Origin of the sequence: Mesorhizobium sp. IMUNJ 23033 (genome assembly GCF_044778005.1) — a bacterium.
GTDB classification, from domain to species: Bacteria; Pseudomonadota; Alphaproteobacteria; order Rhizobiales; family Rhizobiaceae; genus Mesorhizobium; species Mesorhizobium amorphae_A.
In genome coordinates this window covers 1-109,058 of the sequence record NZ_JBJACT010000027.1, presented here as the reverse complement: position 1 = coordinate 109,058, position 109,058 = coordinate 1, and the positions used below count along the sequence as shown (strand labels likewise).

At 64.1% G+C, this 109,058-nt stretch carries 101 protein-coding genes; 58 read left to right on the top strand and 43 right to left on the bottom strand.

The window, feature by feature from the left end; genetic code table 11:
- Both ACFX5Q_RS25525 and ACFX5Q_RS25520 read right to left on the bottom strand, forming a co-directional pair.
- Positions 1-1,240 (bottom strand): VCBS domain-containing protein (locus ACFX5Q_RS25525; protein ID WP_404282528.1); only part of this gene is annotated, 1,240 nt, incomplete at its 3' end.
- Between the two features lie 635 nt (positions 1,241-1,875).
- Positions 1,876-2,673, bottom strand: a complete 798-nt coding sequence (locus ACFX5Q_RS25520; protein ID WP_404282526.1) for an IclR family transcriptional regulator — start codon at positions 2,671-2,673, stop codon at positions 1,876-1,878.
- A gap of 241 nt (positions 2,674-2,914) precedes the next feature.
- Between ACFX5Q_RS25520 and ACFX5Q_RS25515 the strand changes: the two genes are divergently transcribed.
- From ACFX5Q_RS25515 to ACFX5Q_RS25500, 4 genes are read left to right on the top strand one after another with little or no spacing between them, the layout of a single operon-like run.
- Positions 2,915-3,967 (top strand): substrate-binding domain-containing protein, encoded by a 1,053-nt coding sequence (locus tag ACFX5Q_RS25515; protein ID WP_404282524.1) that lies wholly within the window; start codon positions 2,915-2,917, stop codon positions 3,965-3,967.
- A gap of 27 nt (positions 3,968-3,994) precedes the next feature.
- On the top strand, positions 3,995-5,494 hold the full coding sequence (locus ACFX5Q_RS25510) for a sugar ABC transporter ATP-binding protein (RefSeq protein ID WP_404282522.1): 1,500 nt from the start codon (positions 3,995-3,997) through the stop codon (positions 5,492-5,494).
- Positions 5,491-6,456: an ABC transporter permease gene (locus tag ACFX5Q_RS25505; RefSeq protein WP_404282520.1), complete on the top strand. Its 966-nt coding sequence runs from the start codon at positions 5,491-5,493 to the stop codon at positions 6,454-6,456. Before ACFX5Q_RS25510 ends, ACFX5Q_RS25505 begins: the two co-directional genes overlap by 4 nt.
- Entirely contained in the window at positions 6,453-7,424 is a 972-nt protein-coding gene (locus tag ACFX5Q_RS25500) for an ABC transporter permease (RefSeq protein ID WP_404282518.1), read from the top strand. Before ACFX5Q_RS25505 ends, ACFX5Q_RS25500 begins: the two co-directional genes overlap by 4 nt.
- Here the strand turns inward: ACFX5Q_RS25500 and ACFX5Q_RS25495 are convergent.
- Positions 7,398-8,339, bottom strand: a complete 942-nt coding sequence (locus ACFX5Q_RS25495) for an amidohydrolase family protein (protein WP_404282516.1) — start codon at positions 8,337-8,339, stop codon at positions 7,398-7,400. The two genes, ACFX5Q_RS25500 and ACFX5Q_RS25495, sit on opposite strands and share 27 nt — an antisense overlap.
- Positions 8,340-8,416: 77 nt before the next feature.
- Here ACFX5Q_RS25495 and ACFX5Q_RS25490 point away from each other — a divergent pair, with 77 nt between their 5' ends.
- From ACFX5Q_RS25490 to otsB, 8 genes are all read left to right on the top strand, one after another.
- The gene (locus tag ACFX5Q_RS25490; protein WP_404282514.1) at positions 8,417-9,739 is read left to right on the top strand and encodes an alanine racemase; all 1,323 of its coding nucleotides are present in this window, start codon (positions 8,417-8,419) and stop codon (positions 9,737-9,739) included.
- 36 nt (positions 9,740-9,775) lie between these two features.
- A complete protein-coding gene (locus ACFX5Q_RS25485; protein ID WP_404282512.1) occupies positions 9,776-10,120 on the top strand; it encodes a RidA family protein in 345 nt (114 codons plus the stop codon).
- Positions 10,121-10,124: 4 nt separating this feature from the next.
- Complete coding sequence (locus tag ACFX5Q_RS25480) at positions 10,125-11,135, top strand: succinylglutamate desuccinylase/aspartoacylase family protein (RefSeq protein ID WP_404282510.1); 1,011 nt, start codon at positions 10,125-10,127, stop codon at positions 11,133-11,135.
- Positions 11,136-11,173: 38 nt separating this feature from the next.
- Positions 11,174-12,352 carry a hypothetical protein gene (locus ACFX5Q_RS25475; RefSeq protein WP_404282508.1) on the top strand — a complete coding sequence of 393 codons (1,179 nt, stop codon included), beginning with the start codon at positions 11,174-11,176 and terminating at the stop codon, positions 12,350-12,352.
- A 158-nt stretch (positions 12,353-12,510) separates the two neighbouring features.
- Positions 12,511-13,572: a glycosyltransferase family 4 protein gene (locus ACFX5Q_RS25470; protein ID WP_404282506.1), complete on the top strand. Its 1,062-nt coding sequence runs from the start codon at positions 12,511-12,513 to the stop codon at positions 13,570-13,572.
- A 51-nt stretch (positions 13,573-13,623) separates the two neighbouring features.
- Entirely contained in the window at positions 13,624-15,786 is a 2,163-nt protein-coding gene (locus ACFX5Q_RS25465) for a glycogen debranching N-terminal domain-containing protein (protein ID WP_404282504.1), read from the top strand.
- Between the two features lie 149 nt (positions 15,787-15,935).
- Complete coding sequence (locus tag ACFX5Q_RS25460) at positions 15,936-17,723, top strand: trehalose-6-phosphate synthase (RefSeq protein WP_404282502.1); 1,788 nt, start codon at positions 15,936-15,938, stop codon at positions 17,721-17,723.
- Between the two features lie 14 nt (positions 17,724-17,737).
- Positions 17,738-18,496, top strand: a complete 759-nt coding sequence (otsB, locus tag ACFX5Q_RS25455) for a trehalose-phosphatase (protein ID WP_404282501.1) — start codon at positions 17,738-17,740, stop codon at positions 18,494-18,496.
- A 103-nt stretch (positions 18,497-18,599) separates the two neighbouring features.
- Here the strand turns inward: otsB and ACFX5Q_RS25450 are convergent, their stop codons facing one another.
- The 8 genes from ACFX5Q_RS25450 to ACFX5Q_RS25415 form a co-directional block, all read right to left on the bottom strand.
- On the bottom strand, positions 18,600-19,676 hold the full coding sequence (locus ACFX5Q_RS25450) for an ABC transporter ATP-binding protein (RefSeq protein ID WP_404282499.1): 1,077 nt from the start codon (positions 19,674-19,676) through the stop codon (positions 18,600-18,602).
- The gene (locus ACFX5Q_RS25445) at positions 19,673-20,473 is read right to left on the bottom strand and encodes an ABC transporter permease (protein WP_404282497.1); all 801 of its coding nucleotides are present in this window, start codon (positions 20,471-20,473) and stop codon (positions 19,673-19,675) included. Before ACFX5Q_RS25445 ends, ACFX5Q_RS25450 begins: the two co-directional genes overlap by 4 nt.
- 1 nt (position 20,474) lies before the next feature.
- Entirely contained in the window at positions 20,475-21,335 is an 861-nt protein-coding gene (locus tag ACFX5Q_RS25440; protein ID WP_404282495.1) for an ABC transporter permease, read from the bottom strand.
- A 66-nt stretch (positions 21,336-21,401) separates the two neighbouring features.
- Entirely contained in the window at positions 21,402-22,406 is a 1,005-nt protein-coding gene (locus tag ACFX5Q_RS25435; RefSeq protein WP_404282493.1) for an ABC transporter substrate-binding protein, read from the bottom strand.
- A gap of 80 nt (positions 22,407-22,486) precedes the next feature.
- On the bottom strand, positions 22,487-23,962 hold the full coding sequence (locus ACFX5Q_RS25430; RefSeq protein ID WP_404282491.1) for an aldehyde dehydrogenase: 1,476 nt from the start codon (positions 23,960-23,962) through the stop codon (positions 22,487-22,489).
- On the bottom strand, positions 23,959-25,011 hold the full coding sequence (locus ACFX5Q_RS25425) for an LLM class flavin-dependent oxidoreductase (protein WP_404282489.1): 1,053 nt from the start codon (positions 25,009-25,011) through the stop codon (positions 23,959-23,961). The genes ACFX5Q_RS25430 and ACFX5Q_RS25425 overlap by 4 nt, the downstream gene beginning before the upstream one ends.
- Positions 25,008-26,804: an alpha/beta fold hydrolase gene (locus ACFX5Q_RS25420; protein ID WP_404282487.1), complete on the bottom strand. Its 1,797-nt coding sequence runs from the start codon at positions 26,802-26,804 to the stop codon at positions 25,008-25,010. The genes ACFX5Q_RS25425 and ACFX5Q_RS25420 overlap by 4 nt, the downstream gene beginning before the upstream one ends.
- Entirely contained in the window at positions 26,797-27,384 is a 588-nt protein-coding gene (locus ACFX5Q_RS25415) for an amino acid synthesis family protein (RefSeq protein ID WP_404282485.1), read from the bottom strand. The genes ACFX5Q_RS25420 and ACFX5Q_RS25415 overlap by 8 nt, the downstream gene beginning before the upstream one ends.
- 141 nt (positions 27,385-27,525) lie before the next feature.
- On the opposite strand from ACFX5Q_RS25415, the gene ACFX5Q_RS25410 reads away from it, so the two are divergent.
- The gene (locus ACFX5Q_RS25410; RefSeq protein WP_404282483.1) at positions 27,526-28,203 is read left to right on the top strand and encodes a GntR family transcriptional regulator; all 678 of its coding nucleotides are present in this window, start codon (positions 27,526-27,528) and stop codon (positions 28,201-28,203) included.
- Positions 28,204-28,265: 62 nt separating this feature from the next.
- Here the strand turns inward: ACFX5Q_RS25410 and ACFX5Q_RS25405 are convergent, their stop codons facing one another.
- Entirely contained in the window at positions 28,266-28,571 is a 306-nt protein-coding gene (locus ACFX5Q_RS25405) for a hypothetical protein (protein ID WP_404282481.1), read from the bottom strand.
- Between the two features lie 215 nt (positions 28,572-28,786).
- Entirely contained in the window at positions 28,787-29,818 is a 1,032-nt protein-coding gene (locus ACFX5Q_RS25400; RefSeq protein WP_404282479.1) for a hydroxyacid dehydrogenase, read from the bottom strand.
- Positions 29,819-29,959: 141 nt separating this feature from the next.
- Here ACFX5Q_RS25400 and ACFX5Q_RS25395 point away from each other — a divergent pair, with 141 nt between their 5' ends.
- From ACFX5Q_RS25395 to ACFX5Q_RS25350, 10 genes are all read left to right on the top strand, one after another.
- On the top strand, positions 29,960-31,030 hold the full coding sequence (locus ACFX5Q_RS25395) for a LacI family DNA-binding transcriptional regulator (RefSeq protein WP_192180711.1): 1,071 nt from the start codon (positions 29,960-29,962) through the stop codon (positions 31,028-31,030).
- 75 nt (positions 31,031-31,105) lie between these two features.
- Positions 31,106-32,095, top strand: a complete 990-nt coding sequence (locus tag ACFX5Q_RS25390) for a substrate-binding domain-containing protein (RefSeq protein WP_404282476.1) — start codon at positions 31,106-31,108, stop codon at positions 32,093-32,095.
- Positions 32,096-32,163: 68 nt separating this feature from the next.
- Positions 32,164-33,156, top strand: a complete 993-nt coding sequence (locus tag ACFX5Q_RS25385; protein ID WP_006204680.1) for an ABC transporter permease — start codon at positions 32,164-32,166, stop codon at positions 33,154-33,156.
- A complete protein-coding gene (locus tag ACFX5Q_RS25380; protein ID WP_404282474.1) occupies positions 33,153-33,929 on the top strand; it encodes an ATP-binding cassette domain-containing protein in 777 nt (258 codons plus the stop codon). The genes ACFX5Q_RS25385 and ACFX5Q_RS25380 overlap by 4 nt, the downstream gene beginning before the upstream one ends.
- Before the next feature lie 3 nt (positions 33,930-33,932).
- Entirely contained in the window at positions 33,933-34,787 is an 855-nt protein-coding gene (locus ACFX5Q_RS25375; protein ID WP_192180714.1) for a sugar phosphate isomerase/epimerase, read from the top strand.
- Positions 34,788-34,985: 198 nt separating this feature from the next.
- Entirely contained in the window at positions 34,986-36,158 is a 1,173-nt protein-coding gene (locus ACFX5Q_RS25370; RefSeq protein ID WP_404282472.1) for an ABC transporter substrate-binding protein, read from the top strand.
- A gap of 76 nt (positions 36,159-36,234) precedes the next feature.
- Positions 36,235-37,095 (top strand): branched-chain amino acid ABC transporter permease, encoded by an 861-nt coding sequence (locus ACFX5Q_RS25365; protein WP_404282470.1) that lies wholly within the window; start codon positions 36,235-36,237, stop codon positions 37,093-37,095.
- Positions 37,096-37,098: 3 nt separating this feature from the next.
- On the top strand, positions 37,099-38,100 hold the full coding sequence (locus ACFX5Q_RS25360) for a branched-chain amino acid ABC transporter permease (protein ID WP_404282468.1): 1,002 nt from the start codon (positions 37,099-37,101) through the stop codon (positions 38,098-38,100).
- Positions 38,097-38,861, top strand: a complete 765-nt coding sequence (locus ACFX5Q_RS25355) for an ABC transporter ATP-binding protein (protein ID WP_404282466.1) — start codon at positions 38,097-38,099, stop codon at positions 38,859-38,861. The genes ACFX5Q_RS25360 and ACFX5Q_RS25355 overlap by 4 nt, the downstream gene beginning before the upstream one ends.
- Positions 38,842-39,570, top strand: a complete 729-nt coding sequence (locus ACFX5Q_RS25350) for an ABC transporter ATP-binding protein (protein ID WP_404282464.1) — start codon at positions 38,842-38,844, stop codon at positions 39,568-39,570. The genes ACFX5Q_RS25355 and ACFX5Q_RS25350 overlap by 20 nt, the downstream gene beginning before the upstream one ends.
- Positions 39,571-39,719: 149 nt before the next feature.
- On the opposite strand, the gene pcaQ is transcribed toward ACFX5Q_RS25350, so the two are convergent.
- Entirely contained in the window at positions 39,720-40,637 is a 918-nt protein-coding gene (gene pcaQ, locus ACFX5Q_RS25345) for a pca operon transcription factor PcaQ (protein WP_404282463.1), read from the bottom strand.
- Positions 40,638-40,729: 92 nt separating this feature from the next.
- Between pcaQ and pcaD the strand changes: the two genes are divergently transcribed.
- The 6 genes from pcaD to pobA are packed head-to-tail and all read left to right on the top strand — an operon-like array spanning position 40,730 to position 45,536.
- The gene (gene pcaD, locus ACFX5Q_RS25340) at positions 40,730-41,539 is read left to right on the top strand and encodes a 3-oxoadipate enol-lactonase (RefSeq protein WP_404282462.1); all 810 of its coding nucleotides are present in this window, start codon (positions 40,730-40,732) and stop codon (positions 41,537-41,539) included.
- The gene (pcaC, locus tag ACFX5Q_RS25335; RefSeq protein ID WP_404282460.1) at positions 41,532-41,942 is read left to right on the top strand and encodes a 4-carboxymuconolactone decarboxylase; all 411 of its coding nucleotides are present in this window, start codon (positions 41,532-41,534) and stop codon (positions 41,940-41,942) included. The genes pcaD and pcaC overlap by 8 nt, the downstream gene beginning before the upstream one ends.
- Entirely contained in the window at positions 41,935-42,687 is a 753-nt protein-coding gene (gene pcaH, locus ACFX5Q_RS25330; protein ID WP_404282458.1) for a protocatechuate 3,4-dioxygenase subunit beta, read from the top strand. The genes pcaC and pcaH overlap by 8 nt, the downstream gene beginning before the upstream one ends.
- The gene (gene pcaG, locus ACFX5Q_RS25325; RefSeq protein WP_404282457.1) at positions 42,687-43,301 is read left to right on the top strand and encodes a protocatechuate 3,4-dioxygenase subunit alpha; all 615 of its coding nucleotides are present in this window, start codon (positions 42,687-42,689) and stop codon (positions 43,299-43,301) included. Before pcaH ends, pcaG begins: the two co-directional genes overlap by 1 nt.
- Positions 43,302-43,314: 13 nt before the next feature.
- Entirely contained in the window at positions 43,315-44,367 is a 1,053-nt protein-coding gene (locus ACFX5Q_RS25320) for a 3-carboxy-cis,cis-muconate cycloisomerase (protein WP_404282455.1), read from the top strand.
- Positions 44,367-45,536, top strand: a complete 1,170-nt coding sequence (pobA, locus tag ACFX5Q_RS25315) for a 4-hydroxybenzoate 3-monooxygenase (RefSeq protein ID WP_404282453.1) — start codon at positions 44,367-44,369, stop codon at positions 45,534-45,536. Before ACFX5Q_RS25320 ends, pobA begins: the two co-directional genes overlap by 1 nt.
- Before the next feature lie 590 nt (positions 45,537-46,126).
- Here pobA and pcaF read toward each other — a convergent pair.
- The 3 genes from pcaF to ACFX5Q_RS25300 are packed head-to-tail and all read right to left on the bottom strand — an operon-like array spanning position 46,127 to position 48,990.
- Entirely contained in the window at positions 46,127-47,332 is a 1,206-nt protein-coding gene (gene pcaF / locus ACFX5Q_RS25310; protein WP_404282451.1) for a 3-oxoadipyl-CoA thiolase, read from the bottom strand.
- A complete protein-coding gene (locus tag ACFX5Q_RS25305) occupies positions 47,333-48,136 on the bottom strand; it encodes a CoA-transferase subunit beta (protein ID WP_404282449.1) in 804 nt (267 codons plus the stop codon).
- Positions 48,133-48,990, bottom strand: a complete 858-nt coding sequence (locus ACFX5Q_RS25300; RefSeq protein WP_404282448.1) for a CoA transferase subunit A — start codon at positions 48,988-48,990, stop codon at positions 48,133-48,135. Before ACFX5Q_RS25300 ends, ACFX5Q_RS25305 begins: the two co-directional genes overlap by 4 nt.
- Positions 48,991-49,108: 118 nt before the next feature.
- Here ACFX5Q_RS25300 and ACFX5Q_RS25295 point away from each other — a divergent pair, with 118 nt between their 5' ends.
- The 13 genes from ACFX5Q_RS25295 (at position 49,109) to ACFX5Q_RS25235 (ending at position 61,093) form a co-directional block, all read left to right on the top strand.
- Positions 49,109-49,879: an IclR family transcriptional regulator C-terminal domain-containing protein gene (locus ACFX5Q_RS25295; RefSeq protein WP_404282446.1), complete on the top strand. Its 771-nt coding sequence runs from the start codon at positions 49,109-49,111 to the stop codon at positions 49,877-49,879.
- Positions 49,880-49,965: 86 nt separating this feature from the next.
- On the top strand, positions 49,966-50,691 hold the full coding sequence (locus ACFX5Q_RS25290) for a GntR family transcriptional regulator (RefSeq protein ID WP_404282444.1): 726 nt from the start codon (positions 49,966-49,968) through the stop codon (positions 50,689-50,691).
- Positions 50,692-50,694: 3 nt separating this feature from the next.
- Positions 50,695-51,738 (top strand): ADP-ribosylglycohydrolase family protein, encoded by a 1,044-nt coding sequence (locus tag ACFX5Q_RS25285; protein ID WP_404282443.1) that lies wholly within the window; start codon positions 50,695-50,697, stop codon positions 51,736-51,738.
- Positions 51,735-52,703, top strand: a complete 969-nt coding sequence (locus ACFX5Q_RS25280; RefSeq protein ID WP_404282441.1) for a PfkB family carbohydrate kinase — start codon at positions 51,735-51,737, stop codon at positions 52,701-52,703. The genes ACFX5Q_RS25285 and ACFX5Q_RS25280 overlap by 4 nt, the downstream gene beginning before the upstream one ends.
- Before the next feature lie 40 nt (positions 52,704-52,743).
- On the top strand, positions 52,744-53,805 hold the full coding sequence (locus tag ACFX5Q_RS25275; protein ID WP_404282440.1) for an ABC transporter substrate-binding protein: 1,062 nt from the start codon (positions 52,744-52,746) through the stop codon (positions 53,803-53,805).
- Positions 53,806-53,872: 67 nt separating this feature from the next.
- Positions 53,873-54,742: an ABC transporter permease gene (locus ACFX5Q_RS25270; protein WP_404282438.1), complete on the top strand. Its 870-nt coding sequence runs from the start codon at positions 53,873-53,875 to the stop codon at positions 54,740-54,742.
- On the top strand, positions 54,742-55,530 hold the full coding sequence (locus ACFX5Q_RS25265) for an ABC transporter permease (protein WP_404282437.1): 789 nt from the start codon (positions 54,742-54,744) through the stop codon (positions 55,528-55,530). The genes ACFX5Q_RS25270 and ACFX5Q_RS25265 overlap by 1 nt, the downstream gene beginning before the upstream one ends.
- Positions 55,530-56,597 carry an ABC transporter ATP-binding protein gene (locus ACFX5Q_RS25260; RefSeq protein ID WP_404282435.1) on the top strand — a complete coding sequence of 356 codons (1,068 nt, stop codon included), beginning with the start codon at positions 55,530-55,532 and terminating at the stop codon, positions 56,595-56,597. Before ACFX5Q_RS25265 ends, ACFX5Q_RS25260 begins: the two co-directional genes overlap by 1 nt.
- A gap of 132 nt (positions 56,598-56,729) precedes the next feature.
- A complete protein-coding gene (locus ACFX5Q_RS25255) occupies positions 56,730-57,818 on the top strand; it encodes a Gfo/Idh/MocA family protein (RefSeq protein WP_404282433.1) in 1,089 nt (362 codons plus the stop codon).
- A gap of 57 nt (positions 57,819-57,875) precedes the next feature.
- Positions 57,876-58,790, top strand: coding sequence for a sugar phosphate isomerase/epimerase family protein (locus ACFX5Q_RS25250; protein ID WP_404282431.1), 915 nt, complete (start codon positions 57,876-57,878; stop codon positions 58,788-58,790).
- 17 nt (positions 58,791-58,807) lie between these two features.
- Positions 58,808-59,902 (top strand): fatty acid desaturase family protein, encoded by a 1,095-nt coding sequence (locus ACFX5Q_RS25245; protein ID WP_404282429.1) that lies wholly within the window; start codon positions 58,808-58,810, stop codon positions 59,900-59,902.
- Between the two features lie 42 nt (positions 59,903-59,944).
- On the top strand, positions 59,945-60,259 hold the full coding sequence (locus ACFX5Q_RS25240; RefSeq protein WP_404282427.1) for a MocE family 2Fe-2S type ferredoxin: 315 nt from the start codon (positions 59,945-59,947) through the stop codon (positions 60,257-60,259).
- A gap of 30 nt (positions 60,260-60,289) precedes the next feature.
- Positions 60,290-61,093 carry a 3-methyl-2-oxobutanoate hydroxymethyltransferase gene (locus ACFX5Q_RS25235; RefSeq protein WP_404282425.1) on the top strand — a complete coding sequence of 268 codons (804 nt, stop codon included), beginning with the start codon at positions 60,290-60,292 and terminating at the stop codon, positions 61,091-61,093.
- 38 nt (positions 61,094-61,131) lie between these two features.
- On the opposite strand, the gene hutH is transcribed toward ACFX5Q_RS25235, so the two are convergent.
- Together hutH and ACFX5Q_RS25225 are read right to left on the bottom strand one after the other, a co-directional pair.
- On the bottom strand, positions 61,132-62,613 hold the full coding sequence (hutH, locus tag ACFX5Q_RS25230; RefSeq protein WP_404282423.1) for a histidine ammonia-lyase: 1,482 nt from the start codon (positions 62,611-62,613) through the stop codon (positions 61,132-61,134).
- Complete coding sequence (locus tag ACFX5Q_RS25225; protein ID WP_404282422.1) at positions 62,610-63,611, bottom strand: ornithine cyclodeaminase family protein; 1,002 nt, start codon at positions 63,609-63,611, stop codon at positions 62,610-62,612. The genes hutH and ACFX5Q_RS25225 overlap by 4 nt, the downstream gene beginning before the upstream one ends.
- Before the next feature lie 116 nt (positions 63,612-63,727).
- Here ACFX5Q_RS25225 and ACFX5Q_RS25220 point away from each other — a divergent pair, with 116 nt between their 5' ends.
- The 3 genes from ACFX5Q_RS25220 (at position 63,728) to ACFX5Q_RS25210 (ending at position 66,072) form a co-directional block, all read left to right on the top strand.
- Positions 63,728-65,161, top strand: coding sequence for a DHA2 family efflux MFS transporter permease subunit (locus tag ACFX5Q_RS25220; protein WP_404282420.1), 1,434 nt, complete (start codon positions 63,728-63,730; stop codon positions 65,159-65,161).
- A 127-nt stretch (positions 65,162-65,288) separates the two neighbouring features.
- The gene (locus tag ACFX5Q_RS25215) at positions 65,289-65,696 is read left to right on the top strand and encodes a carboxymuconolactone decarboxylase family protein (protein WP_404282418.1); all 408 of its coding nucleotides are present in this window, start codon (positions 65,289-65,291) and stop codon (positions 65,694-65,696) included.
- Positions 65,697-65,814: 118 nt separating this feature from the next.
- Positions 65,815-66,072 carry a hypothetical protein gene (locus ACFX5Q_RS25210; RefSeq protein ID WP_404282416.1) on the top strand — a complete coding sequence of 86 codons (258 nt, stop codon included), beginning with the start codon at positions 65,815-65,817 and terminating at the stop codon, positions 66,070-66,072.
- Positions 66,073-66,104: 32 nt separating this feature from the next.
- Here ACFX5Q_RS25210 and ACFX5Q_RS25205 read toward each other — a convergent pair whose 3' ends face one another.
- The 11 genes from ACFX5Q_RS25205 to ACFX5Q_RS25155 all read right to left on the bottom strand — a co-directional run bounded on the left by ACFX5Q_RS25205 (position 66,105) and on the right by ACFX5Q_RS25155 (position 76,133).
- The gene (locus ACFX5Q_RS25205; protein WP_404282533.1) at positions 66,105-66,992 is read right to left on the bottom strand and encodes an amidohydrolase family protein; all 888 of its coding nucleotides are present in this window, start codon (positions 66,990-66,992) and stop codon (positions 66,105-66,107) included.
- On the bottom strand, positions 66,992-68,089 hold the full coding sequence (locus tag ACFX5Q_RS25200) for a VWA domain-containing protein (RefSeq protein ID WP_404282531.1): 1,098 nt from the start codon (positions 68,087-68,089) through the stop codon (positions 66,992-66,994). Before ACFX5Q_RS25200 ends, ACFX5Q_RS25205 begins: the two co-directional genes overlap by 1 nt.
- A gap of 35 nt (positions 68,090-68,124) precedes the next feature.
- Positions 68,125-69,006, bottom strand: coding sequence for an AAA family ATPase (locus tag ACFX5Q_RS25195; RefSeq protein ID WP_404282414.1), 882 nt, complete (start codon positions 69,004-69,006; stop codon positions 68,125-68,127).
- Positions 69,007-69,014: 8 nt separating this feature from the next.
- The gene (locus tag ACFX5Q_RS25190; protein ID WP_404282412.1) at positions 69,015-70,019 is read right to left on the bottom strand and encodes a xanthine dehydrogenase family protein molybdopterin-binding subunit; all 1,005 of its coding nucleotides are present in this window, start codon (positions 70,017-70,019) and stop codon (positions 69,015-69,017) included.
- A gap of 1 nt (position 70,020) precedes the next feature.
- Positions 70,021-71,388 (bottom strand): xanthine dehydrogenase family protein molybdopterin-binding subunit, encoded by a 1,368-nt coding sequence (locus ACFX5Q_RS25185; protein WP_404282411.1) that lies wholly within the window; start codon positions 71,386-71,388, stop codon positions 70,021-70,023.
- 10 nt (positions 71,389-71,398) lie between these two features.
- Positions 71,399-71,881, bottom strand: a complete 483-nt coding sequence (locus ACFX5Q_RS25180; protein WP_404282409.1) for a (2Fe-2S)-binding protein — start codon at positions 71,879-71,881, stop codon at positions 71,399-71,401.
- 62 nt (positions 71,882-71,943) lie between these two features.
- Positions 71,944-72,738: an FAD binding domain-containing protein gene (locus ACFX5Q_RS25175; RefSeq protein ID WP_404282407.1), complete on the bottom strand. Its 795-nt coding sequence runs from the start codon at positions 72,736-72,738 to the stop codon at positions 71,944-71,946.
- A 17-nt stretch (positions 72,739-72,755) separates the two neighbouring features.
- Positions 72,756-73,199: an SRPBCC family protein gene (locus ACFX5Q_RS25170; RefSeq protein ID WP_404282405.1), complete on the bottom strand. Its 444-nt coding sequence runs from the start codon at positions 73,197-73,199 to the stop codon at positions 72,756-72,758.
- Positions 73,200-73,311: 112 nt separating this feature from the next.
- Positions 73,312-74,139, bottom strand: coding sequence for a helix-turn-helix domain-containing protein (locus ACFX5Q_RS25165; protein WP_404282403.1), 828 nt, complete (start codon positions 74,137-74,139; stop codon positions 73,312-73,314).
- A 175-nt stretch (positions 74,140-74,314) separates the two neighbouring features.
- The gene (locus ACFX5Q_RS25160; RefSeq protein ID WP_404282401.1) at positions 74,315-75,313 is read right to left on the bottom strand and encodes an ABC transporter permease; all 999 of its coding nucleotides are present in this window, start codon (positions 75,311-75,313) and stop codon (positions 74,315-74,317) included.
- 76 nt (positions 75,314-75,389) lie between these two features.
- Complete coding sequence (locus ACFX5Q_RS25155; protein ID WP_006202797.1) at positions 75,390-76,133, bottom strand: ATP-binding cassette domain-containing protein; 744 nt, start codon at positions 76,131-76,133, stop codon at positions 75,390-75,392.
- A gap of 450 nt (positions 76,134-76,583) precedes the next feature.
- Between ACFX5Q_RS25155 and ACFX5Q_RS25150 the strand changes: the two genes are divergently transcribed.
- Both ACFX5Q_RS25150 and ACFX5Q_RS25145 read left to right on the top strand, forming a co-directional pair.
- Positions 76,584-77,573, top strand: coding sequence for a sugar-binding protein (locus ACFX5Q_RS25150; RefSeq protein ID WP_404282399.1), 990 nt, complete (start codon positions 76,584-76,586; stop codon positions 77,571-77,573).
- 188 nt (positions 77,574-77,761) lie between these two features.
- Positions 77,762-78,547 (top strand): FadR/GntR family transcriptional regulator, encoded by a 786-nt coding sequence (locus ACFX5Q_RS25145; RefSeq protein ID WP_192180757.1) that lies wholly within the window; start codon positions 77,762-77,764, stop codon positions 78,545-78,547.
- A 29-nt stretch (positions 78,548-78,576) separates the two neighbouring features.
- Here the strand turns inward: ACFX5Q_RS25145 and ACFX5Q_RS25140 are convergent, their stop codons facing one another.
- The gene (locus ACFX5Q_RS25140; RefSeq protein ID WP_404282530.1) at positions 78,577-79,650 is read right to left on the bottom strand and encodes an NAD(P)-dependent oxidoreductase; all 1,074 of its coding nucleotides are present in this window, start codon (positions 79,648-79,650) and stop codon (positions 78,577-78,579) included.
- Between ACFX5Q_RS25140 and ACFX5Q_RS25135 the strand changes: the two genes are divergently transcribed.
- Together ACFX5Q_RS25135 and ACFX5Q_RS25130 are read left to right on the top strand one after the other, a co-directional pair.
- Complete coding sequence (locus ACFX5Q_RS25135) at positions 79,634-80,524, top strand: NAD-dependent epimerase/dehydratase family protein (RefSeq protein ID WP_404282396.1); 891 nt, start codon at positions 79,634-79,636, stop codon at positions 80,522-80,524. The genes ACFX5Q_RS25140 and ACFX5Q_RS25135 overlap by 17 nt on opposite strands.
- 108 nt (positions 80,525-80,632) lie before the next feature.
- Positions 80,633-81,409, top strand: a complete 777-nt coding sequence (locus ACFX5Q_RS25130; protein WP_404282394.1) for a FadR/GntR family transcriptional regulator — start codon at positions 80,633-80,635, stop codon at positions 81,407-81,409.
- A gap of 45 nt (positions 81,410-81,454) precedes the next feature.
- Here ACFX5Q_RS25130 and ACFX5Q_RS25125 read toward each other — a convergent pair whose 3' ends face one another.
- Entirely contained in the window at positions 81,455-82,387 is a 933-nt protein-coding gene (locus tag ACFX5Q_RS25125) for a GlxA family transcriptional regulator (protein ID WP_404282392.1), read from the bottom strand.
- 222 nt (positions 82,388-82,609) lie between these two features.
- On the opposite strand from ACFX5Q_RS25125, the gene ACFX5Q_RS25120 reads away from it, so the two are divergent.
- On the top strand, positions 82,610-84,607 hold the full coding sequence (locus tag ACFX5Q_RS25120; RefSeq protein ID WP_404282390.1) for an FAD-dependent oxidoreductase: 1,998 nt from the start codon (positions 82,610-82,612) through the stop codon (positions 84,605-84,607).
- A gap of 155 nt (positions 84,608-84,762) precedes the next feature.
- Positions 84,763-86,415 (top strand): ABC transporter substrate-binding protein, encoded by a 1,653-nt coding sequence (locus tag ACFX5Q_RS25115; RefSeq protein WP_404282388.1) that lies wholly within the window; start codon positions 84,763-84,765, stop codon positions 86,413-86,415.
- 67 nt (positions 86,416-86,482) lie between these two features.
- Here ACFX5Q_RS25115 and ACFX5Q_RS25110 read toward each other — a convergent pair whose 3' ends face one another.
- Entirely contained in the window at positions 86,483-86,770 is a 288-nt protein-coding gene (locus tag ACFX5Q_RS25110; RefSeq protein ID WP_404282387.1) for a DUF3175 domain-containing protein, read from the bottom strand.
- A 174-nt stretch (positions 86,771-86,944) separates the two neighbouring features.
- Between ACFX5Q_RS25110 and ACFX5Q_RS25105 the strand changes: the two genes are divergently transcribed.
- The 7 genes from ACFX5Q_RS25105 to ACFX5Q_RS25075 all read left to right on the top strand — a co-directional run bounded on the left by ACFX5Q_RS25105 (position 86,945) and on the right by ACFX5Q_RS25075 (position 94,939).
- Entirely contained in the window at positions 86,945-88,177 is a 1,233-nt protein-coding gene (locus tag ACFX5Q_RS25105; RefSeq protein ID WP_404282385.1) for an MFS transporter, read from the top strand.
- A 152-nt stretch (positions 88,178-88,329) separates the two neighbouring features.
- Positions 88,330-89,358, top strand: coding sequence for a LacI family DNA-binding transcriptional regulator (locus ACFX5Q_RS25100; RefSeq protein WP_404282383.1), 1,029 nt, complete (start codon positions 88,330-88,332; stop codon positions 89,356-89,358).
- 305 nt (positions 89,359-89,663) lie between these two features.
- Complete coding sequence (locus ACFX5Q_RS25095) at positions 89,664-90,788, top strand: sugar ABC transporter substrate-binding protein (RefSeq protein WP_404282381.1); 1,125 nt, start codon at positions 89,664-89,666, stop codon at positions 90,786-90,788.
- Positions 90,789-90,867: 79 nt separating this feature from the next.
- Complete coding sequence (locus ACFX5Q_RS25090; RefSeq protein ID WP_404282379.1) at positions 90,868-92,415, top strand: sugar ABC transporter ATP-binding protein; 1,548 nt, start codon at positions 90,868-90,870, stop codon at positions 92,413-92,415.
- On the top strand, positions 92,412-93,392 hold the full coding sequence (locus tag ACFX5Q_RS25085) for an ABC transporter permease (protein ID WP_404282377.1): 981 nt from the start codon (positions 92,412-92,414) through the stop codon (positions 93,390-93,392). The genes ACFX5Q_RS25090 and ACFX5Q_RS25085 overlap by 4 nt, the downstream gene beginning before the upstream one ends.
- Complete coding sequence (locus tag ACFX5Q_RS25080; RefSeq protein WP_404282375.1) at positions 93,389-94,375, top strand: ABC transporter permease; 987 nt, start codon at positions 93,389-93,391, stop codon at positions 94,373-94,375. The genes ACFX5Q_RS25085 and ACFX5Q_RS25080 overlap by 4 nt, the downstream gene beginning before the upstream one ends.
- Before the next feature lie 3 nt (positions 94,376-94,378).
- Positions 94,379-94,939 (top strand): gluconokinase, encoded by a 561-nt coding sequence (locus ACFX5Q_RS25075; RefSeq protein WP_404282373.1) that lies wholly within the window; start codon positions 94,379-94,381, stop codon positions 94,937-94,939.
- Here ACFX5Q_RS25075 and ACFX5Q_RS25070 read toward each other — a convergent pair.
- The 10 genes from ACFX5Q_RS25070 to ACFX5Q_RS25025 form a co-directional block, all read right to left on the bottom strand.
- Complete coding sequence (locus ACFX5Q_RS25070; RefSeq protein WP_404282371.1) at positions 94,934-96,085, bottom strand: hypothetical protein; 1,152 nt, start codon at positions 96,083-96,085, stop codon at positions 94,934-94,936. The two genes, ACFX5Q_RS25075 and ACFX5Q_RS25070, sit on opposite strands and share 6 nt — an antisense overlap.
- A gap of 129 nt (positions 96,086-96,214) precedes the next feature.
- Positions 96,215-96,664 (bottom strand): Rrf2 family transcriptional regulator, encoded by a 450-nt coding sequence (locus ACFX5Q_RS25065; protein ID WP_006202816.1) that lies wholly within the window; start codon positions 96,662-96,664, stop codon positions 96,215-96,217.
- 341 nt (positions 96,665-97,005) lie between these two features.
- Entirely contained in the window at positions 97,006-97,992 is a 987-nt protein-coding gene (locus ACFX5Q_RS25060; RefSeq protein WP_404282368.1) for a sulfate ABC transporter substrate-binding protein, read from the bottom strand.
- Between the two features lie 212 nt (positions 97,993-98,204).
- On the bottom strand, positions 98,205-99,245 hold the full coding sequence (locus ACFX5Q_RS25055; RefSeq protein WP_404282367.1) for a sulfate/molybdate ABC transporter ATP-binding protein: 1,041 nt from the start codon (positions 99,243-99,245) through the stop codon (positions 98,205-98,207).
- A 13-nt stretch (positions 99,246-99,258) separates the two neighbouring features.
- Entirely contained in the window at positions 99,259-100,143 is an 885-nt protein-coding gene (cysW, locus tag ACFX5Q_RS25050; RefSeq protein WP_404282365.1) for a sulfate ABC transporter permease subunit CysW, read from the bottom strand.
- Positions 100,136-100,987, bottom strand: a complete 852-nt coding sequence (gene cysT, locus ACFX5Q_RS25045) for a sulfate ABC transporter permease subunit CysT (RefSeq protein WP_404282363.1) — start codon at positions 100,985-100,987, stop codon at positions 100,136-100,138. The genes cysW and cysT overlap by 8 nt, the downstream gene beginning before the upstream one ends.
- Before the next feature lie 74 nt (positions 100,988-101,061).
- Positions 101,062-102,090 (bottom strand): sulfate ABC transporter substrate-binding protein, encoded by a 1,029-nt coding sequence (locus ACFX5Q_RS25040; RefSeq protein WP_192180775.1) that lies wholly within the window; start codon positions 102,088-102,090, stop codon positions 101,062-101,064.
- Between the two features lie 231 nt (positions 102,091-102,321).
- On the bottom strand, positions 102,322-103,044 hold the full coding sequence (locus tag ACFX5Q_RS25035; RefSeq protein ID WP_404282361.1) for a M15 family metallopeptidase: 723 nt from the start codon (positions 103,042-103,044) through the stop codon (positions 102,322-102,324).
- An 18-nt stretch (positions 103,045-103,062) separates the two neighbouring features.
- The gene (pbpC, locus tag ACFX5Q_RS25030; RefSeq protein WP_404282360.1) at positions 103,063-105,153 is read right to left on the bottom strand and encodes a penicillin-binding protein 1C; all 2,091 of its coding nucleotides are present in this window, start codon (positions 105,151-105,153) and stop codon (positions 103,063-103,065) included.
- Positions 105,154-105,366: 213 nt separating this feature from the next.
- Positions 105,367-109,058: alpha-2-macroglobulin family protein (locus ACFX5Q_RS25025; protein ID WP_404282358.1), on the bottom strand; the 3,692-nt coding region annotated here is incomplete at its 5' end.

Sequence of the window (109,058 nt, the reverse complement as noted above, 5' to 3'; positions counted from 1 at the left end):
AGACGTTGTCGGGATTGTCGACATCGCTTGCCGTCACCGTGCCGGTGGCCGTCACCGGCGCATCGGCGCCGTCCTCGTCGACCGCACCGGTGGTGGTGCCGGCGATGATGGCGGCGTCGTTGGTGCCCAAAATGTCGATATGCACCGTAGTGTGGGTGCCGTCGGCGCTCACCACATCGAAATCCTCGATATAGTGCTGGCCGGCAACGAATTCGTCGTGCGCCGAACTCGCCGTGTAGGTCCAGGCGCCGGCGCTGTCGATGTCGAAGGTGCCGTATGTGCCGGAGGTTCCCACCTGGGCGACGAAGGTCTCGGAGCTGTCGACGTCGGAGATGGTGAGGGTGCCGGATGTGCTGATCGCCGCCGCCGAGTCACCCTCCGTCAAGTTACGGACGTCCGCCGAGAGCACTGCCGCATCGTTGGTGCCCGTGATATTGACGACAATATTGTAGCTCGCGGTTCCGTCCGCCGACGTCACCGTCAGCGTGTCGGTCACAGCCTGCCCTTGCGTCAGCGGGTCGGCAAGCGCCTGGTTAAGCGCATAGGTCCATGCGCCGGTCGTCGTATCGAAGGTGAAGGTGCCGTAGGTGCCCTGAAGGCTTGCCGGGTTCTGGAAATGGTTCTGACCGGCGTCGACATCCGTCAGGATCAGTTGTCCGTGAGCGCTAGGATCGTTGAGCGTTCCGTTGGCGACGCCGCCGGCTTCCACCACGGTCTGGTCAGAGCCTGGGGCCGCGGTGATCGTCGCGCCGTCATTGCTGCCCTGAATGTTGACCGACACGCTGGCCCAGCTCAGCGTTCCGTTGCCGAGCTTGATCGCATAGGTGAACGTCTCATTTATGCTATCCCCAGCACCCATGGCTTGCAGGCTGGAGAAGCCATGCAGCTGCAGATACTGGCTAAGGTTCATCTCGACCTTGCCATTGTTGATGCGGATGAAGACGCCGTCGCCGATGTCCTCCCAGGCAGAGACGCCGCTCACTTGAGCGTCTGCCGTCGTCAGGTCGATCGGCGCGTATTGCTTGGTGGCCGTCGAGGCGGAAGTCCCGTCGTCAATCGAATAGAGGGTCTTTGCGTTTCCACCCAGATCATTCTGCATCACGTTCAGCAGGATGATGGACTGAGGAGCCGACACGATGACGACCGTGTCTTCGGTGTAGTTGAAAACGTCGTCTTTCGCCTGCGGTGTGTTGGAAAACGATGTCGTGGTGCCGCCGGCACCGGTGATCTGAGTAGCCATGTTTCACCCCCTGTTGTTTAACGACAGACGCCCCACCGCCTGTCGACCGATGTTGAAAGACCAGCCGCGTCCCTGCCGAAAATTGTCGCACGCCCGGAATGCCCGAGCCCGGCAGACATCAATTGTGTCAGCGTACCTGTATCAGCGCACCTGAAGGCCCCAACGTCGCCCAGCCGCGGCCAACGCATTGCGTGGCCGGTCACAGGCGGGTGGTAGCTCAAATGGTGATGGCTGCGGCGAAAATGTTCGCCGCGCTGTGCTCCCCAGCCCCTAATAGCGTCGCGTTACCCGTTGTTGCCGGTCGGGCTTATTTTATGCAACGCTCATATTAGGACATTATTAACCCTTCCGGAGAGGAAGCGTCAACAACCAACATGCATAACAGTTAATATCTGGGGGCGACGTCCGTTCCTGCTCATCGCCACAGGACCGGCTGCACGGCGACCAGAAGCATCCGGAATATATCCGCCGAGAACGACTCCAAATTGCGGCAGACGGCCACCGAATCAGCTGGCTTTCATCGTTTTTTCTTTGTGCCGCGAAGAAAGCGAAGATTGTGCGGAAACAAGCTGCAGGAGGCAGGGTGGCTCAAACAGACCGCTGCGCCGATCCCGATTGGCCGCGGACGGATCGAGCTAGCCGCCAACCAGCGACAGGCCGCGGGCACGCTCGCGCAGCAGGGACAGCAATTCACCGCGCCGGGCTTCCGGCGTGTCGACGGGCAACACGAAACACAGCGTCTTGTTGATGGCGCCGTGGCCGTCGTGGATCGGCGCGGCCATGCACCATGTGAAGCGGTCGGCAAGGGCGGCGGTTTCGCTAAAACCTTGCCGGCGCGCCAGGGCGACGTCGGCGAAGAATTCCTCGGGCGCGATGACGCGGCCATCGGGCAGCTTGTAGTCGCCGGCGGGAATGAAGTTCTTCATTTCCTCCTCGCTCATATGGCCGACAAGCAACCGTCCCGACGCCGTCCACGGGATCGACACCTCGACGCCGACATCGCTGGAGATGCGGAACGGGCCGGGCGAATCCCGGCAATCGAGGACGACATATTTGTTGCCGCGCAGGCCGCACAGCTGGACCGTCTCGCCGGTCTCGGCGGCCATCCTGTCCAGCGTCTCGAGGATGCGCCGGTAATGCGCGTTGTGATGCGAGTAAGCCCAGCCGAAGAGATGCATCGCCCTACCGAAATAGACGTAGCCTTCGGTGCCGACATTTTCGAGCATCTCGGCTTCGAGCAGGCTGTTGACGATTTCATAGGTGGTCGAGCGCGGCGCGCCGATCATCTTGGCAATGTCGCCGACACGCATCGGCGCGCGGTGCCTGAGCAGCGCTTCGAGCAACATGATGACGCGGTCGATGCCGCGGCGGCGCTCGCCATTCTGTGGCGCGATGCCGCCCGCTTCGATCAGTTCAGTCACGCCGTCGCTCATCATTAGCATCCGCTCAAAATCATTTTTTGGTCCTCGTCTCAAGACGCTTGAAAGAAGTCAAGGCTCAGTCTAGCATCCCCTTTGTCCGATATACAGACATGATGTCTGAAATACCGGACAAAAGTGAACCGGGCAGAGAAAGTCCAGACGAGAAGACAGGCGGTTGCCGCGACGCGGCAACCGAGTGGTTTTCTCGTGCCGACCCTGCACGTCCGGACACAACCACAGAAGGGGAACAATCATGATGAAACCATCGTTTTTCGCATCCGCCAGCGCCCTTTGCCTCGGTCTCGTCCTGGCTATCGGCGTGGGCTCTGAGGCCAATGCCGCCGCCAAATGCATCAAGGGCGACCGCAAGGCGCCATACACGATCGGCTGGGCCAACATCTATTCCGTGCCGACCTGGATGAAGCAGACGCAAGGCACGATCGAAGCCGAAGTTGAGACGTTGAAGAAGCAGGGGCTGGTCGACAAGCTGGTCGTGACCGACGCCCAGGGCGACGCCAATGTGCAGATCCAGCAGATCCAGTCGATGATCGATTCCGACGTCGACGCCATCATCCTGATTGCCGGTTCGTCGACCGCGCCGGCGCGCGTGATCGCGGATGCTTGTGCCAAGGGCATTGCCATCATCAACTTCGACAGCCTTGTCGATACCGACCAGGTCACCGCCAAGGTCAACACCGATTCCTCGCAGTGGGGCGACCAGGCGGCCAAGTTCCTGATCGACGCCATCGGCGGCAAGGGCAAGATCCTGATCCTCAACGGCCCGGCCGGCGTTTCCGTCAGCGACGACAGGCGCAAGGGCGCCGATGCCGAACTCAAGGCGCATCCCGACGTGACGGTGCTTGCCGAGACCAACACGCCCTACAATGTCGCCCCCGCCCAGGAAGCCGTGACCAGCCTGCTGTTCGCCAACCCCGAGATCGACGGCATCCTTTCGCTCGGCGGCGCGCTGTCGGCGGGCGCGGTGCTGGCGCTCGACAAGCAGGGTCGCGACCAGGTGCCGATCACCGGCGAGAATGCGCGCCAGTTCCTCGAACTGTGGAAGGAAAAGGGCCTGAAGAGCTGGGCGACCATGCAGCCGAACTGGCTCGGCGCCTTCGCCGCTTACACCGCCGTCCAGGCGCTGGAGGGCAAGGACGTGCCGGCTTTCGTCAAGATCCTGCTGCCGGTGATCGACAATTCCAACATCGACGAATACCTCGCCCGGGCCAAGGATTTCCCGGCTGACGGCTACATCTATTCGCCCTACGATGAGGAGCTGTTCAAGAAGCTGCTGGCCCAGAAATAAGCCTGAAGGGTTGTAGCATTGGCAACCATGGCTCCGCTCCTCGCGGCGCGGGGTGTGTCGAAGTCTTTCTTCGGCAACCCCGTTCTGCGCGACGTTTCCATCGCTCTCCAGCCGGGCCGCGTGCATGCGCTGCTCGGCGAGAACGGCGCGGGAAAGTCGACGCTGATCAACCTGCTGTCCGGGGCCTTGCGCCCGGACGGCGGGACAATCGAGGTCGACGGGCGCGCCGTGGCGCGTATGACGCCGGCGCTTGCGAGACAGGCCGGCATTGCTGTCGTGCAGCAGGAGCTCAGCCTGACGGCCAGCCTGTCAATTGCCGAGAACATCGGCCTCGGCGCCTATCCCAAGCGGTTCGGCCTGGTCGACTACTGCGCGCTTGCCGCACGGGCGAAGGCCGCATGCGAACTGGTCGGTCTTCATGAGCCGCTGTCGACGCCTGTCGGGCATCTGTCGCTCGGGCGCAGGCAGATGGTAGAAATCGCCAAGGCGCTCTACCGCAAGCCGGGCGTGCTCATCCTGGACGAGCCTACCTCGTCGCTGTCGGCGACGGAAACCAAGATCCTCACCGACTTGCTGGAGCGCTTGCGTAGCGAAGGCATCGCCATTCTCTACATCTCGCATCGGCTGAACGAAGTCATGACCCTCTGCCAGCATGTCACCGTGCTCAAGGACGGCATCTGCACGGCGGATCGGACCCTAGAAGGAACCGATGCCGCCGGGCTGGTGCGGCTGATGGTCGGGCGTGACCCCGGTGATCTGTTCCCGCAATGGCGGCCTTCCGCGTCGCCCGCCAACGCCGTCTCGGTCCGCAATTTTTCCGCCGGCCTGATGCGTGACGTCGATCTCGACATCAGGACCGGCGAAGTGCTGGGCATTGGCGGCCTGGTCGGGCAGGGGCAGGAGGATCTGTTGCTCGGCCTTTACGGCGCGATTCCGGCCAGGACGGCATCGGCGACCGTCAACGGCGCGTCGGGCCTGCCCGGCGGCGTGCCGAAAGCCAATGCGCTTGGCCTTGCCTATGTGCCGGCCGACCGCAAGCGCGAGGGCCTGCACCTGATCCACACCATCACGACCAACATGATGCTGCCCGCCTTCGCCAGGCTGCCGGCGCTGAAGCTGCGCAGCCGCCGGGCCGAGCGCGAGACGGCTAGAGGTCTTGCCGCCCAGCTTGGTATCAAGGGCGACCTCGCACGGCAGGCGCAGGCACTTTCGGGCGGCAACCAGCAGAAGGTCGCGCTGGCGAAATGGATGCCGCACGACCCGGTGGTGCTGCTGCTCAACGATCCGACGCGCGGCGTCGATGTCGAGACCAAGCGTGAGATCTATTTGATGCTCCGCGCCTTCGCCGCCGCCGGCAAGGCCGTGGTGCTGCTCAGCTCAGATACGCCCGAACTGGTGCATCTGTGCGAGCGCGTCGCGGTGGTGCGGGAAGGCCGCATCGCAGCCATGCTGGAGCGCGCGGCGCTGAGCGAGGAAGCCATCGTTTCGGCCGCGATGGGCGCCGAGAACCGGAAGGTCGCGGCATGAGCACTGTTTCTTCCGTGCGGCCCGCCGGCGCGCTCTATTGGCCGGTGCAGGCGCGCCGCAACATCGGTGTGCGCAGCCTGTTCGTCGTCGTGCTGGCATTTCTCATCGCCTACGGGTTCCTTTTCCCTGGCCTGTTTTCGGCCTCCGGCTTCGCCAAGTTCACCCAGAGCTGGTTCCCGCTGGCGCTGGTCGCCATGGCGCAGGCGATCCTCATGCTCACCGGCGGCATCAGCCTGGCGATCGGCGCTACCGTCAGCCTCGGAGCGGTCATTGCCGCGACGACGATGGCGGGACCTCTGGGCGTCACAGGCGGCGCCGCTGCGGTGGCGCTGACCGGCCTTGGCATCGGTGCTGCGACCGGCTTCATCGTCGTGCGGCTTCGCCTGCCGGCGATCGTGGTGACGCTTGCCGGCTCCTTCATCATCGGCGGTGCAGCACTGCTGATCCTGCCCAGGCCCGGCGGCGCCATTCCCGAATGGCTGTCCAACCTGCTTGCCGGCGACACGCCCACGGCCTTCGTGCTTTTGGTGGCGATCGTTCTTCTGTGGAAGCTCTATCTCGCAACGCCGCTGGGCTTGAGCCTCTATGCCGCCGGCGAGAACCCGGTCGGCGCCTATCGCTCCGGCGTGCCGGTCGATGCCGCGCGGGTCGCCGCCTATGCGATCAGCGGCCTTTTGTCGACAGGCGCCGGCCTGTTCGTCGCCGCGCAAACGGGCTCTGGAGATCCTGTCATCGGAGCGGCCTTCACGCTCAACTCCATCGCCGCCGCCGTGCTCGGCGGCATCGGCTTCCTCGGCGGGCAGGGCACGATGCGCGGCGCGCTCGCCGGCAGCCTGCTGCTCAGCCTGATGATCAGCGTCATGTTCTTCCTCGGCTTCACGCCGGTCGCCCAATATGTCGCCCAGGGTCTCATCATCATCGGCGCGGTCGCAATCCCGCAATTCCGCAAGGTGCAGCAATGACAGCATGGAAAGACAGCGCGGGCGGCAGGCGTGTCATGGCGGTCCTCTCCAGCCGGCCATTCCTGACGGTTGCCATCGTCGCCGCGGTCTGGATCGCGGCAAGCTTGGCTTCGCGCGGCTTTGGCGCCTATGGCCATCTGCGCTATCTGGTCGAGCTCGGCGCCGTCATCGGCCTGGTCGCGGCCGGCCAGACCTTTGTCGTGATCGCCGGCGGCATCGATCTTTCGGTGGCGGCCATTGTCACCGTCAGCGCCATCAGCCTGCCGTTGTTGTCATGGCAGGCCGATCCGACCGGCCTTGCCCCCGTGCTTGTCGTGCTGGCACTGACTACGATCATCGGCTTGGTCAATGGGCTCGGCGTGGCATTGTTGCGCGTCCACCCGATGATCATGACACTGGCCATGGCGACCTTCCTGCAGGGCCTGCTGATCATCATTGCCGGCGGCAGCGCCGTCACCGCCGAGAACCCGCTGGTCCATTGGCTCGGCAATGCGCGGCCGGCCGGGATTCCGGCCGGCGTGCTGCTGTGGGTGGCCGTTTCGGTGATTGTGTTGACGGTCATGCACGCGACGCCCTTCGGTGCCCGCATCTTCGCCATGGGCGCCAATCCACTCGCCGCTGCATTGTCCGGGGTGCCAGTCACGTCGACGACACTCGCCGTCTACGGTATCAGCGGCTTTACCTCGGGCCTCGCCGGCGTGCTTGTGCTGGGCATGAACGGGCAAGGCTATGTCGGGATCGGCGATCCCTATCTGCTCGCCTCGATCGCCGCCGTCGTGCTTGGCGGCACGTCGATCCTCGGCGGGCTTGGCACCTATGCCGGCACCATTCCCGGCGCGATCCTGCTGGTGACGATCACGGCGTTGATCACCGTCGTCAACGCGTCGCCCGGCTGGCGCAGCATCCTGTTCGGTTCGCTGATCCTGGGCCTGCTGCTGCTCTCAGGCCGGGAGCAGGCCCGCAGATGATGCATCGTCCAGCCGATAGATGCGTTTCGCGTTGCCGAAGAACAGAGCCGTCTGCTCGTCCGCGGAAAGGTCCGCTGCAATGGCCTTGAAGCTGTCGTACACCTCGTCGAACGATGCGTGCAGACCGGCGACCGGAAAATCGCTGCCGAACATGGCCCGCTGCGCGCCGAAGCAGTCGATGCAATGCAGGACGACCGGCCTCAGGCTGTCGAGCGTCCAGTCATGATCGTAGGCAACCAAGTCCGAGATCTTGACGGCGACATTGTCGCGCTCCGCCAGAAGCCGCAGCACGTCGCGCCACCTGCGCATGCCTTCGGCGTCGCGGTCGATCGGGCTGCCGCAATGGTTGAGGACGAATTGTTGGTCGGGGAACGCGGCGGCAAGCCGCGCCGCATCGCCGAGCTGGCGCGGAAACACCATCAGGTCGAAGGAGAGACGGTGCGCGCCAAGCAGGGAAAGGCCGGCGCGCCAGGCCGGATCGTCCATGATGCCATCGCGGGCGGCGAAGCGGCGCACAGGATCGGGATCCCAGCTCAATATATCGCGCACGCCGACGACGCGGCCGAATGCTGCCTGCGCCTCGAGCAGAGCAGGTGCTTCTCGGCTGGCAAGAGGTACGTGCACGACGTAGCCGGCAGCGACGCCGCGCGATTTGTCGAGCGTCTCCAGCCAGCGCGTTTCGCCAACGCAGTCTTCGCTCGCCCAGCCGGCCTCGACATGGACGGTGGCGACGACATCGTGCCCGGCGGCGTCGCGTCGATAATCCTCGGGGAGATAGTTGCGGCGCAGCGGGCCAAGTTTGCCCAGGCCGCCACGCTCGCCGGCCGTGGCGGCGAGCCAGGGATGCCGGCCGAGGCCGAGATCCCAAAGGTGATGATGGGCGTCGATGATCGGTCCGGCATAGGGTTTAGGCACGGGTCTCTCTCAAGGTCGGACCGGCTTCGGCATTCGATCCGGGCTTCTACATGCGACGGCGAAAGGGGTAGCATCGGATGAACGAAAACACACCGGTTCCGCCGCTTGTCGTGCGTGAAAATATTCTGCTCGACGACCGCATCCGCGGTGTGCCGCCCGGCACCTCCGAGCTGGACGGCAGCCTTGTCGGGTCACAGTGCTGGCATCCGGCCGAGGGTCGCATGTCGTTGCCGGTGCTGACCCTCGACGAAACAGCTTTCGCCACCAATCGCGACCTGTTCCTGCGCTATGCGCGTGAGCAGGGTGTCGCGATCGCGCCGCATGCCAAGACGCCGATGGCGCCCGATCTTGCCCGGTCGCTGGTCGAGGCTGGAGCCTGGGGCACGACCGTTGCCGATATCAGGCAAGCTACGGTGATGCTGAAAGCGGGGCTGACGCGGCTGATCATCGCCAATGAGGTCGGCGGCACAGGTGGCGCGAACCGGCTGGCGACGCTCGCCGGTGCCTGGCCAAACGCCGAGCTTCACGTTTTTGCCGACTCGGTCGATGCCGTGAATGCGCTAGCCGGGGCCTGGCGTGCCAGTGGGGCGCTCGCTCCCTTGCGCGTGCTGGTCGAACTTGGGGCGGGCAGGGCGGGCGCACGGACCACCGCCGAGGCCGAGGCGATCGCCGATGCGATCACGGCAACCAGCGGGCGGCTACTGATTGCCGGTGTCGCAACCTATGAAGGGGCCGCGGCGCAACCCGATCCCGGCCGCACGAACGAGGCGGTATCGGCGCTGCTGGCGACGACAGCCGACATGTTCCTCAGGCTGCGCGCCCGCGTCGGCGGCGGCGTGCCGCTGATCGCCACGGCCGGCGGTTCGATCTTCTTCGACAAGGTGGTCGCAGCACTTTCGCCTGTGATTTCAAGGGACGGCAAGGCGACGCTGGTGCTGCGCAGCGGCGCCATCTTCTTCCACGATCATGGGATCTATGACCGCTCGCTCGGCACGCTCGACGCCCGCAAGGGTTTTGCGATCGGTGGCGTCGATGCGTCCGCGCGCAACTCCGTCCGTCCGGCCTTGCGCGTCTGGGCCGAAGTGCTGTCACGGCCGGAATTCGGCCTCGCCATATGCGGCATGGGCATGCGTGACGTCTCATTCGACCAGGGCTTTCCGACGCCGCTGACGGTGTTCCGCGACGGCAAGCCGGTTTCGTCGCAGCCGAGGGCCGAAGTCTTCAAGCTCAACGACCAGCACGCCTTCCTGTCGCTTCAGCCGGGCGCGGACATCGCCGTCGGCGACGTCGTCGAATTCGGCATCTCGCACCCCTGCACCTGCCTCGACCGCTACCGCGTGATCTTTGGTGTCGACGATACCGGGCACATCCGCCACGCCTTTCCAACCTATTTCGGCTGATCAGGCCCCCAAAAGAGAACCACGAAAGGATCCGATATGATCAAGTATTTCCAGTCCGGCCCGCGCATGTCGCAGGCTGTCGTCTATGGCGGCCTCGTGCACATAGCGGGCCAGGTGGCCGACGACCGCAAGGCCGGCATCGAAAGCCAGACCAGCGACGTGCTGGCCAAGGTCGAGGCGCTGCTGGCCGAGGCCGGCAGCAGCAAGTCGAAGCTCGTCGCGGTCAACATCTTCCTGCCGCAGATCGGCGACTTCGAAGCCATGAACAGCATCTACGACGCCTGGGTCGATCCTGAGCGCCTGCCGGCTCGCGCCTGCGTCGAGGCGCGCCTTGCCGATCCCGATTTGCGCATCGAGGTCACCGCGGTCGCGGCGGTCTGAGGCCATGCATACCGGCCTCGTCCACACGCTCGACTTCGACCGCGCCGGCAAGATGCTCGGTCACCTCAGCATCCCGTTCTCGATCGACCGTTCGCCCTATTTCCAGATCAAGGTGCCGATCTGCCTGATCCGCAACGGCGAAGGCCCGTCACTGCTTTTGATGGCCGGCAACCACGGTGACGAATATGAGGGCGAGCTGTCGCTGGCAAAGCTGGTGCGCAGGCTCGACCCGAAGCAGATCAAGGGTCGCATCACCATCCTGCCGATGGCGAATACGCCGGCGGTGATGGCCGCCAAGCGCTGCTCGCCACTCGACGGCGGCAATCTCAACCGCGCCTTTCCGGGCGATCCCTCTGGCACGCCGACCAGCCGGCTCGCCAAGTTCCTGGAGACGGATTTGTTCCCCCGCCACGATGTCGTCTTCGACATCCATTCGGGCGGCACGTCGATGGAGCATCTGCCGACCGCGCTGGTCGAGCGCAACGCCGATCCCGGGTGCCACAAGCGCGGCGTGGAGCTGATGCGCGCGCTCGGCATGCCCTATGGCTTCGTCGCTGACAACGGTCCATCGTCGCCGACCTCGATGGGCGCGGCGCGCCGGGCCGGCGCCATCGGCGTCAGCGGCGAGTTCGGTGGCGGCGGTACCGCTACAGTCGATTCGATGGCACTCACCGCCCGCGCGTTGGACAGTCTCATGGTTGCGTTGGGCGTAGTCGAGGCGCCAGTCCTGGCGCCGGAGGCCGTGCCGGCGGCGCCGACGCGGTTGTTGTCGCTGTCCCGTCACAGCCAGGGCATCTATGCCACTCGCCGCGGCTGGTTCGAGCCGGCAGTCAGGCTCGGCGATAATGTGACTTCAGGAGAATTGGCCGGCTGGTATCACGATCTCGAGCGGCTCGATCTCGCTGAGGAAGCCCTGCACTTCGCCGAAGGCGGCATCGTGCTGTCGCGTCGGCTGCATACGATGTGCGAGGCGGGGGACTGCCTCATGCAGGTCGCCGAGCCGGTCGAGGGCTGACCATGAAGCCGTGCCAGGATCAGGACTGAGGATATTTCATGCAGGTTTCGATGTGGACCTATCCCTGGGACATCCAGGATCTCGGCCTGGATGCGGTCGAACGCGACCTCGTGGAGCGCGCCGGGCTCAATATGATCAGCCTGGCGACCTCCTATCATGCCGGCCGCTTCCTGCAGCCACGCAGTCCGCGCCGGAAAGCCTATTTCCCGGAGGACGGCACCATCTATTTCAAACCGACGGCCGCGCGCTGGGTGAGCCTCGCCATCCAGCCCAAGGTGGCCGACGTGATCACGCAAGGCGGCGACGTTCTCGGCAATCTTGTCCGCCGGCGCGACGCTGGTGGGCTCGGGGTTTCGTGCTGGACCGTCTGCTTGCACAATACGCGCCTTGGCATGCTGCATCCGCAGGCCGTGACCCGCAACGCCTTCGGCGATGCCAATTACTACAATCTCTGTCCCTCGCATCCGGATGCGCGCGCCTATGTCCGCGCATTGGTCGCCGATATCTCGCATGGCTACAGGCCGGACCGGATCGAGCTCGAAAGTCCGTCCTTCATGGGTTTTGCCCATGAATACCATCACGAGAAGGATGGCGTCGGGCTGACGCCGGAAGACGACTTTCTGCTGTCGCTGTGTTTTTGTCCCGCCTGTCTCGCCCGTGCGGCTCAGGCCGGGATCGACGGTGAAGCAGCGCGCAAATTGGTCAGGCAATGGATCGCCGAGACCTGCGAGCGCGCGGTGCCGGAACGGCGCTTCGCCGATTTTCCCACCGGCGGTCTCGATGTCTTTCTCCCGTGGCCGGAGCTGCACGCCTATCTCATCTGGCGGTTCGAGCCGGTGACCAGTCTGGTCGCGGAACTGCGCGAGGCCGCTCACCCCGGCACGCGTGTCGTCATCATCGATCTGAAAGACGGCTGGCTTGGCGGCTGCGATCTCGAAGCACTCGGCAAGGTCTGCGACGGCGCGATCCTGTGCGCCTACGACATGCAGGCCGGCGATGTCGCAAGCCTGATGGCGGCGGGTCGCGCGGCGCTCGGACCTGAAAAATTCCTTGGTACAGGCTATCGCCTCTTCTATCCGGAGATGGCCGGCCCCGAAGTGCTCGCCGCCAAAGTGAAGCCGGCGAAAGCGCCGAGTGTCGATGGCATCAATTTCTACAATTACGGCCTTGTTCCGGCCGCCCGGCTCGACTGGATAGGGGCAGCATTGTCTGCTTGAGCACGCCGACACGGCCAGCGTCGGTGCGGGCGATCGGGAACGCCGTGCGATGGCGCCCGATGGGTGCGCCGGTGCGGTTTCTCGCCGCGGCTCCGACACCAGGCAGGAACGATCTGCGGGTTGATGCATTTTGCCCTTGGCCAATCACGAGGGGATCCATGCGAATTGCTCATGTCGCGCCGCTTTACGAGTCGGTTCCGCCCAGGCTGTATGGCGGCACCGAGCGCATCGTTTCCTACCTGACCGAGGCGCTGGTGGATTTGGGCCATGAAGTGACGCTGTTCGCCAGCGGCGACAGCCGGACCTCGGCGAAGCTGGTGCCCGGGCGCGAATGCGCGCTTCGGCTTGATCCGCGCCCGAAGAAATCCGAAGTGGCGGCGCATCTTGCGATGCTGGCGGAGGTGCGCGAGCTGGCTGACCAGTTCGATGTCATTCATTTCCACCTTAGCCACTTCCTGCATTTTCCCTTCTTCAAGGATATGGCGGAGCGAACGGTGACGACACCGCATGGCAGGCTGGATTATGTCGATCTGGCGCCCGCCTATCGGCGCTTCCCGCGCTTTCCGATGATTTCCATCTCGCATAGCCAAAGGACAGGGCTGGCCGACGCCAACTGGCTGGCGACGATCCAGCACGGGCTGCCGGTCGATATCTACCAGCCGATTTTTGAGACGGAGGCTGAAGAGCCTTACCTTGCCTTCCTCGGCCGGTTTTCGCGCGACAAGCGGCCGGACCGCGCCATCGAGATCGCCAGGCGTTCGGGATTGAGGTTGAAGCTTGCGGCCAAGATCGGCGACGACGATCGCCCCTATTTCCACGAGGTGGTCGAGCCGCTGATCGACGGCGACCGCGTCGACTATGTCGGCGAGATCGCCGAAGGTGAGAAGGCTGAATTCCTCGGCAGGGCTGCCGGCCTGCTCTTCCCCATCGACTGGCCGGAGCCATTCGGTCTTGCGCCGATCGAGGCGATGGCCTGCGGCACGCCGTCGATCGCCTGGAACTGCGGCGCCTTGCCGGAGATCATCGACCAGGGCGTGACCGGCTTTGTCGTCAATTCCATGGACGAGGCGGTGGCTGACGTGCCGGCTCTGCTTCAACTCGACAGGCGAAAGGTGAGGGCCGCCTTCGAAAAGCGGTTTTCCGCGCAGAGAATGGCCCGCGACTATGTAGCCGCCTATGTGCGTCTGCTCGCCGGCTCAACCGAAGCGAAGGCCTCGTGAGCGATAGCGCTTGACCTGGGGCGTGGGGAGCAAACAGGAAAGATGTGACGGATGACAGAGCTCGACGAGCGCAAGCTTGATCCCGCCGTGGCCCTTGCCTCCCTTGACGAGACCGCGCCACGCGAGCCGCATCGGCTGTTCGCGCTTAAGCAGGGTGACTGTTTTGCCGTCACCGATGCCTATGGCGATATCAGAGGCGCCGGCGACGGGTTCTTCCGCGACGACACGCGCGTGCTCTCGGAATTCCGGCTGACGGTCGGCGGCAGGCAGACATCGCTGCTCGGCGCCTCGCTCAGCCAGGACAATGTGCTGTTCACCAGCAACCTCACCAACCTGCCAATGCAGAGTGTCGGCGGTCGCGACATTCCGCAGGGCGCGATCCATATCGAGCGCGTCAGGCTGTTGTGGCAGGACCGGCTGTTCGAACGCATCACGCTTTCCAATTACAGCCAGGAAACCTCGGCCATTCGTGTCTCTCTGCACTTTGCCGCCGACTTCCGCGACATGTTCGAAGTGCGCGGCTCGACGAGGCTAAAGCGCGGCATGGCGCATGCGGCCGAGATGGATGCGACATCGGTGCTGCTTCGTTATGACGGACTGGACGGGTTGGCACGGCTGTCGGCGATCTCGTTCTCGCAGGCGCCCGATCAACTGACGGAGAGCCGCGCTGATTTCCTGATCGCGGTGATCAAGCGCAGCAGCAAGGTGCTCTATATCGAGGTCGGTCCGGAGGCGGCGGACCCCCCCGACCGCGATCGCTTCCGCGCCGCTGCGGCGCGCGCCCGCTTCGGCATGCGGGCCAAGCGCCGCCACGGCGCCACCGTGCACAGTTCGGGCCGCGTCTTCAACGATTGGGTCGAGCGCGCCCGTGCCGATGTGGCGCTGCTCACCACCGAGCTTGCTACAGGACCCTACCCCTATGCGGGCATCCCCTGGTTTTCGACGGCATTCGGCCGCGACGGCGTCATCTCGGCGCTGCAGATGCTGTGGCTCAACCCCGGCCTGGCGCGCGGCGTGCTCGCCTTCCTCGCCCAGCACCAGGCGACGGAGACCTCGCCGTTCAGCGACTCGCAGCCGGGCAAGATCATGCACGAGACCCGCAAAGGCGAAATGGCGGCGCTGCGCGAGCTTCCCTTCGGCCGCTACTATGGCGGCGTCGACACGACGCCGCTCTACATCCATCTCGCCTGCGCCTATGCGGACCGTACGGGCGACATGGACTTCATCGACAGGCTGTGGCCGTCGCTCACTGCCGCCGCCGAATGGACGGAGGAGGCGAGCCGGGCGACCGGCTTCGTCACCTATCAGCGTGCCGCCGAATCCGGCCTCGCCAACCAGGGCTGGAAGGACAGTTTTGACTCGGTCTTCCACGCCGACGGCCGCATTCCCAAAGGCCCGATCGCGCTCGTCGAAGTGCAAGGCTATGTCTTTGCCGCCTTCCGTGGCCTGGCGGCACTTGCGCGCCGCCGAGGCGGATACGCACAGGCCGAGCATTGGGAGAGCCGCGCCGAAGAGATGCGGATCGCCGTCGAGCGTGACTTCTGGCTGGACGATCTCGGCTTTTACGCCCTTGCTATCGACGGCGCTGGCGAGCCCTGCAAGGTGCGGACCTCGAATGCCGGGCATCTCCTCTTCGTCGGGCTTCCCGAACCGGCGCGGGCGCAGATGGTCGCCGATCAGCTTTTGTCCGCGTCCTTCCATTCGGGCTGGGGGCTGAGGACGCTCGCCGACGATGCCGTGTTGTTCAACCCGATGTCCTACCACAACGGATCGATCTGGCCACATGACACCGCCATCTGCGGCGTCGGCCTGGCGCGCTATGGCGAGCGCGAGAGCGTGGTCCGGCTGATGAGCGGCACGTTCGAGTCCGCCGTGCATTTCAACATGCGGCTGCCGGAGCTGTTCTGCGGCTTTACTCGCTCGCCGGGCGAGGCGCCGATCGCCTATCCGGTCGCCTGCCTGCCGCAGGCCTGGTCGGCGGGCTCGGCCTTCATGCTGATGCAGGCCTGTCTCGGCCTGGAGATCGACGGCTGGGATGGCCAAATCCGGGTGACACGGCCAAGGCTGCCAATCGGTATCGACACGCTCACGTTGCGGCATCTGAATGTCGGCGAAATGGCTGTCGACCTGACCTTCCAGCGCGTAGGCGACCGGGTGGTGGCCTTTCTCGCCGATCGCCATGAAGGTTTAGTGCCGCTGATCGTCAGGACGTAGGCGGGATCGGAAAATATCGGAACCGATGGGCCGTTTGTGCGTTGCACAACCGTACCGCCTTATGGCGACCTGTCGCCGGCGACCGGCGGTGGAAATCGAAACAAGAAGAATGAGGCCTGCTATAGGGCCGGTGGCAAGTTGGCGTTTCAATGACTGATTATGGCAGCGACTTTCTGTGGATTCTGATCCTGGCTAGTCTCGGACTTTCCGCTCTCGCGGTGTTTTTCTCGATATCCCGAAGGCATCGCGACAACACACCAGTCGTCCACAGCGCAGGCGAGGACGTCGCTTCTGAAGCGGCGCGCAAGGTGCTCAGGGAAATCGAAAAGAACGGTCAGTCTGTCGATGCGGCGCTGGTCACCTGGTCGCCCGAAACCTTGCGCAAGATTCTTCACGAGGACCTGCCGGAGGCGCAGGTTATCGTGGTTTCGAACCGCGAACCCTATATCCACAACGTCAAGGGTGATGGCGTCGAGCTGGTGGTGCCGGCCAGCGGACTGGTCTCGGCACTGGAGCCGATTACTCGCGCTTGCAGCGGAACCTGGATCGCCTATGGGGGCGGGACGGCGGACCGCCAGATGGTCGACGAGGACGACCGGGTGCAGGTGCCGCCCGGCAATCCCTCCTACGCCTTGCGCAGGGTCTGGCTGACGGAGGAGGAATATCAGGGCTACTATCTGGGCTTTGCCAATGAGGGCCTGTGGCCGCTCTGCCATATCGCCTTCACCCGGCCGATCTTCCGCGCCTCCGACTGGGAGGCCTATGAGGCCGTCAACCGCAAGTTCGCCGACACGGTGGTCGCCGAAGCGCGCAACGAACGACCGATCGTGCTGGTCCCGGATTACCATTTCGCGCTGCTGCCGCGCATGATCCGCGAACGGCTGCCCGAAGCGATCGTCATCACCTTCTGGCACATCCCCTGGCCGAATTCGGAAGTGTTCAGCATCTGCCCATGGCGCGAACGCATCCTCGACGGGCTGCTCGGCAGCTCGATCATCGGCTTCCACACTCAGTTTCATGCCAATAATTTCACCGAAAGCGTCGATCGCTTCCTCGAAAGCCGTATCGAGCGGGCAGATGCGGCCATCTCCTATGGCGGCCAGACAACGCTGGTGCATGCCTACCCCATCTCCATAGAATGGCCGGCGGAACTTCTGGCAAAACTGCCTGATGTCGATACATCCCGCACCAGCCTGCGCGAGCGGTTCGGACTGAAAGCGGACGTCAAGCTGTGCGTCGGCGTCGAACGCCTCGATTACACCAAGGGCATTCTCGACCGTTTCCAGGCGCTGGAAGAATTGTTTATTCGGTATCCCGAATGGGTTGGGAAGCTGGTTCTCCTGCAGATCGCGGCACCCAGCCGCGGTACGCTGCCTGCCTACAAGCAACTCCACGATGAATGCCATCGCTATGCCGAAGAACTCAACCAGCGCTATGGCAGCAAAGGCTACAAGCCGGTGGTCATGGTGGCCGAGCATCACTCGCAGGAACAGGTCTACGAGATCTATCGCGCCGCCGACATCTGCATGGTCACCAGCCTGCATGACGGCATGAACCTCGTCGCCAAGGAGTTCGTCGCGGCGCGCGACGACGAACAGGGTGTGCTGATGCTCAGCACGTTTGCCGGGGCCTCGCGAGAACTGCTGGAGGCACTGATCGTCAATCCCTACGATCCGGCAATGATGAGCGAGGCGCTGTTGCAGGCGCTGACCATGACGCCCGAGGAGCAGCGGCAGCGCATGCGCCCGATGCGCGAGATGGTCCGCGACAACAATGTCTATCGCTGGGCCGGCAGCATGCTCCTGGATGCGGCCCGCCTGCGCAAGCGCAGCGAGCTTGACCGGGTCACCGCCGTCGCCGAGCGCTCGGCGAACGCAAACGTCGACAATGTCGTCTCCATGGTCGAGCGCAGACGCATGGCGGCCGGACTACGATGAGGATCGCAAAGCCGATGACACCGAATTTGCCGGAGGGAAAATGGGCACTTTTCCTCGACATAGACGGCACCTTGCTCGAACACGCCGCGCATCCGGACAGCGTCTCGGTCAGCGATGAGTTGCGCCAGCTCATGCAAACGATGGAGCGGCGACTGGACGGTGCCGTCGCCTTTGTCACCGGACGCTCGGTTTCCGCGGTCGACCGGCTGTTTCATCCCCTGAAGATGCGCGTCGCCGGCCTTTACGGGCTGGACCACCGGCTGACGCCGGACGGTCCGGTCGAGGCTGCGGACGAACCGGCCGATATCGCCGCATTGGCCGACGAGATCGAAGCCGAACTCGGCAAGGGTGTCTATGTCGAACGCAAAGGTCCGGTTCTGGCGGTCCATACGCGCGCCGCACCGCATCTGCTGGCGCGGGCAACCAGGCTGGTCGAGATGGCGCTGGACCGGCTGCCCGAGGGATATCGGGTGATCGCCGGCAATGCCGGGGTGGAACTGATGCCGCTCGAAGCCGCCAAGGGAGCGGCCATCCGGCGCTTCATGGAAATCCCGCCCTTCATCGGCCGGCGCCCGGTGTTCCTCGGCGACGACACGTCGGACGAGAACGGCTTCGAGACTGTCAATGGCGAAGATGGGATCTCGATCCGGATCAAGCCGCGAGGCCCGACCGCGGCGCGCCATGTGATTGCCGACGTCACCGATGCCATCGCCTGGCTTCAGGCCAATTTCGGTGACCCTGCCAAGGGCGCCGGTCGCGATGCCGCCGAATAGGCCTTAGCGGTTCATCGTTTCACGGAAACGCCGAACCGCTCTATCTCTTTGTTTTGACGCAATTTCGGACGGAAAACCGCTACGCACTTTTCCTGGAATTGCCCTAGACCGGAAACAGGAAGGCGGCGCCCGGATCGAAAAAGACTTGTCGGCGGTTGGGGGTGGCATCGTGCGCGGCCATGGCGGCGGAGGTCGGCCTGATGTCGATCTCTTGTCCGGTGGTGGTGCGCGCAACGATGCGCCGGCGTTCGCCATAGAAGGCGATGTCGACGACATCGACGGTGAGTTCGGCGCTCGCCGGGTTCCGCTCCAGGCGAAACGCCTCGGGACGGATCATCAATCTGGTCTTTTGTCCCCGTTCGAAACTGCTGTTCGCGCTTATGCCTGAGACGAGCGAGCCGTCGGCGAGACGGATGGTTGCCGCGCCGCCGACCGTTTCGAGATGCTCGGCGGCCAAAAAGTTCGAATTACCGATGAAGCCGGCAACGAAATCGGTCGCCGGCCTGAGATAGAGGTCCTCGCCGGTGCCGGTCTGCTCGATGCGGCCGTCCTTGAACAACGCGATACGGTCCGACAGGTGCAGCGCCTCTTCCTGGTCGTGGGTGACGTAGAGAATGGTGACGCCGGTCTCGCGATGGATGCGGCGGATTTCGGCCTGGATTTCCTCGCGCAGCTTCTTGTCGAGCGCCGAGAGCGGTTCGTCCATCAACAGGATCGGCGGATCGTAGGCCAGCGCGCGGGCGAGCGCGACGCGTTGCTGCTGTCCGCCCGACAGCGCGCCGGGCAGCCTTTCGGCAAAGCTCTCCAGCCGCACCAGAGCCAGCATGTCGGTGACTTTCTTCTTCACCTCGGCGTCGGGTCGGCGGCGAACGCGCAGCGGAAAGGCGACGTTCTCGGCGACGCTCAGATGCGGAAACAGCGTGTAGCGCTGGAACACCATGCCGATGTTGCGCTTGTGCGAGGGCACGGCGAGCAAAGACTTGCCCTCGAGCAGGACGTCGCCGGAGCTCGGATCCTGGAAACCGGCAATGGCGTAGAGCGTCGTCGATTTCCCGGAACCGGAGGGTCCGAGGAAAGTCAGGAATTCGCCCTTGGGAATATCCAGCGTCACGTCATGCACTGCCGTGAAGGCACCGAATGCCTTGCGTAATTTGCGGATCGAGAGGAAGGGCTGGGTCATGTCTTGAACTTTCGGCGCAGCAGGGCCGCCACGATCATCAGGGCAAGGGTCAGGCCGACCAGCAGGCTGGAGGCGGCGGCGATCACCGGGCTGAGGTCGGCGCGCAGACTGCCCCAGATCTTGACCGGCAAGGTCTGCAAGGTCGGGCTCGCCATGAAGATCGCGACGACGACTTCATCCCACGAGGCGAGGAAGGAAAAGATCGCGGCGGAAAAGATGCCGATGCGGATCGACGGCAAGGTGATCCGGAGCTTGGCCTGGAGCGGACTGGCGCCGCAGACGATCGCGGCATCCTCGATCGACTTGTCGAAGCCCTCGAGCGCGGTCGCGATCGGGATGATGGCGAAGGGTAAGGCAAGCACGGTGTGGGCGACGACGAAGCCGATGGTGGTGCCGCCCAGCCCAAGCCGGAGGAAGAAGGCGTAGATGGCGATCGCGAACACCACGACCGGCAACACCATGGGGGTCAGCAAGAGGCCGCGCAGGATTTCGCGCCCACGGAAATTGCCGCGCACCAGCGCGAAGGAAGCAAGCAGGCCGATCAGCACGGCAAGGATCGCCGTCAGCGCGGCGATGCGGGCGCTGGTCAGTGCTGCTTCGAGCCAGGACGGATCGGCGAACAATTCCTGATACCATTTCAGCGTCCAGCCGGGTGGCGGGAAGGCCAGCCAGCGCGACGAGCCGAACGAGAGCAGCACGATGAACACCACCGGCAGGAGCAGGAAGGCGGCGACGAGCGCGGTGAAGCCGAGCAGGGCAGTCTTCAGCCATCCCATGCGGTCGTAGTCGAGCAGCATCTCAGATGCCTCCCGTTGCGCGTCTGGCGCCAACGAGGCGCAGCTGCAGCGCATAGAGCGCCATGGTCGCGATAAGCAGGATGAAGGCTGCGGCGCTGCCCAGCCCCCAGTTGAGCAGCGACTGGATCAGTTGCGCGATCATCTCCGCAAGCATCATGTTCGAGGTGCCGCCGAGTAGCGCCGGGGTGACGAAATAGCCGAGCGACATGACGAACACCATCAGGCCACCGGCGGCGACACCGGGCAGCGACAGCGGCAGCAGGATGCGGCGGAAGGCCTGGAAGGGGCTGGCGCCGCAAAGGGCTGCGGCGCGCAGCGTCATCGGGTCGATGGCGCGCAAGGTACCGACCAGCGGCAGGATCATGAAGGGCAGCATGATGTAGACCATGCCGATGGTGACGCCGGTGAGGTTGTTGATGAGCGGCAGCGGCTGGTCGATGATGCCGGTGGCCATCAGCGCCCGGTTGATCACGCCGGTGCGCTGCAACAGTACCATCCAGGCATAGGTGCGGGTAAGCAGGTTGGTCCACATCGACAGGATGATGATGCCGAACATGACCGAGGCGAGCGCCGGCGGCATGATGGCCAGCATCCAGGCGACGGGAAAGGCAACGAGGACGGTGACGATGGTGACGACCGCGGCGACCAGGAAGGTGTTGAAGAAGACGCGCACATAGGTGCCGTCGCCGAGCAGTGCCGCATAGTTCTGCAGGCCGGGGGCGGGGTCGGTGACGCTGCGCAAGAGTAAAGCGAGCACCGGGACGACGAAGAAAAGCCCGATCAGCGTCAGCGCCGGCAGCAGGCCGCCAAGGCCTGCCGGCATCCGCATCGTCGCAATGCTCTGCTCAGTTTCCACCGACATGGCGTCACCCGGGTTGCGGAGCGGGACGACCGGGGCCGTCCCACTCCTTGTCACGTGATGGCGGGCTTACTTCGCCTGCCACGCATACCAGCGCTCCGCGATGGCATCGCGGTTGGCAGCCCAGTAGTTCATGTCGAGATTGATCTGACCTTCGACATGGGCGTCGGGCAGCGCCTTGACCGCATCGGCGGGCATTTCGGCCTTTGCCTTGGTGTTGACCGGCGCATAGCCGCTGGCTTCGGCGAATTTCGCCTGGCCGGTCGGGCTGCTTGCCGCGGCCAGGAACTTCATCGCCGCGTCCTTGTTCTTGGCGCCCTTCGGCACGACCAGCACGTCGGCGGCGGTCAGGTTCTGGTTCCAGGACACGCCGACATCGGCGCCGTCCTTCTCCAGCGCGAAGACGCGGCCGTTCCACAGCTGGCCGAACGCCGCCTCGCCGGAGGCGATCAGCTGCTGCGATTCCGCGCCGCCGCCCCACCAGACGATGTCGGACTTGATGGTGTCGAGCTTCTTGAAGGCGCGGTCGAGATCGAGCGGATAGAGCTTGTCGGCCGGCACGCCGTCGGCGAGCAGCGCAATCTCGATGACGCCGGGCGCCGACCATTTGTAGAAGGTGCGCTTGCCCGGATATTTCTTCACGTCGAACATGTCGGCCCAGCCTGCCGGTTCGCCGGAGACGGTGCCCTTGTTCCAGGCGAGGACGAAGGAATAGTAGAAGCTGCCGACGGCATGGTCGGTGGTGAAGCGCGGGTCAAGGTCGGCCTTCGGCACCGCCTTGAAGTCGATCGGTTCGAGCAGTCCATCCTTCGCCGCCTTGATGGCGAAATCCATCTCGACGTCGACGACGTCCCAGTTGACGCTGCCGGCGTCGACCATGGCCTTCAGCTTGCCGTAGTCGGTCGGGCCGTCCTGCAGGACCTTGATGCCGGATGCGGCCGAAAATGGTTCGGCCCAGGATTTGGTCTGGGCTTCCTGGGTCGTTCCGCCCCAGCTGGTGAAGACCATGTCCTCGGCTTTTGCGGCGGTGGTTGCCAGAAGTCCGGCAAGGATGCCGGCGAAGATCAGTTTCATGTCGTTCTCCTCTGTTGTTGTCGTTGTTCGTTGCACTGCCGGGTCATTTTTGCCCGGCCGTGTTCCCTGGTCCGCGGTGGCTACCGCATGACGAAAGGATCGGGGATCGGCTCGTCCGAGGTGCGGATCCAGACCGATTTCGAGCGTGTGTAGTCGCGGATGGCGTCGAGGCCGCCTTCGCGGCCGAGCCCGGACTGGCCGTAGCCGCCAAACGGCACCAGTGGCGAGACGGCGCGGTAGGTGTTGATCCAGACGACGCCGGCGTGGATGCCGCGCGCCATACGATGCGCCCTGGCGAGATTGGTGGTGAAGACGCCGGAGGCGAGACCGAAGGGTGTATCGTTGGCGAGCGACAGCGCCTCAGCCTCGCTGTCGAAGGCGAGCACGCTCAGCACCGGTCCGAACAGTTCCTCGCGCACGCAGGCCAAGGTCTGATCCGCTGCCTCGATGATTGTCGGCGCATAGTAGAAGCCGTCAGCCTTGCCCTTGGGCCGCGCACCGCCGGTGACCAGATGACCGCCGCCAGCAAGGCTTTCGGCGACGATGCTTTCGATCCGCTCGTGCTGGCGCAGCGTGGCGAGCGGGCCCATTTCGGTGTTGGGATCCTGCGGGTCACCGATTGCGATGGCTTCGGCCTTCCGCTTCAGGCGGGCGAGGAATTCATCCTTTACGGACCGCTCGACCAGCAGTCGCGAGCCGGCGACGCAGCTCTGGCCGGTGGCAGCAAAAATGCCGGCCACGACGGCGTTGGCGGCGCTGTCCAGATCGGCGTCGGCAAAGACCACGACCGGGCTTTTGCCGCCAAGTTCGAGCGTCGTATAGGCAAGATTTTCGGCCGTGTTCCTGACGATTTGCCTGGCTGTCGAGGGACCGCCGGTAAAGGCAACGCGGGCGACCAGAGGATGGCTGGTCAAGCGGCGCCCACAATCATGGCCGAAGCCGGTCAGGATGCTAACGGTGCCGGCGGGAAATCCGGCTTCGTGGACGAGTTCGGCGAAGGCGAGCAGCGGAGCCGGACCGTCCTCGGATGCCTTGAGAACGACGGTGCACCCCGCGGCGAGCGCCGGGCCGAGCTTGACCGCCGACAGGAAGAGCTGCGAATTCCACGGCACGATGGCGGCGACGACGCCGATCGGCTCCGGCCGGATCGTCACCTCCATATCGGCCTTGTCGATCGGAACGAACGAGCCTTCGTGCTTGTCGGCCAGCCCGCCATAATAGCGGTAGTAGTCGCCGACATAGGCGATCTGGGCGCGGGTCTCGCGGATGATCTTGCCGGTGTCACGGGTCTCGAGTTCGGCCAGCCGATTGGCATTGGCGACCACCAGATCGCCGAGCTGCACCAGCAGCTTGCCGCGCGCCGTCGCAGTCATCGACGCCCACGGGCCGGAGCGCAGCGCCCGATGCGCCGCTTCGACGGCGCGGTTGACATCGGCAACCGTTGCGGCCGGCATCTGGGCCCACGGCATGCCCGCTGACGGATCGATGCTGTCGAACGTCTCCGTGGTCTCGGCGAACTGGCCGTCTATGTAGTTTTTGAATGCGACGGTGCTCATGTCGGCCCCGCCTCCTGGAAAGCCGGCATCACCTTGTCGATGAAGAGTTGCAGCGACTTCTTCTTGCGCTGGTGCGAGAGGCCGCTGTCGATCCAGATCGAGTACTGGTCGTAGCCTTGGGCTTCATAGGTCTTCAGCCTGGCGATCACCTCGTCGGCTTCGCCGATGACGAGATTCTGCCGGATCTTGTCCGGTGCGTATTGCGGCATGGCTGCGATCTCGGCCTCGGTCAGCGGCTCCAATATGCCCTGGCGCACCGGCTTCTTGTTCTGGAACCAGGCGCCGAACTGGCAGTAGAATTGCGACAGGTCCTGCGTCAGGCGATCGGCATCGGCTGCATCCTCGGCCACGAAGGTGTGCATCAAGAGCATGATCTCGGGCCGCTTTATCTCCGGATGGGCGACGCAGGCCGTATTGAAGCGCTCCATCAGGCTCGCCACTTCGCCATCGCCGGAGGCAAGTGGCGTCACCTGCACGTTGCATTTGTTGGCGACGGCAAAATCGTGCGAATTGGGGTCGCGCGCCGCCACCCAGATCGGCGGATAAGGCGCCTGCAACGGCTTGGGTGACGAGGTCGTCGCGGGGAACGTCCAGAACTCGCCCGAAAGTTCGAAGTCGCCGTCCCACAGGCCGCGCAGCGCCGGGATCATCTCGCGCATGCGCTGGCCCGCAACCCACGCGTCCAGGCCGGGGAAGAGCCGCTCGTATTCATAGCTGTAGGCGCCGCGCGCGATGCCGATGTCGAGCCGGCCGCCGGTGATGACGTCGGCCATCGCCGCTTCGCCGGCAAGCTTGATCGGGTGCCAGAAGGGCGCGACGATGGTTCCCGTGCCGAGCCGGATGGTGCTGGTCTTCGCGCCGAGATAGGCGATGTTGATGAACGGGTTGGGCGAGATGGTGAATTCCATGCCGTGATGCTCGCCGATCCAGGCGGTCTCGAAGCCGGCCTGCTCGGCCAGCAGCACCAGTTCCTCCAGATCGGCGACAAGCTCGGAATGCGGCTTCGTCAGATCCGAGCGTTCCATGTGGACGAAAAGCGAAAACTTCATCGGCTTCCCCTGCGACCGGATTGAAGAGCGGCGGGCGGTGCGGGCCTGGCCAATGGCCGGACTTCGCCTTCCACCTCATTGCCGACATAGACGCCAAATGCATCTTCGGTGCGTTCGCGCACATAGCGGGTCAGCATCGAACGAACCGCCGGGTCGGCGATGCTGAGACCGGCGATCTGGTCGATGTCGACAAGCCTGACCTGGCGATCGCCGGAGGCGGGGGCGTCGGCCGTCCCCCGGTAGTAGACATGCGAGCGCGTCGGATCCGCCGCGTCGTCCCAGACGGCAAACAGGAAGCCGAGCTGTGCGCCGACACCCTTCGCGGCAAGGCGCCCCTTCAGACTGCGGGCATCCTGCGGCGTCCCCAGCCCGCGGCCGGCCGGCAGTTCGTGCAAGCCATCCGGTGTTTCGAAGAACAGTACGCGGCCTTCGTTTTCGAGGATGGCGCCGACTTCGGTCCCTTGAGGTGCCGCCGCCAGCGCCTCCTGGCTGAGGCCCGGCGTGACATAGGTGCCGCGGCAGTAGCCGAGCGGCTGCGCGCCATTGTGGGTGAAGTCGCGGACACGGCCGATCAGGATCGAATGGTCGCCGGCATCGACCAGTTGTTCCATGTCGCAATCGAACACGGCGACCGAACCGTCGATCAGGGGATTGCCGGTCTGTCCGGATTGCCACGCCACGGCGGCGAACTTGTCGGCGGCCTTGGAGGCGAAGATGCCGGATTCGGTTTTTTGCGCCTCCGACAGGATGTTGATCGCGAAGCCCCTGGAGGTCGAGAAGGCCTGGTGTCCCAGCGCCTTCTTGGCAATGCAGACCAGCACCAGCGGCGGCTCGAGCGAGACCGACGTGAAGGAGTTGGCGGTGAAGCCGCGCGGTTCGCCTTCGGCGCCGATCGTCGTCACGATGGTGACGCCGGTCAGGAAGGAGCCGAGAGCGCGCCGGAATTCAATGGCGTCGAAAGCAGGGGCGGTGCCGACGGAAGCATCCGCCGTCCTGTCGAGAAACGCCTTGATATGGTGAGTCAGCTTTTGCGGCGAAGCAATTGTCATCATGTGCTTTTCGTCGCCCAGAACCAGGCATTGGCCGTTTGGCGCAAGCCGCGCCATCGCTGCCGACATGGCTGGCGTGGAGTTCCTGTCTTCCGATCCGGTCATGAACAGGGCTGGAGCCGCAAGACCGGCCAGACGCTCGACATGCTCGGTATCGGCACGGGCGAACAGACGGTAGGTGCGGGCGTAGCCTTGCGCGTCGACGCTTTCGAGCGCGGTGCGGGCGGTTTCGGCAGCGCCGACAAGATCGGCCGGAATCGGATCGCCGAACCAGCGGGCAATCGTTGCGGCAATGGCTTGTGGGTCGCCGTGACCGCCGAGCGCCGCCGCGCGCTCGCGCACCGCCTGGGCGAGGTCCGCAGGGCGGCGGAAGACCGCGTTGAGGCAGACGATGGAACTCACTCGGGACGGCGTGCGAAGCGCGATCTCCTGGGCGACGAGTGCACCCATGGAATGGCCGACCACGGCTACGGAAGCGAGGCCGAGATGGTCGAGCAAGGCGATTGCCTGATCGGCAAAATCTGACAGTTCGGCATTCTCCGGCGGCAGAGGTGAACCGCCATGGCCGAGCATGTCGATGGCGACCACATCGTGGCGGTCTTTCATCATCTCGATCTGAGGCTGCCAGATCGCGGCATTCATGCCGACGCCGTGGATGAACAGCACCGGCGCGCCGGAGCCGGCGCGGATGAAGCCGGTGCCATCGGGAGCCGTGCGTCGGATCAAGGCGGCGACGTCAGCCATGCAAATCACCGACCTCCTTGAGATCCTGATAGCGGTCGCCGATGCGATGGTGCGGACGGCCGCCGATGGAGGCGCCGAGCGCCACCACCAGTTCGTCGGGGGCGGGCGCGTCGCCGATCTGGAAATGCACGGTGAGATAGTGGGAGCGGCGGCCTTCGTCGTTCTTGTCCATCAGTGGGATCATGATCGGCGTGTTCGGTCCGCCGCGCAGATTGGTGAAGGCGAGATAGGTCTTGGCGCCGACGGCGCGGCGATAGTGGTTGCCGAAATGCAGCGTGTGGATCAGCGCCGATGCGTGCTCGATCTCGCCCGACGTGCCGCAGATGGCCGCCTTGCCGTAGCCTTCGATCGCCTCGCCGGAGCCGGCCACAGCGATGATTTCCCGCGTCAGCAATTCGCCCAGGACGGGAGCGATGGCGCGGATCTCAGGCGAAAGATCTTCGGTGAAACCGCGTCCGGCCCAGGGGTTCGTCAGCACCGCGGCGACGCCGATCAGACGCAGCGGCCGGGGTGCCGTCTTGCCGCCCTCGATCAGCGTGTTGTCGATGTAGGTGACGGTCTTTCGAATGGCCGGATTCATCAGATGTCCTTGGTCGCGATGGCGCCATGCAACGCCGTCATCCCTGTATCGTCTTATGGTATACCATGCTATGGAGTGCCAAGAACCTTGTCAACTGGTCATGGAATCTGTTTTGTGGCAGCGCGAGGAGGCGGAGAGAAAATGTCAGACGATACGCTGCGGATCGACCGCTCCGCCAAGACGCTGAGGACGCTGGCGCTGGAGCGCATGCGCGAGGCGATCATGGATTTCCATTTCCAGCCGGGCGAAAGGCTGGTCGAGCGGCCGCTTTGCGACCAGCTCGGCGTCAGCCGGTCGGTCGTCCGCGAGGTTCTGCGGCAGCTCGAAGCGGAAGGCCTGGTGCAAATGATCCCCGGCCATGGGCCCGCCGTGGCCAAGCCCGATCTCGGCCGCACCGACGAGATCTATGAATTGCGGGCGCTGCTGGAGGGCATCGCCGCGCGGGCCTGCGCCATGTCGGCCACGGACGAGCAGATTTCCTTGCTGGACAGCGCGCTGGCCAATCTGTTCGAAGCATGGGCGTCGGGGCAGCCGGTCGAGGTGATGCGGGCGACGGCCAGGTTCTACGAGGTGCTGTTCGAGGCGGCGGACAAGCGCATTGCCTGGGAAATCGTCAACGGGCTGAATGTCCGCATCAACCAGTTGCGCTCCATGACCATCGCCTCGGAGAACCGCCGCGAGCCGGCGATCGCCGAAATGACGGGGATCATGGATGCCATCCGCTCACACAAACCGGAAGAGGCCGAGGCTGCGGCGCGGCGGCATGTCGAATCCGCCTGGAAGATCGCGCGCAACGCGCTTCGGCTCGGCTCCCTGTGATGTCGTGCATGCAAAAACGACCCCTCGATCGAGGCCGTCTTCACATGCACTGGCGATAGCGACTACTTGCTGCCGCCGTTGGCCTTGACGCTGCTGCAGAATTCCGGATGGCTGTTGGTGGCGTTGGCGTTCTTCGCCTCTTCGTCGCAAGCCGCCATCATCGCGGTCTGGTCGTCAGGCGACAGCGCCTTCCAAGCCTTCACGAAGTCGTCGCTGCTGACCATCGTCTTCATGCTGGAGTCGGTATAGAAAGGCTGCATCTTGGCCGGATCATCAAGCGCAGAAGTACCGGTCTCCCCTGCGGCGAGAGCCGAGCCCGCGACCATCGAAAGCGTCATGGCGCCCAAACAGATCATCTTGATGTTCATGGTATAATCCTCCTGTTGCTTTAGGATCGTCGAAGCAACGATCAGAGGTCAAACGACAGGTCCGGATGAAGGTTCCGGTTTTTGCGCGAAAGGCCAAACCCGGTAAAATATTACCGAAATAAGTTTGAAACCTGTTCGAATTTTTCTCGCATGAGTCGGCTAAGCTGGCCTCGGGCCTGAAATTGTACCAGAACCTCATTGTCCTGCGCCTGGATTTAGTTCTTGTCCACCGGCTTCGAGCGCATCCTGGAAACGGTCTCGCGCTCGGCGCGCTTCGAGCGCAGCGGCGGCAGGCCGCGGTCGATCAGATCCATGTCCTCCAGCACCATGTCGCCCATGCGCTTGAAGGCGATGTCGAGCGCTCCGGCGCGGTGGGCCGAGCGCAGGAAGCCGGGCAGGGCGCGCACGGGATGGTCTCGAGCCAGCGGCTCTTCCGGGAAGACGTCGCTGGCGGCGACGATGTGGCCGCTGCGGACGGCGTCCATCAACGCCTGAAAGTCGACGACACCGGCGCGGCTGAGCAGGATGAAGGCTGCCCCTTCACGCATTTTCGTGAAGGCGTCGGCGCCGAGAAAGCCCTGGTTCTCGCTGGTCACCGAGGCGACGACGAAGACGAAGTCGCTGGTGGACAGGACATCGTCGAGCGAGGCCGGCTCGACGCCATTGTCGATGAGGATCGATGGCGGCAGCCAGGGGTCGAAGACTTTTGTCCTGGTTCGGAAGCCGGACAGCAGGCGATTCAGTGCACGCCCAAGGTCGCCGAAGCCGATGATGCCGACATCGGCGCCCGACAGCAGCCGCGCTTTCTGGTTGCCGTCGCCGCCCCACAACTCCTTGCCCTGCCGGAAGGCGACGTCGGCATCGACGATGCCGCGCGCAAGGTTGAGCGCCATGGCAAGGCCGAGTTCGGCGACCGGCTCGGCAAACACCAGCCCGGTGGTGACGACATGGATGCCGCGCTGAAACAGCGTCTCGTAAGGCATATTGTTGAGGAGGTTGGTCTCGACATTGAAGACGCAGCGCAGCGCCTTCAGGCTTTCGAGTGTCTTCGGCGCGATCGGTGGCTGGCCGACGATGTAGCGCGCCGCGGCCAGCACATCCGGCGGCAACCCGGCGACGCCTTCGGGCGTTGTTTCGACGATGCGATATTTCTTGCGAAAAAGCGCCAGCTGCGGCGGCGTGAAGATCAGGTCGAGCGTGCGGGGCTCGGGCGCGCTGATGACCAGCGGCAAAGCATTGTCGGGCATGATGCTCCTCCTGGCGCGATCGTATCACGCCATTCACATCTGTGTTTTACTCATGATTAAACGATTTACAACTGCGAAAAATCGATTTATCGGTTACGCCAACGGCGCGGCAGGCAGTGACCTGCCCTCGGGAGGAGGATAATGGCGCATCGGCAAGCCCAGCGGCGTTCGTCGATCCACGACGTGGCTAGCCGCGCCGGTGTGTCCGCGGCCACGGTCTCCAAGGTTCTGGCGGGCGTCACCACGGTGAAGCCCGAAAATGCGCAGCGTGTCTTCGATGCCGTCGAGCATTTGGGCTACCGTGTCGATCCGCTGGCCTCCGACATGCGGCGGGCGAAGCGCCGCATCATCGGCGCCATCATGCCCGAGTTCGAGAGCGAATTCTTCGGCCAGATGGTCAGCGAACTTGAGGGCCTCGCCGAGCAGCGCGGCTACACGCTGGTGGCTGCCTCAAGCCGTGAATCGGAAGCACGCGAGAAGGAGGTCCTTGCGCGCATGCATGACTGGCGGGTCGCCGGCGTGGTGCTGGCGCCGGTGCGCAATGAGCATGGCCCGGCAGCCGGCTTCATGAAGGCCAATGGCATGACCGGCGTGCTGATCGACCGGGTGCTTGCCGACGATGCCTTCGACACGGTCTCGGCCGACAGTGCTGCCGCCAGCGCAGAGGTGGCGCGCGAACTGATCGGCAAGGGGCACCGCCACATCCTCGTCATCGGCCTTGGTCAGCAGGCGGCGACGGTGCGCGCCCGTCTCGACGGGTTTCGTGCCAAGGCGCTGGAACTGGTGCCGGACGTGCGGATCGACGTCGTGCTTTCGGAGAGCGAAGTCGAGCCGTTGCGTGCGCTGTTGCACGACTATTTCGACAAGGGCGCCAAAGGGGGCGAACGGCCGACGGCGGTCTATTCGCTGTTTCTCAAGGGAACGCTGGTGGCGCTGTCGGAATTCCGCCGGCGCGGCTGGCATTGCCCGGACGACATCTCGCTGGTCGGCTTCGACGATGCCGAATGGATGCAGGTGACATGGCCGGCCATCGCCGCCGTGGTGCAGCCGGTCCGGCAGATCGCCGCCCAGGCAATGGATGTGTTGTTTGCCAGGATCGATGGCGGGGACGGCCCGCCCAAGGCGCGGCTCGAGCCTTGCAAGGTTTTGATGCGGGAATCCGTTGGCTCGCCAGGCAGCGGCCCGCATTCCGGGGGAGGAAACCGACAATAGCCCCCATTGTCGACAACTAAGTAGCGCCGCACCTGGCTTTGGCTTGTGGCGCGTGACATCAACAGGGAGGAAGACATGAAAGCATTGGTTCTAAAGATAAATCGATTTACTCTTGCCCTCGGCGTCGCTCTGGCCGTTTCGGCCATCGGTTCGGCGAAGGCCGAGGACGGCGAATACGGCGTGCTGATGAAGACGCTGGCCAATCCGTTCTGGGGCGCGATGGGCCAGGGCGTCGAGGATGGCGCCAAGGAAGCCGGCGTGAAGTATTTCCAGCAGGCGGCCGAAAGCGACCAGGCGGCCGAGCCGCAGCTCAACCTCTGCAACACCATGCTCGAACGCAAGCCCGTGGCGATGATCACCGCCGCCATCAACTCCACCAATCTGCTGCCCTGCCTGAAGGCGGCGCAGGGTGCCGGCATCAAGGTCGTCGATCTCGACGGCAATCTCGATCCGGCGGTGCTCGACAAGGAAGGCATCAAGATCACCTTCCGCATCGGCTCCGACAATGTCGCGGCCGGCGGGCAGGGCGCCGAATATCTGGTGTCCAAGCTTGGCAAGGACGCCAAGGGCCCGGTGCTGGTCATCGAAGGCCTGTCGGGCAACATTACCGGCGAGAAGCGCGCCAAGGGTTTTGCCGACAAACTGAAGGAACTGGCGCCGGGGCTGGAAGTGGTCGCCTCGCTGCCCGGCGACTGGGACCGCGGCAAGGCGGCGTCGATCGCAACCGACACGCTGACCGCGCATCCGGATCTCGTCGCCATCTTCTGCGCCAATGACGGCATGGCGCTGGGCGCGGTCGAATCCGTCTATGCCGCCGGCAAGGGCCAGCAGGTGACGATCATCGGCGTCGACGGCAATTCGGATGCCGTGAAGTCGATCAAAGAAGGCCGGCTCAACGCTTCCGTGGCGCAGCTTCCCTATCTGGTCGGCAAGCAGGCGGTCGAGAACGTCAAGAAGGCGATCGCCGGCGACAAGGTCGAGGAGAACATCGCCGTGCCTACGCTGGTGCTGACCAAGGATGTGCTCGACGCCGGCAAGGAGCCGATGCTCGAATATGTGAAATAGTCCTCCCGGACGGGCTAGCGCGGGTTTAGCCTGCGCCAGCCAACTTCTTTTCTCGCAAGCGAGGCAACATGGCTTCCGAAATGGCGCAGCCCGGTTTCTGGGCTCGGGTGCAGCGTGCATCCGTCGAACGGCTCCACATAAGGCTGGAATCGCTTGTCGTGCTTCTGGCGCTGAGCGCGGCGATGGCGGTGCTGTCGCCCTTCTTCCTGTCGCTCAGCAATTTCCTCAACATCCTTTTGGCGACCTCGACGATCGGCGTGCTGGCGATCGCGGCCACCTTCGTCATCGGTTCTGGCGGGCTCGACCTGTCGCTCGGCTCGGTCATGGGGCTGGCGGGCGTGGCCGGCGCCTTCGTTGCCGTCAATCTCGGCTGGCCGTCGGTGTTTGCGGTCATCGCCTGCATTCTGGCTGGCGGGCTTGCCGGCTACATCAACGGGCAATTGGTCACCCGCGCGTTCGTGCCCGCCTTCATCGTCACGCTCGGCATGCTCGGCCTGGCGCGTGGCCTGGCGCTGGTCATTTCGCAGGGCAGGGCGATCTACGGCCTGCCGGCGGCGATCGTCTATATCGGCCAGGGCCGGCCGTTCGGCATTCCGATGCCGGTCATCCTGCTGGTGCTGACGGCCATCGTCGCGCATTGCGTGCTCGCCTATACACGCTTCGGCCGCCACACGCTGGCGCTCGGCGACAGCGAAGGTGCGGCGCGCGCCGCCGGCATCCGCGTCGAACATCACCGCCGCATCATCTATACGCTGTCCGGGGCGCTCGCCGGCCTTGCCGGCCTGCTGTTCACCGCCCGCGTCAACGCCGGCGACCCGACGGCCGGCATCAACTACGAGCTGACCGCGATCACCGCGGCGATCATCGGCGGTACCAATCTGTTCGGCGGCCGCGCCTCGATCCTCGGCACGATGATCGGCGCGCTGATCATGGGCGTGCTGCAGAACGGGCTGACGCTGCTTGCCGTGCAGTCCTACTACCAGCAGATGGCGATCGGCGCGGTGCTGATCCTTGCGGTGTTCATCGACCAATATCAGGTCCGGAAGGAGTCGCGCGTATGACCCTTCTTTCGCTCCATGGCATTCGAAAGAGTTTTGGCGCGGTCGACGTGCTGCATGGCGTCGACCTTTCGGTCGCGGCGGGCGAAGTCGTCGGCCTCGTCGGCGATAATGGCGCCGGCAAGTCGACGCTGATGAAGACCATTACCGGTATATACCGGGCCGATTCCGGCTCGATCGAATTCGACGGCAAGGACATTCTCGCGCTCGATCCCGGCCAGCGGCGCGAACTTGGCATCGAGATGATCTATCAGGACCTGTCCTTGGCCAAGCAACAGGACGTAGCCGCCAACATCTTCCTCGGTCGCGAGCCGACGAAGAAGCTGTTCGGCCTGTTTCCGGGTATTGTCGACAAGGCCGAGATGGACCGCCAGGCCGCGAAAATGATCGAGCGGCTCGGCGCGCATCTGCCTTCGATCAACCGCTCGGTCGGCTCGTTCTCGGGCGGCCAGCAGCAGACAGTGGCGATCGCGCGGGCGCTGACCTTCAATCCGAAGCTGGTGATCATGGACGAGCCGACGGCTGCCCTTGCGGTGCGCGAGGTGCAGAGCGTGCTCGACCTGATCCGGCGGCTGAAGTCGGAAGGCATCGCCGTTATCCTGATCTCGCACCGGCTGAACGACGTGCTCTCGGTCACCGACCGTATCGTGGTGCTGCGCCACGGCCGCGCCGATGCCGATCTCGTCACCGCCAAGACCAACATGAACGAAGTCGTCAGCCGCATCGTCGGCGGCGGCGATACCAGCGCCGCGGCGGCGCATGAACAACGAGGCTGACTGATGAATACTTTTGGACTGCACACTTTCGCCATTGCCCCGGTCTGGGACCTCGCGCGAATCGAGCCGCAGATGGACCGGCTGAAGGAATATGGCATCGGGCTGATGGAGATCCCGCTGCTGCGCCCTGAGGAGATCGACACCAAGCGCACCCGCGCCTTCGCCAATCACTATGGCGTCGAGCTGATCCCGTCGCTCGGCCTGCCGCGCGCGCTAGACGTGGTCGAGCGGCCGGACGAGGCGCTGGATTTCCTCGAACCGGCCTTCAAGGTCTGCAACGAGGTCGGCGCCGAGGCCCTCGGCGGCGTCACCTATGGCACGATCGGCAAGACCACCGGGCGGGCGCCGACGCGCAAGGAAATCGACGGCATGTGCCGTTTCCTCGAACGGGCGGCGAAGGCGGCAAAGTCACGCGGCCTGAAGCTCGGCATCGAGCCCTGCAACCGCTATGAGACGCACCTGATCAACCGCGGCATCGATGCAACGCGGATCATCGAACGCATCGGCGCGCCCAATATCTTCATCCACCTCGACACCTATCACATGCATATCGAGGAGGAGAGCTTTGCCGCCGGCTTCGAGGCGGCCGCGCCCTTCCTCGGCTATGTGCACGTGTCGGAGGCCAATCGCGGCGTGCCGGGACGCGGCATGCTCAACTGGGCTGCCTGCATGAAGGCGATCGCCGATATCGGCTATGAGGGGCCGATCACGCTGGAAAGCATGAACCATGTCGACGTCGATATCGCCGGCGGCCTCGCGGTGTGGCGCCCGGTGGCGGAAGACCCGCGCGACGTCATCGAGGTCGGGCTGCCGTTCCTGCGCGAGGAAGCGCGCAAGGCCGGGCTCACTCTCGGATAGCACCACTCCGCTCGTTTCAGTGGCGACCGAAAGCAGCGCCGGCGGAAACCATGGCCGCCTTCGCTTCGGATTCCCTATCCAGGAGGTTAACAATCGACGACTTATTTTCATTTTACATCACCATTTCTGCATGAGAGACCAGACCGATGCGGTCGAAAACCCTGCTGGAGGCTGGGTGGCTGCTGAGGGAGGAAAGCCATGAAACGCATGCTTCTGGCCGCGGTGGCGGCAATAGCGCTCAGCGGAGCCGCTGGTGCGGAGACGATCAAGGTCGGCGTGGTCGGGCCGTTCTCCGGTCCCTTCGCCATCCAGGGCAAGAATTTCAAGGCCGGCATCGACGCCTGGATGGCGTTGAACGGCGCGAAGGTCGGCAACGACGACGTCGAAATCGTCTATCGCGACCTTCCGGCAGCCAACCCCGCGCAAGCCAAGGCACTTGCCCAGGATCTGGTCGTCAAGGAGAGCGTCCAGTATCTCGCCGGATTCTATTTCACGCCCGATGCCATGGCGGTCACGCCGCTTCTCGAGCAGGCGAACGTGCCGATGGTGATCATGAACGCGGCGACGTCGGCGATCGTGACCAAGAGCCCGCTCGTCGTGCGCACCTCCTTCACGCTCTGGCAGACGTCGGTACCGATGGCAAAGGTGGCGACCGCGCGCGGCATCAAAAAGGTCATCACCGTCGTCAGCGACTACGGCCCCGGTGTCGATGCCGAGACGGCTTTCGCCACCACCTTCAAGGCGGATGGCGGGGAGATCGTCGAGTCGGTTCGCATGCCGCTTTCGACGACCGATTTCAGTCCGATCATGCAGCGCGTGAAGGACTCCGGCGCCGAGGCCGTGTTTGCCTTCCTGCCGTCCGGTCCGACCACCCTAGGCTTCCTGAAGTCCTACAACGAGAACGGCCTCAAGGGAGCCGGCATCCAGTTCCTGGCACCTGGCGACCTGACGCAGGAATCCGATCTGCCAGCGCTGGGCGATATTGCCCTCGGCGTAACGACCACCTTTCACTATTCGATCGCGCACGACTCACCCGAGAACAAGAAGTTTGTCGAGGCGGCGCGTGCCGCGATCGGCAATCCGGCCGAGCTGTCCTTCCCGTCGGTCGGTGCCTATGACGGCATGCGGGTGATCTACAAGATGATCGAGGCGACAGGGGGCAAGCAGGATGCCGCCAAGGCCGTCGACGCCGTCAAGGGCATGGCCTGGGAGTCCCCGCGCGGACCAGTGTCGATCGATCCCGAAAGCCGCCACCTCAGGCAGAACATCTATTTGCGGGAGGTCGCCAAGGCCGCTGACGGCACCTACTACAACAAGGAGATCCAGACGTTCGCGAACATGACCGATCCCGGTCTCGCCGCCGCCAAGTAACCTTGCCGAGGCGAGCCCCCAGCCGCCAGATCCATGTCCGCGGGCGGCCGTCCGCGGCGAGCCCTCGGAGTGAGACATGCAGAGCGTGCTCAGCATCGCGGTCGACGCCCTTGCCTACGGCATGGTGCTGTTCGTCATCTCGATCGGCCTGTCGATGACGATGGGTCTGATGCGGGTGGTGAATCTGGCGCACGGCGCCTTCGCGATGGTCGGCGGCTATCTCGCCTCCTATGCCGTGCGTGATCTTGGCCTGGGCTATGTCGCCGGTGTCGTGCTGGCGGTGGCCGGCACCGTTGTGATTGCTGCACCGATCGAGCGACTGCTCTACCGCCGCATCTACAACAAGCCGGAACTCATCCAGGTACTCATGACGATCGGCATCACCTTCTGCATCATCGGCATCGCGAACTATCTATTCGGGCCGACGCTCAAGACCATCCCGTTGCCCGCCATGCTGAGCGGCCCGGTCGATCTCGGCTTTCGTTCGATTGCCGCGCACAAGCTGTTTGCGATTCTGTGCGGCCTCGCCGTCGCAGCGGCGCTCTGGTATCTCGTCGAGAGGACGCCCTTCGGGGTGAAGCTGCGCGCCTCGGTGGACAATGCGCCGATGGCCGCTGCGCTCGGCGTGAGGACAAAATCCGTCTATGCGGCGAGCTTCGCCATCGCTGTCGGCCTTGCAGCGTTCGGCGGCATCGTCGGCGCCGAACTGCTGCCGATCGAACCCTACTACGCGCTGCGCTACATGGTGACCTTCCTCGTAGTCGTCTCGGTCGGCGGAGCCGGTTCGATCGGCGGCGCCTTGCTTGCCTGCCTCGTGCTTGGCGCGGTCGACACGACGGGACGTTATCTGGTGCCGGAATATGGCGAGTTCTTCTTCTACCTTGCCGTGATCGTCATCGTCTGCGCGTTCCCGCGCGGCCTGCTTGGAAGGGCCTGACGGATGGACGCCAATCATCCTGCAAGCCTCGCCGGGCAAGTCGCCAGGCCGCGTTCCCCCGCTTCGGCTGACTGGATCGGCCTTGCGGCGATCCTTGCGGCGGCGATCGTCGGCTATCTGCTGTTTCCCAACAATCTTGCGCTGCTCACGCGCGTCATCGGCATCGTCATGCTGGTGCTGTCGATCGATCTCGTGACCGGCTTCTGCGGCGTGGCGACACTCGGCCACGCCGCGCTGTTCGGTGCCGGGGCCTATGCCGCCGGCATCGCCGCCGCGCATTTCGGCATATCGGACCCGATCGCCATGATTGCGGCAGGCGCCGCAGGCGGCGCGGTCGCCGGCCTCATATCCGGCCTCGTCGTCCTGCGCGGCCACGGGCTCGGGCAACTCGTGCTTTCGATCGCCATCGTCAATCTCTTTCACGAGGCGGCCAACAAGGCCGCGAGCTGGACCGGCGGTAGCGATGGCCTGACGGACATTGCGCCAAGCCCGCTGTTCGGCGTTTTCGCATTCGATCTTTGGGGACGCACCGCCTATGTGCTGGGAATAGCGCTGCTGGTGATTGTCTTCTTCCTGCTGCAGCGCCTGTCGCGCTCCCCGTTTGGCATGCTCTGCCGCGGCATCCGGCAGGATCCGATCCGGGTTGCGGCAATGGGTGCGTCGGTGCGCAAGACACTGCTCAAGATGTACATCATCTCCGGCCTGGTCGCCGGCGTCGGTGGTGGCCTCAATGCAATCTCCACCCAGGTGGTGGGGCTCGACAGCCTGAGCTTCACCCTCTCGGCGCAGGCGCTGGTGATGCTGGTGCTTGGCGGCACCGGATCGCTCTACGGCGCGATCATCGGCACGGTCGTCTTCATGCTGTTCGAGGATTTCGTTTCCGCCGCCAACCCGTTCCACTGGCTGACGATCATGGGCGCGCTGCTGGTCGGTGTCGTGCTGTTTGCGCCGCGCGGCATTTTTGGCACGGCCGCCCAGCTGTTCGATCAGTGGAGGCGGCGATGACCGCTTTGTTCGAGGTCGAGCGGCTGAGCAAGGCCTTCGGCGGGCTGGCGGTGACCCAGGCCGTCTCGCTGGCGATGGCGCCCGGCGACCGCGTGGCGCTTATCGGGCCAAACGGCGCCGGCAAGACCACGTTCGTCAATCTCGTCACCGGCCATCTGAAACCGGATTCAGGGGTCGTCCGCCTCGCCGGCGATCAGATCAACGGCATGAAGCCGATGCAGCGCGTGCAACGCGGCCTGGTACGGTCCTTTCAGGTCACGCGTCTCTTCCCGGAGATGACGCCGCGGGAACATCTCGCACTCGCCGTCCTGCAGCGCCAGGGCCGTACCGGCCGCCTGTACGGAACGTTCTGGTCGATGCCTGAAGTCCTCGAAGAGAGCGAGGCGCTGCTGCGCACGCTTGGCCTGGAGGCCGCCGCCGACCGCAAGGTTGCGGAGATCGCCTACGGGCAGCAGCGGCTGCTGGAGATTGCGTTCGCGTTGGCGTTGAGACCGAAAGTGTTGCTGCTGGACGAGCCAGCGGCCGGTGTTCCGCAAAGCGAAACCCCGCGCATCGAGGCCGCACTCGCCGGGCTTCCCGCCGACCTGGCGGTGCTCATGATCGAACACGACATGGATCTTGTGTTCCGTTTTGCCAAACGGGTCATCGTCCTGGCCGCCGGCACGATCATCTTCGACGGCGCACCCGGCGACGTGACGAAGGATGCGCGCGTGCGCGAGGCCTATCTCGGGAGCTATGCCGATGACCGCAGCGCCGCTTGAGATATCGGGTCTGACCGCTGGCTACGGTCAGACCCGTGTGCTCGAAGACGTGTCTTTCGTTGCGCCTGCGGGCGCCAGGCTGGCGGTGCTCGGACGAAACGGCGTCGGCAAATCGACACTGCTCGCCACGATCGCCGGCCAGACGCGGCGCCATGCCGGAGAGATCAGGCTCGGGGGCGTCGACATCGTCGGCAAGGACAGCGCCTCGCGCGCCTGGCTTGGCCTCGGCTACGTGCCGCAGGAGCGCGGCATCTTCCCGTCGCTGACCGTGGAGGAGAACCTCTTCGTCGGGCTGAAGGATCGCCAGCGCTCGGCCGTGGACGAGGCTTACGCCATGTTCCCTCGGCTGAAGGAGCGGCGGCGCAATCGCGGCAACCAGCTCTCAGGCGGCGAACAGCAGATGCTGACGACGGCGCGCACCATTCTCGGCCGTCCATCCGTGCTGATGCTTGACGAGCCGCTCGAAGGACTGGCGCCCGTGATCTGCGACGAACTTATGGCGGCGCTGACACGGCTCGCTTCCGGCGGCGAAATGACCATCCTGCTCGTCGAGCAAAGGATCCGGGCCGCACTGGACTTCGCCGATCAGGTGCTCATCCTCGAGCGCGGCCGGATCGCCTGGACGGGGACGCCGGCGACACTGCGCGCCAGCCCGCAGACCATCGAGAGGCTGCTTGGCGTTGCCGCGATGCCGCATTCGATCGCTTAAGCAATTCCGGGAAAAGTGTGCAGCGGTTTTCCGTCCGGAATTGCGTAAAGACATAGAGCAATTCCAGGAAAAGTGTGCAGCGGTTTTCCGTCCGGAATTGCGCAAAGACAAAGAGCAATTCCCGGAAGAGGCAGGGGCGCTGGTGCGCGTCAGGCGTGGTGGCTGGCCGCCTCGCGGATCGTCTGCAGCAGGATGGTGAAGGCCGGCGAAGGGGCGGTGTCGGTTCGCATGGTCAGGCCAACCGGTCCCTTGGTCTCCTCGGTGTTGACCGGCAAGGCGACGAAGGCGCCGCTGGCGATTTCGTTGGCGACGACGCCGGCCGAGATGATCCAGACAGCATTGCTCTGGCGCATAAAGGAACGGCCGAAGGAATCCGAGACGGTCTCGATCTCGGTCGCCGGCGCCGTCATGCCATTGGTGATGAACAGGCGGTCGACGAAGGGGCGGATGACGGATTCCCGCGTCGGCATCAGCACCGGGAATTCGTCGAGGCGGGCGAATACGTCCTGGCCAGGCTCGAGCAACGGATGTCCGGCCCGCACCACGAACAGCACCTGTTCGGAATAGAGATGCTCGAAGAAGAAGCCGGTCATGTTTTCCGGCGCCGCGAGCCGGCCGACGACGAGGTCGAGCGCGCCGACGCGCAATTGTTCGAGCAGCACCGCATTTTCGCCGGTGACGATCTTGATCGCGGCGCCGGTGTTCTCGCTCAGGAACAGGCTCATGGCGAGCGGCATCACCCGCGCCGACACGGTGGGCAGCGCGCCGATGCGGATCGGGTGGCGGTTGATGGCGCCGTCTTGCCGGACGGAATCGACGCCGCGCTTGAGCGCGGTGACTGCCGTTCCGGCATGACCGAGGAAGATCTCGCCGAGCCGCGTCACCCTTATGCCGCGGCCGTCGCGCTCGACGACGGCGATGCCGAGCGCCTCTTCCAGTTCGCGCAATGTCTTGGTCACCGCCGGCGCGCTGACATGCAGGAAATCGGCGGCGCGCGCCACGCTGCCTTGCCGCGCCACTTCGAGAAACGCCTGCAGGTGTCTGAAGCGGATGCGGCTTTCGGCCATGGTTCGATAACCCCCAAGTTAATGAAATGCCGCAAAATATCATTTTACCGAACCAAACACCTAGTGCAAGGTAGCAGTGGAGGATCGAAATCGTGCCATTCGTCAGCATCGGCGGCATCACGCTGCATCACTGCTACAGGCCGGCAGCTGGCAATGCGCGCCCGATCGTGTTCATCAATTCGCTGGGCACCGACTTTCGGATCTGGGACGAAATTGTCTCGGCGCTTGATGGTGAAATGCCTCTGCTCGTCTACGACAAGCGCGGTCATGGGCTCTCCGATATTGGCGGTGTCAACTCGATCGACGATCATGTCGACGATCTCTGCGGCCTCATCGACCATCTCGGTCTTGGCAAGGTCGTGCTGTGCGGCCTGTCGGTGGGCGGGCTCATCGCGCAAGGGTTTTATGCGCGGCGCCCCGAAGGTGTCGAAGGCCTTATCCTGTCGGACACGGCGCACAAGATCGGCACGGCGGACAGCTGGAACGCGCGCATTGCAACAGTCGAAAGCAAGGGCATCCAGGAGATTGCCGACGGGGTACTCAAAATGTGGTTCACCCCCGCCTTCCACACGGCGCGTTCGGCCGAGCTTGACGGCTATTGGAACATGCTGACCAGGCAGGCGCCCGCCGGCTATGCCGGGACCTGCGCTGCCATTCGCGACGCGGATTTCACCGAGGCCGCGCGCCGCATCGCGGTGTCGACGCTGTGCATCGTCGGCGACCAGGACGGCTCGACGCCGCCCGAGCTTGTGCGCTCGCTGGCCGATCTCATCCCCGGCGCGCGCTTCGAGGTGATCCGCGACGCCGGGCATATCCCTTGCGTCGAGCAGCCTGAGGCGCTGACCGTGTTGATCCGCGACTTTGTCGCTTCGCTTGCCGATGGAAAGCAAACTCATGGATGAAGTGTCGAAGAATACAAACGCATTCCGCACCGGACTGTCGGTCAGGCGTTCGGTGCTCGGCGATCCGCATGTCGATCGCGCCGAGGACGCCGCCACCGATTTCGACCGGCCGTTCCAGCACCTGATCACCGAGGCCGCCTGGGGAACCGTGTGGGCGCGGCCCGGTTGGAGTCATCGTGAGCGCTCGATCGTGACGCTGGCGCTGCTGGCGGCACTCGGCCATGATGAGGAGGTGGCCATGCATGTGCGCGCCACCGCCAACACCGGCGCCTCACGCGACGATATCTGCGAGGCGTTCCTGCATGTCGCGATCTATGCCGGCGTGCCGGCGGCAAACCGCGCCTTCAAGATCGCCAAGGAGGTGTTCTCGCAAATGGATGGAGGCAAGGGCGCCCATGCCTGAGCCCGGCTCGAACCGGATACCGGAGACCGGTGCCTTCTTCCAGCGCGACCGGACATGGCACCCGCCGGTGCTGACGCCGGACTACAAGACCTCCGTGCTGCGCTCGCCGCAGAAGGCGCTGCTGGCGTTCGACAACACGGCGTCGGAACTGACCGGCCCGGTGTTCGGCCACGCCATGCTCGGCGAACTCGACAACGATCTGATCCACAATTTCGCCGGGCCCGGCGAAAGCGCCATCGGCGAGCGCATCATCGTCTACGGAAGGGTGCTCGACGAGCGCGGCAAGGGCGTGCCGGGCGCGCTGCTCGAATTCTGGCAGGCCAATTCAGGCGGCCGCTACCGCCACAAGAAGGACGGCTATCTGGCGCCGCTCGATCCGAATTTCGGCGGCTGCGGCCGCACCATAACCGGCGAGGATGGGGGCTATGCTTTTCGCACCGTCAAGCCCGGGCCCTATCCCTGGCCGAACGGGTCCAATGACTGGCGGCCCTCGCACATCCATTTCTCGATTTTCGGCCACGCCTTTGCGCAGCGGCTGATCACGCAGATGTATTTCGAAGGCGATCCGCTGATCTGGCATTGCCCGATCGTGCGCGGCATTCGCGACAGAGCGGCAATCGATACGCTGATCGCCGCTTTGGACATGCAGGCGACCATTCCGATGGATGCGCGCGCCTACAAGTTCGACATCGTGCTGCGCGGACGGCGCGCCTCGCTGTTCGAGAACCGGCCGGAGGGCAATTGATGGCGCAGTCGCTTGACCGTCTCAAGGAAAGCCCTTCGCAGACCGCCGGCCCTTATGTGCATATCGGGTTGACGCCCAACTTCTGCGGCATCGGTGGGGTCTATCCGGCCGATCTCGGCGCTTCGATGGTCAACGACAAGACCCAAGGCGAGCGGATCGGGCTCGAGATCCGGGTGCTCGACGGCACCGGTACGCCGCTCAGGGATGCGCTGATCGAGATCTGGCAGGCCGATGCCAATGGGCTCTACAATTCGCCGGCCGAATTGCGCGGAGCAGCCGATCCGGATTTTTTGGGCTGGGGCCGCTGCCCGAGCGACATGGAAACGGGGCTATGCACCTTCCAGACGATCAAGCCAGGTCGTGTTCCGTTCCGCGACGGGCGGCTGATGGCGCCGCATGTCAGCCTGTGGATCGTGGCGCGCGGCATCAACATCGGCCTGCACACGCGGCTCTATTTTTCCGACGAGGCAAAGGCCAATGCCGAGGATCCGATCCTGGCCCGCATCGAGCATCGGGTGCGCGTGCCGACGCTGATCGCCGAACGCAAGGGCGACAGCTACATCTTCGATGTCCATCTGCAGGGTGAGAAGGAGACGGTCTTCTTCGACAGCTGACCGTGACCGCCGCATGACCTTATCGCCCTTCGACCATCCGCTGATGTCGGGCCTTCTCGGCGACGAGGAGGCGGCGAGGCATTTTTCCGTGGAAGCGGAAATCGCCGCGATGCTCACCTTCGAGCGTGCGCTGGCGGAGGCCCAGGCGGAAAGCGGCGTCATCCCTCACGAGGCCGAAGCCGCGATCGTTATGGCTCTGGCCTCATTCCGGCCCGACACGGCGAAGCTGCGCGCCGGCGTCGCCAGAGATGGCGTCGCAGTTCCCGAGTTGGTGCGGCAGATCAAGACCGCTGTTGGCGAACCGCATGGCCAGTGGGTTCATTTCGGGGCGACCAGCCAGGATGTCATCGACACCGCGTTGATGCTTCGGCTGAAACCCGTGGTCGAGCATCTTGGCCTGCTGTTGACCGAGAATATCGTGCGATTTGCTTCTCTCGAAGAGCAGTTCGGGAAAAAGGCCCTGATGGCGATGACCCGCATGCAGCCAGCAATCCCGATCCAGGTGTCAGACCGCGTCCGGCCGTGGCAGGCACCGCTGCAACGCCATCAATTGCGATTGACGGAACAGTCCGGGCGGCTGCTGGTGGTGCAGTTCGGCGGTGCGGCCGGCACGCTGGAGAAACTGGGCGACAAGGCCGAGCTTGTCCGCGCGGCACTGGCCGCCAGGCTCGGCCTCGCCGACGCGCCGCAGTGGCATAGCCAGCGTGATGCGCTCGCCGATTTCGCCGGCTGGCTGTCTCTGGTGACGGGCAGCATCGGCAAGTTCGGGCAGGACATGGCGCTGATGGCGCAGGCCGGTACCGACATCGCGCTTTCCGGCGGCGGCAGTTCGTCGGCTATGCCGCACAAGCAGAACCCGGTGAAGGCCGAGGCACTGGTGGCGCTGGCCCGCTTCAACGCCACCCAGCTTTCCGGCATGCATCAGGCGCTTGTGCACGAGCAGGAGCGGTCCGGCGCGGCGTGGACGCTGGAATGGCTGCTGTTGCCGCAGATGGTGGTGGCGACGGCCGCCGCTCTGCGGCTCGCCGCCGAACTCGCCGGGCAGATCGAAAGTCTCGGACACTGATGCGCACACAGGTTTTGATTGTCGGGTCGGGGCCGTCCGGCCTGTTGCTCGGCCAGCTTCTCGCCACCATCGGAATCGAGACGGTCATCCTCGAACGATCGAGCCGCGAGCATGTGCTCGGTCGTGTGCGGGCCGGCGTGCTCGAACAGGGCACGGTCGACCTGCTCGGCGAAGCGGGCGCTGCAGCCAGGCTGCATGCCGAAGGCCTGCCGCATTCCGGCATCTCGCTCGCCTTCGATGGGCGTCTGCACCGCATCGACCTCACGGCGCTCACCGGCGGCAAGCATGTCACCGTCTACGGCCAGACCGAGGTGACACATGATTTGATGGACAAGCGCGAGGCGGCGGGGCTTGTCACCGTCTACGAGGCGGCGAACGTCGCGCTTCACGACTTCGACGGCACACCGTTCGTCACCTACGACAACGATGGCGTCGGCCATCGCGTCGATTGCGACTTCATCGCCGGCTGCGACGGCTATCACGGCGTCAGCCGCAGGTCGGTGCCGGAAGGCGCGCTGAAAACGTTCGAGCGGATTTACCCGTTCGGCTGGCTGGGCGTGCTGGCTGAAGTGCCGCCGGCAGATCATGAGCTGATCTACGCCAATCACGAGCGGGGGTTTGCGCTCTGCTCGATGCGCTCGCCGCGCCGCAGCCGCTACTATGTGCAGGTCCCCGCCGACGAGCGCGTCGAGGCCTGGTCGGACGATCGCTTCTGGGAAGAGTTGCGACAGCGCCTGCCACCACAGACAGCCGCGGCCGTTACCACCGGACCATCCTTCGAGAAGTCTATCGCGCCGCTGCGATCCTTCGTCGCCGAGCCGATGCGCTTCGGCAGACTGTTCCTGGTCGGCGACGCCGCCCATATCGTGCCGCCCACCGGCGCCAAGGGTCTCAACCTCGCTGCCAGCGACGTGCGCTATCTCTTTGCCGGGCTTCGTGAATTCTATCGCGAGGGGTCGGAGGCAGCGCTCGACGCCTATTCAGCCAAGGCGCTTGCGCGGGTGTGGAAAGCGGTGCGCTTCTCCTGGTGGATGACGACGATGCTGCATCGCTTCCCGGAGACGGGCGAATTCGGCCAGCGCATCCAGGAAGCCGAGCTCGATTATCTCGTGAATTCGCAAGCGGCATCGACGGCGCTGGCGGAGAACTACGTTGGCCTGCCCTATTGATCGGATGCGTGATGTTATAATAGACAGCTTTACTCTTCACGATACGCGAACTTATTTATAGTCTTCTTCTGTCTTCTTAATTCTTATATAACTACTGTCTCGCCAAATTTCGTTCGTTTTGGTGTCAATATAAAATCTAGCTACAACATATTTGCTGGATAATCTAACAATTTCTCCGTCATCATTGATTTTGTCGTAGTGAAAATATTTGGATGATCTAATAGTTTTTCGAACAGCTGCGAGGTCGCATTTCCCGGTTGGGAATTTCTCTCTGAGAGACTTCTGAAAAGAGTAACCACCACCACTCAGATTCTCTTGTGACAAAATGTTGTCTATCGCCGATACGATGAACGCCATCTCATTTGCGCATCGGCCAGTTTCCACTTCGTCCGCCAACCCCGGCCTGATTGAGACTAGGCTCGCAAACACCGCGACCATTAGAGTGTCGACCGCGGCCCCGAAGGTTTCTGTCCTGCTTTTACCCACCAAGCCCCCCTGAACGTCGGTTGGGTTTAGCGCCTAACGGTTAGACTGGCGGCCAAACCACTGTGTCGCACTCCCTTAGAGCAGCAGGCAGAGTAGCGAGGATTTCAGACCAGCTCCAGCGCGATCGCAATTCCCTGACCGACGCCGATGCACATGGTGGCCAAAGCATAACGGCCGCCGCGTTCGCGAAGCTCGAGCGCCGCGGTGCCGGTGATGCGGGCGCCGGACATGCCGAGCGGATGGCCGAGCGCGATGGCGCCGCCATTCGGATTGACGTGCTCCGCGTCCTCGGCAATGCCGAGTTGGCGCAGCACTGCGATGCCCTGGGAGGCAAAAGCTTCGTTGAGTTCGATCACGTCGAATTGTTTTGGCGTCAGGCCCAGGCGGACGCAGAGTTTCTTCGTGGCCGGGGCAGGGCCGATGCCCATGATGCGCGGCGCGACACCGGCAGCGGCGCCGCCAAGGATACGGGCGACCGGCGTCAGGCCGTATTTCTTCGCAGCCGCTTCCGAAGCGATGATGAGGGCCGCCGCGCCGTCATTGACGCCGGACGCGTTGCCGGCGGTCACCGTGCCGCCTTGCCGGAACGGCGTCGGCAATTTGGCCAGCGCCTCGACCGTGGTGCCGGCGCGGGGATGCTCGTCCTTCGACACGATCACCGCATCGCCCTTGCGCTGCGGGATCGTTACCGGGGCGATCTCCTTCGCCAGCCGGCCATTGGCTTGAGCGGTGACCGCCTTGTCCTGGCTGCGCACGGCGAAAGCGTCCTGGTCGGCGCGCGAGACGGAAAAATCCTCGGCAACGTTCTCGCCGGTCTCCGGCATGGAATCGACGCCGTATTGCTTCTTCATCAGCGGGTTGACGAAGCGCCAGCCGATAGTGGTGTCATGGATCTCGGCGTTGCGCGAAAAGGCGGTTTCGGCCTTGGGCATGACGAAGGGCGCGCGGCTCATCGATTCGACACCGCCGGCAAGCATCAACTCGGCCTCACCGGATTTGATGGCGCGCGCGGCGATGGTGACGGCATCCATGCCCGAGCCGCAGAGACGGTTGACGGTCGAGCCTGGAATGTCCTGGGGCAGGCCGGCGAGCAGCAGCGCCATGCGCGCGACATTGCGGTTGTCCTCGCCAGCCTGATTGGCGCAGCCATAGACGACGTCGTCGATCGCCTGCCAGTCGACACCGGAATTGCGCTCGACCAGCGCCTTCAGCGGGATGGCGCCGAGATCATCGGCGCGCACCGAGGACAGCGCGCCGCCGAAGCGGCCGATCGGCGTGCGGATGTAGTCGCAGATAAAGGCCTCGGCCATCTATGCAGCTTTCTCTTTCGCGGTTCCCTCATGCGCGGCCTTGGTGCGGGCTTGCAGATCGCGCAATGTTTTCAGTTCGAGTTCCGTCGGTGCCGGCGTTTCGTCAAGCGCCTCGGCGAACTTTACGACCCAGCCACAGGTCGCCTGCACCTGTTCGCGGCTGACACCGGGATGCAAGGATACGACCGTGAATTCCTTGGTGACGGGGTTCGGCTTCCAGATGGCAAGGTCGGTGATCAGCAATGTCGGGCCTGCCGTATCGATGCCCAGACGCTTGCGGTGATCGCCGCCTTCGCCATGGCCGAAGGAGGTGAAGAAATCGATCTTCTCGACCATGCCGCGCTTGGTCTGCGCCATGGTGATGTAGACCTCCTTCGACGAGGTGGCGATCTCGGGCGCACCGCCGCCGCCGGGAAGCCGGGTCTTCGGGTGCGCATAATCGCCGATGACGGTGGTATTGATGTTGCCGAATTTGTCGAGCTGGGCCGCACCGAGGAAGCCGATCGAGATGCGGCCGCCCTGCAGCCAGTAGCGGAACATCTCCGGCACCGCGACGGTGGTGACCGCCGTTTCGCAGAGTTCGCCGTCTCCGATCGACAGCGGCAGCACGTCGGGCGCGGTGCCGATGGTGCCGCTCTCGTAGATCAGCGTGATGTCGGGCGCATGCGTCAGCCGCGCGACGTTGCAGGCGGCCGACGGCGCGCCGATGCCGACGAAGCAGACGTCGTCGTTCTTCAGCGCTCGGCTGGCGGCGATCGTCATCATCTCGTTGGGGGTGAAGCCCAGTTTTTGGTCCTCGCTCATGCCGCAGGCCTCAGATGTTCGACGCGCGCGGCGAAATCGCCGGCCGTGCTTTCGATGACGTTTGCCTGCATCCAGGCCTGGAAGCGGTCGCGGTCGGCGGCGATCTCGTCCCATTCGAGATAGGCGGCGTTGTCGCGCACATAGTAGCCATGCGCGTAGGAGGGATGCGAGCCGCCGGGCACGACCGAGATGGCGCTGATCGTCCAACTTGGCAGCACGGTCAGGTTGGGATGGAGATCGTCGAAACTGTCGACCCCTTCCTCGACCGTCACCACGGCGCGCTTGGCCGCCAGCACGGCTTCCTTCTGGATGCCGATGATGCCTTCGACCAGCACATTGCCTTTACTATCGGCCTTCTGCGCATGGATGAAGCTGACGTCGGGCCGAATGGCCGGAACGGCGGCAAGCACCTCGCCGGTGAAGGGACAAGTGACCGAGCGGATGTTCGGGTTGACCGACGCCAAACCGGCGCCGCGATAGCCGCGGAACACTGCGCAGGGCAGGCCGGCCGCACCTGCTTCGTAGGCGTTGGCCATGCCGGCATGGCTATGCTCTTCAATCTCGATCGACCGGGGAAAGCCGTTCTCGATGGCGTCACGGGCGCGCCTGAGCAGGCCGACGCCGGGATTGCCGACATAGGAGAAGATGATGTTCCTCGCCATGCCCATGCCGATCATCTGGTCGTAGATCAGGTCGGGGGTCATGCGGATCAGCGTCAGGTCGCGAAATCCCTGGCGGATCGCCTCATGCGCAGCAGCCGTCGGGATCAGATGGGTAAAGCCTTCGAAGGCGACCGTGTCGCCATCATGCAGGTTCTCGGCCACGGCCTCTTTGAGGGGCAGGAACTTCACCATCGCGGCAACTCCGGACTTCAAAAAGTTCGTATTGCGAACACATGTTTGCTATGAGATACTTTTATGTCGGATGATCGCATTGAGTCAATCCCGACGCGGCAGTGTTTGCGGAGGCCACATGGACGAAGAAAGCGTTTCGCGTGACCATGTCGGCTCGCTCGAACGCGGGCTTGCGGTGATGGAAATCCTTGCTAGGCATCCCGCCGGCATGACGCTGACCGAAATGGCGGAGGAGGCGGGGCTGACCCGCGCCGGTGCTCGCCGCTTCCTGCTGACGCTGACCGCGACTGGCTATGCGACACAATCCGGCCGGTTGTTTTCGCTGTCGCCGCGGCTGCTGACCGTCGCCCGCACCTGGCTCGGCGGCGCGTCGCTGTGGACCTTCGCGGCACCCATCATGCGCGAGGTGGCGGGGCAGTTCGACGAGGCCTGCAACGCGGCGGTGCTGTCGGGCGAGGATGTGGTCTATGTCGCCCGCATTCCCGGCCGCCGCATCCTCAGCGTGTCGCTCGATGTCGGTACAAGGCTGCCGGCATATTGCACCTCGATGGGGCGCGTGCTGCTTTCCGGGCTGGGCATGGACGAACTGAAGTCCTTCCTTGCCGAAGCAAAGATCGAGCGGCGGACGCCGAAGACGATCACCAGTCGTGGCGCGTTGGGCAAAGCGATCGACGCTGCAAGGGCGGATGACTTCGCCATCGTCGATGAGGAACTGGAGCTCGGCCTGCGCTCGATCGCCGTGCCGATCTGCGACCGCACCGGGAAAACTGTGGCAGCGATCAATGTCTCGACCCAGTCGGCCCGTTTCTCCGTCGAGGCGATGGAGCGCGAGATCCTGCCCGCGCTGCTTCGTGCGAAACAGCGCATCGAGGAGTTCTTCTTCGTCTGACGAAAACCCGTATCGTTAGCGATTGACGAGGTGGCCAAAATCCAATATTGAACAGGATTATACAGGTTCACTGAACAGGTACCCATATGAAGCGGCGCGCGGTTCAACTGTCTCCCGGCACGGGCAAGCCCGAGCAGATCGCCACCGTTCTCGAACATGAAATCCGCTCCGGCGTGCTCGGTTTCGGTGATCGCCTGCAGAGCGAGAACGAGCTCGTCCAGCGCTTTTCCGTCAGCCGCAACACCGTCCGCAAAGGCCTCGAGGAGCTGTCCAGCCGCGGGCTGATCACCACCAGGGTCGGCATCGGCTCCTTCGTCACTTTCGACGGCAAGCCGGTCGACGATGCGATCGGCTGGTCGCGGGCGCTCGCCAATGCCGGCGCCAATGCCGAGACGCGAACACTGCGGCTGGAGGTGATCGAGGACGCCGATCTTGCGGCGCTGCTCGGTATTGAGAGCCCATTCTTCATCGCTGTCGACCGGGTGCGCACCAACGCCAGCGACGGCCATGCGATTTCGATCGAACGCAGCCGCCTGCCGCTGTCGCCCGAGCTGGAGGACGTGCCGCTGCGTGGCCTGCGCGAGGGTTCGCTGCACCAGACCCTGCGCGGCGCCGGTCTCATTCCCGACCATGGCGAGGAATGGGTCGGCATCGAAATGCTGAATGCCGAGGATGCGGCCATTCTCGGCTGCCCGCAAGGCACGCCCTTCCTGCGCGGTCGCAGGCTGACGCGCGCGGCCGATGACCGGCCGATCGAATATGTCACCAGCCTGCTCAACCCGGCACACTTCGCGCTGCATATGAGGTTCTGAGCGATGCCGGATGCAACCAACAAGGATATGCTCGATCGCGCCATGGGCGCGCTTGTTGGGGGAGCGTTGGGCGATGCGCTGGGCATGCCGACTCAGCTTTTGTCGCCGGCCCGTATTGCGGCGCTCTACGGCCATGTCGAGGATTTTGTTGCCCCCGTCGCCGATCATCCGGTGTCGAAGGGTTTGCTGGCAGGCACCATCACCGACGACACCGAGCAGGCGCTGCTGCTCGGCCGCATTCTCGTCGAATCCGGCGATCGCTTCGATCACACGCGCTGGGTCAATGCGCTGCTCGACTGGGAGCGCGACGTCAAGGCGCGTGGCAGCTACGATCTCTTGGGGCCGTCGACCAAGCGTGCCATCGACGCCATCAACAATGGTATGCCGGCGGAAGAGGCTGGGCGCGGCGGCGACACCAATGGCGCGGCCATGCGCATTGCGCCGGTCGGCATCATGATGCCGCTGGCGCCGCTCCACGCGCTGGCCGCCAAGGTGGCCGAAACCTGCCGGGCCACGCACAACACTTCGATAGCCATCGCCTCGGCCGCCGCTGTCGCCGCCGCCGTCAGCCGCGGCGTTGCCGGCGACGACTGGCGCGCCGCTTCCGATAGTGCCGTCGCGGCTGCCAGGCAGGGTGCCGCACTTGGGCATTGGGTGACAGGCGGCGACATCGCCGCGCGCATCGTGTGGGCCCAGGAGCTTGTGCGCGGCAGAACGGTGAAGGACGCCATCCGGCTGATCGTCGATCTGGTCGGCACCGGCGTCGCCAGCCAGGAATCGGTTCCGGCGGCCTTCGCCGTGCTCGAGGTCGCCGCAGGCGATCCGTGGCAGGCGGCCGTCATTAGCGCCAATCTCGGCGGCGACACCGACACGATCGGCGCCATAGCCGCCGGCATGGCCGGCGCCTGCACAGGTTTTTCCCGGCTGCCGCAACAGCACATCGCCAGGCTGGTCGGTATCGACGTCGCGCAGGTTCGTGCGCTGGCTACCGATCTTGTCGCGGCACGCGTGGCCAAGGCCGGCCCCGGCAAGGATGCGGCAGCATGAGCGGGCGTCTCGTCCATATTGGCAGCGCGGTTGTCGATTATGTCTACCGCATCGACGCCTTGCCGGCGCCGGGCGCGGAGAAAACCGCATCGGGCTTTGCCCAGGTCGCGGGCGGCGGTTTCAACATGATGGTCGCGGCCAGCCGCACCGGCATGACTGTCGTTTTCGGAGGCCAGCTCGGCAGCGGGCCGAATGGCGACTTTTTGCGCGCCGCCTTCGCCGCCGAAAGTATCGAAACGCTGACGCCGGCTTCACCCGTGATGGACAGCGGCAATTGCGTCGCCATGATCAGCAGCGACGCCGAACGCACCTTCGTGTCGTGGCCCGGCGCCGAGAGCGTGCTCAGCCTCGACATGATGGCGCCCGTGCAAGCCTCGGCAGGAGACTGGGTGTTCGCGTCCGGGTATACGCTGAGCTATTCCGGCAGCCGTGATGCGCTGGCCGACTGGATCGAGGCGCTGCCGGCAAACATACCCTTCGTCTTTGACCCGACCCCGGTCGTCGCAGACATTCCGCGTGCCGTTCTCGACCGGGTGCTTGCCCGCACCACCTGGCTGAGCTGCAACACGACGGAGGCGGCCGAGATCGCTGGCCTGGGTGATGTCGAAGCACTCGCCGCAAGGCTGCTTTCCAGCCATTGCCCGAAGGCCGAAGGCGTCGTCATCCGCGCCGGCGCGAAGGGTTGCTTCGTGCGGCTGGCCGACGGCAGCACGAAGACGGTTCCAGGCTTCAAGGTCGATGCAATCGACACCAATGGCGCCGGCGACACCCATATCGGCTCCTTTGTCAGCGCGCTGTCTCGCGGCGTGCCGGCTTTCGAAGCGGCGCGTTACGCCAATGCGGCGGCAGCACTTTCGGTCACCCGGCACGGGGGATCGTCGGCGCCGAACAACGAGGAGATCCAGGAATTCCTCAGCCATCACGATCGATCGTCGACCGCGCATGGCCGGAAGCAAGAGGCCTAAACAAGCCCCGCCAAGCGGGCAAACAATGAGAGGAACCAACATGCGCATGCCCAGACTGACTGCTTTGCTCACGGCGACCGCCGTCCTCACCTCCGCGCTCACGCTGGCCGCCAGCGCGGCCGAAGTGCACGTGCTCAACTGGAAGGGTTATGGCGCCGACGAGCCGTGGGCGATCGCCGCCTTCGAGAAGGCGACCGGCAACAAGGTCGTCAACGACTTCTTCAATTCCGAACAGGAAATGCTGACCAAGCTCCGGACCAATCCCGGCCTCTACGACGTCGTCATGATTAACGCTGCCTTCAACGACCAGGCGATGGCGGAAAAGCTGATCCAGCCGATCGACGTGTCGAAGCTCTCCAACTATGCCGACATCAGCCCGGACAAGGCGGGCTCGCCGATGCTCGATCATGACGGCAAGGTCTATGGCGTGCCGTGGGTGTGGGGCCTGACCGCTCTGGCCATCAACGAAAAGTCCTTCGACAAGCCGCCGACGAGCATCGCCGTTATGTGGGATGCCGCGCACAAGGGCCGTGTCGTCATTCGTGACGACGCCGTCGAAGCTGTCCAGTTCGGCGCCATCGCCACGGGACAGAACATCAACGACATCAAGGATATGGAAGCGGTCAAGGCGAAGCTGACCTCGCTCATGCCGCAGATCAAGACCTTCTGGAGTTCGGAGAACGACTGGAACCAGATGGTGGCTTCCAACCAGATTGACATCGGCACCTATTGGAGCGGCTCGGCCGACCGCGCCAAGACCCACTTCAAGCTGCCGGTCTCGCTGGTCATCCCGCAGGAGGGCGCTGTCGCCTGGCTCGATGCCTTTTCGATCCCGGTCGGTTCCAAGAATGTCCAGGGCGCCGAGGCCTTCATCAACTACATGATCGACCCGGCATTCTATGTCGAATGGGTCACCAAGGTCGGCGCGCCGGTGTCGGCTAACACCAAGGCGGTTGCCGCGCTTCCCGAGGATGCCTTCAACCGCAAGGTCATGGGCGACCCCGAGGTGGCGAAGCGCATCCAGTTCCAGGCGCCGATCACCGACGCGCAGCGCGAGGCCTATCTGGCGCTGTGGCAGCAGCTCAAGGTCGACGTGAAGTAACAGCCGACGTCAGAATCAGCCGGCGGTATTTGCCGGCTGGTTCTTCAATCCTGGGGAGGAGAGAACCATGGCAGCACAGGTTGCGACCGTGTCGCGCAACGGGCTGAGATCGGCCTTGCCGCTGCTTGCGCCTGCCTATCTCTGGCTGACGGTGGCGATCTTCCTGCCTCTGTCGGCCATGGTCTTCTTCTCGTTCATGACCGACCTGCCGCTGTCGGGAAAGCCGTGGGCGTTCACGCTCGGCAACTATGCCGCCTTCTTCTCGCAGAGCCTCTACCTGACGCTGCTGCTGGCTTCGCTACGCCTCGGACTCGAGGTGACGCTGTGGTGCATCGTCATCGGCTATCCTGCCGCCTACGTGTTGGCCAAGGTGCTGAAGGGGCGCAGCCGCGAGGCGATCTTCCTGCTCGTCATCCTGCCGTTCTGGTCGAACGGGCTGGTGCGCATCTTTTCCTGGGCGATGGTGCTGCGCGAGGGCGGCATCCTCGACACGGCACTGAATGCCGTGCTGCCGTTCAAGATCAACATCGACCTGATGTATTCCTACCCGGCCGTCATCATCGGCCTGGTGCACTCCTACGTGCCCTATATGGTGCTGACCTGTTATCTGACGCTGCAGGCCATCGATGACTCGCTCATCGAGGCCGGGCGCTCGCTCGGCGCGACGCGGCTGCAAGTGCTGAAGCGGATCATCATCCCGCTCTCCATGCCCGGGCTGGTGGCGGGTGCGGCTTTGATCTTCGTGCCGGTCGTCGGCTCGTTCATGGAGCCGCGCATCCTCGGCGGCCGCACCGGTACCTTTTACGGCACGGTCATCGAGGACCAGTTCGTCGCCGTGTTCAACTGGCCGCTTGGCGCGGCCTTGTCCTTCATCCTGCTGGCTGTGGTGCTGGTCATTTTGGCGGTGGCGTCGCCGGTGCTGCGGAGGGCCGCGTGATGATGACGACGCGCGTCCTTGAATGGCTCGGCCGCCTCTACATCTGGCTGCTGCTCGCCTTCCTCTATCTGCCGATCGTCATCATGGCGCTGATGTCGTTCAACGTTTCGCCCTTCTACCAATTGCCGTTCGAATGGACGACGGAATGGTACGCCTCGCTATGGCAGAACGACCAGCTGATCTCGGCGAGCTGGAACAGCATCGAGATTGCCGTCATCACTACCATCATCTGCACCGTGCTCGGGTCGGCAGCGTCGCTGGCGCTCTACCGCTATGAATTCCGCGGCAAGAAATTCCTGCAGGCGCTGCTGTTCCCGCCGATCGCCATTCCGTGGCTGATCACCGGCACGGCGATGCTGATCTTCTTCTTCGGCGTCGGCATCGGGCGCGGCCTGTTTGCGATCCTGCTCGGCCATGTGGCGCTGGCGCTGCCTTATGTCATCGTCGTGGTGTCGGCGCGGCTGCAGACCTTCGCGCCGGAGCTGGAAGAGGCGGCGCGCTCGCTCGGCGCCAACCAATGGCAGGTGACCAGCCGCGTGACGCTGCCATGGATCATGCCCGGCGTGATTGCCGGCGGGCTGTTCGCATTCGCCGTGTCGTTCGACCAGTTCGTCGTCTCCTATTTCCTGTCGACGCCGGGTCAGACGACGCTGCCGGTCGAGATCTACGCGGCGATCCGCAAGGGTTTCACGCCCGAGATCAACGCGGTCTCGACGATCATCATCGCCGTCTCGATGGCGCTGATGCTGCTCACGGCGCGCTTCTTCAAATTCGGCGGAGAGAAATAATGGCCGGCGTCCAGGTATCGAACGTCTCCCGCAGTTTCGGCGCGCACAAGGCGCTGGACGACGTCTCCATCGATTTCGCCGATGGCGGTTTTTATGCGCTGCTCGGGCCGTCGGGCAGCGGCAAGACCACGCTGCTCAGGCAGATCGCCGGGTTCGATTTTCCCGACTCCGGCCGCATTGCGATAGGCGGCGAGAGCGTCGAGCGGGTGCCGGTCGAGAGACGGCAGATCGGCATGGTGTTCCAGAACTATGCGCTGTTTCCCAATATGAGCGTCGCCGACAATGTTGCCTTCGGCCTGTCGGTGCGCGGCGAGCCGAAGGCCACCATCGCCACGGAGGTGCAGCGAGCACTGGATCTCGTGCAGCTCGGCAAGCTTGGCGGCCGGCGGCCGCACCAATTGTCGGGCGGCCAGCGCCAGCGCGTCGCGCTTGCCCGCGCCATCGTCACCAAGCCGCGTGTGCTGCTGCTCGACGAACCACTGGGCGCGCTCGACAAGGCGCTGCGCGTCGACATGCAGATCGAGCTGAAGCGCATCCAGCGCGAGATCGGCATCACCACCATCTTCGTCACCCACGACCAGGAAGAAGCGCTAACGATGAGCGACCGCATCGGCATATTGCGCGACGGCAGGCTGGTGCAGGAAGGACCGCCCGAGGAGATCTACGACAGACCGCAAAGCGAGTTCGCCGCTACCTTCCTCGGCGACGCCAACATTTTTCGCGGTGAAGCGACGGGCGACGGTATTCGGCTGCCGGACGGCACGGCGATTGCTGCAGGCGCCGGCGCGAAGCTTGCTGCCGGCGCCAAGGCCAGCTGCGCCGTTCGGCCCGAACGCATCCAGATATCGACCGGCACGGGCAGGCTGGAATCGGCCAACGCCAATAGCCTGAAGGGACAGGTCTCCAAGCGCATCTTCGCCGGCAACAACAGCACATATTTCGTCGAACGTGCCGGGCAGACACTGAAGGTGATCGTGCAGAATACCGGCGCCGATCGCCTCGCCGAGGGTCAGCCGGTGATGCTCAGCTGGTCGCCGGAAAGCACCGTGCTGATCGCCGCAGGCTAGCAGGCATTGTCGCGTGTCCAATCGGCCCGATGTCGGAATTGGCACTTTCCGGTCCTGATGGGAAATGATGGTGCCGGGCTTAGCTGATGCAGGGGCCATGGCGTTATATCCAGTCCTCGACGGGAGGAATGGATGGCAAGCATGGGTTTCGAACCTGATGTGAAGGTTCGCACCAGCGAATACCGGGTCGGCTGCATCGGCGCCGGCATGATCATGGCCGAATGCCATCTCGCTGCCTACGAGCAAGCGGGCTTTCCGGTCGTCGCGATCGCTTCTCGAACCAGGGCGAATGCCGAGAAGGTCGCGGCCCGCTGGGCTATTGCGACCGTTCACGACACGCCGGAGCAGCTGATCGAGGATCAGCAAGTCGAGATCGTCGATCTTGCCTTTCCGCCCGACCAGCAGCCGGCGCTGATCCGCCACGCGCTGAAGCAGAAGCATATCAAGGCCATCTTGGCGCAGAAGCCGCTGGCTCTGTCGGTCGAGGAAGCGGTCACGCTGCGTGACGAAGCGGCCAAGTCCGGCAAGATCCTCTCGATCAACCAGAACATGCGCTACGACCAGTCGATGCGTGTGCTCAAGCAGATCATCGACAATGGCGAGCTTGGCGACATCGTCTTCGCGCAGATCGACATGCATGCGATCCCGCACTGGCAGACCTTCCTCGCCGACTACGACCGGCTGACATTAGCCAATATGAGCGTGCACCACCTCGACGTGCTGCGCTTCCTGTTCGGCGATCCCCAGGAGATCACCACGCTGACGCGCAAGGACCCGCGCACCAAGTTCGACCACTCCGACGGCATCACGGTTTCGACCCTGCGTTTCCCTTCGGGGGTGCTCGCCGTATCGCTGGAGGATGTCTGGTCCGGACCGCGCCAGGAAGGCTATCACGACGACCAGCACATCAACTGGCGCGTCGACGGCACCAAGGGCGTGGCCAAGGGCACGATCGGCTGGCCGAAGGGCGTGGCCTCGACACTGACCTATGCCTCGACAGAGACGACGGGCGGCGAATGGGTGACGCCGCGCTGGGACACGATGTGGTTCCCGCATGCCTTCATCGGCGTCATGGAACAGCTGCAGCATGCGGTGAAGACCGGAACGCCACCGGCGCTGTCCGTCGCCGACAACGTCAAGACCATGGCTCTGGTCGAGGCCGGCTATCGCTCCATGGCGGAAGGCCGCACGATCAAGCTGTCCGAGATATCGACCGATTGAACATCTGGCCGCCGAATAGCGTGGCGGCTAAATCGCTTACCGGGAGGAGTTCACATCATGATGCAGGCAGGTATCTTCACCGGCTATTTCCCTTACGAGCTGGAGGAGGTCGCCAGGCGCATCCGCGGGCTCGGCTTCAACACGGTGCAGCCCGACCTGCATTTCAAGGATATCGACCTCTCGGTCGGGCAGATCACGAAGGACAAGGCAAGAAAGGTCCGCGATACGTTCCGCGACCACAATTTGCCGATCTGCTGCTTGTCGGGCTACACGAACATCATCCACCCGGACAAGGCCGAGCGCGAGAAGCGGCTTGCGTATCTCAAGGAGATCATCCGCAACGCGCGCGAGTTCGGCAGCCCTTATGTGATCTCGGAGACCGGAACCTACAACACCGAGTCCGATTGGGTGCATCACCCCAGGAACAAGACCGAGGAAGGGTTCGAGGAATGTCGCAAGGTGATCTCCGATCTCGCCCATACCGCCTATGACCATGGCGCGGTGTTCCTGCTCGAAACCTATGTCAACAACGTCGTCGGTTCGGTCGAGGAGACGGTGAGGATGTTCGCCCAGGTCGACCATCCCGGTCTCGGCCTGCTGATGGATCCGACCAACTATTTCGAGGCGCACAACATCGACCGCATGGACCAGGTGCTGAACCAGGTGTTCGACACGCTGACCCACAAGATCAGGATCGCACACGCCAAGGACGTCAAGCGCGCCGGCAGCGACAAGTCCGAGAAGCATGCCGACATCGGCGACGACGACGCGCATGAGGGGCTGACGTTCCGCGGCGTCGGCGAGATCGAGCTGCCGGCACCCGGTCTCGGTTCGCTCAACTACGATCTTTATCTTAAGCGGCTCAGCGAGAAGCACCCGAACATCCCGGTCATCATCGAGCATCTGACTGAAGACGACGTACCGCGCGCCAAGACATTTCTGGACGGAAAGTTCCGCGCCAACGGTCTTTGATGACCGCAGAGGAGCCCATGATGGCGGCTGGCAAGACAAAGCGCGATTACAGCCTGGTCGGCGAAAGCACCCGCAGGGCGATCGAGACCGGGCTTGCCTCGGCCGAATGGTACCACACCGACGTCTCGCGCAAGGCTATGAAGGAGCTGATGCAGCGTTGCGACGGCCCGGCGATCCGCGACACGATCATCTGGATCGCCGCCATATCGGGTTCCGCCGCCGGGATCATCTGGTTCTGGGGTTCCTGGTGGGTCGTGCCGTTCCTGTTCGTCTATGGCGTGCTCTACGGCTCCTCCAGCGACTCGCGCTGGCACGAATGCGGCCACGGCACCGCCTTTCGCACGCGCTGGATGAACGATGTCGTCTACCAGATCGCCAGCTTCATGGTGATGCGCAATCCGGTGACATGGCGCTGGAGCCATGCCCGCCACCACACCGACACCATCATCGTCGGGCGCGACGCCGAGATTGCGGTGATGCGGCCGCCGGACCTGCTGAAGGCGGGATTAGCCTTCACCGGCATACTCGATTTCCGCTACTCGCTGCCGGCACTGGTGCGCCAGGCGTTGGGCAGGCTGTCGGACGACGAAAAGAGCTACGTGCCCGAGATGGAGCAGGCCAAGGCCGTCACCGCCGCGCGCTGGCATGTCGCCATCTACATCGCGACGATCGCTCTTGCGATCGCGCTGAGGTCTTGGCTGCCGCCGGTGCTGATCGGCTTGCCGCGCCTCTACGGCACCTGGCACATGGTGATGACCGGCCTGCTGCAGCATATCGGGCTCGCCGACAATGTCGTCGACCACCGGCTGAACACTCGCACCGTCTACATGAACCCGATCAGCCGCTTCATCTACTGGAACATGAACTATCATGTCGAACACCACATGTTCCCGATGGTGCCCTATCACGCGCTGCCCAGGCTGCACGAACTGATCAAGCACGATTTGCCCGTGGCGAACCCGTCGATTTGGCATGCCTACCGCGAGGTCTGGCCGGTCCTGCTCAGGCAGCTGAAGTATGAGGACTATTACCTCAAACGCGAATTGCCGCCGACGGCGAGGCCCTATCGCGGCGAGTTCCACGAGGTCGATATGTCGGCGGCGGCTGAATAGGTTTTCGCCGGCGAGTATGGGGGTAAGACCGGGGAGAAAAAGATGGCCGAATGGGTCGAGGCGTGTGCCGTGGACGATGTCGACGAGGAGGATGTTATCCGCTTCGATCATGGCGGCCGTACCTTTGCGATCTATCGCTCTCCGGACGACCAGTTTTTCGCCACGGACGGGTTCTGCACGCATGAGAAGGCGCATCTCGCCGACGGCCTCGTGATGGACGAGATCATCGAATGCCCCAAGCACAATGGCCGCTTCAACTACAAGACCGGGCAGGCCAAGGGGGCTCCGGTGTGCGTCAACCTCAAAACCTACCCGGTCAAGGTCGCGGCCGGCAAAGTCATGATCGAGATCGACTGATCGCATCCCAAACCGCAAGGAACCAGTCCGATGAGCCGTAAGAGACCGACGATCGCAGATTTGCGCGCCACGAAAGGCAAGCGGCAGCTGACCATGCTGCGCGTGCTGACCATGGATGAGGCCGAAGCCGCCGAACGGGCCGGTGTCGACATTGTGTCGGTGCCGCCGGAGCTGGTGCTCAACCCTCAGTATCGCGATGCGGCGCCGAGCCTTTTCACCATGCCCGGCGAGAACTTTTTCGAGATCGGCACCGCCGACGATTTCGTGCGCTGGGCGTTCCGCCTCTACAAGGCCGGCGCCGACGCCGTCTATTGCAGCGCCGGCTACGCCACCATCAAGCGGATGGCGGACGACGCGATCCCGGTTATCGGCCATGTCGGCCTGATCCCGTCGCGCGCCACCTGGACCGGCGGCTTCAAGGCCGTCGGCAAGACCGCCGACACCGCCATGCAGGTCTTCGAGGCGGTCAAGCAACTGGAAACCGCGGGCGCCATAGGCGCCGAGATCGAGGTGGTGCCGGTCGAGGTGGCCAAGGCGATCTCGGAACGGACGTCGCTGATCATGCTGTCGATGGGGGCGGGCACCGGCTGCGACGCGCAATACCTGTTCGCCGAGGACATACTCGGCCAGAACCGCGGTCACATGCCCCGCCATTCCAAGGTCTATCGCAACTTCGCCGCCGAATATGACCGCTTGCAAGCGGAACGCATCGCCGCATTCTCGGAGTACGTCGCGGACGTCAACAGCGGAGCGTACCCGGAAGACAGGCACGTCGTGCACATGGATCCGAACGAACTCAGCCTGTTCATGAAGAGGGTCGATGGCGTGGCCTGAGCGCCCGGGCCTGCCTTGGTTCGGCTCGTTGGCCGCAGCTACGCCTGCCAGCTCCCCTTGGCGAGCGCGGCGTAGAGCGCCTCGGCCTCGACGCCGAGCGGCCTGTCTTCGGTGAGCTTCGGCACGTGCGTGCGCACCGCCGCATGGATCACGCCGGTGGCCGGCGCCAGCGTCAGCCCATCGCGCAGGTCTATCGCCTGTGCGGCGGCCATCAGTTCGAAGGCAATCAACCGCCGCCACAGCACGATCATTTCGGCGCATTTCGAAACGGCCAGCAGAGTCTGCGTGGCGTGGTCCTCGACGCCTTCCGAGACCGGCAGGAAGTCCAGCATCACCGGATTGGCCTTGTGGCGGATCGCGGCCAGGATTGCCGCCACGGTCTTTTGCAGCGGCACGAAGCCGGCCGAGGCGCCGCCGAGCGGCGACAGATACTTCGGCAGGCTGTTGCGGCCGGAGCCGGTGAGCTGGATGAAGCGGGCGGCGCAGGCCGCCGCACTTTGGGCGATCGCCAGGCCGAGCGTCTCGAAGGCAAGCGCCAGCGAAGCGGTGTGGAAATTGCCGGTCGACAGCACCAGTTCGTCTTCGCCCAGCACCAGCGGATTGTCGGCAGCCGAATTGAGCTCGATCTCGGCCGCCAGCCGGGCGTGATCGATCGTCTGGATCAACGCGCCGTGGATCGACGGCATGCAGCGGATCGACAGAGGGTCCTGCAAGGTCGTCGGCTCCGGAGCCTCCTGGCGGGCAAGCAATTCGCGCAGGCCCTTTGCCGCCAACTGCTGGCAGGCGGCGGGCCGTGCCAGATGCAGGCGCGGATCGAGGATTGTGTGGTTGGCGCCGATGCCTTCCATGGTCAAGGCGCCGGCCTGCTGCTGTTGGGTGAACGCAGAGAGCGCGTCGGCAAGCGCCAGTGCGCCGCTGCCGGTGGAGCCGGCCGAGGCATTGATCAGCGACAGCCCGTCCTTGGGCGCCAAGCCCACGGGCGCGAGGCGCGCCATCATCAACGCCTTGGCCGAGGGCATGCGCCGGCCCTGATAGTCGGCTTCGCCTTCGCCAATCAGCATCCGTCCGAGCGCCGCCATCAGCACCAGATCGCCGGCGCCGATCGAAGCAAGCGACGGCATGACCGGATGGACACCGGCATTGAGAGCATCGAGCAAGGCCACGAACACATGCGGCGACAGGCCGGAGCCGCCTGCCGCAAGCATCGCCACCCGGGCAAACATGACGGCGCGCACGGTTTCAAAGGGCAAAGGCTCGCCGACGGCACCGCTGCGGCCGTCGAGGAGCTGGCGCTGGAAGGCGCTGGCGTCGCCGCTGACCGACGTGCCGAGATTGGCGCCAAGCCCGGTGTTGAGACCGTAGATCTGCTGACCGGCGGCCGCGGCGTCATCGAGCACCTTGCGCGCCTTGACCAGCCGTTCCAGGACGGTGGGCGTAACCTCCACCTTGCATCCTTCGCGGGCGACGGATGCGACGTCCTCGATGCTGACGCCAGCGCCGGTGAGAACGAGCGGGCTCATGCGAAACGCAACCTTTGGCCGATGCCTTGCGCCTGGGCCTTGGCCAGCATCGCCTTGCCGAGCGCGATGTCGGACAGCGACAGGCCGCGATGCCAGAACAGGATCGTCTCGCCGTCGCTCTGACGTCCGGCTTTTAGCCCGGCGGCGATCTGGCCGAGCTCGGCATGCAGCGACTTCTCGCTCAGCCGTCCCGTCTCGACATGGGCGCGCAGCGAACCGAACTTGCCGCCCTTGCACTGGCCCCAGTCGTCGACGACGATCTTCTGCATGATGTCGGTCAGCGACAGCTCCACCGCGCTCATCGTGCCGTAAGGTACGACCAACGCGCCACGCTTGATCCACTCGGTTTTCAACAGCGGCTGCGGTTCCGGCAGCCGCGAGGCCTCGACGACGATGTCGGCACCTTCCACGCAGGTCTTCCAGTCGGCCACCGCCGTGACCGGCTTGCCAAGGTCGGCCGCCAGTTTGGCGGCAAAGCCGTCGCGGCTTTCGGGCCGGCGCGAATGGACGCGGATCTCGTTGAAGTCGAAGAGATGATCGAGCAGGCGCACGTTCCAGTAGGCGGTACCGCGCGCGCCGATATGGGCGAGCACCTTCGATGTTTTCTTCGCCAGATGTTTCGCGCCGATGGCGGTGATCGCTCCGGTGCGTATGTCGGTGATGACGGTGGCGTCCAGGATCGCGCGCGGCGTGCCGGTGCGCGGGTCGAACAGGTTCAGGATACCGAACTCCGACGGCAGACCGTGCTTGTAGTTGTCGACATAGTCGCCGACGATCTTGACGCCGGCCGCATCGAGCGGCGCGACGTAGCCGCGCAGAACATTGAAATGGCCATGGAAGGACGGGTCGGGCTCGAGATGGACACGCGGCTCGATTACGGTCTGGCCGTTGCCCTGGGCGACGAGCCCGGCCTCGACCGCGCCGATGATTTCGGCATCGGTCATGGCAAGCGCCTCGATGTCGAGGGCGTTGAGGTAGTCGATATATATGGGCTTCATGCGTGTGTAGTCCCCGGGGAGCCCCCTTCATGCCATAGCAGGCGGCGAGGCGACACGAAAGTTTGTTAGTCGATATCTGGACGCAGTCGGCCAAATGCTGTTCAAACCGGTTCGTCATGACTGCCGTCCCCGAGAGTGAAGCTTTATCCGAAACGGCCACGAATTCGCGGCGCGTGGCGCTGATCGTCGCCATCGCCTTCTTCATGCAGCTTCTGGATTCGACGATCATCTCGACCTCGCTGCCGCAGATGGGAGCCACCTTCGGCGTGCCTGCGGTGGCGATGAGCATCGGCATTACCGTCTACATGCTGACCATGGCGGTGTTCGTGCCGCTGTCCGGCTGGCTCGCCGACCGGTTCGGGGCACGCAACATCTTCCTTGTGGCGATAGCGCTGTTCACGCTGGCCTCGATCGCCTGCGGCTTCTCGGAGAGTTTGACCGAATTCGTCGCCGCGCGCGCCGTGCAGGGCCTCGGCAGTGCGTTGATGACGCCGGTCGGGCGCATCCTGGTGCTGCGCAACGCCTCCAAATCGGAATTGCTCAACGCCACCGCGCTGATCACCTGGCCGGCGCTGTTTGCGCCGGTGGTCGGGCCGGTGCTCGGCGGGTTCATCACCACTGCGCTCTCCTGGCACTGGAACTTCTTCATCAACATTCCGCTTGGGCTGGCCGGCCTGGTGCTGGTCGCCCGCTTCGTTCCCGGTGACCGCGAGGCCGACCCAAAGCCGCTCGACTGGCCGGGCTTTTTCCTGACATCGGCGGGGCTCGCCTGCCTGCTCTATGGCCTCGAACGCATTGCGCATGCGGAGGATGGCGTCTTGCCGACCGTGATGCTGCTCGCCCTTGGCATGCTGATTGGCTGGCTGGCTGTGCGCCACCTCTTGCGCACGCCGCATCCGCTGCTCGACCTTTCATCGTTCAAGGTGCTGACCTTCGCCCTCTCGACATTGTCGGCCGGCACCATCTTCCGGGTGGCGATCAACGCCACGCCGTTCCTGTTGCCGCTGCTGTTCCAGGTCGGCTTCGGCCTCAGCCCGATCGATGCCGGCATGATGATCCTCGCCTATTTCCTCGGCAATCTCGGCATGAAGGCGGTGACGACACCGACGCTGAGGCGCTTTGGTTTTCGCTCGGTGATGGTCGTCAACGGCGTGGTCGCCTCTTTGTCGATCATCGCCTGCGCGGCAATCTCGCCGCAGACGCCGCAGGCGCTGGTGGTGGCGCTGATGCTGATCGCCGGACTGTCGCGCTCCATGCAGTTCACCGCGCTCAACACGCTTGCTTTCGCCGACATCGCGGCCACGCAGCGCAGTTCCGCGGCGACGCTGTCCAGCATGCTGCAGCAGGTGGCGATGCTGTTCGGCGTCGCGGTCGCGGCGGCGATCCTCAATTTGTCGCAGATCGCGAGAGGCCAACCGGCGCTTGATCTCGTCGACTTTCGAATAGCCTTCCTCGTGATCGGCGTGATCGGGTTGGTGGCCGCATTCCGCTTCCTGGCATTGCCGCGCAGCGCGGGCGCCGAAGTTTCGGGCCATGCGCTGGAGAATTGAAATCGAACTCCTCCAGGCGCCTGCCCTCCGGCCCTGCAAAAAGCGAGTTTGACAAAGGGGTTGGCTGTCGTTGCTGAGGATATGATTCATTGCACTGACAGATCGATTCAACGAAAGGACCCGCGCCATGGCCACCATAAGACTTCTGAGCGATGCCGAGGTGGAACGGATCCCGGCCGTGAAGGCCGTGTTCGACGACATCCGCGCCACGCGAAAGTCCGATTTCGTCAACAATTTCTGGCGCGGGCTGGCCAATGATCCGGTGGCGCTGAGGCGGATCTGGGAGCAGCTGAAGGCGGTGATGGTGGCGGACAGCGCCATCGACCCGCTGACCAAGGAGATGATCTACATCGCGATCTCGACCGCCAATGGCTGCTCCTATTGCGTCCATTCGCACACGGCCGCGGCGCGCGCCAAAGGCATGACCGACGCGCAGCATGGAGAATTGGTTTCGATCATCGGGCTCGCCGGCCAAACCAACCATCTGGTGACGGCAATGCAGATCCCGGTCGATCCACAGTTCGAGGTGAAATGAGGGGCGGCTTGGCGGCATGTGCGGTTTAAGAATTCTGGCTAAAATTGTAAGCGCGGTCATCGCCGAGTTTTAGGAAATTGACCCTAGGCTGCTACGGAGGAGATGCCAGAAGTCGATAATGTCAGCGATATTCAATAGAAACGTTCTTCTGGCGATAGCACTCGCGGTGCTGACTGTAGTGGGCTTCTGGCTGTGGACCGACCCCAAGCAGCCAGCACAACTCCCGACCTTTAGCCGCAGTGTCGCGAAATCGCTCGACGAAGGGATCGCACGCTACGGTGTCGAGGGCTTTCGCAAAAAGAACGAACAGGAGTTTCGTGACGCTCTGGCAAACTTTCAAAAGAACGGACCTAAAGCGCCCGGCACGCCGCAATAGAGGCAGCGTGATTGGGATGTTCGGCAAAGCTTTCACACCGGCCGATACACCTTTTCCGCCGTATTCCAGAAGATATCCGCTAGCGCCGCCACGCCATGCTTCGCTACCGCCGCGCGGTGCGCCTTGATCAGCTCTGCATGGCTGGTCCACAGTTTCTCGATCGGGAAGTTCGAGCCGAACATCAGGTGGTCCGAGCCAAGGATGTCGATCGCATTGTCGACGATATAGCCAATCAGCGCCGGGTCGTTGCGGTGGACGAAGGTGCCGAGGCCGGAGAGCTTGGCGTAGAAATTGGGCGCGGCGGACAAAGTGCGCAAGCCGGCCTTCCAGGCCTCCGTGGTTTCCGGCTCCATGCCGGTCAGCATGCCGGCATGGGTGAGGATGAAATTGGTCTCTGGGTTTTCGCCGACCAGCGTCAGCCCGTCTTTCATCTGTGCCGGGAAAAGCTGCAGGTCGAAGGACAGGCCATAGTCCTTCAGCCGGGCGACATTGGCGCGCACCTTGGGGTCGATGACCTGGTCGGCCGAGGCGGCGAAGCGGAAGGCCGGTGTCTCGTGCCAGTGAAGCTGCATGCGCACGCCGCGCAGCAGCGGATACTTTTTCAGCCGGTCGATCTGGTGGCGGACATCGTCGACCGTCATGTCGGCATAGCCGACGATGGCATGCGGCCAGCCGGTTTCTTCCGCGGTCTTCTGCAGGAAGGCGACCTCGTTTTCGAAGTCTTCCTTCGCCCAGTTGGTCTGGACATAGACAGCCTTCTCGACGCCGGCCCCCTTTTGGTCGGCCAAGAATTCCTCGATCGGATAGTCGCGGCGGATCGGCTCGTAGAGACCAAAAATGCGCGGCACCATCGGTCCGACCAGCCAGGGCTGGTCCTTTTGGCGCCAGATGTGGAAATGCGCATCGATCGCTTTCTGCATCATGAGACCCTCTTCCAGATTGCCGCGGCCGCCGGGGCAGGGCGCGCGAGCGACAGGATGAAATCGGTGAGGCTTTTCACCGACGAGCCGTCGACGAGATCGTCGAGCACTGGCAGGATAGCGCGAAGCGCTGCCGTGGCCGGCCGAAAGCGCGGGTCGCCAGCCAGCGGTGTCGCCAGTGACAGCCGGAAGGCGCGGGCGCTCAGCCGGCGCATCGCGATCTCCAGCTCGGCATGATCGCCGCGCTCTAGCGCGTCCGACAGGATGATCACCGCCGCCCCGCGCGCAAAGGCGGAAAAGCGTGGCACCGAGAGGAAGGCGACCAGCGTCGGTCCCATTCTCGTCCCGCCATCCCAGTCGTCGACCTGTGCGGCCGCGCGCGCCAGCGCCTGGCCGCGGTCGCGGATGCGCAGCGCCGAGGTGATGCGGGTGAGCCGCGTGCCGAAGGTGAAGATCTCGGCGCGGCCGGCGCCCTGCACGGCGGCGTGCGCCAGCCGGAGGTAGTCTGCAGTGTGCAGCTTCATCGAGCCGGACACGTCGATCAAAAGCAGCAGCTTGCGCGGTACGGTCTGGCGACGGCGCAGCATCGGCGAGGGGATGTCGCCATCGGCACTGACGATTTCGCTCAGCGAGCGGCGCAGGTCGAGCGTGCCGCGCGATCGCGTGCGGATGGTGCGGAAGGAGCGGCGGGCGGGCAGGGCGGAGGCGAGCTTGCGGCGGAAGGGGGCGAGGCTGTCGCTGTCACGCTGGAAGTCGCGGCTGCTCAACTGTTCGATGGCCGAGGAAATTTCGCCGCCTTTCTCCTGGCGGGTGGTCTGGTTCTCTTCCTCGCGCATGCCGCGATCATCCTTGATGCGGGTTTCCTCGTCTTCCTCACCGTCGATCGAAGGTCGGGCATCGCCATAGAAATAGCTGCGAAAATGCGCCTCGAATTCGGCGCGGCGGTCGGGCGAGGGGGCAAGCGTGGCCAATGCTGCCTCGCGAATATCGGCCATCGAGCGCGGCCCGAGCAACGTCACCGCCTGCATGAAGCTGGAGATCTGCTGCGGCGCGATGGCAAAGCCGCAGCGGCGCAGCAACCGGCCGAAGCCGAGCATGGGTTCCGCGGCGCGGGGTAAGTTCGCGGCGGGTCTCAAGCCAGAGCCTCCTCGACGATCCGGCCGAGCTCCGGCGCAATCGAGGACATATCCTCCTCGTCCTTGATCAGCACGCCGATGGCGCGGCGGAAGGCTTCCGGCCACGGGCTGCCGCCCTTTTCCAGAATGGTGGCGGCATTGGCCCATTCGACCGCTTCGGCGATGCCCGGGGGCTTCGCCAAGGGACGGGCGCGGATGGTCTGCACGGCATTGGCGACGGCACGCGCGGTGGCCTCTGCCACGTCGCCGGCGCGCAGCATGATGATCTCGGCCTCCCGGTCGGCATCGGGATAGCCGATCCAGTGATAGACGCAGCGCCGGCGCAGCGCCTCGGCGAGTTCCCGGGTGCGGTTCGAGGTCAGGATAACGATCGGCTGCGTGGCGGCGCGGATCGTGCCGCGCTCGGGAATGCTAATCTGGAAATCGGAGAGGAATTCCAGAAGCAGCGCTTCGAATTCATGATCGGAGCGGTCGATCTCGTCGACCAGCAGCACACGCTGCTCCGGCGCCTTCAGCACCTGCAGCAGCGGCCGGGCGATCAGGAACCGGTCTTCGTAGATGTCGATCTCGTGCTCGCCGGCATGACGGATGGCGAGCAATTGACGCTGGTAGTTCCATTCGTAGAGCGCATGCGCGGCGTCGATGCCCTCGTAGCATTGCAGCCGCACCAACTCGCGGCCGAGCAATTCGGCGATCGCCTTGGCCGCTTCCGTCTTGCCGACGCCGGGCGCACCTTCTAGCAGCAGCGGCTTGCCGAGGCGGATCGCCAGGAAGATGGCGGTCGCAAGGCTCTCATCTGCCAGATAGCGCGAAGCGGCGAGCCGCGATGCCACCGCCTCGGGCGAGGGCGCGACAGTCTCGGCGCTTGGATCAGGCATTTCGCCCCTCAGCTCGCGGCCTGCGCTTTGAGCGCCCGCAAAATGCGTTCCGGCGTGATCGGCAGCGTGTCGATGCGCACGCCGACGGCGTCGAAGACGGCGTTGGCCACGGCCGGGATTTGCGGATTGGCGCACATTTCGCCCGGCCCCTTGGCGCCAAACGGTCCGTCGGCCGACGGCCGCTCCAGCACGATGATCTCGGTTTCCGCAAGATCGCCCGGCCCCGGCATCAGATACTGGTTGAAGTCGGTGCCGCCATGATCGCGGTTCGGATAATAGGGCTCGGTGGTCTCATAGAGCGCGTGGCTGATGCCCATCCAGGAACCGCCGACCAGTTGCTGCTCGACCATTTTCGGGTTCAGCGCGCGGCCGATCTCGAAGACGTTCTTGACCGTGAGCACGGTGACCTCACCGGTCTCGTCGTCGACCTCGACCTCTGCCACCGTGCAGGCATGCGCGTAGCAGGTCGACGGCTTCATTGCGCCGGTTTCTTTCTCCGGATAGGAGCGCGGGATCAGGAACATGCCGCGGCCGGAGATCGAGCGGCCACGCTTGAAATGTGCCGACAGCGCGACATCGAAGATCGAGATCGACTTCTGCGGCGCACCCTTGACCAGGATGTTGCCTTGGCCGTCGGTTTCGAGGTCCGACGCGTTGACCTCCAGCTCCTCGGCCGCCACTTCCAGCATCACCTGGCGGGCTTCCTTGGCGGCCTGGATGACGGCGTTGCCGGCGCGATGGGTGCCGCGCGAGGCGAAGGTGCCCATGCAATGCGGACCGGTGTCAGTGTCAGCGGTATCGATGATGACGCGGTCGGTCGGCACGCCGATGGTCTCGGCGCAGATCTGCGCCATGATCTGCTTCATGCCCTGGCCAAGATCGACTGATGACAGCGTCACCATGAAATTGCCGGTCGGCGTCGAGTGCACCAGCGCCTGGGTCGGGTCGCCGCCGAGATTCATGCCGGTCGGGTAGTTGATCGCGGCGACGCCGCGTCCGCGCCTTATCGCCATCTCATGCTTCCTTCTTGTAGGAGGACATCGCCATGAACTTCTCCGCCACCGGCCAGTTGGCGGCGCGCGAGGCCTCCTGCATGCATTCGATAAGTGCTGCCCCTTCCGTAGGTTGCCGATGCGCCTTCATGTCGCCGTCGCGATAGGCGTTGATGAAGCGGAATTCGAGCGGGTCCATGCCGATCAGCCGCGCCAGCTTGTCCATCTGCACCTCCAGCGCGAAGTCGCCGATGGTGACGCCGAAGCCGCGCATGGCCGAGGAGGGGGTGCGGTTGGTGTAGACGCAATAGGTGTCGATCCAGACATTGGGGATCGTATAGGGGCCGGGATAGTGCGCCGCACCCTTCTGCGCGCCATAGGGCGAGTGGCGCGAATAGGCGCCGGCATCGGTGTAGCCGGTGACTTTGCGCGCGACGATGCGGCCGTCCTTCATGACGCCGTCCTTGATGACCACCTTTTCGGCGGCGCGGGGTGACGATATTTGCATCTCCTCCTCGCGGCTGTAGATGAAACAGACTGGTCGTCCGGTTAGTTTGGCACCGAGGATGGCGATCGGCTCGACGATGACGTCGACCTTGCCGCCGAAACCGCCGCCGACGGTGCCGCCGACGAAATGCAATTTGCTGCCGGGCATCTGCAGGATGATCGAAGTGTTGTCGAGGGTGAAGAACATCGCCTGCGTGTTGGTGTAGCAGGTGAAGCGGTCATTGCCCTCGGGTGCCACGACGCAGCCCGTGGTCTCGGTCGGTGCGTGTTCGATCGGCGAGGACTGGTAGCTCTGTTCGAGGATGTGATCGGCCTGGGCAAAGCCCGCCTCGACATCGCCGAAGCGCACCTTGCGGCATTCGCCGCTGTCGTAGAGATAGTAGTTCTGGCCGTGATATTCGTTGACCAGAGGTGCGCCGGGCTTCAGCGCTTCCTCCATGTCGAAGACGGCCGGCAGCACCTCGTAGTCGACCTTGACCTTGGTGGCGGCTTCCTGCGCGGCGCGCTCGTTCTCGGCCAGCACCGCCACCACGGCCTCACCCTTCCAGCGTACCTTGCCGTCGGCGAGCACCGTTTCGTCCTCGGGGCCGATCTGGATCAGGATCAGGATGGTGTAGACATTGTGTGGCACGTCCTTGGCAGTCAGCACCTTGACCACGCCCGGATGCTTCTCGGCCTCCGAGGTGTCGATGCTCCGGATGCGGGCGTGATGGTGCGGGCTGCGCACCATCTTCAGGTGCAGCATGCCCGGAAAATTGCGGTCGGCGAAATAGGCGGTCTTGCCGGTGACATGGCCGGGCGAATCCAGGCGCGGCCTCGGCTGGCCGATCTCGTTGAGGCCGTCCTTGCGAACATCGGCGAAATAGCTCTTGCGCAGTTCCATTTTGCTTCCCTCAGGCCGCGTTCTGCGAATTGGCGCGGGCCGCACGCAGCACCGCCTGGATGATCGGCTCGTAGCCGGTGCAGCGGCAGATGTTGCCCGATAGCGCCTCGACCACCTCCTCGCGGCTAGGGTTGGGCGCGTGGTCGAGCAACACCTTGGCAGCCATGATCATGCCCGGCGTGCAGAAGCCGCATTGCGTGGCGAAGGCGTCGAGGAAAGCACGCTGCAGCGGATGCAGGACGCCGGCTTCGGCGAGGCCCGAGGTCGTCTGGATATCGGCGCCGTTGCAGGTTTCGGCCAGGGTCAGGCAGGAGAGCCGGAGTTCACCGTCGATGATCACCGAGCAAGCGCCGCAGGTGCCTTGATGGCAGCCGCCTTTCGGCGAGGTATCGTCGATCTTGTCCCTGAGCGCGTGAAGCAGCGTCGTGCCGCTGTCGACGAATTCGGCCTTTTCCGCGCCGTTGAGCGTGAACTGAACCGGAACCTTTGCCATTTTTTTTCCTCCCAGCGCGCCTGCCCGAAGCATCGGACAGACGCGCGCCCCCCAGCCGATGGTTAAGCGAGCAGCAGCCGGCCAAGATGGACCGGCAGAACTTCGTTGCGATACCAGGCGCTGGCGACCGGATCGGTGATCGGCGACGTGCCTTCGCCGGCGGCGGCGAGCGCCGGCGCGATCTCCTCAGCGGTCAATTTGCAGCCGAGCAGCGCCTTCTCGGTCGCCCTGGCGCGCATCGGCCGGTCGGCCATGCAGCCAAGGGCGATCCGCGCGGACGTCACCGTGCCGTCGGCCGCCCGCTGCAGGTGCGTGGCGATGCTCAGCACCGAAACCCCTTTCGGCTTGACCCGCGACACTTTGAGAAAGCGGAAGCTCTCCGCGCGGGGCAAAACGAAGGTGATCCCGGTGACGATGGCGCGGCTGGTGTCGCGCCCGGCCAAAAAGGTCTGGATCGGCACCTCGCTGTCCTCGGTGACAATAATGGCATCCAGCGCAAGCAGCGCGACGGTGAAGTCGCCATAGGGCGCCGGCGCGAACAGATTGCCGCCGACGGTCGCCATGTTGCGGATCGCCGGCCCGCCGACGGCACGCGCGGCCGGCGCGAGTGCGGCAAGCTCGGGATGACGGGCGATCGCCGCCATGGTGACGGAGGCGCCGAGCCGAGCCTCGCCGCCGGAAACGGCGATCGCCGACAGGGGAGGTTCGGTGACGCGCACGAGGCTGGACACGGAAACATCGCCTTCGTTGGCGGCGCGCACGACCAGTGTGCCGCCGCCGAGATAGCGCGTGCCGGCGGCCTGCAGCGCTGCATTGGCGTCTTTCACCGTCGAAAAGGTCTGCAGCGCAAGCGTCATGGCGCGCTCCTGGGTTTTCAGCCTTGGCCGGCGAAGTGGGTCTTCAAGGCGTTGAAGCCGCCCTGGAAGACATTGGCGCCCATGCCTTCGGCCAGCTTGTCGGCCTCCTCGGGTGCCGCGTCGAAGCTCGCGCTCCATTCGGCATAGGTGCGGTCGCCGTCGGTGATGCGCCGCAGCTGCAGCGTCGCCTTGTGGTTGGTGATCGGCTGCGGGGTTTCAAGGATGGAGTAGCTGACGAGGAAATTCTGGTCGGAAAAATCGAGCAGCTTCTCACGGATGCGAGCGCCGCTGACGAGCTGGAAGTTGCGCACGCAGCCGATCGCGCTTGCGTCCTTGCCGTCCTCGATATGGCTCTCGACCATGCGCGGGTGCCAACTCGGCAGGCCGTTGAAGTCGCGTATCAGCGCCCAGACCTTTTCGACCGGAGCGTCGATGACGCTGGATATGGTGACTTTCGCCATAAGCTCGTTCCCTTGCGAAAATATCTGCATCAAGGGTAGGGCGGTGCGGCCGGCAGCGCTTATCAATGCGTCTTGAGCGCGTATCAAATAGTCTGAAAAAGGGCCGCCTGGATCAGGCGGCTGCCCGCGCGGCCTCGCGGTAGAGCGTCGGCGGGACGCCGACATGGTCGCGGAAGAAGCGCGAGAAATTGCCCTGGGTGGTGAAGCCGAGATTGCAGGCGACCGAGATCAGCGGCGCCTCCGACCACTGCAACTGCCGCACCGCTTCCTCCATGCGCAGCGTGTTCCAGTAGACGTTGGGCGTCAGATTGGTGTGTTCCTTGAACAGGGCGAAGAAATGCGGCCGTGACAGGCCGACGCTGCGCGCCACGTCGTCGAAACAGATGCGCTCGCAGACATTGGCCTTCATCAGCTGGATCGCCTTGCGGACGCGGAAATCCTGCATGGTGTTGACGCGTCCGCGCGACACTTGCGGGGCCGAGGCGTCGGCGGCGTCGAGCACGCTGTCGATGAAGCGCTCGATCTCGTAATTGGCGACGTCGTCGATGCTCTCATTGTCGCTGAGATGATCGAGCAGGCTGGCCGCCGCCTGGTGCAGCCACGGTTCCAGCGTGATCGCCGCCTGTGCGAATAGCGGCGCGGACGAGGGCAGGTCGCGGCGCCCGCGCGCCCAATCGGGGTCGATGTAGAAGGCAAGGAACAGGCCCGGCCTGCCGTCATGGGACAGAGCATGGCTGTGCGGCTGGAAGGAGTTGATGCCGGCGGCGGTGGTGGGGCCGAGCCGCACCGTCTCGCGGCCGATGGTCATCTCGCCGGCCGTGCCCTCCAGCCAGATGATCAGGTGTGCCTCGACATGGGCATGGGTGACGAAGTCGCTGGCGACATTCAGGACAGAAACATGTCCGAACCGGCCCCAGTAGAGCCTGATCGCTTCCGTCATGGGTATATCCTCCCGCAGGCGACTGGCCTCCCTTCGCCTGCTGAGTGGATAGTGCGGCGGGGGTCGTGCCCGCGTCAAGGCGTAGCCACGAGACCTTGGGCGCGCCATGCCTTGGGCCGGCCGATTTTCAGACCGAGCGATAGGAGCCGGATGGTACAACGGCCCCGGTCGAGAGCTAGTCGTTGCGCCTGAAGTTGCGGATGCGGTCGAACAGGACCGCAAGCAGGATGGCGCCGCCGATGAACACACCTTGCCAGAAGGCATTGATGCCGAGCAGGCCGAGGCTGTTGCGGATGACCTCGATCAGCGCCGCGCCAACGATAGCGCCGAAGGCGGTGCCGACGCCGCCGGCGAGATTGGCGCCGCCGATGACGGTGGCGGCGATCACCTGCAGCTCCATGCCGGTACCGAGATTGGTGGTGACGGCGCCCAGCCAGCCAGTCTGGATGATGCCGGCAATGCCGGCGGCGAGTGCCGAGATCATGTAGACCGCGACCTTGATCTGGCGCACGGGAACGCCGGTCAGCGTCGCCGCGTGCTCGTTGCCACCGATGGCGAAGATGTGGCGTCCGAACTTGGTCCAGCGCAGGATGAAGCCGGTGATCAGCGCCAGCAGGATCATGTAGAGCACCGGGTTGGCGATGCCGAACACCCAGGCGCCACCGCCGAGTGCCAGAAGCTTGTCGTGGTCCGGTCCGAACTGGAAGACGACCGTGTTGTTGGAGGCGACCATGGCCAGGCTGCGCGCGATCGACAGCATACCGAGCGTCACTACGAAGGGCGGAAAGCCGAGATAGGCGATCAATATGCCGTTGAAGGCGCCGATGATCAGTGCCGTCGCGATCGAGACGGCGATGCCGACTTCTATGCCGTAGCCGGCATGCATGGTGACCGCCAGCACCATAGAACACAAGCAAAGCACCGAGCCGACCGACAGGTCGATGCCGCCGGTGATGATGACGAAGGTCATGCCGAGCGCGATGATGGCGACGAAGGTGATGTTGCGGGTGATGTTGTAAAGGTTCTTCTGCGTGGCGAAGGCATCGGTGGCAAATGACAGGAACAGACAGGCGAGGATGACGGCGATCACCACCCAGAAGGTCTGGCTGGCAAATATCCGTGACAGCAAGGTGTGCTGTTTCTGCGCGATCGTCTGATCAAGGGTGACTGCCATTATCGACCTTTCCTGGCGGCGGCGGACCGCGCCAACCCGGCGCATTCGCAGCTGCGAAAATCCGGACGCATCAATTTCACAATACCTGTTCGATGGCGCCGGTGATCAGCCCGGTGACTTCCTCGGGCGAACTCGACGCGATCGTCTTGTCGGCGACCTTCCTGCCGCGCCGCATGACGATGACGCGGTCGGCAACGTCAAAGACGTCAGGCATGCGGTGGCTGATCAGCACGACCGCGATGCCCTGGTCGCGCAGATGCCGGATGAGGTTCAGCACCTCGGCCACCTGGCGCACCGAAATCGCCGCCGTCGGCTCGTCCATCAGCACGATCTTGGCTTGCGACAGCATGGTGCGGGCGATCGCCACCGCTTGCCGCTGGCCGCCGGACATCTGCTTGACGAGGTCGCGCGGTCGGGTCTCCGACTTCAGCTCGGCGAAGATCTGGCCGGCGCGCTTGTACATCGCGGCATAGTCGAGGATGCGGAACGGTCCGACGCCCCGGCGCAACTCGCGGCCGAGATAGACGTTGGCGGCGGCGGTCAGATTGTTGCACAGCGCCAGGTCCTGGTGGACGATCTCGATGCCGTGCTGGCGCGCCTCCACCGGCTTGTGCAGGATCAGCTCCTTGCCGTCCATCTGCATGGTGCCGTGGCTCGGGCGGAAATTGCCGGCGATCATCTTGACCAGCGTCGACTTGCCGGCGCCGTTGTCGCCCATCAGGCCGACGACCTGGCCGGGCTCGATCGACAGCGACACGTCGTTGACCGCCTGGATGGCGCCGAAATGTTTCGAGATGTTGGTGAGTTCGAGAACCGCCACCAGCCTTCATGCCTCCCATGTTTCCTGGCCTGCGGTTGTCCCCGCGGCCTCGCTCTCCCAGCTCCTCCCGGGAATGGCGATTTCACGCATTTACGCGAATGCTCATGCAAGCGTCAATCATTTGTCGGACGAATTGAACGCATGTTTTTCCAAAAATCCGTTTTGTAGGACAAATAGCAATTGACGTTGGCAGCGCGCCGATATTAGCTAAGCGTCGGAGGAGATTATGCCGATCCATCGGCCGGTTAGCCGGGTGGCATCAGCGGAGGTTATGGGTCGTGGGATTCGGCAATACCCTTTTGGGGAACCGGTCCAGGACCGCGTCTGGAAATGCTTATCAACTTGGGCTGACGGCAAGAGTGCTCGTGAAACGACCCTCTGTCATCGCTTGGTCCGGGTTGATCTGTGTGGCGGGCACGCCGTGCCCGTCTGTTTCAAGGGAGGACTGACATGAGGAAATCACTTTTGCTCGCCGCTGTCGCCGTCATGGCGTTGGGCGCCGGGCCGGCTTTGGCCAAGAAACAGCTCGTCATCGTCGTGAAGGGTCTCGACAATCCGTTCTTCGAGGCCATCAATCAAGGTTGCCAGAAATGGAACAAGGAAAACGCCAGCTCGGAGTATGAGTGCTTCTACACCGGTCCGGCTTCGACCTCCGACGAGGCCGGCGAGGCGCAGATCGTCCAGGATATGCTGAGCAAGGCCGACACTGTGGCGATGGCGATTTCGCCGTCCAACGCGCCGCTGATTGCGCAGACGATCAAGAGCGCCAATCCGTCGATCCCGATCATGACCATCGACGCCGATCTGGCCAAGGAAGATGCCGGCTTGCGCAAGACCTATCTCGGCACCGACAACTACCTGATGGGCAAAAAGATCGGCGAGTACATCAAGAAGGGCAAGCCGAATGGCGGCAAGATCTGTACCATCGAGGGCAATCCGGCTGCAGACAACATCCTACGCCGTGCACAGGGCATGCGCGACGCGCTTTCGGGCAAGGAAGGCCTCGCGGCGCTCGCCGGCGAAGGTGGCTGGACCGAAGTCGCCGGCTGCCCGGTGTTCACCAATGACGACGGCGCCAAGGGCGTGCAGGCGATGACCGACATCCTCGCCGCCAACCCCGACCTCGACGCTTTCGGCATCATGGGCGGTTGGCCGCTGTTCGGCGCGCCGCAACCCTACCGCGACCTGTTCAAGCCGATGGCCGACAAGATCGCCAGCAACGCCTTCGTCATCGGCGCCGCCGATACGATCGGCGACGAAGTGGCGATCGCCCGTGAGGGCCTCGTCACCGCACTGGTTGGCCAGCGGCCGTTCGAAATGGGCTACAAGGCGCCATCGGTGATGATCGACCTGATCGAAGGCAAGAAGGTCGACGATCCGGTCTTCACCGGCCTCGACGAATGCACCAAGGACACGGTCGACACCTGCATCCAGAAGTAGGCCTCGATCTCGGGGCGCCCTTCGAAGGGCGCCCCGTCACTTCCTTCAGAACAAGGACAAGGCAGCATTGTCGGGGCAGCGTGCTCCGGCTTTGACGCGCCCATACTTCTCGCATTTCGGCCTATATCCGCGGGCGCGGACAATTCCGGACAGTTTCCCTGCGACAGACTGCCGATGCCGGAACGCCGATGCCGGACGATAAGTCAAGAAAGCGATCCGCCAGGGCAGGGGCGCCAGCCAGCCCCCCTCCCGCTGCTGCTGTTCGACGGCCCGACATGGCATGGAACCCGGGGTCGAGCGTGCATGCCTCGCTGGCGAGCGAGATCGGCCTCAGGATCGTACGTGGCGACTATCCGCCGGGCACAATTCTGCCGAACGAAGCGAAATGGTCGGAAACCTTCAACGTCAGCCGTTCCGCAGTGCGCGAGGCGATCAAGATGCTGATGGCGAAGAGCCTTCTGGCATCGCGCCCCAAGATCGGCAGTTGGGTCGAGCCGAAGGAGCGCTGGAACCTGCTCGACCGCGACGTGCTCGCCTGGTACGCGACCGCGCCGGACCGCGAATTGTTCCTGCGCACCGTGCAGGAATTCCGCCACATCATCGAACCGGAAGCCAGCGCCTACGCTGCCATGCGGCGCAGCGAAGAACAGATGATGGAGATCAGTCAGGCCTGCCGGGAGATGGGGCAAGCCACGAATTTGCAGGAGCGCACGCGTGCCGACACGCGCTTCCACCTTGCGATATTGAGGGCTTCCGGCAACGACCTGCTGGTGCCGCTCGGCGTTCTGATCGAATCGGCGCTCGACCACCTCTTTGTTTTCGTCACCCGCGAAACCAGCGATCAGCGCCTGGCGCAGAAGCTGCACGAGGCGATCGAGAAGAACATCCGGCTGCAGCGGCCGGATGCGGCGCGCAACGCCGTGCGCAGGCTGCTCGCCAACACCGACGAAGTGATCGGCCGATCGCGGCGGTGACGCCGCTCGCGATCTCCAGGAGAGAGCCCTCAGATCGTCTGCTTCTTGCCGTCCTTCGACGGCATCAGGTCGACGCCGTTGACCTTGGCGACATGCGTCGCCAGCATCGGCACGAACTGTTCCGCTAGGCCTGCGGCGAAGGCGCCGGCGAAAGAATTCTTGGTGGCGTTGCCGAGCGGGTTGGCGATGCCGGCGGCGCCCGCCATCGACTCCAGATAGGTAAGGTCCTTGAAGGCATTGGCGATGGAGAATTTATGCGCGTCGCGATCGCCCTCCAGCGTCCAGCGCATGAAGGTCTGGTAGAAGCCGCAATCCATGCGGCCGTTGCGGATGACGCTGTCGAAGCGCGGCGGTGAGATGCCGACCTTTTCGGCCAGCGCCAGCGCTTCGGAGTAGATCGCGGCGTAGCCCAGAGAGATGAAGTTGTTGAGCAGTTTCATGCGGTGGCCGTCGCCGATGCCGCCGATATGGACGATGCGCCCGGCCCAGGTTTCGAGCACCGGTTTCAGCCTGGCGAAGAGCGCGTCGGAGGCGCCGACCATGGTGTCGAGCGTGCCTTCCCAGGCCTCCTTCGGCGTGCGGCTGAGCGGCGCGTCGACATAGTCGACGCCAAGCGCCTCGAGTTCGGCGGCAAGCGCTATCGTTGAGACCGGATCCGACGTCGAGCAATCGACGACGACGGAGCCTTTCTTCAGACCCTCCTTCAGGCCGCCGGGGCCGCGGATGATGGCCTCGACCTCGCGCGAGCCGGTGACGCAGATGAAGACGATGTCGGATGCGGCGGCGACTTCGCTCGACGTCGCCGCTTCCTTGGCACCACGGCCGAGCAGGTCCTCGGCCGGTTTGCGGTTCTTGCGGCCGAGGAATGTCAGCGCATAGCCCTTGTCGACGATGTTCTTGGCGATGCCGTGCCCCATCAGGCCAAGGCCGATGAAACCGATCTTCTCGCTCGCGGCAGTCGTGCTCATGTCGTTTCGTCCTGTTTGGAAATTATCGATAATGGCGCCGTCGTTCTTGCCGCATGCGGTTGCAGAATGCAATATTGTCTGACAATACACATAATCCCCAAGCAATGTGGAGAGCAAAATGACGAAGCGGATCATGTTCACCGGCGGCAGCGGCAAGGCCGGACGCCATGTCGTGCAATATCTGGTCGAGCATGGCTGCCAGGTGCTCAACATCGACACCAAGCCGCTCGACAACCCCAAGGTGCGCACTTTGATCACCGATATCACCGACAGCGGCCAGGTGTTCAACGCGCTGTCCAGCTATATGGGCCTGCACGAGTTTGATCCGTCGCTACGTCCGCAGCCGGTCGATGCCGTGGTGCATTTCGCCGCCATTCCGCGCATCATGATCACGACCGACAACGAAGTGTTCCGCATCAACGCGCTGGGCACCTACAATGTCATCGAAGCGGCGGTGAAGCTCGGCATCCGCAAGGTGGTGATCGCCTCCAGCGAGACGACCTATGGCGTGGTGTTCGCCAACGAGCCGCGCGACCCCAAATATCTCCCGCTCGACGAGGAGTACGACGTCGATCCGATGGACAGCTACGCGCTGTCCAAGGTCGTCAACGAGAAGACGGCGCGCGCATTCGCGCAGCGCAACGGCACCGACATCTATGCCTTGCGCATCGGCAACGTCATCGAGCCGCATGAATATTCACTGTTCCCGAAATGGTTTGCCGATCCGGGCTTCCGCAAGCGGATCGCCTGGAGCTATGTCGACGCGCGCGACCTTGGCCAGATCACCCTGCGCGCCGTCGAGAAGGACGGGCTCGGCTACCAGGTGTTCAACGCTGCCAATGACGACACCTCGTCCGATCTGCCGACCGCGGAGCTTTTGCAGCGCTTCTACCCCAACGTGCCGGTCAAGGCCGAACTCGGCGAATACGAGACTCTGCTCTCCAACCGCAAGGCGCGCGACATGCTCGGCTTCCGCCCCGAACATAGCTGGCGCAAATACGTCAAATAGGCCCGGCCGGGCCATGATACCGGACTGATCTGTGCACAGCCGCCCGCATTGCGCTCCGGCGCCTGTCGGCGGCTTGACAGCTTTCGAAATCCAGACTTTGTGAACCACATGCGGGACGGGAAGCCGAGCAACGAGAAAACACCGGCCAAGACGGCGTCCGCCGAGCGTCCGGCTGCCGTTCGGCGGGCCGATGCGGCGCGCATTCCCGGCTCCAGCGTGCATGCCTCTTTGGCCAGCGAGATCGGACTTCGGATCGTGCGCGGCGACTATCCGCCGGGCACCATCCTGCCCAATGAAGCCAAATGGTCGGAGACCTTCGACGTCAGCCGCTCGGCGGTGCGCGAGGCGATCAAGATGCTGATGGCAAAGAGCCTCCTGGCGTCACGCCCGAAGATCGGCAGCTGGGTCGAGCCGAAGGAGCGCTGGAACCTGCTCGACCGCGACGTGCTCGCCTGGTACGCGACCTCGCCCGACCGCGAAGTGTTCCTGAAGACGGTGCAGGAGTTCCGCCACATCATCGAGCCGGAAGCGACCGCCTATGCGGCCATGCGGCGCACCGACGAGCAGATGGCCGAGATCAGCCAGGCCTGCCGGGAGATGGGCGACGCCCCCAGCCTGCAGGAGCGCACGCGCGCCGACACGCGCTTCCACCTTGCCATATTGAGGGCTTCCGGCAACGACCTGCTGGTGCCGCTCGGCGTGCTGATCGAATCGGCATTCGATCATCTGTTCGCCTATACGACGCGCGAGCTGGACGATCTGCAGCACGCACAGAAGCTGCACGAGGCAATAGAGAAGAATATCCGCCTGCAGCGGCCGGACGCGGCGCGCGCCGCGGTGCGCAAGCTGCTCGCCAACACCGACGAGGTCATCAAGTCGAGATAGGCGCGAGATCGTCGCGAGTAAGGTTCGGGTAGGTGCTGCCTCACTCTATTCGCCTGATCCTGCAGCATCTTTCTGCATAATTCGCCTGAACTCTCGAGGAGTCATCGAATAGTGCTTCTTGAATGCGCTGCAGAAATGCGCAGTGTCGCTGAAACCTGTTTCGTAGGCGATTTCGGTTACGCTGCGCCGGCGACTGTTCAGGAGTTCGCGCGCCGCCATCAAGCGAATCTGTCGCCAGAACGCTGCAGGAGCCATCTGCAGATCGGCATGGAAGGCGCGGTTCAATCGTGTTTTTGTGGTGTTCAGCGATAGCGCCAGATCCTCGACCGAACATGGCGAATCGATGCGGGTCTCCATCGTCTTCACGGCCTCCACCGTCAGCCGCGCTGCGCTGCCAAGGGCTTCCTCGTAGGGCTTCGCCTTGAGGACGATGCGAGATTCTTCCGGTTTGAAGAGAAGATAGTTCAGTGCTTTCCGGGCCCGGCCCGCATCACTGTATCGCGCGATCAGGAACGCCGCGATGTCGATGGCGACGATACTGCCCGGGCATGTGATGATGTTGCCATCGATGACGTAATTCTGGCTCGTCGCGGGATTGCTGTTTGGAAACCTGCTCAAGAACTCGCCCAACGTATCGAAATGCAATGCGCATTCGCGATGCTCCAGGAGCCCTGCCTGGGCCAGGACGAAGCTGCCCGTGCATAGACCGATAAGAGGGATTCCGCGGGCGTTTGCGGCACGCAGATATTCAAACGTCGCCTGATGAATGCCTCCAAGGTCACGTATCAATCCGCCGCATACCGCGATGCAATCGTACGCCTCGGGATCGTCCAGATTCCCTGTCGGCGTCATTTCCAGTCCGCAGCTGGCGCGCACAGGTGACGGCCCCGCCGAGATGAAATCCCAGGCGAAATAGACCTGACGGCTATGGTCCTGCTTATCCGCGGCAAGTCGAAGAGCGTCGACAAAGCTGGCCATTGGCGTCAGCGTGAAGCTCGGACAAAGGATCAAGCCGACGCGAAGGTAAGGAAGGGCCGTTCGGTTCGGCACCCTTAGCGTAGATGTCAACGCGCGCTCCCAATCCGCCTCCCGATTCAAATATTATGAAAAATGAGCCGGAATCACAATCTTCCAGTGTCGCGCGCCGCTAATCATATTAGTCACACCTAACCTGTGTCCACGATACCGGACAGATTGGGCATGACTGTGAAGCCGGCCTTTCATAGGATTCTCGAGCCGCTCCAATTGCGCCACAAGACGCTGCGCAATCGCATTACTTTCGGAGCGCACACCGCGAATATGGCCGAGGATGGACTGCCCGGCTCGCGCCATTTGGGTTACTATCGGGAACGCGCCCGAGGAGGCGCTGCCATGATCGTGGTCGAGCCGATGCCGGTTCATCAGACCGCCCGTCTGACGCGAGGCAATTTCCGCCATGACGATGACGCCGTAATACCCGGATTCAGAGCGATTACCGAGGCATGCAAAGCCGAGGGGGCGGTCATGGTCCATCAGCTCTATCATGTCGGACAGCATGGCGATTTCGACAATTCATATAGCGCGAACTGGTCCCCCTCCGGGCTCCCGTCCTATCACGACGGAGACGGCAGTCACCGCATGCGAGAAGCCGAGATCGAGGAGATAATCGAGGGCTTCGTTCGCGCGGCTGTGCGGGCGAAGACGTGCGGCTTCGAGGGGGTGGAGCTGTTCGGGCCCTACAACTCGCTCATCGAGCAGTTCTGGCTGCCGTGGTCAAACCGCCGCGACGACCGATGGGGCGGCTCGTTCGAAAACAGGATGCGGTTCTCGACTGAGATCACCTCGCGCATTCGTGCGGCCGCGGGCGACGAATTCATTATCGGGCTCGCCTCGAGCATCGATACCTCGGTCGACATCGGAATGGGTACCGAACTTCTCCAGGAAATCGCCGCGTACCACGATACGCGTGCTCTGATCGACTACATCACTTGCGGCACCGGCAGCTATTTCGACCACGCCTCAGTCATGCCCACGTTTCTCTTCGCCGACAAACTCGGCGCTCCCAATGCGCAGGCGCTGAAGGAGGTCTGCAAGCACATACGCGTCCAGGCAGAGAGCCACATCCGAACGCCCGAGAACGCAAACGAAGTCATATCATCGCGACAGGCGGACATGGTCAGTATCGTGCGAGGCCAGATCGCGGATCCGTACTGGGTCAAGAAAGTTGCGAGCGGCCGTGACACCGAGGTCCGGGGCTGCATCTCCTGCAACCAGATGTGCTGGGGAAGACGCTCTAGGGACTACTGGATCTCGTGCCTCGTCAATCCGTCTGCCGGCCGTGAATTCGAATGGGGAGGCGACACGTTCATCCCGGCCATAACACCGAAGCGCGTGCTGGTGGTGGGAGGCGGACCGGCCGGACTCGAAACGGCTCGCGTCGCGGCCGAGCGTGGCCATAGCGTGACGCTGGCAGAAGCCGCCCCGCAGCTCGGCGGACAGTTCAGGCTGGCCGGCATGCAGCCGCGCCGGTCGCAGATCGTAGAGTTGGTCGATTGGTACGAACGACAGTTGACCCGGCTGGGCGTACGGGTGCTGCTCAATGCGCCGCTCGACGCTGCGGAGATCGCCGGGCACGACGTTGATGAAATCGTCATCGCGACCGGTTCGCAACCTGCCGGGACAGGCTTCCAGCGCGGCTTGCCGGGGCAGGATCGTCTGCCAGGGGCGGACTTGCCGAATGTCTGGTCCGTCGAGGACGTGATGACGAGGACGGCGCGGTTGGGCGACCATGTCCTTCTCATCGACGACACGGGCGACTGGCGCGGGCTTGGCACGGCCCTCGAAATCGCAGCACGCGGACACCGTGTGACGGTTATCACGGCATGGCCGGTCCTCGGCCGTTACCTGCAGCGAACGGAAAGCGACGGCGTTGCGCGAGCTCGGCTGAAGATCGGGGGCGGTGGCTGGATAACAGACACGGTGGTCAAGGAATGGCACGGCGACGGCGCCACTGTCAGATGCCATCTCGATGGGACCGAAACCGAGATCAAGGCCGACACCCTCGTCCTTGCGACCACCAACGTCTCGGACACATGGGTGCTGGACGATCTTGCGGAGCAGATACCCGCATTGCAGCCGAAGGTGATCGGCGACGCCTTGGCACCCCGGCTAGCTGTGGCGGCAATCTACGAGGGGAGGGTACTCGGCCAATCCATTTAGACTGCTCCAACTGCCAAATGGCAGACCAGATCCTCGGCCGACCAGGCGCGGTTTCCGTGCAGTGACGGTCCTGAGATCCGAGACCCGGGCGGAATATCCCGGGGTTCAACGATTGGTTGGGCAATGCGTTAAACACAAACAATGGGAGATCCAAAATGAAGTTTTTCAGAAGCGGCGGAGCCCGCGTTCCGGAAGTGGTCACGAGCATGGCCAAGGACGTTCGCGAGGGCCTTATGGACCGGCGCGAGTTCCTCGCGATGGCCAGCACCTTCGGCGCATCGACTGCGCTGGCCTACGGCATGGTCGGCCTGGCTGTGCCGGTCCCCGCCTTTGCCGAAGAAGGCAAGAAGGGCGGAACGCTTCGCGTTGCCATGGTCGTGAAGCAACAGAAGGACCCGCGTACCTATGATTGGGTCGAGATGGCCAATATCAGCCGCACTTGGCTGGAGCCGCTGGTCAAATACACCCGCGAATTCACCTTCGAGCCGGTCCTTCTGGAGAGTTGGGAAGTCAACGGCGACGCCACCGAATACGTGCTCCATGTCCGCAAGGGCGTAACCTGGAACAATGGCGACGCGTTCAATGCCGACGATGTCGTCTACAATTTCAACCGGTGGTGCGACAAGAAGGCGTCCGGCAATTCCATGGCGGCACGCGTCAACAGCCTGATCGATCAGAACACCGGCAAGGCGCGCGAGGGCGGCATTACCAAGGTCGATGACCACACGGTCAAGCTCTCGCTCGGCGCTTCGGATATCGCGCTCATCGCCAATCTTACCGATTATCCTGCCTTGGTCGTGCACCGCAATTTTGACGCCGATGGCGCCGACCCGGCCACAAAACCGATTGGTACGGGTGCATTCGAGCTCGTCTCCTACGATGTTGGCCAAAAGGCAGTCGTCAAGCGGCGCGAGAACGGCAAGTGGTGGGGTGGAGAGGCGCTGCTCGATGGGGTCGAGTTCATCGACTACGGCACCGATCCAAACGCAATGGTGAACGCCTTCGAGTCGGGTGAGGTCGATCTCAACAATGAAACCGGGGCGGACTATGTCGAGATCCTGGACGGACTTGGACTTAAGAAAACAGAGATCCAGACGGCGACTACGCTCGTTGCGCGCACCAACGTCACGCAAAAGCCCTACGACGACAAGCGGGTGCGCAACGCGCTCCAGATGGCAGTCGACAACAACGTTGTGCTTCAACTCGGCTACGCCGGGCGCGGCACAGTGGGCGAAAATCATCATGTCAGCCCAATTCATCCCGAATACTTCCCCCTGCCTAAGAAAGCTCGCGACGTGGAAGGGGCCAAGAAACTCATGGCCGAGGCCGGCCAGGCCGATTTCGAGCACGAGCTGATCACCGTGGACGATGATTGGAACAAGAGCACCGGTGATGCGATCGCTGCCCAGCTTCGCGACGCGGGCATCAAGGTCAAGCGCACGGTACTGCCTGGCTCGACCTTCTGGAACGACTGGACGAAGTATCCTTACTCCTTGACGGTTTGGTACATGCGCCCGCTTGGAGTCCAGGTTCTGGCGCTGGCCTATCGTTCCGGCGAGGCCTGGAACGAGACAAGCTACTCCAATCCGGAGTTCGACAAGAAGCTCCAGGAGGCTCTGTCGGTGAGCGCCCCCGAAAAACGCCGTGAGGTGATGAAGGAGGTCGAGGCCATTATTCAGGACTCGGGGATCATCATCCAGCCCTACTGGCAAAAGCTCTACAATCACATGAATGAGAAGGTGAAGAACTACTCCATCCACCCAACCTTCCAGATAGATCTGCAGAAGGTCTGGCTGGAACAGGCCTGACGAAAAGGCCAAGTTGGCGGCCGCGAAAAATAGCCTTCCTTCGGAAGGAAAATTCGCGGTCGCCACTTCAGTCCTGTTTTGGGCGCCCGAACGCGGCGCGCAATTCGTCCTTTGCCTCCTCCAGCACCTTCCGGCGCTCCTGCGGCAGGTTCTTGCCGGCGCGGTTGATGTAGAAATTCAGCATCGACATGGCGGACTGGAACGGCTCGGCCTTGCGGCGGTCGCTGTGCTCGGCCGACCGCTTGAGCGAAGCCGCGATCTTCTTCGCATCGCCGGATTCGAAGATGTGCTCCTCAAGGTTCATCGCATCGCTGTGCTCGGTCACTTCGGCCGACCATTTTTTTTTCGCGGTCATGACAGGAACTCCTTCCGTGTCGGGAAACGTCAGGCGGTGTGGCGGGTTCCCGCAACCGCTGAAGCCGCATTCCTGGCGTCACGGAATTGCCCGTCGTGGCGCTGCTCGCAGCGGCGAATGCGCCGATAGTGGCGCGGAACCGGTCGATCTCCAGCACCGTGGACAGGAAACGCCTTGACCCCAATCGTCTCCAGCCAGACGAGCAGCCCTGGCATCGACAGCGCCTATGCATGGACCCGGCTCGGCATTTCGATGCTGCTGTCGACGATCGGCGGTGTCGGCATGTGGGCGGTGGTCGTGGTGCTGCCCGCCGTGCAGGCGGAGTTCGGCGTCGACCGTGCCGCCGCGTCGGTGCCCTACACCGCGACCATGGTCGGCTTCGCCGCCGGCAATGTCCTGGTCGGACACGCGATCGACCGCATGGGCTACTGGATCCCCGCGCTGATCGCGGCGATCGCGCTCGGCGCCGGTTTCCTTTTGGCGTCGCTGACCACATCGATCCTTCAGTTCACGCTTGTCCAAGGGCTGCTGATCGGCGTCGGCACGTCGGCGATCTTCGGCCCGCTGATCGCCGACATTTCGCACTGGTTCAGCCGACGCCGCGGCGTCGCGGTGACGGCGGCTGCTTCGGGCAACTACCTCGCCGGCGCGATCTGGCCATTCGTCATGCCGATGCTCATGAAGGAAGAAGGCTGGCGCTTCACCTATGCCGCGATCGGCGTCGTCTGCCTCGCCACCATGGTGCCGCTGGTGCTGATGCTGAGGCGTGGCGCGCCCCGCGAAGCCGCGCCCGGCTCGCCTGGCAGCCGGCCGGTCCGGCCGATCTCGCTGTCGCCGGCGGCGCTGCAGGTGCTGCTGGTCGTCGCCGGTTTCGGCTGCTGCATGGCGATGTCGATGCCGCAGGTGCATATCGTCGCCTATTGCATGGATCTCGGCTACGGCGTGGCGCATGGCGCCGACATGCTGTCGATCATGCTGGCGGCCGGCGTCGTCAGCCGGCTCGCGTCCGGCTTCCTCGCCGATCGCTTCGGTGCGGTGAAGACGCTGCTGATCGGCTCGGTGCTGCAATGCCTGTCGCTACTGTTCTACATCCCCTTTGACGGGCTTGCCTCGCTCTACGTCGTGTCGCTGGTTTTCGGTCTGTCGCAAGGCGGCATCGTGCCTTGCTACGCGATCATCGTGCGCGACTACATGCCGGCGAAGGAGGCCGGCCAGCGCGTTGGCATCGTCATGATGGCGACCATTTTCGGCATGGCGGTCGGCGGCTGGATGTCGGGCTGGATCTATGACCTCACCGGCTCCTATGCCGCCGCTTTCCTCAATGGCATTGCCTGGAACCTGGTGAACCTGGGGGCGATTTTGCTCCTGATATGGAAGGCGCAGCGCAGCGCGGTGGCGATGGCCTGAGGGCTGACGCCGACAGGCTCGATGTCCCAGCCGCCCAGCCGGGCCATTGGCTTGACAATGGGCAAGCGCTGCGCGACGCCAAGCTGACACGGCGTGGCGAGGGAAGCCGGAATGGACATGGCGAGAAGGGTGATGCTGCCGGAAACGAGGCCGTGAGCAAACCACGCTCGCGCCGTGGCGGCGGCCGGCCGACCATCGCCGATGTGGCGCGCAGGGCCGGCGTCGGCGCCATCACCGTATCGCGGGCGCTGCGCGAACCGGGACGCGTCTCGGAAGATCTGCGCCGCCAGATCCAGGCTGCCGTCGACGAACTTGGCTATGTGCCCGACCCGAACGCGCGTGCGCTCGCCTCGGCGCGCGCCGAGGTGTTCGGCGTGCTGGTGCCGTCGCTGACCAACAACGTCTTCGCCGAGGTGGTGCGCGGCATCTACGACAGCCTGTCGGACAGTCCGTTCCGCATCCAGCTCGGCAACACCCACTATTCCGGCCTCGAGGAAGAGCGCCTGTTGCAGGTGTTCGGTCCGCAGCGTCCGGCGGCGCTGATCGTGGCGGGCATCGACCAGACGCCGACTGCGCGCAGATTGCTCGAGACGGCCGGCTGTCCGGTAGTGCAGGTGATGGAGACCGGGCCCGATCCGGTCGACATGCTGGTCGGCTTCTCGCATCTCGACGGCGGCCGGGCCGCAACGGAGCACATGATCGAAGCGGGTTACCGCCGGATCGGCTTCATCGGCGCGCGCATGGACCCGCGCTCGCAGCGGCGCCTGGCCGGCTATCGCACGGCGATGGAGACAGCCGGCCTGTTCGATCCTCGGCTGGTGACAACCACGCCGGTGCCCTCCAGCGTACCGCTCGGCCGCGAGCTGTTTCGCGATGCGCTGGCAAAGGTGCCGACGCTCGAGGGGGTTTTCTGCAACAATGACGACATCGCTCTCGGTGTGCTGTTCGAGTGCCACCGTGCCGCCATCGCGGTGCCGAAGACCATCGGCATCACCGGCTTCAACGATCTCGACATGATGCAGTCGGCATTTCCGTCGATCACCAGCATCCGCACGCCCCGCTACGAAATCGGCCGACGCGCGGTTGCGATGGCGCTGGCGGCGATCTCGGGGAAGAGGCCGGAACAACGGATCGTCGACCTCGGTTTCGAGCTCAGGCGCCGCGAGAGCACAGCGCGTTGAAACACGCAGAAGCGACTGTGCGAATGCCGGTTTACACAATTTCTTGGTAGCGCTACCATCCCCTTCGCACGGGATCTCGAAGCAAGGTCAAAGACTGTTTATTATATATAAGCGACAGCTTAAGCTTGTTTATTATGTATAATATGATAGTTTTTGCTTTCGCCTGAGCGGCGACGGAGGAGGGGATCGGGTCGGCATGCGGCCACCCGGAAGGCGCGGTTGGCAAGGCGGGAGGTGCCTTGGCCAAGTCAGGCGCGAGACGTCACGACACATACCAACAAGAACTGCAACTGGGAGGAATATCGATGATCAAGTCACTCGTTGGTGGCATCGTTGCCGCCACTGCATTCGTCATGTTGAGTTCGTCGGCGATGGCCGAACCTGAAATCGTCAAGGGCCCGGCCGCCGAGCCGGACTGCTTCGCGCCCTGGGCGGCCGACACGCAGTTCTTCAAGTTCCCCAAGAAGGAGGGCCCCTACCGCATCGCGCTGGCCAACGGCTATATCGCCAACACCTGGCGCATCCAGATGATCCAGACGGCAAAGGCCTATGCCGCACAAAAGGACGTCGCGGCGAAATTGAAGGAATTCAAGGTCGTATCGACCGGTGAGGACGTGCCGGCGCAGATCTCCGCGATCAACAACTTCATCGATTCCGGTTTTGATGCGATCGTCGTCAACGCGCAGAACCCGACCGCTTTCGGGCCGGTCATCAAGCGCGCCAAGGAAGCCGGCGTCGTGCTGGTCGCCTTCGACAACATCCTCGACACCAAGGACGCCATCAACGTCAATGTCGATCAGAAGGGCCTTGGCGAGTTGTGGGCCAACTGGCTGGTCAAGCATGTGCCGAACGGCGGCAAGGTGCTCGAAGTGCGCGGCGTTGCCGGCACGTCAGTCGACACTGACCGCCACAATGGCATCCATGAGGTCTTTGCCGCTTCGGGCAAGAAATGGGAAGTCACCGAAGTTGCCGGCAAATGGGATGATCCGACAGCACAGAAGGTCACGGCTGACGCCATCGCCACCAACGGTCCGTTCGTCGGCATCACCGGCCAGGGTGGCGATACCGGCATCGTGCAGGCGATGATCGACGCCAAGCATCCGTTCGTGCCGTTCGGCGGGGAAACCGAGAACGGCTTCCGAAAGTTCTGCGCGAAGCATGCCGCCGACGGGCTGAAATGCTCATCGGCCGGCACCGGTCCAGCCCAGGTGGCGGTCGCGATCAAGACGGCGATCGCCGCGCTCGAGGGTGAGGTCGTGCCGCAGTCGGTGAAGCTGCCTTTGGCCATCGTCGAGGATCCGAACTTCAAGGAAGGCCAGGACTACTTCCCCGACCAGTCCGACAATTTCTTCGTCGGCAATTCCTTCCCGACCTGCGGTATCAATTTCACCGCGCAGGAAATCATGGGTCAGACCAAGGCGGACCAATAGGCTGCACACCCGGCGCCGCGGAATCTCCCGCGGCGCCGATCGCTTGCCATCTCAATCGTAAAGCTGCCTCGGAGGACCGATGGACGGTGCGGTTCCGCTCTTTCGCATGGAAGGCATTTCCAAGCGCTATGGCGGCGTGCGGGCGCTGGAAAAGGCCGAACTTTCGGTCACACCAGGCAGCATCCACGCCATCCTCGGCGAGAACGGTGCCGGAAAATCGACGCTGATCAAGGTCATGGCCGGTGTCGTCGCTCCTGATGAGGGCCGCATGATTCTGGACGGAAGCGAGGTGAGTTTCGCCTCGCCGGCGGCGGCCAACAAGGCCGGCATCGTCTGCATCTTCCAGGAACTGTCGCTGGTTCCCGAGCTCAGCGTCGCCGACAACATCGTCATCTCCGATCCGCCGACGCGTTTCGGCATGATCGATCGCAAGGCGCAGCGGCGCATCGCGGAAGAAGCCCTTGCCCGCGCCGGTGCCGCCGACATCCATCCGCTGGCGCTGGTCAAGGATCTTCCGCTCTCAAGACGGCAGATGGTCGAGATCGCCAAGGCCCTGGCCAGGAAGCCGCGCATCCTGATCCTCGACGAGGCGACTTCGGCGCTCGCGGGGGCTGACGTTGCCAAGATCTTCGCTGTGCTGAAGCGGCTGCGGAAGGAGGGGCTGGCGCTGCTCTACATCTCGCACCGGATGAACGAGATCGCTGAGCTTGCCGACCAGTGCACCGTGTTCCGCAACGGCCGCAACGTCGCAAGCTATGCGGCCGGCTCGAAGAGCGACAACGAAGTTGTCGAATTGATGATCGGCCGCGAATACAGCCATATCTTTCCGCCGAAGCCGGTGCGCGCCTCGTCCGATGCCGCTTCGGTTCTGGAGGCGCGAAACCTGTCCTGGGCCGACCGGTTGGACAATGTCTCGCTGACGGTCGGGGCAGGCGAGGTCGTCGGCCTCGGTGGTCTCGACGGCCAAGGCCAGCGTGAGCTGCTGCTTGCCTTCTTCGGCGTGCTGCGCCGCCTTTCCGGACAGATATTGATCGATGGCAAGGCGGTGACGATTGCCAGCCCGGCCGCGGCGCGTGACGACCGGATCGGCATGGCGCTGATCCCGGAGGATCGCAAGACCGAAGGCCTGATGCTGCCTATGACGGTGCGCGAAAACCTCTCCTTCGCCGCACTCGACCGGCTGTCCAAAGCGGGCGTCATCGACCGTGCCGCCGAGCAGCGGCTGATCGACGACATGGTCGGCCTCTTGGCGATCAAGACGGCAGGCCTCGACATTCCGGTCGGCGCGCTGTCTGGCGGCAACCAGCAGAAGGTCGTCATCGCCAAATGGCTGATGCGGCAGCCGCGCATCATCCTGCTCAACGATCCGACGCGCGGCATCGATGTCGGCACCAAGCAGGAGCTCTATCAACTGATGCGCAAGCTTGCCGACGCGGGGGCGGCGATCCTGTTCTATTCAACCGACTATGACGAGCTGATCGGCTGCTGCGACCGGGTGCTGGTGCTCTATGACGGGGCGGTCAAGCGTGAGCTGGTCGGCGCCGAGATCACCGAGCGGGCGCTGATATCAAGTGCGCTCAACATCCACGGCGAGAACGCCGGCCCAAGACAGGGAGCGGACGCGTGAAAGATTGGCGCTACTGGCTTGCCGAACAGCGCGGAACGCTGCTGGCGTTCGGCATCTTCATCGCCATGTTCGTCATCTACACGACGAACCATCCGGCGGGCTTCACCGCCAATGTCGTCCAGACGGCCTCGAACAAGGGCGTGCTGCTGGCCTTCGTCGCCATGGCGCAGACGCTGGTGGTGATCACCGCCGGCATCGACCTTTCGGTCGGCATGATCTTTACCCTGACCAACTGCCTGGCCTCCTGGCTGGTCATCGGCGCCGGCATCGAGACCGCTTTCGGGGTTGTCGCCGTACTCGGCACCGGACTGCTGTGCGGGGCGATCAATGGCGCCATCGTCATCTATGGGCGCCTGCAACCGATCGTCGCCACCATCGCCACGGGTGCCGTCTATTTCGGCATCGCGCTGCTGCTCAGGCCATTTCCTGGCGGTTCGGTCAACGAGGATCTGGCCGACGCGCTGACCGGGCGCCTGTTCGGTGTCGTGCCGGCGAGCCTGGTGGCGCTGCTCGCCGTGGTGCTGATCGTCTGGGTGCCGTTCAGCCGCTCGGTGCTAGGCCGCGCGGCTTATGCCGCGGGTTCGTCGGAAACGGCCGCCTACATGTCCGGGGTGCCGATCCGCCGTGGAAAATTCGCCGCCTACGCGCTCGCTGGGTTGTTAGCCGCGATCGGCGGACTGTTCTTGACCTTCTTCACCTATACGGGCGATGCCGCCTATGCCAGCGGCAACGCCTACACGCTGTTTTCGATCGCCGCCGTGGTGCTCGGCGGGGTCTCGCTGTTCGGCGGCAAGGGCAGCGCCATCGGCGCGATCTTCGGCGCGCTCGCCTTCCGCACCATCGGCGACCTCTTGTTCGTCTTCGATTTCGATCCGCTCTGGCAGCCGCTGTTCCAGGGCGTCATCCTTTTGATCGCCGTCAGCCTTGGCGCCTTCGCCCTTTTCAGAGTCCGCAACCGGCTGGAGTGGTTCCTGTGAGCGAGACGACGATGGGCGGCATTGCAAACCGTATGCCCAAATTCATCCGCCGCGCTGACCCGGCGGTACTCACGGCCTTTGCCTGCATCGTGCTTTTGCTGTTTCTCGGCAGCCTCTATTCGCGCAGCTTCCTGTCGCCTGAATATTTGCTGCAGCAACTCAAGGTGGCTTCGTTCCTCGGCGTCATCGCCACCGGCATGATGCTGGTCATCCTGCTCGGCCAGATCGACCTGTCGGTGCCGTGGTCGGTGGCGGTCGGCGCCATGATGGCCAGTGCGGTGGCTGCCTTCGGGCCGGTCGGCGCGGCGCTCGCCATCCCCTTCGGCGTCCTTTGCGGTGTCCTGATTGGCATCGTCAACGGCATCGGTGTCGCTTACCTGCGCATTCCCTCGATGATCATCACTTTAGCCACCAACGCCGTCGCGCAAGGCCTGATGGTGGTCTACACGGGCGGGTTCTCACCGCAGGATTCAGCAACCGCCGCAATGCGCTATCTGGCGACCGGCTTTACCATTCCGGGCGTGCCCAACGCTGTCATCATCTGGGCGCTTATCGGTGCGGCGACAGTCTTCGTGCTGACCCGTACCAGCTTTGGCCGCAGCGTCTACGGCATCGGCAACCGCGAGCGCGCTGCTTATCTGTCTGGCGTCGATACCAGGCGCGTGGTGATGATCGCCTTCGCCGTCTCCGGCGGGCTCTCGGCTTTCGGCGGCGTGCTGCTGGCCGGCTATGCTTCCAAGGCGGCGCAATCGATGGGCGATGCCTATCTGCTGCCTTCGATCGCCGCTGTGGTGCTCGGCGGCACCTCGATCCTCGGCGGGCGCGGTTCCTATCTCGGCACCGTCGCCGGCGTGATCCTGATTACGCTTCTGCAATCCATTCTTTCGGTCTTGCAGATGCCGGAGGCGGGGCGGCAGATCATCTACGGCGTCGTCATCGTCGCCATGCTGCTGCTCTACGGCCGCGCGCCGGCAAGCCGCTGAGCCGTGGACGAGAAGGCAGCACAGCCGGCACCAGCGCGGGCAGACGAGGCCCGGCCGTCGTTAGTCATCGTGGTGATGGGGGTCGCCGGTTGCGGCAAGTCGGCCGTGGGCGAGGCGCTGGCCGAGGCCCTGGGGGCAGGGTTCGTCGAAGGCGACAGACTGCATCCACCCGAAAATGTCGCGCGCATGGCGAGCGGCGAACCGCTTACCGATGCGCTGCGCGCAGGCTGGCTCGACGCCATCGGCCAGCGCATTGCTGCCTCTGTCGCCGGCGGACAAAGCGTGGTTGCGGCCTGCTCGGCGCTGAAGCGTAGCTATCGCGATCGGCTGCGCGGTTTCTGCGGCGATATCGTTTTCGTCTATCTGGAGATCGGCCGCGAAACCGCCAGGCAGCGCGTCGGCCACCGCAAGGGGCATTTCATGCCGGCAAGCCTGGTCGACAGCCAGTTCGCCATACTGGAAGCGCCGGCGCCGGATGAGCACGCCCTGACCCTCGACGGCACCGGCTCCATCTCCGACATCGTCACCGGGACCGTCGGCCTGCTGGGTGGCAAGACCTTATGAGGTCCCCGTCTCGCTTTCCGTCACGTCGTCCGAGCGCTCGGTGAGCCTCGCGGCGGCGGACCATGCCATCATCTGCTCGGGATGCAGCTTCAGCGCTTCGAGGACGCGGTCGCGCTTGAGCAGGATGTAGCGCGCCTGCAGTTCCAGGTTCTTTGCCGCCATGTCCTTCGTCGCGGGCGCGGCCGATGCCGGCTGTTCCCCCGCCACGAGTTCGGGACTGATGACCGCCCGGTATTCGCGGAAGGGGACGATCTCGAAGGTCGACATCGCAAACAGCGCCGTGCCGCCTCTGGCGGCGAAATTCGCCGGCGCCGAGGCCAGATGGGCCCAGCCGCTTTCGCCGATGGCGGCCTCGGTGAATGTCGTGCCGGCGTGGATGGTGTTGGTCATCAGGATGATGCCGTTTTCCCGGAGGATCCTTTGCATGCGCACGGTCACCTGATAGGCGTCGCCGCGCTCAAACACGACCCGGCTCTTCAGGAAGCGGTTCTCCACCACGACCAGCGGCCGGTTCAGAAAGCGCAGGCCGAAAATCGTGTCCGAGAAGCCGTGGAAGTCGACGCTGACCTGGTGGGCTTCGACGCCGGCTTCGTGCAACGCGCGCTTGCCGATGATGGTCTGGGCGGTGAACTGATCGCACCAGATGATGGCGCCGCGGCCGCGCTTCAGCGCAGCAACCAGGCCGTCAAGCCCTTCCAGCCGGATCGCCAGCGACCAGCCCCAGCCGGTCAGGTGCGCGGCAAGCAGCAGTTGCCGGCGATGGGTGGCGGCAAGCAGGCCCCGGAATAGCGCCTCCGCGTCGATGCCGCTGCCAAGCACCGCGCGGACCGCGGCTGCGTAGCGCGAAAAGTCCTTGCGGAGATGCCGCTTCATCCGGAGCTTCGAAGTCCAGCCGCAGATTGATGTCCACCAGGCAACCGGCAGCACTGCGGCGACACCGAGATAGAAGCCCAGCAGCAAGCTCTCGCGCAAATCCCGGTTCGAGAAGCGGTGCAGCTTGCCGGGCCTGACCAGCTTGCGGCTGAAGAACCGCACCGGCTCGCCGCGCTCCGGGACGAGCACGTCGGCGATGATTTCAGTGTGGTAGCTGGCGGCGGATGGTGCGCGGTTGGCCCTGCGGGATTTTCCGAACCACGGCAGCTTCATCCGATTGGAACCTGTTCCTGGGTTGCGTCCGAAAGCCTCTACTGTGTCCACCGCGGCGGCGCAATCGGGCGGCGGTGGGAGCGTCAGGAGCCGAACAGGTGCAAAGGCGGAACTTCGGTTCCGGGCAGGTCAGATCTGTGAGGTCAGTTCGACGGGGAAATCGTCATTGTCGGCGTCGCGCATGGCGGCGAGGCTGCGGTTGTCGAGCACCTCGGCGATTGCCTGGCGCACCTCCAGCATCATGTGCCGGACCTGGCAGGTCGCCTCGTCGCAGTCCTCGCAGCGCTGATATTGAGTGCGGCTGGCGCAAGGGATCGGCGCCAGCGGTCCGTCGAGGACGCGCACGACATGGCCGATCTTGATTTCGGAGGCCGGCCGGGCGAGGCGATAGCCGCCTTCCTTACCCTTGCGGCTCTGGACGAAGCCGGCATTGCGCAGTTCGCCCAGAATGGCGTCGAGGAATTTCTTCGGGATGTTGTTGGCGACGGCGATGTCGTTGACGAAGGCCAGCTGGCCAACCGGCAGGCCGGAAAGATGCACGAGGGCCTTGAGGCCGTATTTGCCCTTTTTTGTCAGCATGCCCTGATCAACCCATGAAGCCCCAACCACCCGGATCTGGCGGTTGTTTGTGTGCAAATCATGACGTTCTGGCCGCGCAAGGCCGTTTCGCGAAACAATCCGCCCGGCGGCAGGTTAGGCACAAACGCGAGATTCTTTGTAACGTTCTTCACAGATGACGCCGAGATTTCGTCGGAGACGGATTGCCGGCGCATGAAACGAAGACAGCCGGCAAAGCCGGCCGTCTTGCCCAGTCCATGAGGCTACGGTCTAGAGCGGTTCAGAAACGCTGACCCGCTCTAACTCTTTGGTTTTCCGCAATTCCGAACGGAAAACCGCTACGCACTTTTCCTGGAATTGCTCTAGCGGGCGCCGTAGACCTGGTCGAGCAGGCCGCCGGCGGCAAAGTGCTCGGCCTGCACCTTGGCCCAGCCGCCGAAGACATCGTCCACCGTCAGCAGGCGGACATCGGGGAATTCGGCCTTGTATTTGGCGGCGACCGCCGCGTCGCGGGCTCGCAGGCCGTTGCGGGCGGCGATGTCCTGTCCTTCGGGCGTATAGAGGAAGTCGAGATAGGACTTGGCGAGATCGCGCGTGCCGTGCTCGTCGGCGACCTTGTCGACGATGGCCACCGGGAACTCCGCCAGCAGGCTGACCGAAGGCGTGACCTGCTCGAATTTGTCGTCGCCATATTCCTTGCGGATGCCGCGCGTTTCAGACTCGAAGGTGATCAGCACGTCGCCGATCTCGCGCTGCACGAAGGTGGTGGTGGCGGCGCGGCCGCCGGTGTCGAAGATCGGCACGTTGCTGAACAGCTTGGTGACGAACTCCTTCACCTTGGCGTCGTCGCCCTTGAAAGCCTCCTTGGCGTAGGCGGTGGCGGCGAGATAGGTGTAGCGCGCATTGCCCGACGTCTTCGGATTGGGGAAGATCACCTGGACGTCGTCGCGCACGAGATCGTTCCAGTCCTTGATGTGCTTGGGGTTGCCGGCGCGCACGAGGAAGGACGGCAGCGAATAGAAGGGCGAGGCGTTGTCGGGGAAATCTTTCTGCCAGTCGGCGGAGACGAGATCCTTCTTGACCAGGAAATCGACATCGATGACCTGGTTGAAAGTGATCACATCAGCCTCCAGCCCTTCGGCGATGGCGCGCGCCTGGGCGGAGGTGCCGGCATGCGACTGGTCGATGCTCACGCCCGGATGCCCGGCGATGAAGGCCTTGTTGACTTCGACGAACAGTTCGCGGCCGACGTCGTAGGAGGCATTCAGCAGTCTGTCGGCCGACCAGGCCTGGGAGGATGTGAGAACGAGGGCGGCAAGCGCTGCGGCGCCAAGCAAAAATCGCTTCATGAAAACAGGCTCCTTGAGAATATCGCGAGGGCGCAAACATAGCCTGACAGGGTCCGGCGAGACGAGAGACGCGATCGAGGCTATGACGCCGCTGCCGGAAAAAATACCGCTGAAACAGCCGCTTGATAGGATTTTCTTTCAAGCAGAGTCAAACCGCCCATGCCGCCACAACTGGCGGCTTTAGGCTTACATCAGGAAATTTCCAAGCTGGCCTAAGCAGCCGGAAAGAGCTTCCAGCGCCTGGGACGGAATGCGACGCGGCTCTTCTGCGCCGCCGGATGATCGACGGGCAGTTCGATCTCGACCCGCTGGCGCTCGCCGCCGATTTCCAGTTCCACCCGCCTGGTGCCGGCGACGCGGCGGCTGGCGGCGACGGTGCCGGCAATGCAACCGCTGCAGCCGTCGAGCAGTTCGACATCGTGCGGACGGAAGTACAGCATCGCTTCGCCGGAATCCGCATGCGGCGCCGACAGCCCGATCGGACGGTCGGCGAGCCAGATATCGCCATTGTCGACCTTGACGGGAAGCGAGCTGGATTCGCCGATAAAGCCATAAACGAAGGGCGAGTTCGGCGTGTCGTAGATCTCGTCGGCGGTGCCGACCTGCTCGATGCGGCCCTGGCTCATCACCACCACACGGTCGGCAAGCTCCAGCGCCTCTTCCTGGTCGTGGGTGACGAACACCGTGGTGTGGCCGGTGGCGTCATGGATATCGCGCAGCCAGCGGCGCAGTTCCCGGCGCACCTGGGCATCGAGCGCGCCGAACGGCTCGTCGAGCAACAGGACCTTGGGTTCGATCGCCATGGCGCGGGCGAGAGCCACGCGCTGGCGCTGGCCGCCTGAAAGCTGCGCCGGATAGCGCTTTTCCAGCCCCGACAACTGGACGAGGTCGAGAAGTTCTGACGCGCGGCGGCGGATCTCCTGTGTCGGCGGGCGCGACGGCCCGTGCCGGACTTTCAGGCCGAAGCCGATATTGTCGGCGACCGTCATATGCCGGAACAGCGCATAGTGCTGGAAGACGAAGCCGACATTGCGCTCCTGGATCGACTTTTGCGAAGCGTCCTCGTCGCCGAAGAAGATCGCCCCCTTGGTCGGCCGCTCCAGCCCGGCAATCAGCCGGAGCAGGGTGGTCTTGCCGGAACCGGACGGCCCGAGCAACGCGATCAGTTCGCCGGACTTGATGTCGAGCGATACGTCGTGGAGGGCCGGAAAACGGTCAAACTCCTTGCGTACGTTGGCAACGCGAACTTCCATCAACCGTCCCTTTTCAGTGTCCGCGCGTCGCGGCGATCTCGGCGCCGTAGCGCATCTCGAGAAGTGTTTTCAAGACCAGCGTGACCAGCGCAAGGCCGGCAAGCAGCGAAGCGACGGCAAAGGCGCCGACGGCATTGTACTCGTTGTAGAGGATTTCGACATGCAGCGGCATGGTGTTGGTCAGGCCGCGTATATGTCCAGACACCACCGACACCGCGCCGAACTCACCCATGGCGCGGGCATTGCACAGCAGCACGCCGTAGAGCAATCCCCATTTGACGTTGGGCAGCGTCACGTACCAGAAGGTCTGCCAGCCATTGGCGCCAAGCGAAAGTGCTGCCTCCTCGTCGCCATTGCCCTGTTCCTGCATCAGTGGGATCAACTCGCGCGCGACGAAGGGGAAGGTGACGAAGACGGTGGCGAGCACGATGCCGGGCACGGCAAACAGAATGACGATGCCATGTGCCTTCAACCAGGCGCCGAGCAACCCTTGAGCGCCGAACAGCAGCACATAGACCAGGCCGGAAATGACCGGCGAGACCGAGAAGGGCAGGTCGATGAGCGTGGTCAGGAAGGCCTTGCCCTTGAACTCGAACTTGGCGATCGCCCAGGCGGCCGAGATGCCGAAGACGATGTTGAGCGGCACCGAGATCGCCGCCACCAGCAGCGTCAGGCGGATCGCCGAGCGCGTGTCGGGGCTGGCCAGCGCCTCGGTGTAGGCGCCGACGCCCTTTGCCAGGGCTTCGTTGAAGACGACGATCAGCGGCAGGACCAGGAAGACGCCGAGGAAGGCGAAGGCCACTGCCATCAGCACCGCCCGCACGGGCCGGCTTTCGGTCACCGCCGCCGACTGGCTTTCGTGAAGCGGCTCGTAGGATTTGATCTCGGGGTCAGCCATAGCGTTTGCGGCTCCACGACTGCACCAGATTGACGACGAGCAGCATCAGGAACGACAGCGCCAGCATGATCGCGGCGATCGCGGTCGCCGCCGGGTAGTTGTACTCCTCCAGCCGGATGACGATCAAAAGCGGTGCGATCTCCGACTTGAACGGCAGATTGCCGGCGATGAAGATGACGGAGCCGTATTCGCCGACGCCACGCGCGAAGGCCAGCGAGAAGCCGGTGACGATCGCCGGCGCCAAGCCGGGAAACAGGATGCGGGTGATGATCTGGAAGCGGCTGGCGCCGAGCGTGGCGGCTGCCTCCTCCACCTCCTTGTCGATCTCCTCCATGATCGGCTGCACCGTGCGCACGACGAAGGGCAGGCCGATGAAGACCAGCGCAATAACAATGCCGAGCGGCGTGTAGGCGACCTTGATGCCGAGCGGCATCAGCAATTTGCCGATCCAGCCATTGGGCGCGTAGAGCGTGGTGAGCGCGATGCCAGCCACGGCGGTGGGCAGCGCGAAGGGCAGGTCGACCATGGCATCGACGATGCGGCGGCCGGGAAAGCGGTAGCGCACCAGCACCCAGGCGACGAGCGTGCCGAAGACGACGTTGACGGCGGCGGCGGCGAAGGCGGTGCCGAAACTGATTTCGAGCGCGTTGATGGTGCGGCGGTCGGCAACGATCGCCCAGAAATCGGTCCAGCCAAGTGCTGCCGAGCGCCAGACCAGCCCCGAGAGGGGGATGAGGATGATGAGCGTGAGGTAGGCAAGCGAGAAGCCGAGCGTCAATCCGAAACCCGGAATGACACTCGGCTGTCTGAACCGCCACCCCGCCTGAGCGGGTGCTGTGGTCATGGAAGTCTGGTTCGTCCCTTCTTATTCAGACCAGATTGCCGTCAGTGATATCGCGGCCTTGCGACCGCCGCGCCTCACTGGGCCGGCTTGTAGATCTGGTCGAATATACCACCGTCGCCGAAATGGTAAGGCTGTGCCTTCTTCCAACCGCCAAAAAGCGGATCGTCGATGGTGACGAGCTTGATCGCGGGCAGTTTGGCGAGGTCTTCCGCCGGCACCAGATCGGGCTTTGCCGGACGGTAATGGTTCTTGGCGATCAGCGTTTGACCTTCCTTGGAGTAGAGCCAGCCCAGATAGGCCTCAGCGACCTTGCGCGTGCCCTTGGCGTCGACATTGGCGTCCACCACCGCGACCGGCGGCTCGGCCAGGATTGAGGTCGGCGGATAGACGATGTCGAAATTGTCGGCGCCGAATTCGTCAAGCGCCAGATAGGCTTCGTTCTCCCAGGCAATCAGCACGTCGCCGAGGCCTTTTTGCGCAAAGGTCACGGTCGAGCCGCGCGCGCCGGTGTCGAGCACCGGGACATTGGAGTAGAGCTTGCCGACGAATTCCTTGGTCTTGGCCTCGTCGCCGCCATCATTGGCATTGGCATAGGCCCAGGCTGCGAGGTAGTTCCAGCGTGCGCCGCCTGAGGTTTTCGGGTTCGGCGTAATCACCTGGACGCCTTCCTTGACCAGGTCGTTCCAGTCATGGATGCCCTTCGGGTTGCCCTTGCGGACCAGGAATATGATGGTCGACGTATAGGGGGCGGAATTGTTCTCGAATTTCGTGCGCCAGTCCGGATTGATCTTCTGCGATTTCGAGACGATGGCGTTGATGTCGCCTTCGAGCGCCAGCGTCACCACGTCGGCATCGAGGCCGTCGATCACGGCGCGGGCCTGGGCGCCCGATCCGCCATGCGACTGCTGGATGGTCACGGTCTCGCCGGTCTCGGCCTTCCAATGGGCGGCGAACGCCTCGTCATAGGCCTTGTAGAGCTCGCGTGTCGGGTCATAGGACACGTTGAGAAGGGTTGTGTCGGCAAACGCGAAACCGAGCGTGCCGAACTGGACAGATGTGGCGACCAGTGCGCCGAGCAGTTTCCTGAAATGAGGGTTGGTCATTTCCGCCTCCGTTGATGATGGCCGAACTCTACCGAATTGATAGAAATTAGATGCATTCAACGTTGCCTTTTTTGCCCTCTTGAAGCAATTTTTCGCTGGGCATCGACCTCCCGAGGAAACATTTTCCTCATATTAGCCTGTGTCGATTCCGCGTCGGTTCGACGCTATTTAGAAACGGGTCGCGCCTAAGGCAAGGCCAGCCGGCCGGAGGTTCACCTTCGCGGCGACCAGCTATTCTGCCCTGACGGGGAAGTCGAAACGCTGTTTGGGAAACGGTTCGTCTGCCAGCGTGAAGTGCCACCATTCGCGGCCATAGTTCTTGAAGCCGCCAGCACGCATGGCCTCGACCAGCCTTTTGCGGTTTGCCGCAGCGTCGCCGGCAAGCGGGCGGTGGGTGGTTTCGCTCGTCGGATCGAAGCAGTCGAAGCCGGTCCCGAAATCGAGCGTGTCGGCATCGGGCGCGCCGCAGGCGGGCTTCAGCGCGCTCTCGCGATCGGCATGGGCGATGGCGACGTCGACGGTCGAGCCACGCGAATGGGTGGACAGTTCGCCGATGTAGCCCTTGGCTATGAGGTCGTTCCGCTTGACCGCCGGATACCATTGCGGGTCGGGCGGTCCGCCCTTTCTTGTCCATTCACTCATATCGGTGACGGCGCGCGCCGGCCGGTAACAGTCGAAGACGACCAGCGTCAGGCCCTCGGCGGCAAGCGCGTTCTGCACGCTGGATAGAGCCGCCGCCGCCCGCCGGGTAAGGATGCAGACCGGGGCGTCATAGCCATTGGCCTTGCGATGCAGGAAATTTTCGAGGCCGGCATAGCGGATGTCCTGGCGGATCGAGGGATCGACATCGGCAAGGCGGACGAAGTCGGCCGGGAGGGGATCGGCGGAGGCGGGAAGGGTGCAGGCGAGGGGCAGCAGGGCGCAAAGCCCAATGCGCTGAATCGTTTGGCGCATTCTATTCAACGAGCACTTTCACTCGACGAACACCTTCACGCTGGCCGCGCGTCCGGCGGCGTCGATCACGGTGAGCGTCGAATAGCCGGCGCCGTCTGGTAGCCAGGTCGCTGTGCGGCGGCGGTCGATGCCGGTCAGTGGCTTGCCGTTGGCCAGCCAGCGGAACGGCGCACGGCCGCCTTGCAGTTTCAGCACCAGCGGCGAGGCATCGGCCGAGTTCGCGCCGAGATCGACGCGGGCGCCGTCGGGTGGAAAGATGATCGTCGGCGCGGGTTCGGTGGGTGCTGCCTGCGCCAGCCCCTCGGTGACGGCGCCGAAGCGCGCCAAGGTCACCGGCAGGTCCTCGCGCCTGGGGCTGAACACACCGGTCGGCCGCCCCGGCAGCGGCACGGTGGCGAGCCCGGAGCGGACGAAGCCATCGAACAGGATCGGCGCCGCCGAGACATAGCCGGAGAGGCCCGGCACGGCGCCGGCATCGGCGCGGCCGACCCAGACACCCAGCACGTAGCGGCCGTCAAAGCCGACCGACCAGGCATCGCGGTAGCCATAGGAGGTGCCGGTCTTGTAGGCGATGCCGCGCTGGGAGGCGCCTTCGGGCGGTTTTACACCCGACAATATGTCGGTGATCTGCCAATTCGCCTGGTCATCGAGGATGGTGGCGGTGGAGCGTTCGGCATTTGCCGGCTCGGTGCCGTCATGCAGCGTGTGCGCCTTGCCGCCATTAGCGAGCCCCGTATAGAGCTGGACAAGGTCGCGCAGCGTCACGCCGACGCCGCCGAGGCCGATCGCCAGGCCCGGCGCCTCGTTGACCGGCAGCACCGGGCTGACGCCGGCCTGGCGGAAGCGCGCCGTCAGCCGCGCCGGGCCGACCGCGTCGAGCACGCGGATCGCCGGCACATTGAGCGACAGCTGCAGCGCCTGGCGGATGCTGACGTCGCCCTGGTAGCCCATGTCGAAATTCTTCGGCCTATAACCGGAGAAGTCGGCCGGGCTATCCTCGATGATGGTTTCCTGCGCCACCAGCCCCTGCTCGAAGGCGAGGCCGTAGATGAAAGGCTTCAGCGTCGAACCCGGCGAGCGGACGATCCTGGTCATGTCGATCCAGCCGGACCGGCTGGCATCGAAGAAATCGGCCGAACCGACCTCGCCGAGGATGTCGCCGGTGCGGGAGTCGGCCATCACCATGGCCACCGACAGACGCGGACCGAGCTTGGCGGCCGCCTCCTTGGCCACCTGCTCCAGTCCTTGCTGGACGCTTTTGCGGATCGTCAGCTGCAGCGGCTTGCCGGGCACGGCCTTGGGCAACATGGCATAGGCGGCATGGGCAGCGAGCGCCGGCAATTTGCGGCGCAGGCCCGAAACATCGTCGAGCGCGGCGCGGGCGGCCTCGCGTTCGCCGAGCAGGCCTGATGAAACCATGCGGGTCAGCACGCGGTCGCGGGCGGCGTGCGCAATGCCGAGGTTGCGGTCGGGCCGGCGCCTTTCCGGCAATTGGGGCAGAGCAACGAGCAGGGCGGCTTCCGAGACGGTGAGCCGCTTTGGCTCCTTGCCGAAATAGGCGAGCGAGGCGGCGCGCACGCCTTCCAGATTGCCGCCATAGGGCGCCAGCGTCAGGTAGCGCTCCAGGATCTCGCGCTTGGAGAGCCGCCGCTCGATCTGCATGGCGCGCAGCATCTGCTTGATCTTGGAGCCGAGGCTGCGGCTGTCGCGCGGCTCGATCAGCCGGGCAAGCTGCATCGACAGCGTCGAGCCGCCGGAGACGATATGGCCATTGGTCACGAACTGCCCGGCGGCGCGGGCCAGCGCCAGCACGTCGACGCCGTCATGGTCCCAGAAGCGCTTGTCCTCATAGGCAACCAGCATGTCGACGAACTGCTTGTCGACCTGGTCGAGGCGGGTCTCGAGCCGCCAGTAGCCGTCGGGCGTGGCGAAGGCGCGCAGCAACTGGCCGTCGCGGTCCTGCACTTCGGTCGAGACCGTGAGTTTTTCGGCCAGCGGCGGCGGAAAGGCGCGGTCGAGATGCCAGAGGGCGATTGCGGAAACAGCGAGGAGGCCGGCGAGCGAGGTCGCCGCGATAGCCGATCGGCGCAGGATTTTCCTGGAGGGCATGGCGCCGCCCCTCATCCGCCTGCAGGCACCTTCTCCCCGTATAGTGACGGGGAGAAGGGAGCTGTTGCTGCGTTCGGCACCTTTTCCGCAGCGTTCGAGATTGGCGAAAGCTTTGGCGCAGGCTTCTTTCTCCCCGTCTCTATACGGGGAGAAATGCCCAGCAGGGCAATGAGGGGCTGCGCCATCGCGATGTTCCTGTTCGCCATCTTAGCCTTACGGCGCCTTGACCTCCATCATGCCGGTGGCGGTGCGGGCCGAATATTGCGGGCGGTACATGTCCTCCACCGTCGCTGCCGGATGGGCGTAGGTGCCGGGCGTCACCGCGCGCACGACATAGGCCAGTGCGATGCTGCGGTCGCCGTCACTGTCATTCGGGTTGAACGCCGCAACGAAACGGTCGTCGCGGAATTCGAGATGGGCGGCATCGGTCTGCGCCAGCCAGGAGAAGTTCGACAATTGTGCGCTGGAGACCAGACCGGGATTGTCGATCTCGAAGCCGGCCGGCAACAGATCGGTGATCAAGAGGCGCGACGGCCACTTGTTCTGCTCGTAAACCTTGAGCACGACCACATAGCGTTCGTTCTGCTGGACCTCGGTGACGTTGGCTTCGGTGCCGTCGAGCTTGTAGTAGGTGCGCTCGATGGTGAAGCCGTCGCCGCCGGCCGGCAGCGGCTCGACCGGCGAGGCCACCGTGGTGACGACGGCCTGCAGCGGCGTCTTGCCGGTGTTGGCGATGGTGAGCGGGCTGTCGGCTATGTCGCTGCCGCTGAGCTGGTCGGAATAGCCGCCGGCGTGCGGCGCGCCATTGATCGAGAGCGTGATCGAGTCGTTGCCCTCCTTCAACGCCCGCGCCGCCAGCAGCATCCAGGACTCGTCCTGCGTGCTCGTCCAGCGGGCGTCGGCGCGCTTCCTCGCCACCAGCCTGGTCAGTGCCGGCACGATGGTCGGCACCGGCTTCGATTCCGCGGCAAGCGCCAGCATCGCCGCGCCGTCACGCAACGGCGAACCGTAGTCCGAGCGGTAGTAGTCGTAGTCGGTGGCCGACTGGGCCAGCCGGAACGCCGCCTGGAACGTGGCTTCCGAGCGCTGCGTATCGCCATAGAGCGCCAGGCTCGCCGCCAACTGGGCGACGGCCATCGGGCTGGTGAAGGCCTCGAGCTGCGTGTCGGCGTAGTAACGCAGGTCGCCGACCGAAGCCTTCTTGTTGCGGGCAAGGACATAGAGCGCGTAGGCGATCTCGCTGCCGCGACCCTGGACGTCCTGGTCGTAGCCGAGCGAGTTCTGCAGATTGTTCAGCGCCTGGCTCATCGCCAGTGCAGGCACGTCGTATTTCTGCTCGCGCGCCCGGGTCAGGAAGTCGCTGACATAGGCGTCCAGCCAGAGATCGCCGGAGCCCGGCCCCCACAGGCCGAAGCTGCCGGCCGAGGCCTGGTAGCTCAGCACCTTGTAGATGGCCTCCTGGACGCGGTTATGCAGGTCCGGGTCGCTGGCCATGCCGACGCCGGATGCCAGCTCGTTGACGTAAAGCAGCGGCAGGGCGCGGCTGGTCGTCTGCTCGGCGCAGCCGTAGGGGTAGCGGTCGAGCGTCATCAGCAGCGACGGCACGTCGAAGGCTGCCGCCTGCGAAACACCGACGCTGACGGAAGCGCCGTCGAGCAGGCTTGCCGCCAGCAGTTCCTTGTCGACGCGCAGCGCCCCGACATTGGGCTTGAGGTCGACCACCAGGCGGGTGGTGACCGGCAGTTGCGGTGGCCGCACCGGGACGTAGAGCGTCTGCTCAACCTTGGTGCCGTCGGCATGGGCGAGCTTGATGGTCAGTGAAGCATTGCCGGCGGTCTTGGCGATCAGCGGCACGGTCAGCGTCTGGCGCTTGCCCTGGGCGAGCGTCAGCATCTGGGGCAACGGTTTGTCGCCGGTCGACAGATCGCCTGTCGTGTCGATCGACAGGGCATAGTCGCCGGCCGGACCGTCGGTGTCGGCAATGTCGAGCCGCATGACGGCGGTATCGCCGGGCGCCAGGAAGCGCGGCAGGCCGGCGGTGATCACGATCGGATCACGCACGATGACGTCGGACTGGGCATGGCCGACCGCTTCCTTGGTCCAGGCGACGGCCATGACGCGCACGGTGCCGTTGAACTGCGGAATGTCGAAGTCGACCCTGGCCTTGCCGTCGGCATCGAGCTGGACCACGCCGGAGAAGAAGGCGACCAGCTTTTCGGTCGGCGGTCTGCCTTGCGCCTGCAGGTTGGAGCCGTCGCCGCCGGTGCGCAACTTGCCGGTAGTGCCGAGCGAACCGTCAATCAGGCGGCCATAGAGGTCGCGGATCTCAAGCCCGAGCATGCGCTGGCCGAAGAACCAGTTCTCCGGGTCCGGCGCCTTGTAGTTGGTGAGGTTGAGGATGCCGACATCGACGGCGGCGACCATGACATAGGCATTGCTGCCGGGTTGCACACCGGCGACGGAGACCGGGATCGACAGCTGCTGGCGCGGCATCGTCTTGTCGGGCGGCGTCAGGGTGACCGCGAGCTTCTTCGAGCCCGGATCGACGTTCAGCCATTTGACGCCGATAGCGCGCGCCGGCAGGCGCGTTTCCTGCGCATCGCCCGGCCTGAACAGCGTCGCGGTGATGTAGGCGCCGGCGCCCCAGTCGTCGCCGACCGGGATGTCGACGGTGCTGCCGCCGACCGGCACCGTGGCGGTGACGGTCTTCAGCAGTTTGTCGGCGCCGATGGTAACCAGCAGTTCGCCGGCAAAGTGCGGTGAGATATTGAGCCTGGCCACTTCGCCTGCTGCATAAGTGTCCTTGTCGAGAGCGATCTCGAGGCCGTCGGGTGTTTCGGTGGTGGTGGAGGAGACATACCAGCCGCCATCGAACTCATAGCTGGTCGCCGGTCCCTCGGGATCGGCAGTTTCGACCTGCAGCCGGTAGCGGCCCCAGTCGACCGGCAGCGACACGGTCGCTTCGCCATCGGCGCTGAGGTCGACCTGGCCGTTGGCCACCGACTTGGTGAAGGTCACCGGCTCATAGTTCCAGGAATTGTTGGAGCGGTACCATTGGTAATTGCGCTCGACCTTGACCAGCGACCACAACGCGTCCTTCAGCGCTTCGCGCTTGCCGTCGGGATCGACGGCGATCAGGCTGAATTTGGCCGTACCGCCTTGCGGCACCTCGTCATTGTCGAAATCCGGCCGGATGCCGATCATGTGGCCTTGCGGGCGGATGCCGATCTCGAGCGAGCGCTCGACGGCGCGGCCGCCGGTTTCGCGCATCCTGACCGTGACCTTGGCATCGACCAGCTTGGTGGTCGAGGGCAATTGGTCGACGGAGACCGGGAAGATCGCCTTGCCGCCTTCGCCGACCACGGGCAGGCCGGTGAGCGGGGTCACCGAGGGTTCGGCCGACTGCTCGTCGGCGAGACCGAAGGAATAGCCCTTGAAGCGGTCCCAGTCGCGGGCGGTCGACAGCGTCAACTCGCCTTCGAGCGCCAGGCCCGCTGCCGGCGCACCATAGAGGAAGCGGCCGTCGACGGTCACGTTGGCGGTCTCACCCTGCGCAATCTCCTTCTTGTCGGCGGAGAGGTCGAACTCGATGCGATCCGGCACGAAATCCTCGACCAGGAACATCTGGCTGGCGACCGCCGCCTGCTTGGGATCGGTGTAGATAGACACGGTCCAGGTGCCGCGCATGGCGTTGGGTTCGAGCGGCAGGTCGACGGCATGGCCGCCGGCCGATGCGCCGTCGCTGACGATACGGCGGTTCTCGACGCCATCGGGGCGCGTGAAGATGAAGGTCAGCGGCAGGTTCTCGACCGCCTTGGCGGCGCCGTCGCGGGCGAGCGCCGCGACATGGACATCCTCGCCGGCGCGGTAGATGCCGCGCTCGGTCCAGGCATAGAGGTCGAGCG

What these genes read in the sequence shown, in the direction of transcription:
- ACFX5Q_RS25520 (WP_404282526.1), bottom strand. Translation starts at nt 2,673, where the DNA reads ATGAGCGACGGCGTGACTGAACTGATCGAAGCGGGCGGCATCGCGCCA.
- ACFX5Q_RS25515 (WP_404282524.1), top strand. Translation starts at nt 2,915, where the DNA reads ATGATGAAACCATCGTTTTTCGCATCCGCCAGCGCCCTTTGCCTCGGT.
- ACFX5Q_RS25510 (WP_404282522.1), top strand. Translation starts at nt 3,995, where the DNA reads ATGGCTCCGCTCCTCGCGGCGCGGGGTGTGTCGAAGTCTTTCTTCGGC.
- ACFX5Q_RS25505 (WP_404282520.1), top strand. Translation starts at nt 5,491, where the DNA reads ATGAGCACTGTTTCTTCCGTGCGGCCCGCCGGCGCGCTCTATTGGCCG.
- ACFX5Q_RS25500 (WP_404282518.1), top strand. Translation starts at nt 6,453, where the DNA reads ATGACAGCATGGAAAGACAGCGCGGGCGGCAGGCGTGTCATGGCGGTC.
- ACFX5Q_RS25490 (WP_404282514.1), top strand. Translation starts at nt 8,417, where the DNA reads ATGAACGAAAACACACCGGTTCCGCCGCTTGTCGTGCGTGAAAATATT.
- ACFX5Q_RS25485 (WP_404282512.1), top strand. Translation starts at nt 9,776, where the DNA reads ATGATCAAGTATTTCCAGTCCGGCCCGCGCATGTCGCAGGCTGTCGTC.
- ACFX5Q_RS25480 (WP_404282510.1), top strand. Translation starts at nt 10,125, where the DNA reads ATGCATACCGGCCTCGTCCACACGCTCGACTTCGACCGCGCCGGCAAG.
- ACFX5Q_RS25475 (WP_404282508.1), top strand. Translation starts at nt 11,174, where the DNA reads ATGCAGGTTTCGATGTGGACCTATCCCTGGGACATCCAGGATCTCGGC.
- ACFX5Q_RS25470 (WP_404282506.1), top strand. Translation starts at nt 12,511, where the DNA reads ATGCGAATTGCTCATGTCGCGCCGCTTTACGAGTCGGTTCCGCCCAGG.
- ACFX5Q_RS25465 (WP_404282504.1), top strand. Translation starts at nt 13,624, where the DNA reads ATGACAGAGCTCGACGAGCGCAAGCTTGATCCCGCCGTGGCCCTTGCC.
- ACFX5Q_RS25460 (WP_404282502.1), top strand. Translation starts at nt 15,936, where the DNA reads ATGACTGATTATGGCAGCGACTTTCTGTGGATTCTGATCCTGGCTAGT.
- otsB (WP_404282501.1), top strand. Translation starts at nt 17,738, where the DNA reads ATGACACCGAATTTGCCGGAGGGAAAATGGGCACTTTTCCTCGACATA.
- ACFX5Q_RS25450 (WP_404282499.1), bottom strand. Translation starts at nt 19,676, where the DNA reads ATGACCCAGCCCTTCCTCTCGATCCGCAAATTACGCAAGGCATTCGGT.
- ACFX5Q_RS25445 (WP_404282497.1), bottom strand. Translation starts at nt 20,473, where the DNA reads ATGCTGCTCGACTACGACCGCATGGGATGGCTGAAGACTGCCCTGCTC.
- ACFX5Q_RS25440 (WP_404282495.1), bottom strand. Translation starts at nt 21,335, where the DNA reads ATGTCGGTGGAAACTGAGCAGAGCATTGCGACGATGCGGATGCCGGCA.
- ACFX5Q_RS25435 (WP_404282493.1), bottom strand. Translation starts at nt 22,406, where the DNA reads ATGAAACTGATCTTCGCCGGCATCCTTGCCGGACTTCTGGCAACCACC.
- ACFX5Q_RS25430 (WP_404282491.1), bottom strand. Translation starts at nt 23,962, where the DNA reads ATGAGCACCGTCGCATTCAAAAACTACATAGACGGCCAGTTCGCCGAG.
- ACFX5Q_RS25425 (WP_404282489.1), bottom strand. Translation starts at nt 25,011, where the DNA reads ATGAAGTTTTCGCTTTTCGTCCACATGGAACGCTCGGATCTGACGAAG.
- ACFX5Q_RS25420 (WP_404282487.1), bottom strand. Translation starts at nt 26,804, where the DNA reads ATGGCTGACGTCGCCGCCTTGATCCGACGCACGGCTCCCGATGGCACC.
- ACFX5Q_RS25415 (WP_404282485.1), bottom strand. Translation starts at nt 27,384, where the DNA reads ATGAATCCGGCCATTCGAAAGACCGTCACCTACATCGACAACACGCTG.
- ACFX5Q_RS25410 (WP_404282483.1), top strand. Translation starts at nt 27,526, where the DNA reads ATGTCAGACGATACGCTGCGGATCGACCGCTCCGCCAAGACGCTGAGG.
- ACFX5Q_RS25405 (WP_404282481.1), bottom strand. Translation starts at nt 28,571, where the DNA reads ATGAACATCAAGATGATCTGTTTGGGCGCCATGACGCTTTCGATGGTC.
- ACFX5Q_RS25400 (WP_404282479.1), bottom strand. Translation starts at nt 29,818, where the DNA reads ATGCCCGACAATGCTTTGCCGCTGGTCATCAGCGCGCCCGAGCCCCGC.
- ACFX5Q_RS25395 (WP_192180711.1), top strand. Translation starts at nt 29,960, where the DNA reads ATGGCGCATCGGCAAGCCCAGCGGCGTTCGTCGATCCACGACGTGGCT.
- ACFX5Q_RS25390 (WP_404282476.1), top strand. Translation starts at nt 31,106, where the DNA reads ATGAAAGCATTGGTTCTAAAGATAAATCGATTTACTCTTGCCCTCGGC.
- ACFX5Q_RS25385 (WP_006204680.1), top strand. Translation starts at nt 32,164, where the DNA reads ATGGCTTCCGAAATGGCGCAGCCCGGTTTCTGGGCTCGGGTGCAGCGT.
- ACFX5Q_RS25380 (WP_404282474.1), top strand. Translation starts at nt 33,153, where the DNA reads ATGACCCTTCTTTCGCTCCATGGCATTCGAAAGAGTTTTGGCGCGGTC.
- ACFX5Q_RS25375 (WP_192180714.1), top strand. Translation starts at nt 33,933, where the DNA reads ATGAATACTTTTGGACTGCACACTTTCGCCATTGCCCCGGTCTGGGAC.
- ACFX5Q_RS25370 (WP_404282472.1), top strand. Translation starts at nt 34,986, where the DNA reads ATGAAACGCATGCTTCTGGCCGCGGTGGCGGCAATAGCGCTCAGCGGA.
- ACFX5Q_RS25365 (WP_404282470.1), top strand. Translation starts at nt 36,235, where the DNA reads ATGCAGAGCGTGCTCAGCATCGCGGTCGACGCCCTTGCCTACGGCATG.
- ACFX5Q_RS25360 (WP_404282468.1), top strand. Translation starts at nt 37,099, where the DNA reads ATGGACGCCAATCATCCTGCAAGCCTCGCCGGGCAAGTCGCCAGGCCG.
- ACFX5Q_RS25355 (WP_404282466.1), top strand. Translation starts at nt 38,097, where the DNA reads ATGACCGCTTTGTTCGAGGTCGAGCGGCTGAGCAAGGCCTTCGGCGGG.
- ACFX5Q_RS25350 (WP_404282464.1), top strand. Translation starts at nt 38,842, where the DNA reads ATGACCGCAGCGCCGCTTGAGATATCGGGTCTGACCGCTGGCTACGGT.
- pcaQ (WP_404282463.1), bottom strand. Translation starts at nt 40,637, where the DNA reads ATGGCCGAAAGCCGCATCCGCTTCAGACACCTGCAGGCGTTTCTCGAA.
- pcaC (WP_404282460.1), top strand. Translation starts at nt 41,532, where the DNA reads ATGGATGAAGTGTCGAAGAATACAAACGCATTCCGCACCGGACTGTCG.
- pcaH (WP_404282458.1), top strand. Translation starts at nt 41,935, where the DNA reads ATGCCTGAGCCCGGCTCGAACCGGATACCGGAGACCGGTGCCTTCTTC.
- pcaG (WP_404282457.1), top strand. Translation starts at nt 42,687, where the DNA reads ATGGCGCAGTCGCTTGACCGTCTCAAGGAAAGCCCTTCGCAGACCGCC.
- ACFX5Q_RS25320 (WP_404282455.1), top strand. Translation starts at nt 43,315, where the DNA reads ATGACCTTATCGCCCTTCGACCATCCGCTGATGTCGGGCCTTCTCGGC.
- pobA (WP_404282453.1), top strand. Translation starts at nt 44,367, where the DNA reads ATGCGCACACAGGTTTTGATTGTCGGGTCGGGGCCGTCCGGCCTGTTG.
- pcaF (WP_404282451.1), bottom strand. Translation starts at nt 47,332, where the DNA reads ATGGCCGAGGCCTTTATCTGCGACTACATCCGCACGCCGATCGGCCGC.
- ACFX5Q_RS25305 (WP_404282449.1), bottom strand. Translation starts at nt 48,136, where the DNA reads ATGAGCGAGGACCAAAAACTGGGCTTCACCCCCAACGAGATGATGACG.
- ACFX5Q_RS25300 (WP_404282448.1), bottom strand. Translation starts at nt 48,990, where the DNA reads ATGGTGAAGTTCCTGCCCCTCAAAGAGGCCGTGGCCGAGAACCTGCAT.
- ACFX5Q_RS25295 (WP_404282446.1), top strand. Translation starts at nt 49,109, where the DNA reads ATGGACGAAGAAAGCGTTTCGCGTGACCATGTCGGCTCGCTCGAACGC.
- ACFX5Q_RS25290 (WP_404282444.1), top strand. Translation starts at nt 49,966, where the DNA reads ATGAAGCGGCGCGCGGTTCAACTGTCTCCCGGCACGGGCAAGCCCGAG.
- ACFX5Q_RS25285 (WP_404282443.1), top strand. Translation starts at nt 50,695, where the DNA reads ATGCCGGATGCAACCAACAAGGATATGCTCGATCGCGCCATGGGCGCG.
- ACFX5Q_RS25280 (WP_404282441.1), top strand. Translation starts at nt 51,735, where the DNA reads ATGAGCGGGCGTCTCGTCCATATTGGCAGCGCGGTTGTCGATTATGTC.
- ACFX5Q_RS25275 (WP_404282440.1), top strand. Translation starts at nt 52,744, where the DNA reads ATGCGCATGCCCAGACTGACTGCTTTGCTCACGGCGACCGCCGTCCTC.
- ACFX5Q_RS25270 (WP_404282438.1), top strand. Translation starts at nt 53,873, where the DNA reads ATGGCAGCACAGGTTGCGACCGTGTCGCGCAACGGGCTGAGATCGGCC.
- ACFX5Q_RS25265 (WP_404282437.1), top strand. Translation starts at nt 54,742, where the DNA reads ATGATGACGACGCGCGTCCTTGAATGGCTCGGCCGCCTCTACATCTGG.
- ACFX5Q_RS25260 (WP_404282435.1), top strand. Translation starts at nt 55,530, where the DNA reads ATGGCCGGCGTCCAGGTATCGAACGTCTCCCGCAGTTTCGGCGCGCAC.
- ACFX5Q_RS25255 (WP_404282433.1), top strand. Translation starts at nt 56,730, where the DNA reads ATGGCAAGCATGGGTTTCGAACCTGATGTGAAGGTTCGCACCAGCGAA.
- ACFX5Q_RS25250 (WP_404282431.1), top strand. Translation starts at nt 57,876, where the DNA reads ATGATGCAGGCAGGTATCTTCACCGGCTATTTCCCTTACGAGCTGGAG.
- ACFX5Q_RS25245 (WP_404282429.1), top strand. Translation starts at nt 58,808, where the DNA reads ATGATGGCGGCTGGCAAGACAAAGCGCGATTACAGCCTGGTCGGCGAA.
- ACFX5Q_RS25240 (WP_404282427.1), top strand. Translation starts at nt 59,945, where the DNA reads ATGGCCGAATGGGTCGAGGCGTGTGCCGTGGACGATGTCGACGAGGAG.
- ACFX5Q_RS25235 (WP_404282425.1), top strand. Translation starts at nt 60,290, where the DNA reads ATGAGCCGTAAGAGACCGACGATCGCAGATTTGCGCGCCACGAAAGGC.
- hutH (WP_404282423.1), bottom strand. Translation starts at nt 62,613, where the DNA reads ATGAGCCCGCTCGTTCTCACCGGCGCTGGCGTCAGCATCGAGGACGTC.
- ACFX5Q_RS25225 (WP_404282422.1), bottom strand. Translation starts at nt 63,611, where the DNA reads ATGAAGCCCATATATATCGACTACCTCAACGCCCTCGACATCGAGGCG.
- ACFX5Q_RS25220 (WP_404282420.1), top strand. Translation starts at nt 63,728, where the DNA reads ATGACTGCCGTCCCCGAGAGTGAAGCTTTATCCGAAACGGCCACGAAT.
- ACFX5Q_RS25215 (WP_404282418.1), top strand. Translation starts at nt 65,289, where the DNA reads ATGGCCACCATAAGACTTCTGAGCGATGCCGAGGTGGAACGGATCCCG.
- ACFX5Q_RS25210 (WP_404282416.1), top strand. Translation starts at nt 65,815, where the DNA reads ATGTCAGCGATATTCAATAGAAACGTTCTTCTGGCGATAGCACTCGCG.
- ACFX5Q_RS25205 (WP_404282533.1), bottom strand. Translation starts at nt 66,992, where the DNA reads ATGCAGAAAGCGATCGATGCGCATTTCCACATCTGGCGCCAAAAGGAC.
- ACFX5Q_RS25200 (WP_404282531.1), bottom strand. Translation starts at nt 68,089, where the DNA reads ATGCTCGGCTTCGGCCGGTTGCTGCGCCGCTGCGGCTTTGCCATCGCG.
- ACFX5Q_RS25195 (WP_404282414.1), bottom strand. Translation starts at nt 69,006, where the DNA reads ATGCCTGATCCAAGCGCCGAGACTGTCGCGCCCTCGCCCGAGGCGGTG.
- ACFX5Q_RS25190 (WP_404282412.1), bottom strand. Translation starts at nt 70,019, where the DNA reads ATGGCGATAAGGCGCGGACGCGGCGTCGCCGCGATCAACTACCCGACC.
- ACFX5Q_RS25185 (WP_404282411.1), bottom strand. Translation starts at nt 71,388, where the DNA reads ATGGAACTGCGCAAGAGCTATTTCGCCGATGTTCGCAAGGACGGCCTC.
- ACFX5Q_RS25180 (WP_404282409.1), bottom strand. Translation starts at nt 71,881, where the DNA reads ATGGCAAAGGTTCCGGTTCAGTTCACGCTCAACGGCGCGGAAAAGGCC.
- ACFX5Q_RS25175 (WP_404282407.1), bottom strand. Translation starts at nt 72,738, where the DNA reads ATGACGCTTGCGCTGCAGACCTTTTCGACGGTGAAAGACGCCAATGCA.
- ACFX5Q_RS25170 (WP_404282405.1), bottom strand. Translation starts at nt 73,199, where the DNA reads ATGGCGAAAGTCACCATATCCAGCGTCATCGACGCTCCGGTCGAAAAG.
- ACFX5Q_RS25165 (WP_404282403.1), bottom strand. Translation starts at nt 74,139, where the DNA reads ATGACGGAAGCGATCAGGCTCTACTGGGGCCGGTTCGGACATGTTTCT.
- ACFX5Q_RS25160 (WP_404282401.1), bottom strand. Translation starts at nt 75,313, where the DNA reads ATGGCAGTCACCCTTGATCAGACGATCGCGCAGAAACAGCACACCTTG.
- ACFX5Q_RS25150 (WP_404282399.1), top strand. Translation starts at nt 76,584, where the DNA reads ATGAGGAAATCACTTTTGCTCGCCGCTGTCGCCGTCATGGCGTTGGGC.
- ACFX5Q_RS25145 (WP_192180757.1), top strand. Translation starts at nt 77,762, where the DNA reads ATGCCGGACGATAAGTCAAGAAAGCGATCCGCCAGGGCAGGGGCGCCA.
- ACFX5Q_RS25135 (WP_404282396.1), top strand. Translation starts at nt 79,634, where the DNA reads ATGACGAAGCGGATCATGTTCACCGGCGGCAGCGGCAAGGCCGGACGC.
- ACFX5Q_RS25140 (WP_404282530.1), bottom strand. Translation starts at nt 79,650, where the DNA reads ATGATCCGCTTCGTCATTTTGCTCTCCACATTGCTTGGGGATTATGTG.
- ACFX5Q_RS25130 (WP_404282394.1), top strand. Translation starts at nt 80,633, where the DNA reads ATGCGGGACGGGAAGCCGAGCAACGAGAAAACACCGGCCAAGACGGCG.
- ACFX5Q_RS25125 (WP_404282392.1), bottom strand. Translation starts at nt 82,387, where the DNA reads ATGGCCAGCTTTGTCGACGCTCTTCGACTTGCCGCGGATAAGCAGGAC.
- ACFX5Q_RS25120 (WP_404282390.1), top strand. Translation starts at nt 82,610, where the DNA reads ATGACTGTGAAGCCGGCCTTTCATAGGATTCTCGAGCCGCTCCAATTG.
- ACFX5Q_RS25115 (WP_404282388.1), top strand. Translation starts at nt 84,763, where the DNA reads ATGAAGTTTTTCAGAAGCGGCGGAGCCCGCGTTCCGGAAGTGGTCACG.
- ACFX5Q_RS25110 (WP_404282387.1), bottom strand. Translation starts at nt 86,770, where the DNA reads ATGACCGCGAAAAAAAAATGGTCGGCCGAAGTGACCGAGCACAGCGAT.
- ACFX5Q_RS25095 (WP_404282381.1), top strand. Translation starts at nt 89,664, where the DNA reads ATGATCAAGTCACTCGTTGGTGGCATCGTTGCCGCCACTGCATTCGTC.
- ACFX5Q_RS25090 (WP_404282379.1), top strand. Translation starts at nt 90,868, where the DNA reads ATGGACGGTGCGGTTCCGCTCTTTCGCATGGAAGGCATTTCCAAGCGC.
- ACFX5Q_RS25070 (WP_404282371.1), bottom strand. Translation starts at nt 96,085, where the DNA reads ATGAAGCTGCCGTGGTTCGGAAAATCCCGCAGGGCCAACCGCGCACCA.
- ACFX5Q_RS25065 (WP_006202816.1), bottom strand. Translation starts at nt 96,664, where the DNA reads ATGCTGACAAAAAAGGGCAAATACGGCCTCAAGGCCCTCGTGCATCTT.
- ACFX5Q_RS25060 (WP_404282368.1), bottom strand. Translation starts at nt 97,992, where the DNA reads ATGAAGCGATTTTTGCTTGGCGCCGCAGCGCTTGCCGCCCTCGTTCTC.
- ACFX5Q_RS25055 (WP_404282367.1), bottom strand. Translation starts at nt 99,245, where the DNA reads ATGGAAGTTCGCGTTGCCAACGTACGCAAGGAGTTTGACCGTTTTCCG.
- cysW (WP_404282365.1), bottom strand. Translation starts at nt 100,143, where the DNA reads ATGGCTGACCCCGAGATCAAATCCTACGAGCCGCTTCACGAAAGCCAG.
- cysT (WP_404282363.1), bottom strand. Translation starts at nt 100,987, where the DNA reads ATGACCACAGCACCCGCTCAGGCGGGGTGGCGGTTCAGACAGCCGAGT.
- ACFX5Q_RS25040 (WP_192180775.1), bottom strand. Translation starts at nt 102,090, where the DNA reads ATGACCAACCCTCATTTCAGGAAACTGCTCGGCGCACTGGTCGCCACA.
- ACFX5Q_RS25035 (WP_404282361.1), bottom strand. Translation starts at nt 103,044, where the DNA reads ATGCGCCAAACGATTCAGCGCATTGGGCTTTGCGCCCTGCTGCCCCTC.
- pbpC (WP_404282360.1), bottom strand. Translation starts at nt 105,153, where the DNA reads ATGCCCTCCAGGAAAATCCTGCGCCGATCGGCTATCGCGGCGACCTCG.